Source organism: Pseudomonas sp. NFPP25 (assembly GCF_900116505.1).
Lineage (GTDB): Bacteria > Pseudomonadota > Gammaproteobacteria > Pseudomonadales > Pseudomonadaceae > Aquipseudomonas > Aquipseudomonas protegens.
Window position 1 is genome coordinate 1366396 of sequence record NZ_FPBG01000001.1, and the last position, 110942, is coordinate 1477337.

Genomic DNA, 110942 nt, shown 5'->3' on the forward strand with positions numbered 1-110942 from the left:
GCACCAGCAGTTCGACGCGGTGTTCCTCGGCCTCGGGCTGGCCGCCAGCAAGCAACTGGGGCTGGAGCATGAAGACGCCCCCGGGTTGCTGGCCGCCACCGACTACATTCGCGAATTGCGCCAGGCCGACGACCTCAGCCAGTTGCCCCTGGCCGAGCGCTGCATCGTTCTCGGCGCCGGCAACACCGCCATCGACATGGCGGTGCAGATGGCGCGCCTGGGTGCCAGTGACGTCAATCTGGTGTACCGTCGTGGCATCGAGGACATGGGCGCCACCGAGCACGAGCAGGAGATCGCCAAGGCCAATCAGGTGCGCCTGCTGACCTGGGCCGCACCGCAAGAAGTGCTGCTGGATGACCGGGGCCGGGTACGCGGCATGCGCTTCGCCCGCACCCGCATGGTGGAAGGCCGCCTGCAAACCACCGGCGACACCTTCGAACTGGCCGCCGATGCGATCTTCAAGGCCATCGGCCAGAGCTTCGACGCTACAGCCCTGAGCGACCCGCTGGCCCGGGAGCTGCAACGCAGCGGCGAACGTATCCAGGTGGACGAACACCTGCGCACCAGCATTCCCGGAGTCTACGCCGGCGGCGACTGCGTCAGCCTTGGCCAGGACCTCACCGTGCAGGCGGTACAACACGGCAAGCTGGCCGCAGAAGCCATGCATGCCCGACTGATGCTCAACCAGGAGGCTGCATAAATGACCGATCTGTCGATTGTCTTCGCTGGTATCAAGGCGCCCAACCCGTTCTGGCTGGCCTCCGCGCCGCCCACCGACAAGGCCTACAACGTGGTCCGCGCGTTCGAGGCCGGCTGGGGCGGCGTGGTCTGGAAAACCCTGGGTGAAGACCCGGCGGCGGTCAACGTGTCGTCGCGCTACTCGGCGCACTTCGGGCCCAACCGCGAGGTCATGGGGATCAACAACATCGAGCTGATCACCGACCGTTCCCTGGAGATCAACCTCAAGGAAATCACCCAGGTGAAGAAGGACTGGCCGGACCGCGCCTTGATCGTGTCGCTGATGGTGCCCTGCGTCGAGGAGTCCTGGAAAGCCATCCTGCCCCTGGTGGAAGCCACCGGTTGCGACGGCATCGAACTGAACTTCGGTTGCCCCCACGGCATGCCGGAACGGGGCATGGGCGCGGCGGTGGGCCAGGTGCCGGAGTATGTCGAGCAGGTGACCCGCTGGTGCAAGACCTACTGCTCGCTGCCGGTGATCGTCAAGCTGACGCCGAACATCACCGACATTCGCATGGCCGCCCGCGCCGCCCATCGTGGCGGGGCGGACGCGGTGTCGCTGATCAACACCATCAACTCCATCACCAGCGTCGACCTGGAGCGCATGGTGGCCCACCCGATGGTGGGCAGCCAGAGCACCCACGGCGGTTATTGCGGCTCGGCGGTCAAGCCGATCGCCCTGAACATGGTCGCGGAAATTGCCCGCGATCCGCAGACCCGCGGCCTGCCGATCTGTGGCATCGGCGGCATCGGCAGCTGGCGCGATGCGGCGGAGTTCGTCGCCCTGGGCTGCGGCGCGGTGCAGGTGTGCACGGCGGCGATGCTGCATGGCTTTCGCATTGTCGACGAGATGAAGGACGGCCTGTCGCGGTGGATGGACAGCCAGGGCTACCACAGCCTGCAGGACTTCTCCGGGCGCGCGGTGGGCAACACCACCGACTGGAAGTACCTGGACATCAACTACCAGGTGATCGCCAGGATCGACCAGCAGGCCTGCATTGGCTGCGGCCGCTGCCATATCGCCTGCGAAGACACCTCGCATCAGGCGATTGCCAGCCTCCGGCAAGCCGACGGCAGCCATGTATATGAAGTGATCGACGACGAATGCGTGGGTTGCAACCTGTGCCAGATCACCTGTCCGGTGCAGGACTGCATCGAGATGGTGCCCCAGGACACGGGCAAACCGTTCCTCGACTGGCTGCACGACCCGCGCAACCCCTACCGCGAAGCTGTTTGAGAGAGAGGCCTGCTCTTGCCGGCGAAGGCGGTCTTGCGGGCCCCTTCGCTGGCAAGCCAGCTCCTACGGGAAGCGGCGATGCAGGTTCAGGGTTCCAGCCCGATACCCCGCAGGATGACGCTGGTGACGGTCTGCACCGCCCGTTCGAATTGCAGGTCCGACAGGGGCTGGTGGTCGTTGAGGATCATCACTTGATGATCGAAGTCGGCATAGTGCTGGGTCGAGGCCCAGATCATGTACAGCAGGCTCGACGGCTCCACCGGCAGGATCCGCCCGTCCTCCACCCACTGGCGGATCTTCGCTTCCTTCATCTTCGCCCAGTCGTACAGGCTGGCATCCAGGGTCTCGCCCAGGGTCGGGGCGCCGTGCATGATTTCGTTGGCCCAGACCTTGGAGCCATAGGGCCGGCTGCGTGAATGCTGCATCTTGGCGCGGATGTAGCTGCTGAGCACCACCCGCGGGTCATCGAACATCTCGAAGCACAATGCGTCCTGTTTCCACACATCCAGCAGGTCCAGGAGCACAGCGCTGTACAGCTCGTTCTTGGTGCTGAAGTAGTAATGCAGGTTGGAGCGCGGCAGTTGCACTTCTTCGGCGATGTCGGCCATGGCGGTGCCGGCATAGCCCTTTTCAGCGAAGATTTTCTCGGCACCCAGGAGGATCTTTTCCACGTTGCTGCGACGAATCTCGATCTTGTGATTGCCCATGAGGGCTCCTACGAAAACAGTCTGGGGCAAGACTAGCATCCGCCCGCCCGCTGCGGGGAGCTGTCAAGCCTGCGACATCGCCGGCCTGCGTCGGTCTTTCACCACCCGGCCATATTGGGTAGGATCGGCCTCCCGCTCATTTGCAGCAGCCACTGCGGTGCTCCGTCCAGGCGTTAATTCGCGACACGGGCATACAGGTCTCTGCCCGAATGCCGGCCCTGCACCATCGCCGGCCATCTGTCCTGTTACCGATGGAACATGCTCATGAAGATTCGCCCTCGCGTCGCTGCGGACGACGCCCTGCTGACCGCGCTCTGGGAGCGTTCGGTCCGCGCCACCCATGACTTTATCGCTGAAGACGATATCCAGCGCCTGTACCCGCTGGTACGCGACAGCTACCTGCCGGCCCTTGAGGCCTGGGTCTGGGAGAACCCCGACGCCAGCCCCGGCGGTTTTATCGCCACCAGCGACGACACGGTACAAATGCTGTTCATCGAACCGGCCCAACGGGGCCAGGGCATCGGTCGAAAGCTCCTGGATCACGTACGCCGTCCCGGCCTCAAGGTCGACGTCAACGAACAGAACCCTCAGGCCCATGGTTTCTACCGTCGCTACGGCTTCGTCGACTGCGGTCGTTCGGAAACCGACGGTGAAGGCCGGCCGTTTCCGATCATTCACATGCAGTTGCAAGACCAATGAGCCCCATTCTCTTTAAAGGTAAACCTGCCATGTCCCTGAAAAACCTCTTCACCACCACCGCCCTGCTGACCTCCCTGCTGGCCGCCAGTTCGGTGTTCGCCCACGCCCACCTGAAAAGCTCGACCCCGGCGGCCCAAGGCAGTGTCAGCGCGCCCAGCGAGCTGCGTCTTGTATTCACCGAAGGCGTGGAAGCGGCCTTCACCCAGGTCAAGCTGAGCAAGGACGGCGCCCCGGTGGAGGTCAAAAGCGTCGCCACCGAAGGCGCGGACAAGAAGACCCTGGTGGTCACCCCGGCCGCCACGCCGCTGCGCGCCGGCGAGTACAAGGTGGAATGGCACGCCGTGTCGGTGGATACCCACAAGAGCGAAGGCAGCTACAGCTTCAAGGTGAGCCAGTAATCCATGGCGTCATGGCTGGTGCTGTGCCGCTTCGTGCACTTTGCGGTGGTGCTGACCCTGGTGGGCGCCTGGGTGTTTCGCCCGCTGTTGCTGGGCCGTGATTCCGCGCACAACGGCCATGGCGCCGTGCATCGACAGCTCGAACGGCTCAGCCGCTGGTTGACGCTGATCGGCCTGGCCAGCGGCCTGTGCTGGTTGCTGCTGATCACCGCCAGCATGGCCGGCTCCTGGCCGGCAGCGCTGGACCCGGCGACCGTGCAGTTGGTGCTGGGCAAGACCTTCTTCGGCCAGGTGTGGAGCTGGCACCTGTCGCTCAACCTGCTGTTGCTGGGCCTGCTGCTGACCCCGCTGGGCCGGCGCCTGCCACTGCAACTGGGCCTGGGCGCCCTGCTCCTGGCAACCCTGGCTCCGGTGGGCCACGGCGCCATGCTCGATGGGTTGGCGGGGCAGATGCTGATCCTCAATCAGATCGTGCATTTAAGCTGCGTCGCCATCTGGTTGGGGGGCTTGCTGGTGTTGTTGCTGGTGTTGCGGCAACCCGCTGGGCTGTCTGTCGAGCCCTTGTTAAAGCGCTTCAGCGGCGTGGGTTATGGGCTGGTAACCGGCTTGCTGCTAACCGGCCTGATCAACGTGCGGGTGCTCACCGGGCAATGGTGGCCGACTCCATTGTTCAATGGTTTTGCCCTGATCCTGCTGATCAAGGTGCTGCTGGTGGCGGGGATGCTGGGGCTGGCGCTGTTCAACCGCCTGCGGATTCGCGACTGCGACCAGCGCCTTGCCAGCCTGCACAACAGCGTGCAGCTGGAATGGCTGCTGGGAGTGGCCGCAGTGGCGGCGGTCTCGTTGCTGGGCACCTTGCCGCCGATGCAGGCGGTCTAAACCTCAGCCTGTAGGAGCTGGCTTGCCAGCGAAAGCGTCGGCAGCATCGCTGCAAATCTTACGAACCGCTTCGCCGGCAAGCCGGCTCCTACGCAAAGCATCGAGCCTTGGGAAAACCCAGCCCTTGTAGGAGCTGGCTTGCCAGCGAAGGCTTTGCAGCATCGGTGCAAATCTTGCCGGCCCCTACGCCGGCAAGCCGGCTCCTACGTGAGGTGCTGTTTCGGCTATTGGCTGGTATCAATGCTGACCACCACCGACAACCCCGGGCGCAGGCGTTCAAGCTCCGGCTGGTCCGGGTCGACGGTGATCCGCACCGGCACCCGCTGGGCAATCTTGACGAAGTTGCCGGTGGCATTGTCGGCCTGCAGCAAGGCGAACTCGGAACCGGTGGCCGGGGAGATCCGCTGCACCTTGCCGCTGAATTTGCGGTGGTTCAGGGCGTCCACGGTAAAGCTCACCGGCTGCCCGACCCGGACGTTGTCCATCTGGGTTTCCTTCATGTTGGCAATCACCCACAGCTGGTTCGGCACCAGGGCCATGAGCTGGGCGCCGGAGTTGACGTAGGCCCCCAGGCGCACGCCGATCTGCCCCAGCTGGCCGTCCCGCGGGGCGAGGATGCGGGTGTTGGACAGATCGATCCGCGCCAGTTCCACCGCGGCTTCGGCGCTGGCCACCGCCGCTTCCAGGGAGCCGCGGTTGACGATCACGGTCTGCAGGTCCTGGCGGGCTATTTCCAGTTGCGCCTGGGCCTGGGCCACGGCGGCCACGGTCTGGGCATTGGCCGCGCGGGTCACGTCCAGTTCACGCCGGGACACCGAGCCGTCGGCAATCAGTGCTTCGTTGCGTTGCAGGTCGGCCGCGCTCTTGCGCGCCTGGGCCTGGCTGTCGACCAGGGCCGCCTGGCGCAGCTTGATGGTGGCTTCGGCGCTGTTGCGCTGTTGCAGGGCATTGGCCAGGGCCGCCTTCTGCACCGCCAGTTGCGCCAGGGACTGGTCCAGGCGCTGCTGGTAGATACGGTCGTCAAGGCGCACCAGTAGGTCGCCGGCCTTGACCTGCTGGAAGTCCTGCACCGGCACCTCGAACACGTAGCCACTGAGCTGCGGGCCGATGATGGTCACCTGCCCCCGCACCAGGGCGTTCTCGGTGCTTTCGATGGCGCTGGAGAACGGTGGCAGTTGCCAGGCGTAGAGCACGATCAGCACACCAACGATGGCGATGGCGGCAAAGCCCAGGGACGAGATGATGCGCACCGCCAGCGGCCGTGGCTCGGTGGCCGGCATGGTCGGCGGGCCGCTGGGCTCGGGAGTCGAGGCAATGGCGTTGGTGGTGGGGTTGACGGTTTCGCTCATGAAGAAGAGGCACCACTTTGTTGAACGGGAGCCGGGGCGGCAGGCGCGACCGCTTGGGTCGTGCTCATCAGCCACAGGCTGCGAATGAATATCCAGATCATGGTCAGTACCGCAATCACCGCGATCAGCATGAATACATCGTTATAGGCCAGTACGTTGGCTTCGCGCGTGGCCGCGGTGGCCAGGCTGCGTATGCCTTGCAGGGTGCGCAGGTCCGGGTCGGCGATGACCTTGCCGTAGGCCGCCCCGCCGCTCTGTACCCGGGCCAGGACCTGGGGATCGAGCAGGGTCAACTGCTCGACGATATGGCTGGAATGGTACTTCTCGCGCACGATCTGGAAGGTCCCGAGCAAGGCCGAGCCGATCAGCCCGCCAAGGTTCTGGCAGATGCCGAACAGCACCGAGAAGCTCACCAGGTTGCGCGGGTTGGTCAGCACGTTGCGGGTGCCCAGGACCATGGTCGGGCCAAGAAAGAACGTACCGCCGAAGGCCAGCAGGAACTGGCTGAAGTACATGTTGGCCGGGCGCGTGAGGTTGCTCGAAAAGCTGTCCATTACCGACCCCACGGCCATCAGCGCCAGGGAAATGACCAGTGGCATCAGCAGGTGCGCCGGGTTGATGGTCAGGGCGCTGGTGGCCAGCCCGGCAATGCTGCCCAGCAGCATCACCCCGTAGAGCATGCGCATCTGCTGGCTGCTCATGTTCAGCGCCTGGAGAAAGCCTACGGCGCCGGTGGACTGTTCCGACAGCACCATGCGAATCAGTATCACTGCCAGGGCCAGGCGGATTATCGCCCCGCTGCCCAGCCAGCGGGTCATCAGCATCGGGTTGCTGCGGTTATGTTCGATGCACAGCCCCGCCATGATCAGCAGGATCGAGGCGGCGCTGGCGTAGCCGATCCACGGCGCCTCCAGCCACCAGTCGATGCGCCCCAGGGACAGCACCGCGCACAGCAGGGCCACGCCAGTGGCCAATAAGGCAAAGGTCAGGAAATCGAGTTTCTCGAAGGTACGGAAGCGGTCCCCCGGCGGCAGCTTGAGCATGAACACGCAGCCCAGGGAGGTCAGCGCCAGGCCCAGTTCGAACAGGTACAGGCCGCGCCATTCGGCGATCTGCAGCAGGTCCTCGGAAAACAGCCGGGCCAGGGGCAAGGCCAGTTGCGAGGCGCCCAGCCCCAGCACCAGGGCCTTGAGCCGCCACTTCGCCGGGAAGGCCTGGACCATGTAGTACAGGCCCAGGGAGCTCAGCGCCGCGCCGACCATGCCGTGGGCCGCGCGCACGGCGATGGCCGAGCTCAGGTCGTTGACGAACAGGTGGCCGAAGGTCACCAGGGCGTAGAGCACCAGGAACACTTCGGTGAAGGCGCGCAGGCCGAACTGCTGGCGAAACTTCACCAGCAACAGGTTCATCGACACGTTGGTCATCACGTAGGCGGCCGGCAGCCAGGCCATTTCCGCGGTGGTCGCCCCCAGCGCCCCCTGCAGGTACGGCAGGTTGGCGATCACCAACGAGTTGCCCAGGCCACCGGTGATGGCCACCAGCAAGCCCACCAGCGCGTAGGCCAGGCGCTTGTGGGTGGGGTGCAACGGTGTCGAGGGGGAGCCGGGCAAGCTGGGCTTTTCGTGGGGCTGCCAGTTGCGCGGGGCGTAGTGATCCATGCCATGACCTTGTGCTGTGCCGGCCGCTGTTGCGGCGGTCGGCGATATTCCCGGTGGTCCGGCAGTCTGCCGGAAAATCCCGCCGCCCAGGCAATGCCCGGGCTTGCAGGATGAATTTTATTTTAAGGCGCTGGCGTCGGTGGCTTTTTTTCGGAATCCTGCATGCGCTGGCCCCCGTCCTTCCCTGCCCTCGCCTGTTGGAGCCCGAATGCCGCTGAACTTTGTGAAGATGCACGCCAATGGTGACGACTTCGTGCTGATCGATGCCCGTGGCCGCACCAACCCGATCACCCGCGAGCTGGCCAGGGCCCTGGGAGACCGCCGGCGTGGCATCGGTTTCAATCAGTTGGTGGTGCTCGGCGATTGCAGCGACAGCGCGGCGCAACTGACCTTCTTCAACGCCGATGGTTCCAGCCTGGACACCTGCGGCAGTGCCACCCGGGGCGCCGCCGACCTGCTGATGCAGGAAAGCGGCGTCACCTCGGTGCAGGTGAAAACCGCCCGCGGCCTGCAGCAATGCCTGCGTCTTGAGGATCGGTCGGTGTCGGTGGAAATGGGCCTGCCTTCGTTCGACTGGCAGGCCATCCCCCTGGCCCGAGAGCTGGACAGCCTGCACCTGCCACTGCCGGGAACACCGGCGGCGTGCAGCATGGGCAACCCCCATTGCAGTTTTTTCGTCGACGACCTGGCACCGCTGGACATTGCCACGCTGGGCCCACAGATCGAGAGCGACCCGCTATTTCCGCACAAGACCAATGTGCACTTCATCCAGGTGATCGACCGCCAGACCATCCGCCTGCGCATCTGGGAGCGCAATGGCGCCATCCCCCTGGGTTCCGGCTCCTGCTCCTGCGCAGCGGCAGTCAACGGCATCCGCCGCGGCCTGCTGGACAGCCCGGTGCAGGTGCTGTGCGATGGCGGGCCGGTAATGGTGAGCTGGGACGGCCAGGGCAAGGTGCGCCTGGCCGGCAGCGTGACCCGGGTGTTCAGCGGGTCACTGTGAAGGGATTTACTTTTCCTACATCCAGCCCAGCCATTTCCACCAGGTCATGGCGAACACCAGCATCAGCAGGTAGCCGATCAGCGTCACCAGCAGCCCGACCTTGGCGAACTGCCGGGCATTGAAGGTCTCGGTGCCCAGGCAGACCATGTTCTGCGGCGCGTTGATCGGCAGGATGAAGCCGTAGCTGACCACAAAGCCCAGGAGCATGGTCATGCCCAGGCGGCTGAACTCACCCGGCAGGGTCTGCAGCACGGCGATCAGGATCGGCAGCAAGGCCGAGGTCAGCGCCGTGGCGCTGGCGAACCCCAGGTGGATGAGGATCAGGAACGCCGCGAGAATCGCGAACACCGCCAAAGGCCCCACCTGGTCCAGGCCGGTATGGGCCACCACCTGGCTCCCCAGCCATTGCCCGGCCTGGGTGCTGAGCAGCGCCGACCCCAGGCTGATGCCGACGCCGAAGACGATCACCGTGCCCCAGGGAATGCGCGACTGCACATCCTTCCAGGTCATGATGCCGATCCGCGGCAGCAGCAGTATCACCAGCCCGGCGTAGGTGGTGGTCGTGGTGTCGAAGGGGTGCAGCTTGCCTTCGGTGGACCAGGCCAACAACAGCAGCACCGACACCGTCAGCAGGCGTTTCTGCGGCCCGGTCATGGGCCCGATGTCCGCCAGGGACTGGGCCACCGCCTCCTTGCCGCCGGGAATGCTGTCGGTTTCAGGCGGCAGCAGTTTCAGCACCAGCCACAGCAGCACCAAAGACATGATCACCGCCCAGGGCGCCCCGGCGATCAGCCAGTCGAGCCAGGCCACGCGCTGGCCGAGCATCTTGTCCATGAAACCCACGGTCAGCAGATTCTGCGCCGCGGCGGTCTGGATCCCGACGTTCCAGATGCTGGTGCCCTGGGCCACGACGATCATCAGCCCGGCGGCGATATTGGAACGCTTGTCGACGCCGAAGGCGGCAATCACTCCCATCATGATCGGCACCACGCAGGCACTGCGCGCGGTGGCGCTGGGCACCAGCAGGCTGAGGAGGATGGTCACGGCGATGGCGCCGATAAGGATGCGCCGGGTGCTGGTGCCGACCCGGGTCAGGGTCACCAGGGCGATGCGCCGGTCGAGGCCGGTGTGGGTCATGGCGGCGGCGATGAACAAGGCACCGGCCACCAGGGCCAGGGCCGAATTGGAGAACCCGGTGAGGGCCAGGCCGATGGCCGCCGAGCTGCCATAGAGCTGGCTCGGGTCCTGCAGGGTCGGCGCGGTGCCGATGAGGAAGGCCATCAAGGCGGTGATCATGATCGCGCTGGCCTCGTAGGACACCGCCTCGCTGATCCACACCACCACGGCAAAGGCCAGGATCGCCAGCATCCGGTGCCCCGCCACCGGCAGGTCGGCGGGCAGTGGCAACAGCAGCACGGCAACCATCGCCAGCACGGCGATCAGCAATCCAATCGGTAATACAGCCTTGGCCGTGGGCGCCGTTGTTTCAGGCTTGGACATGGGCCTTTTCCTTTTCAATTGGACAGGCGCCGAGCATGGCGCAAAACCCCGGAAAGCGCCTTGATGAAGGTCAAGCACGGCGTCCTGCAAGGGCTCAAGCTGTCTGCGGGCTGAACAGGAAAACACCCGTAGAAATATTTTTTTACATCTATGCAGATTTTTCACAACTTTGAGATCAGAGTGATATCAAGGCGACAAGGAGTCGAAACGTACTTGGCTGTATCACTCCAACCTGCAAGGTGCCTTTATGGTGACAAGAAACATGAAACTGACTTCCAGGGCGCTACTGAGTTTCGGCGCCATCTGTGTACTGCTGATTGGTCTGGGAGGGCTGGCACTGTGGAAAATGGGACAGATTCACGACGCGGCACTGGATCTGCAAACCAACTGGCTGCCCAGCGTCAGGCAAGCCACGAAAATCGAATCCGGCACCTTGCGCGTGCGCCTGGAAGCACTGCACTACGCCACTGAGAACGATGCCCAGAAAGCCGCTTCGCTGGACAAGCTGGGGACCCTGAAGGCCAGCCTGGCCCAGGCCATCAAGGATTACGAACCGCTGGTTTCCAGCGCCGAGGAAAAAACCACCTTTGATCAGGTCAAGCGCGGCGCCCAGGACTACCTGGACAAGCTGGCGGTGCTGATCGAGAGCAGCAAGACCAACACTGCACAACAGACCAGCGACTACATCAACCAGGTCACCGTGCCCCTGGCCAACACCCTGCAGTCCGCCATCGAGGCACTGATCGCCATCAACGAAAACGGCGCCGAGCACTCCGCCAACCAGGCAGGCCAACAGTTCGACACCGGCCTGACCCTGACCTCGGTGATCATCGTCCTGGCGATTGTCCTGACGATCCTCATCGCCACCCTGTTCACCCGCAGCATCATCCGCCCGGTGCTGTCGCTGCTGGCCACCACCCAGAAGATCGCCGAGGGCGACTTGCGGGCCCAGGTGGACGTCAGCGGCCAGGACGAGCTGACCGACCTGCAGAAATCCACCCAGGCCATGCTCGACAGCCTGAAATCCACCATCCGCCACATCGCCGATTCGTCCACCCAACTGGCTTCCGCGGCCGAGGAAATGAGCGCCATCACCCGCGAGTCCAACGCCGGCATCCAGCAACAGAGCATGGAGACCGACCAGGCCGCCACCGCGGTCAATGAAATGACCGCTGCGGTGGAGGAAGTGGCACGCAACGCGGTGTCCGCCTCGCAATCCACCCAGGCCTCCGAGCGCTCGGCCGGGCTGGGCAAGGAGCGGGTCGAGCAGACCATCCACTCCATCGAGAAACTCACCGGCACCGTGGAACACACCCGGCTGGAAATGGCCGGCCTGGCCCAGCAGGCCCAGGACATCACCAAGGTCCTGGATGTAATCCGCGCCATTGCCGAGCAGACCAACCTGCTGGCCCTGAACGCCGCAATCGAGGCCGCCCGGGCAGGGGAACAGGGCCGCGGCTTCGCCGTGGTGGCCGATGAAGTGCGCGCCCTCGCCCACCGCACCCAGCTCTCGACCCAGGAGATCGAGCAGATGATCCAGGGCATCCAGAGCGGTTCGAGCAAGGCTATGCTGTCTATGCAGCAAAGCAGCGAGGACGCCAGCCAGACCCTGGCCATCGCCCACGAGGCCGGCGCCGCCATCGGTCATATCACCCAGGCCATCAGCGAAATCAACGAACGCAACCTGATGATCGCCACCGCCTCGGAGGAACAGGCCCAGGTGGCACGCTCGGTGGACCAGAACCTGATGAGCATCCGCGACCTGTCGCTGCAAAGCTCGTCCGCCGCCAGCCAGACTTCCATCGCCAGCAGTGAACTGTCGTCACTGGCGGTCAGTCTGAACAAACTGGTGGCACGCTTCTCCCTCTGACCGGGCGCGACCGGTCAAGCGGTTCAGGATAAGTAACGGCAAGGAGCGTTATCGATCAGCCAGCCCGGGCCGCCTCTTGGCGCCCGGGCCGGTCTGAATCAGGTGGGGGGCTCGACCGTGCTCAAACTCATTTCCGTGCAGCAGTTGCAGATGGGCATGTATATCCACCAGTTCTGCGGTTCGTGGCTGGACCATTCGTTCTGGAAAGCTGGCTTCGTGCTCAATAGCCACGCCGACCTGCAGCGTCTGCGCCAGTCCAATGTCAGCAGCCTGTGGATCGACTCGGACAAGGGCCTGGACCTGCCGGCGAACCCGCATCCCAGCGCGCCGGCCGCCCAGCCGCCGCTCAAGAGCGAAGCCCCGCTGCGGGTCGAGCGGGCCGAGGAAATCCAGCGTGCGCTGAAGATCTGCGCCCACTCCAAGAAGGCGGTGATGCAGATGTTCCAGGAGGTGCGCATGGGCCAGGCCATCGAGCTGGTCCAGGTGGACGAGCTGGTGCACAACATCTCCAGCTCGCTGCTGCGCCACCCCGACGTGCTGATCAGCCTGGCCCGGCTCAAGACCGCCGACGACTACACCTACATGCACTCGGTGGCGGTCTGCGCGCTGATGGTGGCGGTGGCCCGGCAACTGGAGCTGCCGGTGGAGCAGGTGCACCAGGCCGGAGTCGCCGGACTACTGCACGACATCGGCAAGCTGACCGTCCCCGACAGCATCCTCAACAAACCGGAAAAACTCTCCGCCGACGAGTTCGAGCGGATCAAGCTGCACCCCGCCGCCGGTGGTGCCATCCTGCGCCAGAACCCGCAGTTGGACGCGCTGGTGCTGGATGTGTGCCTGCACCATCACGAAAAGATCGACGGCAGCGGCTACCCGCACCACCTGGCAGGGGAGCAGATCAGTCTGTTCGCACAGATGGGCGCGGTCTGCGACGTGTATGACGCCGTGACCTCGACCCGCCCCTACAACCGTGGCTGGGACCCGGCCGAAGCCTTGCAGCGCATGTCCGGCTGGACCGGACATTTCGGCCCGCGGGTGTTGCAGGCCCTGGTCAAGTGCGTGGGCATCTACCCGGTGGGTTCCCTGGTGCGCCTGAACAGCGGCAAGCTGGCGGTGGTCCTGGAGCAGAACAGCGAGTCGCTGCTACTGCCCAAGGTCAAGGTGTTCTTTTCCACACGCTCGAAGATGCCCCTGCCGCAACGGGTCCTGGACCTTTCACGGCTGCAGGGCGAGGAACACATCGTCGCCCGGGAAGCGCAAGAGGCCTGGGACTTCAAGCAACTGCAACAGCTTTGGAGCGAGGTCCCGGCCTGAACCTCAGGTGCCCAGGGTCAGGCCGTTGGCCGGCAAGGGCAGCGCGGTCTTGTAGCGCACCTGCTTGAGGGCAAAGCTGGAACGGATATTGGCCACCCCGGGGACCTTGGTCAGGAAATCCATCATGAAGCGTTCCAGGGACTGGATGCTGGGCACCAGCACCCGGATCAGATAGTCCGGATCACCGGCCATCAGGTAGCACTCCATCACCTCCGGGCGGTCGGCGATGGCCTCCTCGAAGTGCTGCAGGGCCTCTTCCACCTGCTTCTCCAGGCTGACGTGGATGAACACATTGACGTGCAACCCCAACAGGTCGGCATCCAGCAGGGTCACCTGCTCGCGGATCAGCCCCAGCTCCTCCATGGCCTTGACCCGGTTGAAGCACGGGGTGGGAGAAAGATTCACCGAGCGGGCGAGGTCAGCGTTGGTGATGCGGGCATTCTCCTGAAGACTGTTGAGAATGCCGATATCGGTACGGTCCAGTTTGCGCATGAGACAAAACAACCTGTTTTTTATGTTTATGCAGATTTTTTATCTGCAAATACCGTCCAGCGCAATGAAACAGAGATAAATATTCTTCTACGCCCGGCCTATGATGTTTGTAGGACAAGATTTCTCTTACCCAGGGAATGACTGTCAGCTAGCGCGCCCAATTACAAGAAATCCACAAGATCGAGCGTAGAAAGCCATGACCCCAGCGTATGCACCGCTACGCCTGCACGTTCCCGAGCCCTCGGGGCGTCCCGGCTGCAAGACCGACTTCACCTACCTGCGTCTGAACGATGCCGGCCTGGCCCGCAAACCTCCTATCGATATCGAACCTGCCGACTGCGCCGACCTGGCCCGTGGCCTGATCCGCGTGCTCGACGATCAGGGCAACGCCCTGGGCGACTGGGCCGCGGACGTGCCTGTGGAGATCCTCCGCCAGGGCATGCGCGCCATGCTCAAGACGCGGATCTTCGACAACCGCATGGTGGTCGCCCAACGGCAGAAGAAGATGTCCTTCTATATGCAGAGCCTGGGCGAGGAAGCCATCGGCAGTGCCCAGGCCCTGGCGTTGAACATCGACGACATGTGCTTCCCCACCTACCGCCAGCAAAGCATCCTGATGGCCCGGGAAGTGCCGCTGGTGGAGATGATCTGCCAACTGCTGTCCAACGAGCGCGATCCGCTCAAGGGGCGCCAGCTGCCGATCATGTACTCGGTGAAGGAATCCGGGTTCTTTACTATCTCCGGCAACCTGGCGACCCAGTTCGTGCAGGGCGTGGGCTGGGGCATGGCCTCGGCGATCAAGGGCGATACCAAGATCGCCTCGGCCTGGATCGGCGACGGCGCCACCGCCGAGTCGGACTTCCACACCGCCCTGACCTTCGCCCACGTGTACCGCGCACCGGTGATCCTCAACGTGGTCAACAACCAGTGGGCAATCTCCACCTTCCAGGCCATCGCCGGCGGTGAAGCCACCACCTTCGCCGGACGCGGCGTGGGCTGCGGCATCGCTTCGCTGCGGGTCGACGGCAACGACTTCATCGCTGTCTACACCGCCTCGCGCTGGGCCGCCGAACGTGCCCGCCGCAACCTTGGCCCGACCCTGATCGAGTGGGTCACCTACCGCGCCGGCCCGCACTCCACCTCCGACGACCCATCGAAGTACCGCCCGGCCGACGACTGGAGCCACTTCCCCCTGGGCGATCCGATTGCCCGCCTCAAGCAGCACCTGATCAAGATCGGCCAGTGGTCCGAAGAGGAACACGCCGCGGTCAGTGCCGAGCTGGAAGCCCAGGTCATCGCCGCCCAGAAGGAAGCCGAGCAGTACGGCACCCTCGCCGGCGGCCAGATCCCCAGCGCCGCGACCATGTTCGAGGATGTCTACAAGGACATGCCCGAGCACTTGAAACGCCAACGCCAGGAACTGGGGATCTGAAATGAACGATCACAACAACAATATCCAGCTGGACACCGCCATGACCACCACCACCATGACCATGATCCAGGCCCTGCGCTCGGCTATGGATGTGATGCTCGAGCGTGACGACAACGTCGTGGTGTTCGGCCAGGACGTGGGCTACTTCGGCGGCGTGTTCCGCTGCACCGAAGGCCTGCAGGCCAAATACGGCACCTCGCGGGTGTTCGACGCGCCGATCTCGGAAAGCGGCATCGTCGGCGCGGCCATCGGCATGGGCGCCTACGGCCTGCGCCCGGTGGCGGAAATCCAGTTCGCCGACTACGTCTACCCGGCCTCGGACCAGATCATTTCCGAGGCCGCGCGCCTGCGCTATCGCTCCGCCGGCCAGTTCACCGCGCCCATGACCCTGCGCATGCCTTGCGGCGGCGGGATCTACGGCGGGCAGACCCATAGCCAGAGCATCGAGGCGATGTTTACCCAGGTCTGCGGCCTGCGCACCGTGATGCCGTCCAACCCCTACGACGCCAAGGGCCTGTTGATCGCCTCCATCGAGAACGATGACCCGGTGATCTTCCTCGAACCCAAGCGCCTGTATAACGGCCCCTTCGACGGCCACCACGATCGCCCGGTAACCCCCTGGTCGAAACACCCGGCGGCCCAGGTGCCGGACGGCTACTACAAGGTGCCGCTGGACGTGGCGGCCATCGCCCGCCCGGGCAAGGACGTGACCATCCTCACCTACGGCACCACCGTCTACGTGTCGCAAGTGGCGGCCGAGGAAACCGGCATCGACGCCGAGGTCATCGACCTGCGCAGCCTGTGGCCCCTGGACCTGGACACCATCGTCAAGTCGGTGAAGAAGACCGGCCGTTGCGTGGTGGTGCATGAAGCTACCCGTACCTGCGGTTTCGGCGCCGAACTGGTGTCGCTGGTGCAGGAACACTGCTTCCACCACCTGGAAGCCCCGATCGAGCGCGTCACCGGTTGGGATACGCCGTATCCCCACGCGCAGGAGTGGGCATATTTCCCAGGGCCGTCCCGAGTGGGCGCGGCGCTGCAACGGGTCATGGAGGTCTGAATGGGCACGCACGTTATCAAGATGCCGGACATCGGCGAAGGCATCGCGGAAGTTGAACTGGCGCAGTGGCACGTCAAGGTCGGCGATCAGGTAGTGGAAGATCAGGTGCTGGCGGACGTGATGACCGACAAGGCGATGGTCGACATCCCCTCCCCGGTGCACGGCAAGGTCATCTCCCTGGGCGGCGAGCCCGGTGAAGTGATGGCGGTGGGCAGCATCCTCATCAGCATCGAGGTCGAAGGCGCGGGCAACCTCAAGGAATCCGCCCAGGCAGCCGCACCGGCGGCAAAAGAGCCGGCAGCTATTAATAAGCCCGTGGCCGCCGCGCCAGTGGCCCAAGCCCCCAAAGCGGAAAAACCCGTCGCCAGTCCAGCAGCAGCCTGCCGCGCAGCGCCCCAGGCACCGGTGGCCCGGGAAGCCGACGAGCGTCCGCTGGCCTCGCCGGCGGTACGCAAGCACGCCCTGGACCTGGGCATCCAGCTGCGCCTGGTGCAAGGCAGCGGCCCGGCCGGGCGCATCCTGCACGAAGACCTGGACGCCTACCTGGCCCAGGACAGCCAGCCGCTCAAGGGTTACTCGGCGCCAGGGGCCGGCTATGCCGAACGCCATGATGAAGAGCAGATCCAGGTCATTGGCATGCGCCGCAAGATCGCCCAGCGCATGCAGGAGTCCAAGCATCGCGCCGCGCACTTCAGCTATGTCGAGGAAGTGGACGTCACCGCCCTGGAAGAGCTGCGCATCCACCTCAATGAAAAGCACGGCGCCACCCGCGGCAAGCTGACCCTGCTGCCGTTCCTGGTGCGGGCCATGGTCGTCGCCCTGCGCGACTTCCCGCAGATCAACGCCCGCTATGACGACGAAGCCCAGGTCATCACCCGCCACGGCGCGGTGCATGTCGGGGTCGCCACCCAGAGCGACGTCGGCCTGATGGTACCGGTGGTGCGCCACGCCGAAGCCCGCAGCCTGTGGGGCAACGCCGAGGAAATCGCGCGCCTGGCCCAGGCCGCTCGCAGCGGCAAGGCCGCCCGGGATGAACTCTCCGGTTCCACCATCACCCTCACCAGCCTCGGCGCGCTGGGCGGGATCGTCAGCACGCCGGTGCTGAACCTGCCGGAAGTGGCGATTGTCGGGGTCAACCGCATCGTCGAGCGGCCCATGGTGATCAAGGGCCAGATCGTGATCCGCAAGATGATGAACCTCTCCAGCTCCTTCGATCATCGGGTGGTCGACGGCATGGACGCTGCGCAATTCATCCAGGCCATTCGCGGCCTGCTCGAACAACCCGCCACGCTGTTTGTGGAGTAAGACATGCAACAGACTCTCAATACCCAACTGTTGATCATCGGCGGCGGCCCTGGCGGTTATGTGGCGGCCATCCGCGCCGGCCAGCTGGGCATCTCCACCATTCTGGTGGAGGGCCAGTCCCTGGGCGGCACCTGCCTGAACATCGGTTGCATCCCGTCCAAGGCGCTGATCCATGTCGCCGAGCAGTTCCACCAGACCCGCCACCACAGCCAGGGCTCGGCCCTGGGCATCGAAGTGGCGGCGCCAACCCTGAACATCGGCAAGAGCGTGGAATGGAAGGACGGCATCGTCGACCGCCTGACCACCGGGGTCGCCGCGCTGCTGAAGAAAAACAAGGTCCAGGTGATCCAGGGCTGGGCCAGGGTCATCGACGGCAAGACCGTGGAGATCGAAGGCGCCGATACCCGCATCCAGTGCGAGCACCTGCTGCTGGCCACCGGTTCGAAAAGCGTCAACCTGCCGATGCTGCCCATCGGCGGGCCGATCATTTCCTCCACCGAGGCCCTGGCACCCAAGACCCTGCCCAAGCGCCTGACCGTGGTCGGCGGCGGCTACATCGGCCTGGAACTGGGCATCGCCTACCGCAAGCTCGGGGTCGAGGTCAGCGTGGTGGAGGCCCAGGAACGCATCCTGCCCGCCTACGACGGCGAACTGACCCAGCCGGTGCTGGACTCGGTGAAGCAGTTGGGGATCAAGCTCTACCTCAAGCACAGCGTGCTGGGCTTCGATGCCGCCAGCAGCAGCCTGCAGGTACGCGAGCCCAATGGCGACACCCTGAACCTGGCCACCGACCAGGTACTGGTGGCGGTGGGCCGCAAGCCCAACACCCAGGGCTGGAACCTGGAAAGCCTGAACCTGGACATGAACGGCGCGGCCATCAAGATCGACCACCGGTGCCAGACCAGCATGCGCAACGTCTGGGCCATCGGCGACCTGAGCGGTGAGCCGATGCTCGCGCACCGGGCCATGGCCCAGGGCGAGATGGTCGCCGAGCTGATCGCCGGCAAGCACCGGGAATTCAACCCGGCAGCGATCCCCGCGGTGTGCTTCACCGACCCGGAACTGGTGGTGGTGGGCAAGACCCCGGACGAGGCCCGCGCTGCCGGCCTGGATTGCATCGTCAGCAGCTTCCCGTTCGCGGCCAATGGCCGGGCCATGACCCTGGAATCGAAAAGCGGTTTCGTGCGGGTGGTGGCCCGAAGTGACAATCACCTGATTGTCGGCTGGCAGGCAGTGGGAGTCGGAGTCTCCGAGTTGTCCACGGCGTTCGGCCAATCCCTGGAAATGGGCGCGCGCCTGGAAGACATCGGCGGCACCATCCACGCCCACCCGACCCTGGGTGAAGCGGTCCAGGAAGCGGCGCTGCGGGCACTGGGCCACGCCCTGCATCTGTAACCATTCAAGGGGCACACAGGACAGTGCCCAGGTAGGAGCGAGCTTGCTCGCGAAAGGGCTGACGGGGATAGCCAAGCGTTCGCGCCGGGGCCTTCGCGAGCAAGCTCGCTCCTACAGGGGTATGGGGCTGTTATGGGGGAAGCTTCATAAGCAGGCTAAGTTTTTTTGCGCCCCCTCCCATCGTCCGGGATGCGGCACGCCCCCGGAATGCAGTATTGTTGTGCCCATCCAAAAAAACGTCAGAAGCCTTGAGCCGTTCCGACGGTTGTTAAGCGATAGAGGGTGTCATGGGTAACGAAAGCATCAATTGGGACAAGCTGGGTTTTGACTACATCAAGACAGACAAGCGCTATCTGTCGCACTGGCGTAACGGCGAGTGGGACGCAGGCACCCTGACTGAAGACAATGTGCTGCACATCAGCGAGGGCTCCACCGCCCTGCACTATGGCCAGCAATGTTTCGAAGGCCTCAAGGCCTACCGCTGCAAGGACGGTTCGATCAACCTGTTCCGTCCGGACCAGAACGCCGCACGCATGCAGCGCAGCTGCGCCCGCCTGCTGATGCCGCAGGTCTCCACCGAACAGTTCATCGAAGCCTGCAAGGCCGTGGTCAAGGCCAACGAACGCTTCATCCCGCCCTACGGCACCGGCGGCGCGCTGTACCTGCGCCCGTTCGTGATCGGCGTCGGCGACAACATCGGCGTGCGCACCGCGCCGGAGTTCATCTTCTCGATCTTCGCCATCCCGGTCGGCGCCTACTTCAAGGGCGGCCTGACCCCGCACAACTTCCTGATCTCCAGCTACGACCGCGCGGCGCCTCAGGGCACCGGCGCGGCCAAGGTCGGTGGCAACTACGCCGCCAGCCTGATGCCCGGCGCCCAGGCCAAGAAGGCCAGCTTCGCCGACTGCATCTACCTCGACCCGCTGACCCACAGCAAGATCGAGGAAGTGGGTTCGGCCAACTTCTTCGGCATCACCCATGACGACAAATTCGTCACCCCCAACTCGCCATCGGTTCTGCCGGGCATCACCCGCCTGTCGCTGATCGAGCTGGCCAAGACCCGCCTGGGCCTGGAAGTGGTCGAAGGCGACGTGTTCATCGACAAGCTGGCGGACTTCAAGGAAGCCGGTGCCTGCGGTACTGCCGCGGTGATCACGCCGATCGGCGGCATCGAGTACCAGAACAAGCTGCACGTGTTCTACAGCGAAAAAGAAGTCGGCCCGATCACCCAGAAGCTCTATAAAGAGCTGACCGGTGTGCAGACCGGCGACGTCGAAGCGCCAGCGGGCTGGATCGTCAAGGTCTGATTCCCCCCCTGCTTCAGCCGAGCCCGCCCCTGGTTGCCAGGGGCGGGCTTTTTCATGCCTGGAGCCTGCAGAATGCCAACCGAAGGAGGGGCTCCCCTCAGAGGCTGATACCGAACAACATCAGCACTTGTTGCGTTCCATCCACCACCAGCAGCGCGGCCTGGGATGCCATCAAGGTGTAGAAAAAGCTCGCGATCAACACGCAGAGCTCGAACCAGACGAACATCGGCCAGTTGCTGGCGCGCAGCGGCCGCTCCTGCATGAGCTGCCTCACGCCGTTGCGTGGCAGGTGATAGACGATCTCGAACACCTTGGTCTCGCGAAAATTCTTGAACACTGCATACATCACGGCAAAGCCGGTGACAGCCGCCATCCACCAGAAACCGACCAGTTCCACCCCGCTCTGCCCCTGGAACTGGAGGCTGGCGCTCTGTTGAAAAAAAGGAATGCCCACCGCTGAAACCAAAGGCATCACGACCCCGAAGTAGACCACCAGCCCCAGGCTGGCCATGGCCACACCGCTGGCAAACACACTGATGCGGATCACCCAGGCGAGGAACCCGGGGGAAAACTTCGAATAGGCCCTCTGGGTTTCGATCACCAGCAAGGGGATCAGCATGGTCAGCACTCCAACCGCGATGTCCACTACCTTGAACCCGGTCTTGGGCAGCAGCAGCGCCGCCAGGAAGGTCACGCCGCGGCTGCCCACCCGCCACATCATCTTCGCGTCGTCAGTCACTCCCTTCGACCAGAATTCCTCGGTAATGCCCTTGCCGTCATCCACGCCGTCATCCATTGGCTGCCTGCCTCATTGTTCAAAGCCGCCCATTGTCAGGGAAGACCCTGGGGCCTGCCCAGCGCTATCGCCGCGCGGCTGGCCGATCCGCTTGCCTGGCCGTGCTGCCACCTGGCTGGCCTGGCCGTCGCGCTGCTTGCCGTGGCGAGCCTGGTTGATCAGTGCCGGAATCAACGGCCCCTCCGGCAGGTGCTTCCAGAAGCGCGCCGGCAAATGCCCCTGCATCACCCGGGGGTTGAGCCGCGCCGGGTTGAAGATATGGCTGTAGTAGGCCAGCCACAGCTCGCCCCCGGGGTCTTCACCGGCCTGGGCCAGTTGCCGCCAGGCGCTGGGGCAGCGCCTGTGGTGGTGCAGTTGCGTACCGTCGAAATACACCCCGTCCCGGGGTGTGGCGATCATCCAGCGGTGGCGCCCCATGCGCCCGATGAAATGCCGGCTGGCCTGGGCCAGGATGTCGTGGGCCGGCTCGTGCCAGGCCACGTATTCAGGCTGCTCGGCCAGCTGTGAGCGGCCCGCGGGCAAGCTGACGAAGCGCACGAAGGCATGCAGGTGATGGGCCTCGCGGTCGACTTGCTTGATTCGCCGCTGCAACTCGCTGCCCAGTTGATCGCCGCTGAGCATGGCCGTGCGGTCGCCATGGCTGACCCGCCACAGCACCTCGTACAACAGGCTCCAGCGCTGCTCGCCGCGATAGCAGGCGGCCCGTTCCAGCAGCTCCAGCAGGGCCAGGGGAATCCGCGCACGAAACGGACCGGGCTGCTCAGGGCAAGCCTCATCGCTGGCGAACAGATCGGCGTCCTGCGTCCCGGACCAACTGACCCGGCTCGGGTCGATGGAATGGCTGAGCAGCCAGCGCGCCTGCTGGCGCCAGGTGTCGAACAGGTCGTCACAGTCCAGGCTGATCATCCCCAAAGCCCCATCTGCTGCGGTTGCGGGCGTTCCCGCAGTTGCTGGTAGAGCAGCGCGCTGCTGGTCTCCGCCTGCTGCGGGTGATAGTCGCTGGTGATAAAGAACGGCCTGGCCTTGCTCAGCACACAGCGCATGCGCGCCAGGTCCTCGTAGCGGATACGCCGCTCGCGGCGCAGTTCCACCAGGCGCTGGGTAGTGCGCAGGCCGATCCCCGGAATGCGCGAGATCAGCGCCGGTTCGGCACGGTTCAGGTCCAGGGGAAACACGCTGCGGTTGTCCAGGGCCCAGGCCAGCTTGGGGTCCATGTCCAGGGCCAGGTGCCCCGGCCCCTGGAACAGTTCGTTGGCGCTGAAGCCATAGCCGCGCAGCAGGAAGTCGGCCTGGTACAGGCGGTGCTCGCGCATCAGCGGTGGCGCGGCCAGGGGTACGCTTTTCGGGCTGTTGGGAATCGGGCTGAAGGCCGAGTAATAGACCCGGCGCAGGCGGAAGTTGCCGTACAGCGCCTCGGCGCTGTGGAGGATGGTGCTGTCGTCGGTGTCATCGGCGCCGACGATCATCTGGGTGCTCTGCCCGGCCGGGGCGAAGCGCGGCGCCCGGGGCTCGTTGAGCACCGTCTGCTCGCCGGTATAGATGGTGCCCATGGCCTGCTTGATCGAACCCAGGTGCTTTTCCGGGGCCAGGGCCTTGAGGCCCTGGTCGGTGGGCAGCTCGACGTTGACGCTGAGGCGGTCGGCGTAGCGCCCGGCCTGCTCGATCAGCAACGGGTCGGCGTCGGGGATGGTCTTGAGGTGGATGTAGCCACGGAACTCGTGCTCTTCGCGCAGCAGCCTGGCCACCTGCACCAGTTGCTCCATGGTGTAGTCCGCCGAGCGGATGATCCCCGAGCTGAGGAACAGCCCGCTGACGCAATTGCGCCGGTAGAAATCCAGGGTCAGGCGCACGACTTCCTCGGGGCTGAAGCGTGCCCGGGGTACGTCGCTGGAACGGCGATTGACGCAGTACTGGCAGTCGTAGAGGCAGAAATTGGTCAGCAGCACCTTGAGCAGCGAGACGCAGCGCCCGTCCGGCGTATAGCTGTGGCAGATGCCCATGCCATTGCTCGAACCCAGCCCGCTCTTGCCTTCGGAACTGCGCTTGGGCGCGCCGCTGCTGGCGCAGGAAGCGTCGTACTTGGCGGCATCGGCGAGGATGCTCAGCTTGTCGATCAGTTGCATGGTCGGGCCCGGATACTGTTTTTATATACAGTACAGAGTAAAACCCCGGGACCACAAGAGAGCTGCCGGGGGGAAATTGAAAAAAAACGTCTCGCCACCCCCTCGGCAGCCTGGAGCTATTGGCGAAAATCCTTAAGATACCCTCCGCGCCCACGCCCCCTGGAAAGGACTCTGCCCCATGCATCGCCTCTACCGTTTCTGCCTGTTCGGCATGGCCTTGCTGTCGAGCATTGCCGCCAGCGCCGCGCCCACCGACCAGGAACTGATCGCTGCCCTGTACGCCAAAGTCCAGGCCCGGCAGGACTGGCAGGCCCAGGCCAGGCAATGCCCCGGCGACAACATGCCGGCCAGGGCCGCGATACGGGTCACGCAGGCCAACCGCTGCGAAACCCCGGAGCAGCTGGGGGCCTGCCTGCAGCGCTGCGAGGCCGGCGACGGCAACGATTGCTACTGGCTGGCAACCACCCTGCAACAGGCCAAAGGGCCTGCCGAAGGCTATGAACCGCTGTACCAGCGCGCTTGCAGCCTGGGCCTGGTCTCCGGCTGCACCAACCGCGCCGCCGGCATGCTCACGGCCGACGCCGACAGCCAGGGCACCCGGCACTGTGCAGTGCAGACCTTCAACAAGGCCTGTGAGCTGGATGACCCCTGGGCCTGCACCATGTACGGCTTCCACCTGAGCCGGGGCATAGGCGTAGCGCCCGACGCCGATCTGGCGCTGAAGGTGCTGGATAAATCCTGCAAGCACGGCCCCGCCGACCCTGCCTGCAGCGGTGCCCGCCAGTTGCAGGAAGACATTCGCAACGCCCTTGAAGCGGCGAAACGCTGAATCGTCCCGGGAACGGTCTCGCTGGCAGGAGCCGACTTGCCAGCGCCCGGGCGTTCAAGAACTGCGCGGCGCCACCGGGCTTTCGCGATTGCGCTTGAAACGCTGGCGCAGCCATTCGTAGCCGCTGACCATGACAATCCCCGCCAGCACCAGCAACGCGCCGAAAATGAAGTTCGGCTCCAGCGGCTCATGCAGCAGCCAGACCCCGAAACCGATGCCGAACAGCGGGGTCATGAACGACAGCACGCCCAACCGCGAGGCCGGGTAGCGGCGCAGCAGGGTGAACCAGATCAGGAAGCTGGCGAACGACACCACCAACACCTGGAAGCCCAGGCTGGCGACCACCAACGGAGTGAAACGGATGCTGGTCTGATCGGTCAGCAGCGCCGCCAGCCCGAGCCAGACAAAGGCCCCCAGCAGTTGATACTGCAGGGTCCGGGTGGTGGGGCTGGAGGCTAGCCGCGAACAGCGCACCACCACGGTGGTCGCGCCCCAGGCGACCCCGCCCAGCACCCCGAGAAAATCCCCCAGCAGCACATGGCTGCCACCGCCGTGCCCGGCCGCGGCGGGGCCGCTAAAGGCCACGACTATGCCGCCAAAGGCCACGCTGATACCCAGCCACTGCGCGGGTTTCAACCGCTCGGCCGGCATCAGCCAGTGCAGCCCCAGGGCGGCGAAGATCGGCGCGGTATAGAGAAAGATCGCCATGTGCGAGGCCGTGGTGTAGCGCAGCCCTTCACCCACCAGCAAAAACTCCAGGGCGAACAGCCCGCCCACCAGCAGGCCCGGGCGCCAATGGCCGTCGCCCAGCCCCAGGCGCTCGCCGCGCCAGCACATCAGCAGGCCCACCAGCAGCGCCGCGCCGCCGGAGCGCAGGGCAATCTGCAGCACCGGGGCGATGTCCGACGCAGTGGCCTTGAGCGCCACCTGCTGCAGGCCCCAGATCGCGCACAGGCCGACCATCAGGCTGCAGGCGGTGGCATCCAGGGGTTGGCGAGTGGCCATGGCAGATCCTTCATCGAGAAAAAGTGATGAAGGATTGTCCGCCTGACAGTTTTCCTAGATATAGTTTTAATCCGCCAGCCCATAGCACTTATCCGCCAACCGGTGCCCGACATGAACAAAGCCGCGCAACAGTTGCACCTGCCGCCTTTCAGCGAAGCCCTGCCGGCGCCGATCTTCTTTCGCGCGGCCAATCTGCCGGCCCACGCCACCTACCCGCGCCACCGCCATCCGTGGGGCGAGTTCGTCTATGCCTACAGCGGGGTGATGGAAATCGAGCTGGGCGACCACCATTACCTGGCGCCGCCGCAGTACGGCATCTGGCTGCCGCCGAATGTCGAGCACATGGGCTTCAACCGCCACGAAGCCTGCCACTGCTCGCTGTACCTGGCGCCCGAGCTGTGCACCGCCCTGCCCGCCCGGCACTGCGCCCTGAGCCTCAGCCCGCTGGTCCTGGCGCTCCTGGACGACTTGCGCCAGGCGCCACCGGGCCTGCCCCAGAGCGACGAGCAACAGCGCATGCTGCAGGTGCTGGTGGACAAGCTGGGGCATGCCTCCTGCGCCGGCAGCTACCTGCCCTCGTCCGACGACCCGCTGCTGGGCCCGGTGCTGCGCACCCTCAAGGCCAACCCCGGCGACCCGCGCTCGCTGCCGCAACTGGCCCATGCCGCCAACACCAGCGAACGCACGCTGATGCGGCGCAGCCAGCGCGAGCTGGGCATGTCACTGGTGGAATGGCGCCAGCGCCTGAAAGTGGTGCAGGCCCTGGCCCTGCTGGAACAGGGACGGACCGTGGAAAGCATCGGCCTGGACCTGGGCTACAGCAGCGCCTCGGCCTTTATCAGCATGTTCCGGCGGATGATGGGCACCACCCCGGATGAATACCGCCGCCAAGCCATGGGCCGCGACTGAGCCCGGCGCACCTATTGATGCTGCACCTGCATCATGGAACTGACCTGCACCTGCGCGTGCATCTGCTCCGCCCCGCCACCGCGACGCATGCCGCGTACCGGGCAGGCGTCCAGATAATCCAGGCCCACCGCCAGTTTCAGGTGGCGCTCGGGGCGGTCCAGGCGGTTGGTCACGTCGAAGCTGTACCAGCCGTCATCCAGCCAGGCTTCGGCCCAGGCATGGCTGGCCAGGTGGCTCTGGTCCTCGGTGCACAGGTAGCCGGACACGTAGCGCGCCGGTATGCCCAGGCTACGGGCGCAGGCCAGGAACGCATGGGTGTGGTCCTGGCAGACGCCGGCGCCGCCGGCAAAGGCTTGCGCGCCGGTGCTGCCGACCCCGGTGGCGCCAGGGCTGTAGGGCATGTGCTCGGCCAGGGCCTGCATCAGCTCGATCAGCGCGGCGCGATCGCGGCGCTCGCCACAATGCTGTCGGGCAAAGTCGCTCAGGGCCGGGTCGGCCTTGCTCAGGTGGCTGCTGCGCAGGAACGGCAGCGGCGACTGGCTGTCGCCCTCCACTTCGCGCAGCGGGTCGATCTGCACTTCGCCGAAGGCGCTGAGGACGATCGCGCCGTGGGGCTCGTCCAGGGTCATGACGTGGAGGATGTTGCCGTAGGGATCGCGCTGGGCACGCACCCGCCGCGGCAGCTCCAGGTGCCATTGGAGGATCTGCTGGCGCAGGCTGTTCTGGGGCGTCAGGCGCAGGAACTGGATGCTGGTGCAGACTTCATCGGTGTAGCTGTAGGTCGTGTCGTGACGAATGGACAGTTTCATACCACCTCCAGATAGGACTCGTGCACGGTTTGCCCCAGGTGGCGGATCTGAGCGATGCAGTCGGTCAGCCACTGGTGCAGCCCGGAGTCGAGAATCTCGTTGATCCCGGTGTAGCGCAGCCGCGCATTCAGCTCGGCGGCCAGGCGCTGGGCCGGGCGGCCGTTGTCCCCCGGCAGCGCGGCGAGGATCTGGTCCAGCTCCTCGACGCAGGCGTGCAGCGAGCGCGGCACATCGGCGCGCAGCAGCAGCATTTCGGACACCTGCTCGGCCCCCGGGGCATTGCGGTAGATCTCGTTGAACGCCTCGAAGGAGGACAAGGCGCGAAGCAAGGCGCTCCACTGGTAGTAGCCGCGGGCCGAATCGTCGCTGACCTCCTCGGACTCCTCGCCGAACATTTCATAGCGCGCATCCAGCAGGCGCAGGGTGTTGTCGGCGCGTTCGATAAAGGTTCCCAGGCGGATAAAGCGATAGGCATCGTTGCGCATGATGGTGCCGGCGGTAGCGCCGCGGAACAGGTGCGAACGCTCCTTGACCCACTCGCAGAACTGGCTGATGCCATAGCGCCCCAGGCCGTTGCGGGCGATGTTGCGCATCTCCAGCCAGGTGGCGTTGATGTTTTCCCACATGTCGGCGGTGATCCGCCCGCGCACCGCGTGGGCATTGCTGCGTGCCGCGCGCAGGCAGCAGTAGATGCTGCCCGGGTTGCTCTCGTCGAGGGCGAAGAAATGCAGCATGCGCTCGCTGTTGAGTTCGCCGTGGCGCTGGTGGTAATCGTCCAGGGTGCCGGCGGCCAGCAGCGACATGGCCAGTTCGGCCTGGCCGTCGCCGCGCCCGGCCTGGGGCATCAGCGACAGCGAGTAACTGACTTCGAGCATGCGTGCCAGGTTCTCGGCACGCTCCAGGTAGCGGGACATCCAGTACAGATCGGCTGCGGTTCTTGAAAGCATGGTTCAGTCCTCCACCACCCAGGTGTCTTTGGTCCCGCCGCCCTGGGACGAGTTGACCACCAGCGAGCCCTCGCGCAACGCGACCCTGGTCAGGCCGCCGGGCACCAGGCGGGTTTCCCGGCCCGAAAGCACGAACGGCCGCAGGTCGATATGCCGCGGCGCGATGCCGCTTTCGACAAAGGTCGGGCAGGTGGACAGCGACAGGGTCGGCTGGGCGATATAGGCCTCGGGCCGGGCCTTGATCCGCACGCGGAATTCCTCGATCTGCGCCGCCGTGGCCGCCGGCCCCACCAGCATGCCGTAGCCGCCGGAACCCTGGGTTTCCTTGACCACCAACTGCGCCAGGTTGGCCAGCACGTGGGACAGTTCGGCGGGCTTGCGGCACTGCCAGGTGGGCACGTTCTTGAGGATCGGTTCCTCGCTGAGGTAAAAGCGGATCATCTCGTCCACATAGGGGTAGATCGACTTGTCGTCGGCCACCCCGGTGCCCACGGCATTGGCCAGCACCACATTGCCGCAGCGGTAGGCGGCGATCAGCCCGGGCACCCCGAGCATGGAATCGGGGTTGAACGACAGCGGGTCCAGGTAGGCGTCATCCAGGCGTCGGTAGATCACGTCCACCGCCTGGGCACCGGCGGTGGTGCGCATGTACACCCGGTCGTCACGCACGAACAGGTCGGCGCCTTCCACCAGTTCCACGCCCATCTCCCGGGCCAGGAACGCATGTTCGAAATAGGCACTGTTGAAGCGCCCCGGGGTCAGCACCACCACGGTCGGGTTGTCCAGGGGGCTGGAGCTTTTCAGGGTGTCCAGCAGCAGGTTCGGGTAATGGTCAATGGGCGCGATGCGCTGGGCGGCGAACAGTTCGGGGAACAGGCGCATCATCATCTTGCGGTCTTCGAGCATGTAGCTGACACCGCTGGGGGTGCGCAGGTTGTCTTCGAGCACGTAGTAGCTGCCGTCGCCGTCGCGCACCAGGTCGACCCCGGCGATATGGGCATAGATGCCGCGGTGCAGGTCCAGGCCCTGCATCGCCACCTGATAGCCCTCGTTGGCCAGCACCTGTTCGGCGGGGATGATGCCTTCCTTGAGAATCCGCTGGCCGTGATAGAGGTCGGCGAGGAACAGGTTCAGCGCCTGCACCCGCTGGATGCAGCCGCGCTCCACGGTGCGCCATTCGCTGGCCTTGATACTGCGGGGAATGATGTCGAAGGGAATCAGGCGCTCGGTGCCCTGCTCGTCGCCGTACAGGGTGAAGGTGATACCGGCGCGGTGGAACAGCAGGTCGGCTTCGCGCCGGCGCTGGTCCAAAAGTTCCAGAGGAGTGTCCGCCAGCCAGCGGGCAAACCCCTGGTAGTGAGGCCGGCAGACGCCATCGGCAGCATACATTTCATCAAAGAAAGCGCGGGACATAGCCAACTCCTTGCCGTGACGTGAACGGCTTTTTATTTGAACCCTGTGTGTGCGTGACCCGGCTTCGAGCGTGAGGGGCCCAGCCCCCCTGAAAGAGTGATAGCAATCGCTATGCCGCAAATGCACGGTGCGCCGCCCCGGAGGTGGCCCGTGGCAAAAATGACCGCTTAGCGACAAATAGATTCAAAAAAGAGACATAAAGAAAGCTGGAGAACACCCAGCAGCAAAGCCCCAACAGCGTAGCCGGCGCCGCTCGCGGCCCTGCGCGAACAGAATCGGTGCACAAAGCCCCCGCGCTGAATGTTTTGCCCCGTTATCGGGAGTTTTCCGGCCAATGCCGCCCCACAGCGCGGCCTTGAGGCGCCATCGCGGGGCCCTGAGCACTGACCATCAGCGCACCATCAAGGTTCAAAGACTTGGCGCCGCTGCCCCCGGCAACCTCAGGCGCCCGGCAGGCACGCCAGAATCACGGCCAGCGCCTGCTGCGGTGAGAGCTGCGCGGTGTCCAGGCGCAGCGGCGAGCTCGCCCAGGGCTGATAGTCATGCTCGAGCACCGATTGCCAGCTGGGCGGGCGCAGGCCCGGCACGTCCAACTGGCGGGTCTCGACCCGGCGCCGATGCTCCGCAAGATCGGAGCACACCACCTCGATCTCCAGCAGCCTCACCCCCTGTCTGCTGGCCAGGGCCTGCCAGGCCTGGCGGCTTTCCTGCACCGGATTGACACAGTCGGCCAGTACCCGGTTGCCCAGGGCCAGGTTGGCCTCGGCCAGTTGCAGGGCAATCTGGTAGCCGGCCTTGCCCACCTGCGCCAGACCAGCGTCACGCAGGCCCTGTTCGATGCTGTCGATGCGCAGGTAGGTGGCCGCCAGGTGTGGCGCCAGGGTACGGGCGATGGTGGTCTTGCCGGTGCCCGGCAAGCCGCTGAAAACGATGAGCATGCAAGGCCCTGCCAACGTTGAAGGACGCACAGCTTTACCACTATTGCCACACGCGTCCAGCCCCGGGCTTGAGGACGGGCCGCCACTAGCCCTGATCCAGGGACGCCCGACCACCGCCCGGCAGCGCACTTGCCCAAGCCCCGGCAACCCAGGAAAATGGGCCGATTTTCTGCGCCCTCCCGTGATCTATATTGACTTCCAGCATTGACGGTAGGCTCTTGTATGGTGGCCGCTCAGCCTGCCACTCCTTCTCGACTCATCCTTGCGCCGTTATTCGTTCAGGAGCCCCAATGCCTCGCTTCATCCTGCCCATGCTGATGTGGCTGACATGCCTCCCGGCGATGGGCGACCCCGCGCGCGCCTTGCAACTGCTCAACTATGAATCTCCCCACCACCAGCCACTGGAGCAGGCCATGCTGGAGCTCGATCGCGACCTGCTCGATGCCCTGCAGCCCGAATGATGCACGGCCCGGGCTCTCGAACTGGAGCTTGCAGGCTTCAGGCGCCGAGGCGTTGCAATTCAATGACGGCCGAGGACGACAGCGGCCGGGCCGGCTGGATCAGGGCCATGCCAAAGCGCTTGCTGATGTAGCGACCGCCGGTGCCGGTCAGGCTCAGGGCGCGGCTGTCCAGGTCCCGGATCAGCCATTTGCGCTCCAGCAAGGCCTGCAACAGCGCCGCCCCCAGGGCGCCCCCCAGGTGCGGACGGCGCATGCTCCAGTCCAGGCACGGGCAGGCAAAGCGTCGACGCAAAGCCTTGAGCCCGGCCACCTCGATCCCCAGGCTGCGGAAAAACTCTTCGCCGCTGTCGCTGACCCGGTAGGCCTCACCCTCCCCGCCCTCCTCGGCCGCCAGCAGCCAGCCGGCCTCGAACATCCGGTCGTGCAACTGCACCCCCAGGGTGCCCGCCAGGTGGTCGTAGCAGGTACGGGCGAACTGCAGGCGGTCCGGGGTGCGCGGGGTGAAGCTGGGTCCGCGGCCCTGGCCGATCACCATCAGCGCCTCCAGGGCCTGGGCCACCAGCGGGTCGCCGAGGCAGTAGTAACGGTGCCGGCCCTGGACCTGCACCCGCAATAGCCCCGCCTCCTTGAGCTTGGCCAGATGGGCGCTGGCGGTAGAGGTGCTGACCTCGGCAATCGCCGCCAGCTCGGTGCTGGTGCGTGCGTGGCCGTCCATCAGCGCACAGAGCATGCGGGTGCGCGCCGGCTCGGCGATGGCCGCCGCCACTTGGGATACCCCTATGTCGTTCTGCACTACATTCATATTTCGCTCCCTGACGAATCGTGTCTTCGAAAGGGTCAGGATAGTAGCAGCCTGGATATCTGCAGAACAAAGAGATAAATCATGGACGCGATCAGCGCTGCTACTCACTCAGACCCGTACTTCTACTACACCCGCCTCCGCGCCCGGGGCGGCCTGACCTACGATTGCGCCCTCAGGCTATGGGTCGCCAGCAGCGCCGCGGCGGTGGCAGCGGTGCTCGACCACCCGGCCTGCCAGGTGCGCCCCAGTACCGAGCCGGTACCCCAGGCAATTGCCGGAAGGCCGGCCGGGCAGTTGTTCGGCCGCCTGATGCGGATGAACGATGGCCCGCGCCAGCGTTGCCCGCGTGCGGCCATCGAGCCGGCCTTGCAGGGTCTCTGTACCGCCGGGCTGGAGACCCATCTGGCCCGGTGGCAACCGGCCCTTGCGGGTCCGGCCTGCGCCGCCGACCTGCAACGCTGGCAGTTCGTACTGCCGGTGGCGCTGCTGGCCAGCCTGCTTGGCGTCCCCGCCGAACAGTGCGAAACACTCGCCCGGCGCACCGGGGAATTCGTCGCCTGCTTCTCGCCCCTGAGCGATCAGCCCCGATTGCAGGCCGCCGACCGGGCAGCACTGGAGCTGGACGCGCAAATGCAGGCCCTGGTGCAGGCCCCGCAACACAGCCCGCTGCTGCGGCAGATTCTCGACCGCAGTGGTGAGCTTGCTCCAGCGGACCTGCGGGCCAATCTGGCGGGCCTGCTGGCGCAGACCCATGACGCCTGCGCCGGCCTGGTCGGCAACAGCCTGGTCGCCCTGCTGGCTGCACCGGCCATGCAGCAGCGCCTGCGCCAGGAACCGGGCCTGCTGGGCGACTGGCTGCTGGAGCGCCAGCGCCTGGACCCGCCGGTGCAGAACACCCGGCGCTTCGTCACCGCGCCCTGCACCGTGCACGGCGTGGAACTGCAAGCCGGCGAATCCATTCTGGTGCTGCTGGCCGCGGCCAACCAGGACCCGGCGCTAGCCGCCATTACCGGCAGCAACCCGGCGCATCAGGGCTTCAGCTTCGGCGCCGGAGCCCACCGCTGCCCTGGCCGGGAGCTGGCCCTGGGCATAGTCCGGTGCCTGTTGCACGCCCTGCTGCAAGGCCCCGGCCTGGATGCACTGGCCCTGGACTGGCAGTACCAGGCCTCGGTCAACGGGCGTATTCCGCTGTTCAGCGACCGCGGGGAGGCCGAACAATGATCGCGGTGATCTTCGAAGTACTGCCAGCTTCGGGCCAGCGCGACGCCTACCTGGAGCTGGCGGCCGGGCTGAAAAACCAGCTGGGGGAGATCGACGGTTTCATCTCCATCGAACGTTTCCAGAGCCTGGCCCAGCCGGAAAAACTGCTGTCCCTGTCGTTCTGGCGTGACGAGCAGGCCGTGGCCCAGTGGCACAACCTGGAATGCCACCGCCAGGCGCAGGCCCGGGGCCGCGGTGAGGTATTTGCCGACTACCGGCTGCGGGTGGCGACGGTGCTGCGCGACTATGGACTGCAAGAGCGTTGCCAGGCCCCTGCGGACAGCCGCCGGTTGCATGGCCGCTGACACCGTCGGCCTTGGCCCGGCGCCCGGCTTGAGGTAAAACGTGCGCCCGCGGTGGCGGCACGCGCCACCACCTAGCCCGGAACAAGGAGCCTGCATGCTGTTTGTGGTGATGCTGGGGGGCAAGCACCCCAGAGCGAAAATTGAAGTCCATGATGTGCAGTTCGTGGTCGCCGACAGCCTCGAAGCGGCCTACCCGCAACTGCGCGAAGGCTGGTTCGGCAGCCCGGCGGGGTTGCACATCGACTCATGGATGCGGGTGGACGGTATCGACGACTACAGGCTCGAACTCAGCGCCCTGGCCCCGGCGGCGGATGCGCCGCGCCTGTACTTCATCAACCTGGGCGGCTATGAAGCAGCGACCTTCGGCGAAGCCCACCGTTACCTGCTGGTGGTGGCCCGGGACAAGGCGCAGGCCAAGGCCAAAGGCAAGCAGCAGATGCTTGCCCACTGGCACAAATCCCACACCGATGCCCTGCTGGACGTCGACGACTGCCTGCCCATCGACCTGGCGGACGGCCGCTACGTGCACCTGGTGAAGGGCCCTCACCAGGGCATCGTGCAGCACAACGACTACATCATCCTGTAGCCGCCGGCTGGCCGGCGAAGGCGGTCTTGCGGGCCCTTTCGCTGGCAAGCCAGCTCCTACAGGGGCGGTGTGATCCTGTGGCAACCGGCTGACTGGCCAGTGAAGCGCGCGCAGGCCGGCTATGCTGGCGTTTTTCTTCAGGGAGCAGAGCCATGCCGCTATGTTTGCGCAACGCACAGCAAGACGACACCCAGCGCCTGAGCCAGATCGCCCGCCAGACCTTTGCCCTCGCCTGCCCGCCGGACACCCCGGCAACGGAGATCGAGGCCTTTATCCAGGAAAACCTGCTGCCCGAACATTTCAGCGCACTGCTGGAAGCCCCCGGCAAACAGTTGCGGGTGCTGCTCGATGACAACCGGGTCATCGGCTACAGCCTGGTCAACCTGCACCCGCAGGACCTCGGGGTGGCCGGTGCCGACGGCATCGCCGAGCTGACCCGTTGCTACCTGGATGCCGCCCACCATGGCAGTGGCGCCGCCCAGTTCCTGCTGGCACAGACCCTGGCACAACAGCCCGGCCCCCTGCGCCTGACCGTCAACGAACACAATGCCCGGGCGATCCGTTTCTACCAGCGCAACGGCTTTGTGAGGGTCGGCGAAACCCTGTTCCCCTGCGGCGCCGACCTGCACCGCGACTGGGTCATGCTGCGCCGTTGAAGCGGCCCCGCCATCAGCCCGCGCCAGGCGTCAGGTCAGCCAGTTCAAGGTCATCGATGGATACCACTTGCTCCAGCAGAAAGGCGCGCAGGCCGTCGATCTGTTCCCGGCGCGGGCTGTCCCGCAGCCACACCAGGTAATAGCCGTCCCCCGAGGCCAGCGCACGGGGAAACGGCAGGCTGACCAGGCCCTGGCGAATGTCCTCGGCCACCAGGTACAGGTCGGCGATGGACAGCCCGTGGCCACGCATGGCCGCGCAGATCGCCTGGTCCAGGGTGTCGAAGACGTTGCCCCGGTCCAGCCGTACCTGCCCCAGCAGGCCCTGGGCCTGCAGCCAGCGCCGCCAGTCGCGGCGGTCCGCCGAAGGGTGGATCAGTGGCGCCTCCCTGAGCCGTTCCAGGGTCCAGGGCGGCGCATCCACAGCCTCCGGAGGGCCGATGGGAATCAGCCACTCATCGAACAGCTTGCAGGCCTCGACCCCGGCGCCGAACTGCCCGTTGCCCAGCAGAATCGCGCAGTCATAGGGCTCGGCATGAAAATCCACATGATCGAAATCCATCCACACGCTGGCCAGTTGCACCGCCAGCGACGGCTGCTGGTGCTTGAGCTGGTCCAGGGCCCGCAGCAGCCAACGCATGGTCAGTGTCGAAGGGGCCTTGAGGCGTAATTGGCCACTGCCGCTGCGCAGCGGCAGACAGGCGTCCTCGATGATCCGGAACCCGGCCTTGAGCTCCCGGGCCAGGCGCTGCCCGACGTCCGTGAGTACCAACCTGGGGCCGTGGCGCTCGAACAGGCGGCAGCCGAACTGGCTTTCCAGGGTGCGGATATGCCGGCTGATGGCGCTTTGGGTCAGGGACAGCTCCTCTGCGGCCCGGGTGAAGGAGCTGGAACGGGCCGCCACTTCAAAGGCGCGCAAGGCATAGAGCGGCGGCAGGGACTCGACCATCGGCAAGCACTCAGCATGATTAAAAATCATAGTAGGTCACAGCTTTTTGCGTTTTTCAACGCAGGCTCAAGCCTTCAGGCTAGGGCCTTTGCCAATGATCGAGGAGTTGCCGGGTGGATGTGAACATGTCGTTATTGCTGGCCTATACCCTGAGCGTGCTGATGCTGGTAGCGACCCCGGGGCCGGTGGTGGCGCTGATCGTCAGCACCAGCATGAACGCCGGCCCGCGCCAGGCGCTGCTGACCGCCCTGGGCACCAACGCGGCGTCGTTGCTGCTGGCCCTGCTGGCGGTGCTGATGCTCTCCGGCGGGCTGGCCCTGGACCCACGGCTGATCCACTGGATCAGCGTGCTGGGCTGCTGCTTCATTGCCTGGCTGGCCGTGCAGGGGTTGCGCGAGGCCGCCGCCCAACCCGCTGCGCAAGCACCGGCCAAGCCCCTGGCCGGGCGCGGCAGGGGCCTGGCCACCGGCTTTGTGGTGGGCATCGGCAACCCCAAGGACATCATCTTCTTTGTCTCGTTCTTCCCCCAGTTCATCCAGGTCGGCCGCACCTTCGAACACAGCGCACTGCTGCTGACCCTGGTCTGGGTACTGATCGACCTGGCGGTGCTGGGGGCCTATATCCTGGTGGCGCGCCAGGGCTTCTCGCTGAAGTACAAGCGCCTGGTGACGGGGGTGTCGAGCCTGGTGCTGCTGGCAGTGGCCGTGGTGGGGCTGGCCTATTCGCTGCTGGAACTGTACCGCCCGGGCGCCACCTGAGGCGCCCGGCTTCAGACGCTGCGCAATTCCAGGGTCAGGTGCGACAGCCCCGGCAGCGCGGCCAGGCGCGCACGCACGGTCTCGGCACTGAGCGAGGCCCGGGCCACCACACTGACAATCGCCGCCCGGGCCCCGGGGCCCACCTGCCACACGTGCAGGTCGACGATACTGGCATCCCCCGGCCCTTCCACCGATGCGCGGATCTGCCCGGCCACCTGCTCATCGCTGGCATCGAGCAGCACCGCGGCGCTGGACTTGATCAAGGCATAGGACCAGCGGGCAATCACCAGCGCGCCGACAATGCCCATCGCCGGGTCGAGCCAGACCCAACCCAGGTAGCGCCCGGCCAGCAGCGCGGCAATGGCCAGCACCGACGTCAGGGCATCGGCCAAAACATGCACATAGGCCGAACGCAGGTTGTTGTCGCCCCCGGCCCGGTGCGACTGGTGATGCTCGTGATGCTCGTGATGCTCGTGATGCTCGTGATGCTCGTGATCATGAGAGTGGCCGTGGGAATGGCCATGATGGTCGTGCCCCCCGCCCAGCAGCCAGGCGCTGAGAATGTTCACCAGCAACCCCGCCACGGCGATCAGCGTGGCTTCGCCAAAGGCCACGCGGGTGGGCTGGAACAGCCGCACCAGGGATTCGCCGGCAATGCCCAGCGCCACCAGGCCGAGAATGATGGCCGAGGCAAAGCCCGCCAGGTCGCCGACCTTGCCGGTGCCGAAACTGAAACGCCGGTTGCCGGCATTGCGCCGGGCAAAACCGTAGGCCGCCGCCGCGATGCCCAGGGCCCCGGCGTGGGTGGCCATGTGCAGCCCATCGGCCAGCAGGGCCATGGAACCGGTGAGGTAACCAGCGACGATCTCCCCCGCCATCATCACCACCGTCAACAGCACCACCCACAGCGTGCGGCGGGCGTTGTCGTCGTGATCAGCACCGAGAAACTGATGATCGTGGGCCAGGTGTGCAGCCTGCTGAGACAGGTTCATGAGCGGCTCCTACTTGGAATAACGGCGGATGGCTTCAAGCAGTTCATCCACGCCCCGGGCCCGCTCGGCATCGCTGAGCTCGGGGTTGGCCACGTGCTCCAGGGCATGGGCTTCGATGATCTCGCCCATCAGGCCGCTGATGGCGCCCCGAGTGGCGGCCACCAGGTGCAGGGTCTTGCCGCAGTCGGCCCCGCTTTCCAGGGCTCGCTCCACAGCCTGGACCTGGCCGAGAATGCGCCGGACCCGCTTGAGCAGCTCATCTTTCTGCGCGTGAGTGTGCGACATACCTATACCCCCTATACCTATATAGAGCGCATCTTGCTCCCCTGCCCTCGACAACGCAAGCCGGCCCGACGATGCCGAACGGTTCAAGCGCAGCCAATATTTTGCGCGGATCGACACCTGGGACTGGGAGGTCGATACCCAGCGCCTGTAATGGTCGGAGGCGATCTACGGCATGTTCGGCTTCCAGGCGATGTACGAGGCCCGGCGCAGCGGCAACAACCACTACCGTCTCGGGCAATAAGCCGCTGCCTAGGCCTCGGCGCCTTCGCCCAGCAGGCGTTGGCGCAGGAATCCCAGGGCGCCCTGGAACAGCGGGTGCCATTGCTCCGACGGCAAGCTGGCCAGGGGCTGCCAGAAAAACTCGAACCGATGGCCGCCGTCATCCGCGGTGAAATGGCTCCAGCTTTCCGGCAACGGCGCTGGCACCCGGCATTCATGGAAGGCCCACACCTGGCCGCAGAAACCCGAATGCCAGAGCCCCAGGAAACCGCTTTCCCCGGCCTGGACACCGGCCTCTTCCGCCAGCTCGCGAACGGCTGCAGTAGCCGTGGACTCCCCCGCCTCCACCGTGCCCTTGACCAGTTGCAGGCCGGCCAGCGGATGGCGGAAAGCCAGGATCTCCAGCTCGGTGGAATGGCGCAGCACCACCGGGCAGGCTTTATTGGCACGCATCGGCCCCTCGCTCCTCAAGCCTTCAATCGTCCCGGGTCAGCACTTCCAGCAACTCGATCTCGAAGATCAGGTTGGAATTGGGCGGGATGGCGCCCATGGAACGCTCGCCATAACCCAGGTGCGCCGGCACCAGCAGCTTGCGCTTGCCGCCCACCTGCATGCCCATCAGGCCCTGGTCCCAGCCCTTGATCACCCGGCCGGTGCCGATCACGCACTGGAACGGCTTGCCACGATCATAGGAGGAGTCGAAGCTGCTGCCGTCCTCCAGAAAGCCCCGGTACTGGGTGGTGATCAAGGCGCCCTTGACCACAGCCTTGCCGTCGCCCGGCTGGATATCGATGACCTGCAATTCGTCGCTCATGGTTCACTCCCGTTCAAGCATTGCCCCGTCACGGGACTGCGGCGCGCTTTTTCGCAGAATTGCCCCGGCTTGGCAATCACTGTGGCGCCACCTCGATCAGGGTATCGGTATCGAGAAAGATCGCCCCCAGCGCCATCGCGACCTCCTCGACGCTGGCGAGCCCCGGCTTCCAGCTGATCTCAAGGCTGGGCAAGCCCCGGCACCAGGCCTGGGAATCGCCAAAATGCAGGGTCAGGCGGCCCGGGGCCAGCAGCACCTGGCGGATGCCGCCATAGCCGGACACTGCCTGGCCGCCCAGTTCGACATGGTAAGTGTCCATGCCCAACTGCCGGTCCTGCTCGTCAAAGCATTCGGCGCGCTGCAACAGCAGGTAGTGCCCGGGCGGCTGCCCGTCGTCGGCAAAGCCCAGGATCTGCACCTCGTCTTCAGTGCAGGCACTGTAGCCAGTGGCATGAAATTTCAAACTCATCGCTCCTTGCTCCTTATTCGCGGTCACTGGCGCAACAGCCCGCTTTCATAATCCAGCCAATCCTGCTCAAAGCACTCCTGCAGGTACTCCAGCACGCTGTCCAGCGACACCGAGGCAGGCACATTGACAGCAAGGAACGCCTTGCTCATGCCCTCCCAGCTGCAGCCCAGGGCGTTGATCCGCGCCAGCACCTCGGGGGTCCGGGCCCTGCCGGCGTCAAAGAACACCAGGCGCAACGTGCTGTTGCCACTGCTGCGCCCGACCCGCCTGAACCACTTCAGGCCATCGGCCTCCACCTGGACTTCGACGTCGTCCTCGTAACAGGCATCCTGGGAGTAGAACGGAAGGTTGGCGATACGGTACAGGCCATCGGGCTGGCGTTCGGCCCAGACCCCTTCGCTGGCCACCGGCGGATAGTCGTCCACCACCGTCAACCTGAGCATGATCTTGTCCATCACCTGTCCCTGGTTCATTGAATAATAGGCAGCGGTGCCTTTCGGCCCCCGCGCAAGCCGAGCGCTTTTTCGCAGAATTGCCGGCCCTTGGCAATCATTGACGGGTCGCCGGCGAAGGTGTGTCACCGAACAGGAAGATTCCGTTACCATTGCCGCCCCCACGCCTCACTCGATAAGGACATCCCATGGCCACCGCCGATATCGTCGCCCTGGTGCTGCTCGCCGCTCTGGCGCTGTACCTGGTCAGCCTCTACAACCGCCTGACCACTCGGCGTACCCGTCTGCGCAATGCCTTCGCCCAGATCGAGGTGCAACTCAAGCGCCGCTACGACCTGATCCCCAACCTGCTGGAAACCGTCAAGGGCTACCTGCAGCACGAGCGCCAGACCCTGACTGCCCTGGCCGAGGCCCGCAACAGTGCCCGGGATAGCCTGCAAGCGGCTGCTGCGCAACCCGGCGACAGCGCACGCATCGCCCGCCTGGGCCAGGACCAGGGTGCCCTGGACCAGGTCCTCGACCGCCTGCACCTGAGCCTGGAGGCCTACCCGGAACTCAAGGCCTCGCAGAACATGGCGCAACTCAGCGAAGAGCTCACCAGCACCGAGAACAAGGTCGCCTACGCGCGCCAGGCCTTCAACGACGCCGTGACCGACTACAACCTGTGCAAACAGCAGGTGCCGGCGCTGTTTTTCGCCGGGCTGTTCGGCCACCGGGCCGATGCCGCCCTGCTGCAATTTGCCGACAGCGCGCGCATTCAAGACGCCAGCAAAGTCTCCTTCCAGTAACTGCACCTGCCCCCGGAAACCTGCATGAAGTTCTTTCAACACCAGGCCCGAGCCCGGCGCCACACCCTCAAGCTGGTGCTGTTGATGACCCTGGCGGTAGCCACCCTGGTCAGCCTCAGCAGCCTGGGGCTGGGCCTTGCATGGCGCGAGCTGAGCCAGGAATACAAGCAGCCCAAGGTCTTGAGCTGGACCGCAGTGGCCGTGGTGGCGCTGCTGATGCTGCTGGTGGTGCTGCTGGGCAGTTGGTACAAGAGCTGGCGCCTGCGGGCCGGCGGCAAGGTGATCGCCGAGCATCTGGGCGGGCGCCTGATCAACGACTCTCCACGAGGCAGCGAGGAACAGCGCCTGCTCAATATCGTCGAGGAAATGGCCCTGGCCTCGGGCGCCACCATGCCTGCGGTGTATGTGCTGCCGGAAGACGGGATCAACGCCTTCGCCGCCGGACTGACCCCGCAGCAGGCCGTGCTCGGCATCACCCGCGGAGCCCTGGTCCACCTCGACCGCGACGAGTTGCAGGGCATGGTGGCCCATGAGTTCAGCCACATTCACAACGGCGACATGCGCCTCAACACCCGCCTGCTGGCCGTGATCCACGGCCTGCTGGTGTTCAGCCTGGCGGGCATCGCGGTGCTGCGCCAGGCTGAAAAGCAGCACCTGGGCAGCGACCGCCACCGCTTCTTCTGGCAGATCATCTTCGCCGTGCTGGGCCTGGCCCTGCTGGTCTTCGGTTCCCTGGGCAGCCTGCTGGGCAACCTGATCAAGGCCGCCATCTGCCGTCAGCGCGAGTTTCTCGCCGATGCCTCGGCGGTGCAGTTCACCCGCAACCCCCAGGGCATTGCCGGCGCCCTGAAAAAGATCGGCGGCAGCAGCGCCGGTTCGCGCCTGCGCGCCTTCGCCGCCGCGCAGTACAGCCACCTGTATTTTCACCAGGGGGTGAAACTGCGCCTGGGCCGCCTGATGGCCACCCACCCACCGTTGGCTGCGCGCATCCAGCGCCTGGACCCGCAGTGGGATGGGCGCTTCAAGCCGCTGTAAGGGCCCTACCACAGGGCAATGTCGTAAGTGATGTAGAGGCGGTTGCTGTCCCGCCCACGGGCGTAGTCGGAGCGATACACATAATTGCGCAGCTTCACCCCCAGCCCCTTGAACGAACCTTGCTGAAGCACATAGGCCAGTTCGCTGTCGCGCTCCCACTCATCGACCCGGGTCCTGGACTTGCCGCCATTGCCACTCAGGTAGCGGGAACTGAAGGTCAGGCCGGGGACACCGAGGCCAGCGAAGTTGTAGCCGTAGCCGAGCATCCAGGTCTTCTCGCCCTCTTCGATGAACTTGCCGATGCCGGCGTTACTGAAGGAGTAGACCGTGGCGCCGCTGATATACGGCAAGCCGGCATCGCCACTGAGACGCTGATAACCACCGCCAAGGGAATGCCCGGCGATCGCGTAGGTCAGTTGCCCGCTGAGCATGCGGTTGTCGATCTTGCCGTCAAAGGCCGCGCCTGAATCGGCGCTGCGAAAGTAGCGCAGGTCGCTGGTCAACGTCCCCTGCCCTAGCGCCAGGTCATGCTGAAGGCCGACGAAGTCCTGCCGATAGAAGTTCTCAAGCTCGCCATGGAAATAGCTCAGGCGCAGGCTCTTGCTCCACTTGTATTCGGCCCCGCCGTAGCGGAAGTCCCCGGACTGGCCGCCGCTGTAGCCGTCGGGGACCAGCCCCACGCTGTCGGTGGAATCGCGCAGTTTGAAGCGCTGCAGATAGCCGCCGGTCAAGCTCAGGCCGTCGATATCCGTGCTGGTGAGCTGGGTGCCCTGATAGGTCTGCGGCAACAGACGGGCATCGTTGTAGACCAGCACCGGGGTCTTGGGCAGCAGGGTGCCGTACTTGAGCGTGGTCTTGGCCAGCCGCACCTTGGCCGTGGCGCCGGCACTGGCAAATTCGCCTGCGGCGCGACCGTCGTCGTGCACCGGCAACAGCCCCGTTCCACTGCGCCCCTTGCCGGAGTCGAGCCTGACACCCAGCAGCCCCAGGGCATCGACCCCGACCCCCAGGGTACCCGGGGTGAATCCGGACTGATAATCGAGCAGGAAACCCTGAGCCCACTCAGTGCGCTCGCTCTTGGCGCTGCGCGCAGCCTTGGCGCTGAGCCCATGTTCGTCGCGGAAGTTTTCGTTGAAATAGACGTTGCGCAGCTGCAGCTTGAGACTGCTGTCGTCGATGAATCCAGCGCCCTGGACCGCCGCCAGGGGCAGCAGGCTCAAGCTGGACAGAATCAGGGTGCGACTTTGCCAATGGCTCATGAGGTAGTTCTCGTTGTTGTTATTCAAGGCGCAGTTGTCCCTGGCGCCCTTGAAACAAGCGCGCCGGGCCACCAAAGAGGGTTTCGAACGAATCAGACGAACAGGGTCAGGGCGCCGGTCAGCAAGGCCAGGGCGGTAATCACCAGAGAGGTCAGCACCGCCCACTTCACCGTGGCCTTCTGGAAGTCGCCAATGTCACGGTCCACCATGCCCACCAGCAGCAGGGTCGAGGCCACCAGCGGGCTCATCAGGTGCACCGGCTGGCCGAGGATCGAGGCCCGGGCGATTTCCAGGGGAGAAATGCCATAGGCCGCCGCCGCGTTGGCCAGGATCGGCACCACGCCGAAGTAGTAGGCATCGTTGGACAGGACGAAGGTCAACGGCATGCTGGTCAGCGCCACCACCAGCGGGAACAGGTGGCCCCAGGACGGCGGAATCCAGTCCACCAGGGTCTGGGCCAGTGCGTCGACCATCTTGGTACCGGAGAAAATCCCGGCGAAGATCCCCGCGGCGAACACCAGCAGCACCACGGTCATGGCGTTGCCTGAATGAGCGAGAATGCGCTCCTTCTGAATGTCCAGCTGCGGGTAATTGATCATCAAGGCCAGGACAAAACCGATCAGGAACAGCACCGCCGAGTGCATCAGGCCCAGCACCAGCGCGGTCATCACCGCCACCACCAGCAGCAGGTTGACGTAGGCCAGCTTGGGCCGCTTATGCGGCGTGTCCTCCAGAATCGCCTTGATGTAGCAGTCACCGCCACCGCTTTGCAGTTGGGTATTGCCGATACGCTTGCGCTCGGCTCGGCCCAGCAGGTAGGCGGTAAACACCACCCAGGCGGCGCCGCCGATCATGGTCGGCAACAGTGGGACAAAGTACTCGCCGGCATCCAGGCCCAGGGCGGCGATGGCTCGGGTTGCCGGCCCGCCCCACGGGGTCATGCCGCTCATGATGCTCAAAGACAGCATGGAGATGGTGGCGAGAATCATCGGGTTCATGCCGATGCGCTTGTACAACGGCAGCATGGCCGCGCAGGTAATCATGTAGGTGGTGGTGCCGTCGCCGTCCAGGGCGACCACCAGCGACAGCAACGCGGTGCCGATGGCGATCTTGGTCGGATCGCCATTGACCCGTTTGAGAATCTTGCGGATCAGCGGATCGAACAGCCCCGAATCGATCATCAAGCCGAAGAACAGAATGGCGAACAGCAACAGCGCCGCCGACGGCGCGACCATTTTCAGGCCGTCGAGCATCATCTTGCCGGTGCTGCCGGCAAACCCGCCGAGCACAGCGAAGACGATGGGCACCAGGGTCAACGCGACGATGGGCGACAGGCGCTTGGTCATGATCAGGAAGGTGAAGACCACCACCATGGCGAGGCCGAGTAAAGCGAGCATAAGTCGATTCTCTTGTTTTTATGATGAGCGTGGCCGGCGCGCGGGCGCGGCCACCCGGGCACCGGGCGCCCCTCAGGGGCGCCCGGCACAGGTGTTGAGTCGGTACTTGGGGTAAAGCGCTGGTGCTTGGCGGGTCTAGCCGAGCTTGCTCGCCAGAGCGGCGGCTGGGCTGTCATCGGCGGCAGCAGCCTGGGCCGCAAGCGGCTGGCCATCGAGCGTGCGCAACAGCACCTGGCGGTCGCAGGCCTGCTCCGAAAGGGCGATCACCACGGTTGCCACTGCGTTGCTGGCCAGGCTGGTCAAGGCCCGGGCCTCGGACATGAAGCGATCGATACCGATCAGCAATGCCAGGCCTGCCACGGGAATGTCATGAATCACCGTCAGGGTCGAGGCCAGGGCCACGAAACCGCTGCCGGTCACCCCGGCGGCGCCCTTGGACGACAGCAGCATGATCGCCAGCATGGTAACCACCTGCCCGGCACTCAGCTCGATATTGCACGCCTGGGCAATGAAGATCGCAGCCAGTGACAGGTAGATCGCCGTGCCGTCGAGGTTGAACGAATAGCCGGTGGGCAGCACCAGCCCTACCACGCTCTTCTTGCAGCCCAGGGCCTGGAGTTTTTCCAGCATGCGCGGCATCACCGGTTCTGTGGACGAGGTGCCGAGCACCACCAGGAACTCTTCACGCAGGTAGCGCAGCAGCTTCCAGAGGCTGAAGCCGTTGGCCCGGCAAATGCCGCCCAGCACGACGCAGACAAAGAAGCCGCAGGCGACATAGAGGGTCATGATCAGTTTGGCCAGGGCGCCCAGGGAGGTGATGCCGTACTGGCCCACCGTAAAGGCCAGGGCCCCGAAGGCGCCGACGGGGGCAAAACGCATCAGGTAGGAGAAGATCTTGAACACCATCTGCGAGGCCGACTCCAGCACCACCAGCACCGGCTTGCCGCGCTCGCCCAGGGACGACAGGGCAAACCCGCACAGCACCGCGATAAACAGCACCGGCAGCACCTCGCCCTTGTTGAAGGCACCGACAAAGGTCTCGGGAATGATGTGCATGAAGAACTCCACCACCCCCAGCTTGGCCGCCGAATCGGTGTACTGGGACAGGCCCTGGGTGCTCAAGCGGGTGGGGTCGATGTTCATCCCCGCGCCGGGCTGGAACAGGTAGACCGCCGCCAGGCCGATGAACAGGCTGATCAGGGTCAGGCCCAGGAACAGCAGCATGGTCTTGCTCAGCAGGCGCCCCAGGGAACGCTTGTCGCTCATGCCGGCGATGCCGGTGACGATGGTGCAGAACACCACGGGGGCGATCATCATCTTGATCAGCTTGATGAAGGCATCTCCCAGAGGCTTCAGGGCAATGGCTTGCGCGGCCCAGAAGTGCCCCACCAGGACCCCGAGGAACACGGCGCAGAGGATCTGGAAATAGAGCGATTTAACAACTTTCATGGCATCACCCATTTTTAGAATTGTGTTGATGCAACGCGGGTCGACAGCAACGACTAACCGGCCAGGCGCTGTGAAGCCGGCACGTAGACATACCCGGAGAACAACCGGCGGGCGGTGCGGACCACCGAGGCGCGGATGGTCTCAGGGCTTTTTCCGCTGTAGGACAATACGACATCTATTGCCCCGCTGGGATGCTCGATACGGACCTTTTGCAGACGCGGTTCGTGGACCCCGCCCAGTATCTCGGCCGCCACACTGCCGGCGGTGACACAGGCGGTAGCCAGGCCGATGGAGCCGGTGATGGCCAGGGCCCGATGGCAGTTGTGGGGCATGAAATAGCGCACCGCCAGGGTGCCCCCCGCCCGGGCCTGGGACACCAGCACCGGCTTGGGAATCACTTTGTCACTGACATCCCCCAGGCCCATGGCCAGGCCGGCCTTGAGCCGCAGGCTCTCCAGGCGCTGGAGAAAGTCCGCATCGGCATCCAGTTCGGCAGGGGTTTCATCGCCGCGCTTGCCCAGGCAGGCCGCCTGTACCAGCACCATGGGCATGGCCATGTCGATGCAGGTCACGACAATGCCGTCGATCAGGTCCCGAGGCCGGCCGGTGGGAAACAACTGGCCGGTCTTGCTGCCGGCGGCATCGAGAAAGGTCAGGGCCACCGGCGCCGCGCTGCCCGGCACGCCGTCAATGGTGGTGTCGCCTTCGTAACTGACCTTGCCATCGGGGGTCTGGACCTGGGCATTCACCAAAGTGCCGGTGTTGAGGTTGCGAATCCGCACCTGCGTCTGTGCCCCCGTGGCCTTGACCAGCCCCTGCTCGATGGCAAAGGGCCCGACGGCACAGAGCATGTTGCCGCAGTTGGGCGCGGTATCGACCCGCCGCTGCGACACCATGACCTGGACGAACAGATAATCGACATCCGCGTCCGGGTGCAGCGACGGACTGACGATCGCCACCTTGCTGGTTTGCGGGCTGCCGCCGCCGATGCCGTCGATTTCCAGCTCATGGCCGGAGCCCATCAGGTTGAGCAACAGCTCATCACGTTCGGACACCGCCACAGGCAGATCCCAGGCCAGAAAAAACGGCCCTTTGGAGGTGCCGCCGCGCATCAACACACAAGGAATTCGTTGCATGAACACTGACTCTTGTTGATCAATCGAGGTAATTGATGTTCTGGACACAAGAGTGTCAGGGATTAAAAAGTGTTTCCAATGCAAAGATCAGAGAGATTATTGCGTTACGAGCATGAATTAAATATCGTGTCCGGCACCGCCACACCCGACGCCCGCCTTGAGAAACCAGCATGGAATATGAGCTCCAGGACATAAGATCTTTCGTGAAAATCGCCGAACTGGGGAGTTTCCACGAAGCCGCCGACGCTTTGCACCTGTCCCAGCCCGCCCTGAGCCGACGTATGAAAAAGCTCGAAGAGGGCCTGGGCACCGCGCTCCTCGACCGCACCACGCGCAAGGTCAGCCTGACCAGCGTCGGTCGCGACTTCCTGCCCAAGGCCCGACGACTGCTGGACGACTTCGACGACTCGATCCTCAACATCCGTGAGCTGGCAGAACGGCAGATCGGTCAGGTGACCCTGGCCTGTATCCCCACGGCGGCCTTCTACTTCCTGCCGTCAGTGATCCGCCTGTATAACCTGCGCTATCCGAAAATCCGCATCCGCCTGCTCGACCTCAGCGCCAACGAGGGCCTTGAAGCGGTGCTGCGCGGCGAAGCGGACTTCGGCATCAACATGATGAGCGGCCAACACCCGGACATCGAGTTCGTGCCCCTGGTCAACGAGCCCTTTGTCCTGGCCTGCCGGCGCGACCATGAACTGGCCGAGCGCAGCTCGGTGACCTGGTCGGAACTCAGCGATTATCGCTTGATCGGCGTCGGTCGCCTGAGCGGCAACCGCATGTTGCTGGACCATGCCCTGTCCGGCTTGAGCTGGCGTCCCCAGTGGTTCTACGAGGTGCAGCACCTGTCCACGTCACTGGGCATGGTGGAGGCCGGGCTCGGGGTTTCGGCGATGCCGAGCCTGGCCATGCCGGCCGCCGATCACCCGACCCTGGTCAGCGTTCCGCTGACCGAGCCCGTGGTCAATCGCACCCTGGGGCTGGTGTCCCGGCGCGGCGCGTCGCTATCGCCGGCCGCGGAAAAATTTGTCTCGATTCTGCTGGAGCAGTGGCCGCACTGACCCGCCCGCCCCCCTGCTCTCCCGTACTCCGACGTGCCTTGCAGGGCGCACCGCCAGTCTCAGAACATCCACGCCGTTTTTATCCGGGCGCAGACTGGCAATACCAATCCGCTCATCGTCACCGACGAGCCTTTATCATCACCTGCGCCCCGTTCTCCCTGGAGTCCCCCCGATGCCCCATGAAGGCAACCTGCTACAAGCCGCCGTCGTGTTCCTCTGCGCCGCCGTGCTCATCGTGCCCCTGGCCAAGCGCCTGCAACTGGGGGCCGTGCTCGGCTACCTGCTGGCCGGGGTGCTGATCGGCCCCTCGGTGCTGGGCCTGGTGGGCAACCCCCAGAGCGTCAGCCATATCTCCGAGCTGGGGGTGGTGCTGCTGTTGTTCATCATCGGCCTGGAGCTGTCGCCCAAGCGCCTGTGGGTGATGCGCAAGGCGGTGTTCGGCGTCGGCCTGGCCCAGGTGCTGCTGACCGGGATGCTGATCGGCGTGGTGGCGCTGTTTCTGTTCGGCCAGTCGCTCAACAGTGCCATTGTCCTGGGCCTGGGCCTGGCCCTGTCGTCCACCGCCCTGGGCCTGCAAAGCCTGGCCGAACGCAAGGAGCTGAACAGCCCTCATGGGCGCATGGCCTTCGCCATCCTGCTGTTCCAGGATATCGCCGCCATTCCACTGATCGCCATGGTCCCGGTGCTGGCCGGTGGCGATCACCACACCAGCAGCGCCGAGGACCTGCGCCACGGCCTGCAAGTGCTGGGCAGCATCGCCGTGGTGGTGGTGGGCGGGCGCTACCTGCTGCGCCCGGTGTTTCGCATCGTGGCCAAGACCCGCTTGCCGGAAGTCTCCACCGCCACTGCCTTGCTGGTGGTGATCGGCACCGCCTGGCTGATGGACCTGGTGGGCGTGTCCATGGCCCTGGGCGCCTTCCTCGCCGGCCTGCTGCTGGCGGACTCGGAATACCGCCACGAGCTGGAAGCACAGATCGAACCCTTCAAGGGCCTGCTGCTGGGGCTGTTCTTCATCAGCGTCGGCATGGGCGCCAATATCAGCCTGCTGCTCAGCGCGCCCATCGCGGTGCTGGGCCTGACCCTGCTGCTGATCGCCCTCAAGCTGCCGCTGCTGTTCGTGGTCGGGCGCCTGGCCGGTGGCCTGGGACGCGAGAGTGCGGTGCGCCTCGGGGTGGTGCTGGCGGCGGGCGGCGAGTTCGCTTTCGTGGTGTTCAAGATCGGCCGCGACCAGGGCCTGTTCGAGCCCCGCCTGTATGACCTGCTGGTGCTGACCATCACCCTGTCCATGGCCCTCACCCCACTGCTGTTGCTGGCCTGCACCCGCTGGCTGAAACCCAAGGCCAAGCCGGTGGAAATGCCCGCCGAGTATCGCCGGATCGATTCCGACGGGCCGCGGGTGGTGATTGCCGGCATGGGCCGCATGGGGCAGATCGTGGCGCGGATCCTGCGGGCACAGAAAGTGCCCTTCGTGGCCCTGGACACTTCGGTGGAAACCATCGAACTGATCCGCAGTTTCGGCGGCATGCCGGTGTTTTACGGCGACCCGTTGCGCCCGGAGATCCTCAGCGCGGCCAAGGTCGGCGAAGCGGAGTACTTCGTCATTGCCACCGACGACCCGGAAACCAATATCAAGACCGCCGAGCAGGTCAGCCGGCTCTACCCGCACCTGAAGATCATCGCCCGGGCGCGCAACCGCCAGCACGTGCACCGGCTGGTGGACCTGGGGGCCCAGGCGGTGCGGGAGACCTACTATTCCAGCCTGGAAATGAGCCGCCGCACCTTGGTGGGGCTGGGCTTGAGCCAGGCCCAGGCCGATTCGCGGATCCAGCGTTTCACCCAGCACGACGAACAACTGCTGGCGGCCCAGCATGCCGTCTACGACGACGCCGCCAAGGTCCTGCAAAGCGCCCAGGAAGCCCGCGCCGAACTGGCCCGGCTGTTCGAAGCCGACGAACAGGACGAACAGATCGAAAGCCCGCTGCCGCCGATGCGCTGAGGCGCCAGGCCCTGCGCCACCTCGCAGGAGTCGGCTTGCTGGCGAAGGCGGTCTCAAGGACGCCGGGGAATGATCTGAGGGCCGTGGTGTACCCTTCGCTGGCAAGCCAGCTCCTACAGGCCGGCACGACACACCGTAGGAGCCGGCTTGCCGGCGAAGGCGGCCTCAGCAACACCGCAAAACGATCTGCATGACGCAACACGCCCTCCGGCGGCTACCGACAGATTCTGTCAGCAGAGGGCGTGTAGAGTGGACGCCGCCCCGGCTTTGAATGGATACGCCCCATGAGTTCTACCCAAGAGCAGGCCCCCGCCCTCAAGGAAATCTTCAACCAGCAGCGCCTGATGCATATCGCCGACGCCATGCACGCGGTGCACCCGGCCTTCGACCGCCAGGGGTTCGTGCAACGGGCCGACCACGGCCTCGCCGAGCTGTCGCTGATGCAGCGCCTGGCCCGGGTCAGCGAGAGCCTGCACCAGGTACTGGGCCTGGACTACCCCAGCAGCCTGGAGCTGCTGCAAGCCCTGGCGCCGCGCCTGAACAGCCGCTTCGTGTGCATCTTCCTGCCCCACTACGTGGCCAGCTACGGCCTGCATGACTTCGAGCTGTCCATGGCGGCGCTGAAGTACTTCACCGGCTTCGGCTCATCGGAGTTCGCCGTGCGCCACTTCTTGCGCCAGGACTGCCAGCGCACGCTGGCCGTGATGCACGAGTGGGCCACGGACAGCGATGAACACGTACGCCGCCTGGCCAGCGAAGGCAGCCGCCCGCGCCTGCCCTGGTCGTTCCGCCTGGAGCAGTTGCAGGCCGACCCGCAACTGGCGGCGCCGATCCTCGAACGCCTGCGCAATGACCCCAGCCTGTACGTGCGCAAGTCGGTGGCCAACCACCTCAACGACATCACCAAAGAGCACCCGCAGTGGGTCCTGGAACGTCTTGAAGGCTGGCCCCTGGAGCAGCCGCACAGTGCCTGGATCGCCCGTCATGCCTTGCGCAGCCTGATCAAGCAGGGCGACCGCCGGGCCCTGGCGCTGATCGGCGCCGGGGCCCGGGCCGAGGTCCAGGTTTGCCGCTTCCAGGTGGCCCCCGGGCAATTGCGCCTGGGGGACAGCCTCAACCTGTCCCTGACCCTGGTCTCCACCTGCTCGCACGAACAGCGCCTGGTGGTGGATTACGCCATCGACTACGTCAAGGCCTCCGGCGCCACCGCGAGCAAGGTGTTCAAGCTCAAGACCTTCACCCTGCAAGGCCTGGCCCAGGTGGAGCTTGGCCGCAGCCAGCAGATCCGCGAACTGACCACCCGCCGCCACTATCCGGGGCGCCACGGCGTGCGATTGCTGGTCAACGGCGAACCCCTGGCCACAGGCCATTTCGACTTGCTCGTCCCCTGATCCCCAAGGAAGCCCCATGGCAATCATCAGCAAATGGGCGAAATCCATCGCCCGGGTCCTGGAAAGCAGTTTCAGCGTCAGCAGCACCATCGCCAGCCATTCCGGCGTCCTCGGCGACGCCCGGGAGAGTTTCATCCGTGACGTCCTCAAGCGCTTTCTGCCGAGCAACATCAGCATCGGTGCCGGGCAGATCATCGACTCCGAAGGGAGCATCTCCAAGCAGATCGACCTGATCATCTACCGCAACGACTTCCCCACGCTGCGTACCTTCGGCTCGGCGGACGTGTACCTGATCGAAGGGGTGATCGCCACCGTGGAGGTCAAGTCCCAACTCAACGAGAAGAGCCTGTTCGAGGCGCTGGAGAACGGCAAGTCGGTGCGCAACCTCAAGCCCTCGGTGCTGCGCCACTCCCTGGACGAGTACAGCGCCCGCATCTATGGACGCGACTATCAGAACCTGACGGTGTCGCAGATGAATTCGGTCATGGGCCTGGTGCTGCCGCCAGCCTATGTGTACGGGTATCGAGGCTACCCCGGCAGCAGCCTGGAGCTTTTGCGCAACAGCCTGAATGCCTGGCACAACATCCCCGACCGTGCCGGCGAACTGGACGTGACACTGATGCCCGAGGTCATTGCCACCCAGGGCTGTGTGACCCTGAAGAACCTCAACAACCACCTGGCCCTGCCCCGGCCCGGCGCCGCCGACCTGGAGGCCTGTCGCCAGAGCTACAACACGGCCATGTCCAGCAGCATGAGCAAGCAGGAGTTCTTCGGTTGCTTTCGCGAAAGCAACGCTGAGAGCTTCGACTACGGCATCGCCATCAAGGCCTACGAAACGCCGCTGCAATACCTGATTTCCAGCTTGCTGGAGGCGGTGACCTCACGCATCGGCTACCAGCAACTGGGGGGGACGGCGATCCAGTACAACCTGTTGAAGTACCACCTGAGTGAAGAGATGGAGGGCGGCTGGTCCGGCGCCGCGATCAACCTGACCCGGGTGCGTGATCCCAAGCTGGATCTGGCGGGCAAGTTCGGCTTGTGGAAGGCCGGGGCCTGAAGCGATCGACAGGGCCCGCAAACCGCGACTGGGCGCTCAGCCCGTCGTGGCCTTCGTGGGCAGCGCGATCAAGTGCTCGCTGCAGCCGAAGCCACCCACTGCGTCGTCGTACCAGAACACTTCCACCACCGCGATGCAGCCGTCATAGGACTGCCCTACCAGCGTGCCGTCGGCCTTGAACACCCGCAGGTAGCCGCCAACGCTGTAGCGCGAGCTGTCGCCATCGCCGGGCATGGTCATGGTGGGAATCCAGGTGCGCCAGCTGAACAAGCGGTACTTCTGGTAGTAGAAGGCCTGGTCGGCGCTGTAGTCGCGGCCCTGATACGGCGTGCCGTAGTAGAACGAGCCATAGGCCTGGTACGCCAGGTACAGCGCCAGCGCGGCGCCGAGAATGAGGTTGATCTTTTTCATTGCAGGGTCGTTCCTTTTACCCGTGGAAACATCAAGAAGGAGGCAGGCCCAGCATGCGCAGGCACGCCTGGACAATGGCCTCGGCCAGGGCCCGGCCATCGTCCTCGCCGGCGGCGATCACATCGTCGGTGGCGCCATGCACCCCGGCGTAGATCAGCGAAGCGATCACCCCTGGCTGGGCCAGGGACCAGCAGCCGGCGCGCTGGCCGCCTTCGAGAAGGCCCAGCAACTGCTCGAGGATCGCGTTCTTTTCCGGGTTGCCGCGGTCGTGATGATGGTGGTTGGGGTAGACGATGTCGTGCAGGCGGTAGGTGTCGAGGTAGGCCTGCACGCTGGTGCGGATCCAGCTGCTGAGCTGCGCCACCCAGTCGTCCTCGGGGCAGGCCGCCACCGCCTGCTCCAGGCGCTGCAGGTAGTGCTGGGTATAGCGTTGCCCCAGGGCCACCAGCATGTCGTTCTTGGATTGGAAGTAGTGATAGAAGGTGCCCTTGGCCACCTCGGCGCGCTCGACGATCTCGCTGATGGTGGTGGCTTCCACGCCCTGGCTGAGGAACAGGTCTTGGGCGGCGGCCATCAGCTCTTCCAGGCGTACTTCGGCCGGTTTGGTGCGCGGCCGCGGCTGGGCAGCGCGCTTGGCAACCGGGGAGGTTTTGACACTCATGAACGAATCCGGGCTGTTCGACAAAGGTCGCCATTCTAGGGGATTTGTGGGGGAAAAGAGAGTTGAGAATCTTTTTCATTCTCCATTGACCGACGGTCAGTCGAAATACTATGCTCGCCCTGCAAGCCCATTCCAGACCTTGCGGGAGATACACCATGCAGCGCTATCGTCGCCCGGCCCTGGTCGCCGCCGCCTACCTCGGGACCTTCCTGGCGTCCCTCGACATCAGCATCGTCAACGTCGCCCTGCCAACCTTGCAGCAGGCCCTGGCCACCGACCTGGGCGGCCTGCAATGGGTGGTCAATGCCTACGCCATCTGCCTCTCGGCGTTCATGCTCTCGGCAGGCCCCCTGGGGGATCGCTTTGGTCACAAGCGCTGCTGGCTGATCGGTGTGCTGCTGTTCTGCCTCGGCTCGGCGCTGTGCGCGCTGGCCCAGGAGCTTTCGCTGCTGCTGGCCGGGCGCGCAGTGCAGGGGCTGGCCGGGGCCCTGCTGATTCCCGGGGCGATGCCGATCCTCAGCCACGCCTTTCCCGAGCCTCGGCAACGGGCCCACGTGATCGGCGGCTGGTCGGCCTTCAGTGCCCTGGCCCTGATCCTCGGCCCGCTGCTGGGTGGTCTGTTGCTGGAGCACCTGGGCTGGCAGAGCATTTTCCTGATCAACCTGCCCATCGGCCTGCTGGCCCTGGCCCTGGGCGGCTGGGGCATCAGCGAGCGCAAGCACCCCCAGCACGCCGCGCTCGACCCCTTGGGCCAGATCCTCAGCGTGCTCTGCCTCGGGGCCCTGACCTACGGCCTGATCGTCGCTGGCGAGGACGGTTTCGGCAGCCGCGAGGCGCTCACCTCATTGCTGCTGGCGACGCTGGCGCTGCTGGCCCTGATCCAGGTCGAGCGTCGAGTACAGCGGCCTCTGGTGCCCATCACCCTGTTTCGCCAGCGACCCTTTGCGGTGGCCAACCTGGCCTCGTTCATCCTCGGATTTTCCTGCTACAGCAGCCTGTTCTTCTTCTCGATCTTCCTACAGCAGATCCAGGGCTGGTCCGCCGCCGACACCGGCCTGCGCATGCTTCCGCAGTTCGTGGTCACAGGTGTTGTATCGATGTTCTTTGGCCGCTTGCACCAGCGCATTCCCCTGCCCTGGCTGATGGTTGGCGGCTATGGCCTGGTAGGCCTGGCCATGAGCGCCATGGCCGGCTTCGATGCCCACACGCCCTACTGGTTGGTGGGTTCGCTGTTCGGTCTGCTGGGGCTGGGCATGGGCCTGGCGGTGCCGGCCACCGGGCTGGTGGTGATGGCCTGCGCACCGGCAGAGCGCGCCGGCATCGCCTCGGCCAGCATGAACGCCCTGCGCCAGACCGGCATGAGCGTCGGCATCGCCCTGCTCGGCAGCCTGATGAGCACCCGGGCAGTGCAAGTGCTCAGCGAATCCGGCGCCGCGGCCGGGTTCGACGGCGCCGCCGAACTGGCCCGGCAAGCGGTGACCGAACACCGCCTGCCGCTGCACGACCCGCTGTTCGCCGACCTCTATGGCGCCGCCATGACCAGCGGATTTGGCCTGGCCATGGCCCTGGCCGGTTGCGCCAGCCTGCTGGCCATGGGGCTGTTGCTGGGAACTCGCCAGCAAGCGGTCCGCGAGCCTGCCGGCAGCCCCGGCACCAGGCCGGCTCGTTGACAAGCGCCGTGGTGGCACCGACCCTCCAGGCCCGGGACCGCTACATCCGGCCTGACGACTAAGGCGCCATCCTCCCTGCCCGATGTCGCAAAGGCGTTGCTCAAGGTCGAATCCAGCCTGCCGCCCCGGCGCGCACTGTCCATACTCAAGGGCCTTGTCCCCTGGTAATGGAATACCCCCGTGAACCTGCCACCGGTCCTGCCTGACACCGCCCCTGCCCTGGTCAACCCGCTACGCCTGGACCAGGACGATCTACGGCATTTCAAGGAGCGTGGCTTCATCAAGCTGCGGGGGTTGTTGACGCCTGCGGCCATCCTGCAACTGCGCGAGCTGGCCAACAGCCAACTGCGCTCGACCTCCTCGGGCACCTCGGCCCATGGCGACGGTTTCAGTCGCCTGACCCACCGGGTGACCCAGGTCGGCATCCTCGAACGCCTCTACCGGCAACCGGCCTTCGCCCAGGTGCTGACCCGCCTCAGCGGCTGCCGCCTGATCATGAGCGAGGCCCAGAGTTTCGAGCTGGGGGTGGGACGCTCGGGCTTTGCCTGGCACTACGACTCGCTGAACTTTCGCTACATCCGCCCCCAGGACCCGGCCTTCAGCCTGTGGATGCCGCTGCAGCCGATCCGCCCCGAAGTGCAAGGTGGCGGCATGGCCTGGGTGCCCCTGTCGCAATTCTCGGCCCAGGAGAATTTTCAGTTCTCGCGCCTGCTGGCAGGCAAACTGGCACGGGGCGAGTCGGTGGCCGAATTTTCCGCGCACCTGCACCAGACCTACTGCACGCCCGGGATGCTCACCGACAGCTTCGAAGCACAGCGCATCGAAGACTCGTTCGAACCCGGCGACGCCCTGCTGTTCAGCAAATACCTGTGGCACCGCTCCAGCCCCTTGCTGGCCGGCGACCTGGAACGCCGCCAGGCCGTGACCCTGCGCCTGCTGGACTGGCGCGCATGCCTTGATCCACTGATGCAGGAAGGCGAAACCCGCAGCGCCGGTGGCCTGGGCATGGGCCTGGACGGTGGCCCGCTGAACCCAGTGTCCTACGGCTCGCGCTTCGTCGATATCACGCCCGGGGCACCGATCCGCAGCTCGGTCCATTGCGGGCCGATCCTCTGAACCAGGCTAGATCTCAGGCCCCAGCAGCACCTGCTGCTGCGCCGCACACTGCTCCACCAAGTAATCCCAGACCACCCGCAGCCGCACCGATTTGTGCAGTTCGCGGCGGGTGCTGATCCAGTAGGCGCGCAGGATGCTTTCCGCCGGCAGCAGCGGCACCAGTTGCGGATCGGCGGCGGCCATGTAGCACGGCAGCACGGCGATCCCCAGGCCGGAACGGGCCGCTTCCTGCTGGGCAATGACACTGGTGCTGTGGAACACCACCTGGGGGTTGCGGCAGAAGCTGTTGAGGAACATCAGCTCCTGGCTGAACAAGAGATCATCGACATAGCCGATCCAGGCATGCCGGCCCAGGTCCTCGCGGCTGCGCAAGGGCGGCGCGCGGTCCAGGTAGGCCTGGCTGGCGTACAGCGCCAGGCGGTAGTCGGTGAGCTTGCGGGTCACCAGCATGTCGGCGCTGGGGCGCTCCAGGTGGATGCTGATCTCCGCCTCGCGGTTGAGAATGCTAACAAAGCGCGGCACCGCCACCAGTTCCACTTCCAGCCCTGGATACCGCTCGAACAGCCCAACCATGCGGCTGGCGAGAAACTTCACCCCCAGGCCCTCGGTGACCCCGACACGGATCTTGCCCAAAGGCGCGCTGGACTGGGTGATCTCTTCCTGCACCAGCAAGGCGACGTTTTCCATGGCCTCGGCGTGCTTGAGCAGCGCTTCGCCGGCCGGGGTCAGTTCGTAGCCCTGGGCGTGCTGGACGAACAGTGCGGTGCCCAGGGCCTTCTCCACCGCCTCGATGTGCCGGGCCACCGTGGCGTGGGTGGTGTTCAGCCGTCGCGCGGCGGTCAGCAGGCGGCCGCTGCGTTGCAGCTCAAGAAAGAAGCGCAGGTCATTCCAGTCGAACATGGGGTTTCCTTGGCGGAGTCGAAGGCCAACGCTGTTAGAAAACGCACAGCTGGTGGGTAAAAACTAACATTCTTTTAACGAAAGCTAACAACTAGGATGGCTCCCAATAAGAACGAAAAACGAGGTTAAGGATGCTCCCTGCCTTTGACGCCTACGACTACATCGTGGTCGGCGCCGGCCCCGCCGGCTGTCTTCTGGCCAATCGCCTGTCGGCCAACCCCCAGCACCGTGTGCTGCTGCTGGAAGCCGGTGGCCGCGACAACTATCCCTGGATCCACATCCCCGTGGGCTACCTGTTCTGCATCGGCAACCCGCGCACCGACTGGTGCTTCAAGACCGAGGCCGAGCCCGGCCTGCAGGGCCGCAGCCTGAGCTACCCGCGGGGCAAGGTGCTAGGAGGCTGCTCGTCGATCAACGGCATGATCTACATGCGTGGCCAGGCTGCCGACTACGACAGCTGGGCCGCTGAAGGCAACCCGGGCTGGGGCTGGGACCAGGTGCTGCCGCTGTTCAAGAAAAGCGAGAACCACTTTGCCGGCGGCAGCGAACTGCACGGCGCCGCCGGTGAATGGCGGGTCGAGCGCCAGCGCCTGTCGTGGCCGATCCTCGATGCCTTTCGCAGCGCTGCCGAGCAGAGCGGCATTCGCAACATCGACGACTTCAACGGCGGCGACAACGAAGGGTGCGGCTACTTCCAGGTCAACCAGAAGGCCGGGGTGCGCTGGAACGCCGCCAAGGCCTTTCTCAAACCCATCGCCCAGCGCCCGAACCTGGTGGTGCTGACCGGCATCGAGGTGCAGCGGCTGATCCTCGAGGACGGCCGCGCCACAGCGGTGCGGGCCAGTTGCCAGGGGCGCCTGGAGAACTTCAAGGCGCGCCGCGAGATCATCCTCTGCGCCGGCTCCGTCGGCTCGCCGAGCATCCTGCAGCGCTCGGGGATCGGCCCGGCGCCGCTCCTGCAACGCTTGGGGATCGGCGTCAGCCATGCCCTGCCCGGGGTGGGCGGCAACCTGCAGGACCACCTGCAACTGCGCCTGATCTACAAGCTGGAGAACGCCCGCACCCTGAACCAGATCGCGGGCAGCCTGTGGGGCAAGATGGGCATGGGCCTGCGCTACCTGTATGACCGCAGCGGTCCGCTGTCCATGGCCCCCAGCCAGCTTGGCGCCTTTGCCCGCTCGGGCCCGGAACAGACCCGGGCCAACCTGGAGTACCACGTGCAGCCGCTGTCCCTGGAGCGTTTCGGCGAACCGCTGCACGCCTTCCCGGCCTTTACCGCCTCGGTCTGCGACCTGCGCCCGCAGAGCCGTGGCCGGGTCGAGATCCGTTCCGTGGAGGCCGGCGATGCGCCGCTGATCCAGCCCAACTACCTGAGCCACCCCGAGGACCTGCGGGTCGCCGCCGACGCCATCCGCCTGACCCGACGCATCGTCGGCGCCCCGGCCCTGCAACCCTTCAAGCCCAGCGAATACCTGCCCGGCCCCGAGCTGCAAAGCACCGAGCAACTGCACGAGGCCGCGGCCCGCATCGGCACCACCATCTTCCATCCGGTGGGCACCTGCCGCATGGGCAGCGATGCCCAGGCGGTGGTGGACGCACAACTGCGGGTGCACGGCATTGCGGGGCTGCGCATCGCCGATGCCTCGATCATGCCGCGCATCACCTCGGGCAATACCTGCTCACCGACCTTGATGATCGCTGAAAAGGCCGCTGAACTGATCCTTGCCAGCGTCCCCAGGAGCACCGTCCAGCACAAGGAGCCCGCCACCCCGGCATGAGCGCAGGAGCCGGCTTGCCGGCGAAGGAACCCCCAAGGCCGGCGCCCGGCTCACGGGCCTCTTCGCTGGCAAGCCAGCTCCTACGGGACAGCAGGAACAGATGCACCTGATGTAGGAGCCGGCTTGCCGGCGAAGGCGCCTCCAAGGCCGGCACCTGGCTCACGGGCCTCTTCGCTGGCAAGCCAGCTCCTACGGATGAGGGAAACGAGGGTTCATCGTGCGGTCGCGGTGAATCTGCAACAGCGGCGCCGGAAACGGCGTCGGCAGTGGAACAACAACAATAATCACTGTAAGGAAGCCCCCTATGTCAGAACACGCACAGCCCCTGAACGCGCCCCTGCAGGACTCCACTGCCAAGGGCAGCCAGAAGGTCATCTTCGCGTCGTCCCTCGGCACGGTGTTCGAGTGGTACGACTTTTTCCTCTACGGCGCCCTGGCGGCGGTGATCAGCAAGCAGTTCTTCGCCGGGGTCAACGACACCACGGCCTTCATCTTCGCCCTGATGGCCTTTGCCGCCGGCTTCGTGGTGCGCCCCTTCGGCGCCCTGGTGTTCGGCCGCCTGGGGGACATGATCGGGCGCAAGTACACCTTCCTTGCCACCATCATCCTCATGGGCGTTGCGACCTTCGCCGTGGGCCTGTTGCCCAACTACGCCAGCATCGGCATCGCCGCGCCGATCATCCTGGTGGCCCTGCGCATGCTCCAGGGCCTGGCCCTGGGCGGCGAGTACGGCGGCGCCGCCACCTACGTGGCCGAGCACGCGCCCCAGGGCAAGCGCGGCTTGCACACCAGCTGGATCCAGTCCACCGCGACCCTGGGCCTGCTGCTGTCGCTGCTGGTGGTGCTGGCCTGCCGTTACTTCACCGGCGACCAGTTCGAGGTCTGGGGCTGGCGCCTGCCGTTCCTGCTGTCCATCGTGCTGCTGGGCATCTCCACCTGGATCCGCATGAGCCTGCACGAGTCGCCGGCCTTCCTGAAAATGAAAGAGGAAGGCCGCGCCAGCAAGGCGCCGATCCGCGAATCCTTCGGCAAGTGGGAAAACCTCAAGGTGGTGCTGATCGCCCTGTTCAGCATCAATGCCGGGCAGGCGGTGACCTTCTATGCCGCGCAGTTCTACGTTTTGTTCTTTCTCACCCAGTTCCTCAAGATGGACCCGGCCCTGGCCAACAGCCTGCTGATCATCAGCGTGGTGATCGGCGCGCCGATGTTCATCTTCTTTGGCTGGCTCTCGGACAAGATCGGCCGCAAGCCGGTGCTGATGCTCGGCCTGCTGCTGGCCACGCTGCTGTACTTCCCGATCTTCAAGGCCCTGGCCCACTACGCCAACCCGGCCATCGACCAGGCCAGCCGCCAGGCGCCCATCAGCGTCACCGCCGACCCGGCCACCTGCACCTTCCAGTTCGACCCGGTGGGCAAGGCGCGCTTCGACAGCCCCTGCGACAAGGTCAAGACCTTCCTGGTGAAGCAGGGCCTGCCCTACAGCAGCATCGCCGCCCCCGCCGGCAGCCCGGTGCAGGTCAGCGTCGGTGATGTGAAGATCAACGGCTTCGACGAGGCCGCCCTGCGCGGCGCAGTGACCCTGGCCGGTTATCCGCAGCAGGCCGACAGCCAGAACGTCAACAAGACCATGGTGGTGGTGCTGATCGTCGCGCTGATCCTGATTGCCGCCATGTGCTACGGCCCGCTGGCGGCGCTGATGGTGGAGCTGTTCCCGACCCGTATCCGCTACACCTCCATGTCCCTGCCCTACCACATCGGCAACGGCTGGTTCGGCGGTTTCCTGCCGACCGTGTCCTTTGCCCTGGTGGTCTACACCGGCGATATCTTCTATGGCCTGTGGTACCCGGTGCTGATTACCGGGGTCAGCCTGGTGGTGGGGTTGTTGTGCCTGCGGGAAACCCGGGACGTCGACATCAACCACAACTGAGCAGCGTGCTCGGGCTTGCCGACGGGGGCGGTCTTGCGGGCCTCTTCGCTGGCAAGCCAGCTCCTACGGTGGCCGGTGATAGTGCGGGGGCCGTAGGAGCCGGCTTGCCGGCGAACGCGGTCTGGCGGGCCTCAGGTGTTGTTGCAGCCCTTGGCGATGGAGTCTTCGTTGGAGGTGTAGGGCCGGGAAGGCTCCAGGTTCCACTCCGGCTTGTTGCGGGCGATGTTGAAGTGGCAGACCAGTTGCCGGCGCATGCTGCCCACGCTGCTGTCGCGGTTGTCCGGGTTGTTCTTCCACTGGGCGTCCAGGTAGTGGTCGCTGGCCAGTTCGTTGAAGAAGTTGTTGGTCTGGTTGTCCTTGACGTTGCGCCCGCAATCGGTGGGCGTGACTTCCAGGGTCATGACTTTCTTGCCGAAGCCCGGGTCATCACGTTCGATCCATACCGCACTCTGCACATAGCGATCGCAGCTGTTCTTCTCGGTGATCGGGTAGATCACCTGCTTCTTGTTGTCGTAGACGAAACTCGCGTCCTGCGCCGGCGTCTGCGGCAGCTTCATGTTTATCACCGGCAGGTACTGCTGCACGGCCTTGTACCACTGGATCTGGTTCAGCCGCGCACCTTCCAGGCCGCCATCCTCGGTGTAGAACAGGGCCAGGATCGAGGGCGATTGCGGCGGTTTTTCCTCCCACTTGGCCAGGCGCAGCTCATTCTGAGTGCCGAAGGATTCTGCGGCGATCTGCGCCATGGAGCGGATGCTCTGGTAGAACGCCGGGCCGGCGGCGCTGTTGCGTTCGTCACGTACATCGAAGGAACACTGGCGCGAGTGGTCGCCACGGTTCTGTCGGTAGTTGGCGCCCCATTGCTCGGCGGTGGTCACACCGATCTCGTGGCAGTACTTCTCGATATTGCCCGGGGTGCGCCGCGAGTCGGTGCAGCCCTGCTGCCCGCGGTCGTCGGTGGCGGCGTCGATGGGGAAGGAACAGAGCACCGCATAGTCCTGGTGATCCTTGGGGTTGCCGAAGATGGTGTCGAAGATGAAGCCGCTCTGCAGTCCGTAGGCCAGCTTGCGGAACTTCGAATCCTTGCGCAGGTAGGACGCCGATACGCCGCCGCTGGCCTGGCTTTTCGGGCTGATGCTGTAGAACTGGTAGTCGGTGGACGGCCAGGTGGCGCGAAACAGCACCCCGGAACACAGGAATGCCGGTTTCGACGGGCCGCCGCAATCCTGGCGGGTGTCGTTGTACAACTGGTTGAGACGGGCCACCGTGTCGCTGCCCTGGTCGGCCTGCACCGTGGGCAACAGGCACAGGCCGGCGAGGCCGATGGCAACGGCAATGGGGGTTCTGCGTGCTTTCATGGGGTGACTTCCGTGTGGTGTGTAAACCCTGGCCAGCCAAGTCGTGGTCCGGCAATAAGCAGAAGATAGAAGCGCTGGTTGGCCCTGATGGACTTTTCCCGGCCTGTGTCCCCGATCCCCACCACCGGCGGCAGGCGCACGGCGATGGCTTGAATAAAACGCCGCATTGCGCCACTGTCTCGGCACTTTTTCCGGCGGAGACCGAACATGCTGTTGATCTTGCCCGCAGTGGTGGCCCTGGCCCTGATCCTGGTGTTCTGGCGCCGTCAGAAAGCCCTCACGGCCTTGCGTCGGGAAGCCCACATCCGCAATTTCACCCTGCCGCCGCGCTTGTTCGAGCCCCTGCGCACCCAGCACCCACACCTGAACCTCAAGGACTGCCAGCTGGTGGCCCAGGGCTTGCGCCAGTTCTTTCTCGCCTACCTCAAGAGCGGCCAGCGCTACGTGTCGATGCCGTCCCAGGTGGTGGACGACCTGTGGCACGAATTCATCTTGCATACCCGGGACTACCAGCAGTTCTGCAACCAGGCCTTCGGCCAGTTCCTCCACCACACCCCGGCGGCGGTGCTCGGCCAGAACGCCGCGCAACAAAGCGACAACGGCCTGCGCCGGGTCTGGCGCCAGGCCTGCCTGGAAGAAAACATCAACCCGGCCCAGCCCAGCCGCCTGCCACTGCTGTTCGCCCTGGACGCCAAGCTGAAGATTGCCGGGGGCTTTCACTACGTCGCCGACTGCCAGTCCCTGCGCCGCCTGACCGACAACGGCGGCAGCGCCACCCTGGTGCACTGCGGCAGCGAGCTGCACAGCAGCTCCCTGGACAGCGACTCTTCCGGCAGCAGCAGCGACAGCGACAGCTCGCGTTTCGGCGGTGATGGCGACAGTGGCGGCAGCGATGGTGGCGGGGGCGACAGCAGTGGCTGCGGGGGCGGAGGTTGTGGCGGCGGGGGCGGTGACTGAAATTCGCCAGAGAGCGGCACCTTGAGGCGCCGCTCCCGTTACCCAGGGTCGATCAGGCGATGATGTCGGTGACCGCCGCCTGGCCCACGGTACCCACGGCGAAGTCCACCGCGCCATGACCGGTCAGGTCGATCATCAGGCTGGTCTGGTTGGTTTCGGCGTAGTAGGTGAGGATCGCGTCGCCGGCATGCCCGGTGAAGCCGCTGACGAAGTTCAGGGTGGCGCCACCGGAGGCGAATTGCGGGATCCCGGTGAGGTCGATCTTGTCCTCGCCGCTGACGAAATCCATGATCCAGTCCGGGGCGTCGAAGGTCGAATCCGCGGCCGCGCCGTAGACGAAGGTATCAGCCCCCGCCCCACCCCACAGGGTGTCGCCACCGCCACCGCCATAGATGATGTCGTTGCCGGCACCGCCTTCGAGGATGTTCGCCGCAGCGTTGCCAATCAGCAGGTCATTGCCCGAGCCGCCGATGGCGTTTTCCACGGTCACGCCATGGGCGATGGACACGTTGCCCACCAGGCCGCCGACATCGGAGAAGCCCCCTTCATTGAGATTGATCTTCTGGTTCTGGGTGAAACCCGAGAAATCCAGGGTATCGTTGCCGCCGCCGTCCCAGACCGCGAACACCAGCTTGTCCGAAGCGCTGTGGGCGCTGTAGAAGTCCCGACCGGTGTTGGAGTTGAAGCCGTAGACAGTGTCGTCGGCACGGGTTTCCAGATTGGCGCCATAGAGCTTCTGCACCGCGACGATATCGTCCAGCAACGGCGCCGAGGCGTAGGCACCGCCGCCGTCCTTGCTGAAGTCCTGCCCGGTGTTGCTCTCACTCCAGTAGCTCATCAGGCTGTAGCCGCGGGTGTCCTGGGCGTAGGTCACGTCGTTGTAGGTCGGGCTGCCGCTGCCGGCGTTGTACACGCCCGGGTGGGACAGGCCCAGGCTGTGGCCGATTTCGTGGGTCAGGGTCTGGCGGCCGTAGTTGCCGTTGCCCGGGGTTTCGTTGACCCGGTACTGGTCGTTGATCAGGTACCAGGACTGGCCGTCGTAGCTGCTGCCGGACGGCAGGTAGGCAAAGGCCGCGCCGCCGGTGCTGACGTTGTAGTTGCCGAAGCTCATGTGGCCGTCGCCACCCTTGGCCGCTTCAGTGAAGGTCACGTTGGCCACGTCCGCCCACGATTGCAGGGACAGCAGCGCCTGGGCTTTTTGCAGTGCGCTGAACTCGCTGAAGCTGCCCAGGGCCGGGTTGTAGTTGGCCGGTTTTTCGGTGAGGAAGCTGTAGCTCAGGTCGATCTTGCCGTCGCCGTTCTGGTCGTGCCAGGACAGGCCTTTGCGCAGGATCGAATCCGCCGCCTGGTCGGCGGTGAAGGATGGCTTGCCGTTCACCAGCTCGCTGCCGCCACGGTCATACAGGTGGCTGAAGGCCAGAACTTGCTGGTAGGCATGGCTGGCCTGAGCGGCCGAATCGATACCGTTGCCGACTGCTTCCGAGAGTGCTTTTGACATTGCTACGTCCTTGTTCCAGACAAAAAATCCGATAGGACAGCTGCGACCCCGCCTGCGAGATCGTCCTATCACTCGCCCATTGAGGCGCTGGAAACCTGACATATCCGTCAGCCGTGAGTCCACGGTTTTTTTTGTCCTACAAAGCTCCCGGAACGCTCTGGCACGGGGTAAATTTTCCACTCGCACGAGGGGGCGCCAAGGGATAGGCTAGACACCGCACCGGGGCCCCGCGGCCCTCTTTGGATAGGAGTCTGTGATGCGCAAAATCCTGTTTCTGGGCACCTTGATGATCCTTGCCGGCTCGGCCCACGCCGAAGGCATTCCACTGTTCAACGTCTCCTGCCCGGGCAATCTGGCAGTCAGCGCCGACCAGGGCGGCCCGGTTTACATCAACGGCAAAGCAGTCAAGAACAGTGCCGTGGATGACCGGCATTTCCAGGTCAAGACGGCAGAAATCAGCCTGTCCATCAGCGTCGAGGACGACGAATCGGTGACCGTCAAGTACACCGACAAGCATGGCGCCAGTGGTCTCTGCGAAGCCGTGGACGACTGAGCCCTCTCCCCTTTTGCCTCACAACCTCAAGAGCCGTGCATGCACATCAGCGCAATTCCCTTCGCCACCACCGACTGGTCGAGCATCGAACCCACCGAGCATCGCGGCGAAACCGGCAGCGCCTTCTGGCGCACCCGGCAGTTCGGTGAAATTCGCGTGCGCATGGTGGAGTACAGCCCCGGCTACCTGGCCGACCACTGGTGCTCCAAGGGCCACATCCTGTTGTGCCTGGAAGGCGAGCTGCACACCGAGCTGGAGGACGGCCGGCGGTTCGTCCTGACCCCGGGCATGAGCTACCAGGTGGCGGACAACGCCGAGCCGCACCGCTCCTTCACCGCCGTGGGGGCCAAGCTGTTCGTGGTGGATTGAAGCGCTTCAGAACAGGCCCATCTGCCCACCCACCAGGGTGCTGAAATCGTCCTGCACGAACGGCAGGATGGCGTCCGCCACCGGTTGCAACTGGCGGGTCAGGTAGTGCTCGTAGTCGATGGCCGCGCGGCGGTTTTCCAGGGGCTCGGGGCCGGCCAGGGTGATGACGTAGCTGATCCAGCCGCCGTTCTGGTACTGCAGCGGGCGGCCCTGCTCGCGGTTGTATTCGTCCGCCAGGCGCGCCGCGCGGACATGGGGCGGCACGTTGCGCTCGTAGTCGTCCAGGGGCCGGCGCAGGCGCTTGCGGTAGATCAACAGGTCATCCAGTTGCCCGGCCAGGGTGCGTTGCACGTAGTCGCGCACATAGTCCTGGTAGGGCTGGCGGTGGAAGATGCGCTGGTACAGCTCCTGCTGGAATTCCCGGGCCAGGGGCGACCAGTCGGTGCGCACCGTCTCCAGGCCCTTGTAGACCATCTCCTGGCTGCCATCGGCGCGCTGCACCAGGCCGGCGTAGCGCTTCTTGCTGCCCTCCTCGGCGCCACGGATGGTGGGCATCAGAAAGCGTTTGTAGTGGGTTTCGAACTGCAACTCCAGGGCGCTTTCCAGGCCGTATTGCTGCTGCAGGTGATCACGCCACCACTGGTTGACGTGGGCCACCAGGGCACGGCCGATCAGGCCTGCCTGTTCCTCGTCATGCAGGCCGCCGAGCCAGACGAAGGTGGAATCGGTGTCGCCGTAGATCACCTGATGCCCCTGGGCCTCGATCAGTTGCCGGGTGCGGGCCATGATCTCGTGGCCACGCAGGGTGATGGAGGACGCCAGGCGCGGGTCGAAGAAGCGACAACCGCTGGAACCCAGCACGCCGTAGAAGGCGTTCATGATGATCTTCAACGCCTGGGACAGCGGCGCATTGTGCTCGCGTTTGGCCACTTCCCGGCCCTCGGCGACCCGGGTCACGATCGACGGCAGGCAATGCCGGGTGCGGGAGAAACGCGCGCCGCGAAAGCCCGCTACCGAATGCTGCTCGTCCGGTTGGCGCAGGCCTTCCACCAGCCCCACCGGGTCGATCAGGAAGCTGCGGATGATCGACGGGTACAGGCTCTTGTAGTCCAGCACCAGCACCGACTCGTAGAGGCCGGGACGCGAATCCATGACGAAACCGCCGGGGCTGGCCTGGGGCGGCAGCTCGCCCAGGTTGGGGGCGACAAAGCCCTGGCGATGCATCAGCGGCATGTACAGGTGGGTAAAGGCCGCCACCGAACCGCCGCTGCGGTCGGCGGGCAGGCCGGTGACCGTGGCCCGTTCCAGAAGAAAGGTCAGCAACTCGGTCTTGGCGAAGATCCGCGTCACCAGCTCGCAGTCCTTGAGGTTGTAGCGGGCCAGGGCCGGCTTGTCCTCGGCGAACATGCGGTTGATCTCGTCCATGCGCTGGTAGGGGTTGTCGATCGACTTGCCCTCCCCCAGCAGGGTCTGGGCGACGTTTTCCAGGCTGAAGGAAGGGAAGCTCCAGGTCGCCGAACGCAATGCCTCGATGCCATCGATGATCAAGCGGCCGGCGGCCGAGGCGAAATAGTGGGTACGGCTGCCGTGCTCGCGCCACTGCATTTCCTCGCCACCACGCCCCAGGCGCAGCGGCACCGCCAGGCGCCGGGCATGTTCGTGGAGTACGCGCAGGTCGAACTGCACCAGGTTCCAGCCGATGATCGCGTCGGGGTCATGCTCGGCCAGCCACTGGTTGAGCCTCTCCAGCAACTGCTCGCGGCTGGCGCAGAACTCCAGGTCGAAATCCACCGCACTGTCGTCGTCCCGGGCCTTGCCGAGCATGTACACCTGGCGCTGGCCGCAACCTTCCAGGGCAATGGAATACAACTCGCCGCGCTCGCTGGTCTCGATGTCCAGGGACACCAGCTTGAGGCTCGGCCGGTAGTTTGGCGCCGGCTTCATCTGCGCCTCCAGCAGCAAGCCATCGGGGCCGGGCTGGCCGCCGAAGGACACCGGCGCGGTGATGAAGCGCTCCATCAGGTAGCGCTCGGGCGGCCGCACATCGGCTTCGAACACCTCGACCCCGGCGCGCCGCAAGGTCTTCTCCAGGCGCATCAGCTGATTGTGCTGCGGGCAGTACAGGCCCAACACCGGACGCTGGTGGAAGTCACGCAGCTGCAAGGGGCGCAGTTGCACATCCGGGTCGTCGGTCAGCAAGCGCTCGGCCTGGGCCCGCTGCGCCGCCGGGACGAAGGCCACGGAAGTCTGCAACGGCAGGCGGATCTGGCGCGGCCCCTGGTCGGTGGCCAGCCAGAAATCGACTTGCGTGCCCGCCGGCGTATCGCGCCAGTGCCGGGTCAGGACGAAGCCTTGTTGTACATCCACCGCTGCAACCTCAGAACATTTCAAGGCGCCGATTCTACCTGCCCAGCCCTGCGTTGGGGGGGCCGGATGATGGCTTTTCGGCTTTTGTCAGACAATATGTAGTGCCAGAAAATTTTCACTACAAAACCGTTGACGAGAGGATTTCGGCCTTGCATGATGCAGACGTCTCCCCGATCGGGGGACGAGGCAAAGGTGTTATGAGCAAGCTCGTCTGACCGCCGAGCTGTGACCCGGATGTGTACTGCCCACAAGGCAGATTGATGAAACTGACCTGGCATTGACCGTCCAGTACCAAGACGGGAAGCCGGCGAAAACTCTTCAAGATGCTTGTGGCCGATGGTGGGAATGTCGGCAGCTTCATCCAGGTTTACGCTGCTTCTCTTCGTTGTGACGCTATTGCGTAGCAGTTAATCAAGGCAACTACACGCATCAGGCTCTGGGCCTTATCTGTATCCGACAGACACCCTCTGTCGCCCTGTTTCCGGTATCAGGGTTCAACTTACCGACGTAGCAAGATGAATTAGCGAATCAACTTAGATAGATCGATAAATGGTCAAGGGGGCTACAAATGAATCTTAATAATCAACCCACTATTGATGAATTGGCACGTATGTTCGCCGCACAGAAAGACAGCCACGACAGCCACATCCTGTGGATCGCCAAGTCGGGCCAAGTGCATATCGACTGCCTGTCGCCCCATAGCCATGAAGCAGAGTTCGACCAGAACAACCGGGACCTCGCGGCCCGCCTGAAGATGTACCGCCGCGGCCAGGGCTACGTCGGCAAGAAAGCCGCCGCCGACAAGGACTTCATCGGCCGGGTCCTTGAGACCCTGAAAGCCGAATGGCAATCGCTGCGGGATAAATCGGAAGTTCGGGTTATTGATCGGTTCTGCTAAGTAACGCGATCAATTCGTTAATCACCAACTAGTTGTTTAAACAATTGAATGGGCGCTCTTCATGAGCGCCCATTTTTATTGAAGCCAATTTCAAACCCGTAGGAGCCGGCTTGCCGGCGAAAGCGGTGTTAGCCTTGAAACCGCCTTCGCTGGCAAGCCAGCTCCTACAACTCAGAACGCAAAACACGAACACCCAAACGCCCCCCAGAACCCCTGGAAGTCACTCACCGGTACATTGGACATGCGCGCTTTCTGGTGCCCGTGGGCATGCACTGCGCACGGGCCGCTGCACTGGTGCACCTGGTTCTGCAACGGTGCGCCGGGCTTCCAATGCCCAGGCACCTTGGCCACCGGCGACCAGTCCGGGGTCACCGGCAGGCTCGGTGGGGCCAGTTTTTCGAAGTCACCGGCGGCATGCACCACCTTGCCATCCACTACGGTGAGCAGGGACTCGATCCACTTGATCGCCTCTTCCTCGACGCTGAAGTAGTCCGCCGACAGGGCCACCAGGTCCGCCAGTTGCCCGACCTTGATCTGGCCCTTCTTGCCCTGTTCCGAGGAGAACCAGGCGCTGCCGTGGGTGTAGAGCTCCAGCGCGGTATCGCGGCTCAGGCCCTGGGGGTACAGCTCCAGCCCGCCGACAGTCCGGCCGCTGACCATCCAGTACAGCGAGGTCCAGGGGTTGTAGCTGGAGACTCGGGTGGCGTCGGTGCCGGCGCCCACCGGAATGCCTTCGGCGAGCATTCGCTGGATCGGCGGGGTCATTTCGGCGGCCTTGGCGCCGTAGCGCTCGACGAAGTACTCGCCCTGGAAGGCCATGCGGTCCTGGATCGCGATGCCGCCGCCCAGGGCCCTCACCCGTTCGATGTTCTTCGGGCTGATGGTTTCCGCATGATCGAAGAACCACGGCAGGCCGTTGAAGGGAATGTCGCGGTCGACCTTCTCGAACACATCGAGCATCCGCGAGATGGATTCATCGTAGGTGGCGTGCAGGCGGAACGGCCAGCGTTGCTCCACCAGGTGGCGCACCACCGGTTCCAGCTCCTGCTCCATGCTCTGCGGCAGGTCGGGACGCGGTTCGAGGAAGTCCTCGAAATCCGCAGCGGAAAACACCAGCATCTCCCCTGCCCCGTTGTGCCGCAGGAAGTCGTCGCCCTGGCCGTAGGTGACGCTGGAGGTCCAGTGCTTGAAGTCCGCCAGTTCCTCCTTGGGCTTCTGGGTGAACAGGTTGTAGGCGATGCGCACGGTCAGTTGCTGCTGGGCCGCCAACTGGTTGATCACCTGATAGTCGTCGGGGTAGTTCTGGAAGCCGCCGCCGGCATCGATGGCGCTGGTGACCCCCAGGCGGTTGAGCTCGCGCATGAACTGGCGGGTGGAGTTGACCTGGTACTCCAACGGCAGCTTGGGCCCCTTGGCCAGGGTCGCGTACAGAATCATCGCATTAGGGCGGGCGATCAGCATGCCGGTGGGGTTGCCGTTGCCATCGCGGACGATCTCGCCCCCCGGCGGGTTCGGCGTGTTGCGGTCGTAGCCCACCACTCGCAGCGCGGCGCGGTTGAGCAAGGCGCGGTCATACAGGTGCAGGACGAACACCGGGGTATCCGGCGCCGCCTGGTTCAGTTCTTCCAGGGTCGGCATGCGTTTCTCGGCAAACTGGAATTCGTTCCAGCCGCCCACCACCCGTACCCACTGCGGCGCCGGGGTGCGCAGGGCCTGTTCCTTGAGCAGGCGCAGGGCATCGGCCAGGGACGGTACGCCCTCCCAGCGCAGTTCCAGGTTGTAGTTCAGGCCGCCGCGGATCAGGTGCAGGTGCGAATCGTTGAGCCCGGGGATCACCGTGCGCCCCATGAGGTCGATGACCTGGGTGCCGGCGCCGCGCAGGGCCATGGCCTGGGCATCATTGCCCACGGCGATGAAGCGCCCGTCCTTGATTGCCACCGCGCTGGCCCGGGGTTTGGCCCGGTCCACGGTGTGCAGGCGGCCGTTGAACAGAATCAGATCGGCAATTGCATCGGGTTTCATGGCATTGCTCCAAACGAAGGTCGGGAAGGAATCAGGCCGCACTGCGTGGCTGCAGCCAGCGGCTGAACAGGCGCGTGACCCGGGGCATGAAGACGTAGACCACCAGCAGCACGATGCTCAGGGTGATCAGCACCGTGGCCGGCACATAGCCGCCAAGCCAGGGCAGTTGGGCGAACAGCGGCTTCCACAATTGCGGCACCAGGAAGCTCAGCGGCAGGATCACCAGGAAGGTCACACACGCCTGTTTCCAGCGCGGTGGCGGGGTCGGTGCGCCGCCGTCCTGAGGGGTAAACCAGAATTCGCGATCGGCGTTGATTTCGGTCTGGTCACCGTCGGCCAGCAGGTGCTGGGCCTGTTGCACCAGCTCGCGGCGGTCGGCGGAATCCAGCCAGTGCTGCAACTGTTCGGTGCTGGCAAAGCGCAGCACGCTGGTGAACAACCCGAGGCCGCCGCTGTGGCCACGCACCACGTCGATGCCCAGGTGCCCCGGATAGCTGCGAGCCTTGGCGATGATCTGCCGCAGCCAGGTTTCATAGGCCTGATCCTGGCCCTGCTTGATCCGGTGACGGACCAGCAGGGTCACGACACCGTCGGTGAGTTCGATGTTCATCAGAAGGCTCCAGGGTCTGCGAGGAGATGCATTTGCGCATCACAGTTAAGGCCCGTAAGCGCTGGCTTGCCAGCGAAGCGGTCGGTGCGATCGCATTCGCCGGCCAGGCGGCGCCTACAGCTGACGTTGCGGGGCCTTGTGCACCATGCTGTAGGCGTAGTCCACGCCCATGCCGTAGGCACCACTGTGTTCCAGTACCAGGCCCATGACCGCGTCGTAGCTGTCCTTGTGCGCCCAGTCGCGCTGGTACTCCAGCAGCACCTGCTGCCAGGTCACCGGTACCGCGCCGGCCTGGATCATCCGCTGCACGGCCATGTCGTGGGCCTCCTGGCTGGTGCCGCCGGAGGCGTCGGTTACTATGTACACCTCGTAACCTTCGGCCATGGCCTCCAGCGCCGGGAAGGTCAGACAGACCTCGGTCCACAGCGCCGCCATCACCAGTTTCTTGCGCCCGGTGGCCTTCACCGCGTCCACCAGCTTGCGGTCTTCCCAGGAGTTCATCGACGTGCGCTCGATGGGCTGCTGGCCGGGAAACACCGCCAGCAGTTCCGGCCAGATGTAGCCGCTGAAGCTTTCGGTCTCCACCGAGGTGAGGATGCTCGGCACGTTGAAGATCCTGGCCGCCTTGGCCAGGGCCACGGTGTTGTTCTTCAGGGTCTGGCGATCGATCGATTGCACGCCGAAGGCCATCTGCGGCTGGTGGTCGATGAGGATCAGGGCGGAGTTGGTCGGGTTGAGCAATTCACGAATGGACATGGCGCGTTCCTTTTGCAGTCAGAGAGTGAGGGTCGAACATGACCGGCTGATGGCGCTGCTTGCGCCCCGTGGCGTCCGGCTTGGTGGCTAATCTAGGGCCTGGCCGAAAAAGGAACAATTACCTAAAATTGAGAATCATTGATTCTAAAAAAGGGACAATCATGGACCGTATCGAATGCATGCGCGCCTTCGTCGTCACCGTCGACGAAAACGGCTTTGCCGCAGCCGCCCGCGCCATGGACGTGCCCCGCTCCAAGGTCAGCAAACAGATCCAGGCACTGGAAGAAGCCATCGGCGTGCAACTGCTGCAACGCACCACCCGCAGCCTGCGCCTGACCGAAGCCGGTGCCGAGTACTACGAAAGCGTTCGGGAAGTGCTGGCCACGGTGGACGAAGCCGAACAGCGCGCGCGCGATGGCATCGCCGAGTTGCGCGGAGTGCTGCGAGTCAATGCACCGATGTCCTTCGGTCTGCGTCGGCTCGGGCCGCTGGTGCCGCTGTTCCACGAACAGCATCCGCTGATCGAATTGCAACTGGTGCTCAGCGACCAGCAGGTGGACCCGCTGCGCGGCGGCTTCGATGTCACCCTGCGCATTGCCAGCCTGCCGGACTCGTCCATGGTGGCCCGCCAGCTGGCACCGGCACCGCGGATCATGGTGGCGTCTCCCGCCTACCTGGCCCGGGCCGGCATCCCGCGCCAGCCCAAGGACTTGAGCAGCCACCAGTGCCTGAACTATGGCTACCTGCAAAGCGGCGTCAGCCTGCAATTGAGCAACGGCAGTGACGTGCAGCGGGTGCATGTCACCGGGCCGCTGCATGCCAACAACGGCGACCTGCTGGCCCAGGCCGCCGAGGCCGGCATGGGCATCGCCCTGCTGCCGGATTTCATCGTCGAGGACGCCCTGGCGGCCGGGCGCCTGGTGCCGGTGCTCTGTGAATGGCAGGCGCCGCCCATCAGCATCAACGTGGTCTACCCCTCGGCGCGGCGGGTGCCGCAGAAAACCCGGGCCTTCATCGACTTTCTGGCGGGGCACCTGACCCAGAAAACCGCGGGCTGAACCTTGCAGCGGACGAACGTACGCCTTCACCCGCAGGCGGGCTCCTACACTCAACACAGGTTCCCGCTACTGGCGCAGCGCATCATGAAAATCTCCCTCAGGCTGGCCGTTTCCAGCATCCTCGGTGCCCTCGCCTACCTGGGCCTGGCGATCTGGGGCATGGGCGGTTTCTCCGCCTTCTTCGGCCATCCACAGTTGACCCTGATCGCCATCGCCACCCTGCTGATGGTGGTCGCCGCGCTGTACAGCGAAGTCAACCTGAGCAGCGGCGAGCAGGAAGACCAGGGCAACCGCTGGGTGCTGCCGGTGTTCGGGGTGATCGGCCTGTTGAGCGGCTTCGTCCCGGCCTACAGCGACCGCATCGATTTCTGCACCTTCGGCGGCGAAGGCCTGCGCTGGCTCGGGGCCTTGCTGTTCATCCTCGGCGGCGGGCTGCGGCTGTGGCCGGTGTTCATCCTCGGCCGGCGCTTCAGCGGGCTGGTGGCGATCCAGCCCAACCACCACCTGGTGGTGGACGGCCTCTACCGCCACCTGCGCAACCCCAGCTACCTGGGCCTGCTGGTGAATGCCCTGGGTTGGGCCCTGGCGTTTCGCTCGGGGCTGGGGTTGTTGCTGGCAGCACTGACCCTGGTCCCGCTGATCGCGCGGATTCATGCCGAGGAGGCCTTGTTGCTCAAGCATTTCGGCGAGGAATACGAGGCCTATCGCGCCCGCAGCTGGCGCCTGCTGCCGGGCCTGTACTAAGGCTCTGTAAAAAAAATCAGACACGCCTGGCAGCCAGGACGTGCCGCTCTAGCACGTGGCTTTCATCATGAACGCAAGCCTCTCGCCAAGGGGCTTGCGCCCTTTACCCCCCTTACATTGGCCTGCGCTTTCTTGCAGTATTGATCCGCCCTGGAGGCTCGCCACAGCAGTTCGCATCCTCCAGCGCCCGGTGTAAACCAAGAATAATCACCCCGAACTCGACAGCGAGATCACCCGGCAGATGCATCCCCAGAGCCCGTTCCACGGATTGGCCTGCACCCGCTCCACGGCCCCGCGCCTTGGCGGTGGTACGCTTGTCGACGCTCGTATCGCACTGCCCTGCCACTCCCCGCTGCACCCTGCCCAACGCCCTTGTGAGGTGCATGAGGTGCGCGCTGGCGTCATCGGTTTTCTCTTCCTGGACAGGCCCTGCCCATGAAGCTTCTGGTCAACCTGCCCATGGCCCTGTGCCGTTCCCGCCTGCGCCATTCCTCACGCCCTCCGGATCACTCGCCGCTGGCCTGATCGCGCTTCTGCGTGGTCCCTTCCAGACCTGATTTCTGCCCTTGCAACCGGCCCGTGCGCGGCGTCGTTGCAGGACCTGAAAACCTGCGCGCCCCACGGGCGCCAAGCGAGTCCAAACATGAATTTTGCAGCCCTAGACGAAGCCCGGAGTTTCCTCGCCGCCAACCCCGATATCGACATGATCGAGCTGTTCATTCTCGACGCCAACGGCGTGCCCCGGGGCAAGCTGTTGCACCGCGAAGAACTGCTGGCGGTGTACGAAAGCGGCCGGCCCCTGCCCAGCACCATCCTTGGCCTGACCCTCAACGGCGACGACGTGGAGAACTCCGGCCTGGTCTGGGATGTGGGCGATATCGACTGCCGTGCCTACCCCCTGGCCGGCAGCCTGGTACGCCTGCCCTGGCGGCAGATCCCTACCGCCGCGGTGCAGGTCAGCATGCACCCGCAGGAGGGCCTGCCCGCCAGCATCGCCGACCCGCGCCACCTGCTGATCAAGGTGATCGACGGCCTCAAGGCCGAGGGTTACCACCCGGTGATGGCCTGCGAGCTGGAGTTCTACCTGCTGGACGCCAAGCGCGACGGCAACGGCCGGCCGCAACCGGCGCTGGATGCCGACGGCGGTCGCCCGCGCAGCACCCAGGTCTACGGCCTGCGCGAGCTGGAGCAGATCGAACCGTTCCTCGCCGACCTCTACGCCGCCTGCAAGCTGCAAGGCATTCCGGCGCGCACGGCGATCTCCGAATACGCCCCCGGGCAAGTGGAGATCACCCTGGAACACGGCGACGCCCTGGAAGCCATGGACCAGGCCGTGCGCTACAAGCGCCTGGTCAAAGCCGTGGCCCACAAGCACGGGATGCAGGCCACCTTCATGGCCAAGCCTTTCGATCACCTGGCCGGCACCGGCATGCACATGCACGTGAGCATCGCCGACGCCGCGGGCCGCAACCTGTTCGCCAGCCAAGACCCGGCCGGCACCCCGCTGTTGCGCCAGGCGGTGGGCGGCATGCTCGCGTCCCTGCTGGAGTCGCTGCTGCTGTTCTGCCCCAACGCCAACTCCTACCGGCGTTTCCAGAGCAACAGCTACGCGCCCCTGGCCCCCACCTGGGGCGTCGACAACCGCACCGTGAGCCTGCGGGTGCCCGGCGGCCCGGCCAATAGCCGGCACATCGAGCACCGCATCTGCGGTGCCGACGCCAACCCCTACCTGGCAGCGGCGGCGATTCTCGCCGGCATCCATCGCGGCCTGCGGGAAAACCTCGACCCCGGCGAGCCGGTACAGGGCAATGGCTACGCCCAGGCCACCGAACTGCTGCCCACCGACTGGCTGACCTCGCTGGTGGCCCTGGAGCAATCGGCCTGGGCACGGGATGCCCTGGGCTCCGAGTTCCTCGGTGTGTACCTGGCGGTCAAGCGTGCCGAGTACCGCCAGTTCATGGCCGAAGTCGGCGAGCAGGACTGGCGCTGGTACCTGACCCAGGCCTGAGGTCCGTTGCCGATCTGCCGCGCAGGGCTCAGGCGCATCCATTGCGTGCCGGACCCGCCGGCCCATCGACCGATTTCAAAGCCCTGGCCGCTGCCTGCCCGCAGCGGCCCGGCTCACTTTTTTACGAGGTTCTATCCATGACAGCCGCCTTCGATCCGCGGACCCCGGCAGCCGAGCGCTGCCCCAGCTACTACAGCGCCACCCTGAACCAGGAAACCCACTACCCGACCCTGCAAGGCACTCATCAAGTGGATGTGGTGATCATCGGCGGCGGCTTCACCGGCGTCGCCAGCGCGGTGGAACTGGCCGAGCGCGGCCTGAAAGTCGCCATCGTCGAAAGCCACAAGATCGGCTGGGGCGCCACCGGGCGCAATGGCGGCCAGGTCACCGGTAGCCTCTCCGGCGATGAAGCCATGCGCAAGCAGATGCGCCGCCACCTGGGCGAGGAAGTGGACGATTTCATCTGGCACCTGCGCTGGCGCGGGCACCAGATCATCCAGCAGCGAGTAGAAAAATACGCCATTGCCTGCGACCTCAAGCACGGCCACCTGCACGCGGCCTACAAGCCCAGCCACCTGCCGGGCCTGCGCGCCGACTACGAAGAAGCGGTGCGCCGCGGCATGGGCGACGAGGTCAGCCTGCTGGACCGGGCCCAGGTCCGCGGGTTGCTGGAAAGCGAGCTCTACCACGGCGCCATCAAGAACACCCGCAACCTGCACCTGCATCCGTTGAACCTGTGCATTGGCGAAGCCAGGGCTGCCGAAAGCCTGGGGGCGCTGATTTTCGAACACAGCGAAGTGCTGGAGATCATCCACGGCGAGCGCCCGGCGGTGGTCACTGCCCAGGGCCGCATCGACGCCCGGCAAGTGCTGCTGGCGGGCGATGTGTACCACAAGCTGGAACCGAAGAAACTCAAGGGCAAGATCTTCCCCGCCATGGGCGGCATCGTCACCACCGAGCCCCTGGGCGACCTGGCCAAGCGCCTCAACCCCGAGGACCTGGCGGTCTACGACTGCCGCTTCGTGCTCGACTACTACCGCATGACCGCCGACGGCCGCCTGCTGTTCGGCGGCGGCGCCAACTACAGCGGCAAGGACTCGCGGGACATCGCCGGCGAACTACGCCCGTGCATCGAACGCACCTTCCCCGCGCTCAAGGGCGTAGGCATCGATTTCCAGTGGAGCTGCGCCATGGGCATCGTGATCAACCGCATCCCGCAACTGGGCAAGCTCTCGGACAACGTCTGGTACTGCCAGGGCTACTCCGGGCACGGCGTGGCCACCACCCATATCATGGGCGAGATCATGGCCCAGGCCCTGACCGGCCACCTCGGCCACTACGACACCTTCGCCGCCTGCCAGCACATCCGCGTGCCCTTCGGCGACCAGTTGGGCAACCCGATGCTGGCGGCGGGCATGTGGTACTACCAGATGCTGGAGAAACTGCGCTGAGGGCACGACGCGAGTCGGGCGGCAGCCGAGGAGCCAGCAAAGCTTGATGAGCCGGCCCTTTGTTCAGTAGTCTGCCCGCCCCTCGAAGGCATGGACCGCCCCGAACCCGCGGGCGGTCCCTGTGCTTCGTCTTGTAAAGACCCGCCCAAGCCTGAGGCTTGGGCCCAGCGAGACCACCGTTATCCGAGTCCTCGACCAGGAAAGAATCGACCGCATCAATCAAGACCTGACCCGCGCCTGGAAGGCCGATGTTGAAACCACCTGCGTCCTCTCGGGCATCCTGCTGCTCCCCTGCCTCATCCTCATCTGCCTGCTGGATGGCCCGCTGTTTGCCAAGGTCATCCTGTGCACCTTCCTCTGCCTGATGGTCGGTGGCTGGTGCACCGCCAAGTGGCTCAACGCCCAGGCGCAACCCAGGACTGACATCACGGGCGTGAAGGTGGAGCAACTGGAAGGCTACTTCGACCGCCGCTGGGTTCGGAACGGCGGCAAGCCCTATATCGAATACAGCTTTGGCAAGCATTGGTTGCGAATCCAGACCTCGGCCTGCAGCTTCTTCAGTGGCGACACCCAGTTGAAGCTCAACCGCCGCTATCGCACCCCCCCGGGGCGAACTGGAAGCCGTGGCCATCGGCTTCAATTTTGCCGCCTGCTTTCTCACCGTACTCTGGTCGTACTGCGTCAGCCTGTACTGGGTGACCGGCCTCACCCTGGCTGCCCTGGGCCTGATCCTGCTGATCCCTGATACAGGCGCCGGCCACCACGGGTTCGCCCTGGGCTGGCTGCTCAGCGCCGGGGTATTCGGCGCGTGCGGCAACCTGTGGCGAGAAAGGCAGGTGCTGTCCAAGGGTTTTGTCCAGGTCGATGCCCTGCTGTCCTGCAACCCCGACCAGGCCAAGGTGCAGTACAAAAGAAAGGTCGAAGAGGCAGCGCCGGGGTTCGGTCAATAACCCCCGTTGCCCCGTGAAAGCGATCCGAGCCGCGGCTTGGGGCAAAAAAACTCCGAAGAAAGTCTGTGGATCACACACGACTCCGCGGCCACAGCGTTCGATCAGCCATTAGTCGTGCCTTGAAAGCACGTTGGCCGTGGTAGATTCGCCCACCGGCCATCAGCGCCGCATGTCCAGAGACCCAGCCATGAACCAAGCGTTGTACCAGGGCGGCTGCCTGTGCGGGCAGATTCGCTTCGAGGCCCAGGGGCCTGCCGCCAATCCCCATACCTGCTCGTGCAAACTGTGCCAGCGCCACAGTGGCGCGCTGACGCTGGCGTGGGTCGAATTCCCCCGAGAACGGGTGACCTGGACCGGCCCTGGCGGCGCACCGGCGACCTTCAGGTCGTCGGACTATTCGAGCCGGGCCTTTTGCCGGGCTTGCGGCAGCTCCCTGGGGGCCATCGATGATCAGCCGACCATTGCCTTGCTCCTGGGCTGCTTCGATGACAACCGCGACCCGGCGCTGATGCCGCACAGCCATTCGTTCAGCGACCGCTGGCCCGAGGGCTGGCAGCCCGCACCGACAACGCAGGATAAAGGCGGACAGCATGAGTGAAGCACCGTCGCGCTGCACCTCCCCCCTCGCCTCGAACGTCTGGACCTGGTACGGCCAGGACGAATACCGAAGGATCATCCTGTTGGGAGAACTGGGCGTGGCCCTGGAATTTCTCGCCCTGGACGCCAAGCGACAACGGGTGGAGGTCGGTTGCTGTGCCGAGTGCAATCTGTGGTCTGGCTATCTGGACTATCTCGCTGGTTTTGTGAAGCAGTTTCCGCTGCATCTGGCGCCGCACTTGCTGCCGCGCTTGCAAGCACTGTTAAGCGGCTGTGAAGCACTGTGCCGGGAAGCTTACGGCCTGACCCTGGAAGACAACGGCTTCGAACACCCGCAATGGCGACCGCTGCGAGAAGGCGCCCGCGAGGCGCTGGAGATATTGGGTTGGTCGCAGGTACGGGAGCATATGCCGGAGCTGACCGAAGAATGCCGTGAGGCGTTGCGCAGATGGCCGGATTGAACGCTCAAAGGGTGGCGGTGCTGCTCCGGGCCCCTTCGCCAGCAAGCTGGCTCCTACGGTATTGAGTGCAGCGCTGCCTGTAGGAGCCGGCTTGCCGGCGAAGGCGATTCGGCGGACAACACAAGTCCGTTGCTACAGGCCAGCTATCGCCGGGGTCCGTGGCAAGGCGCGTTTGTGGGCAGTGCGCAGGTAGGCACGCTCGATCAACTGGCGCACCGCGTCGGTAACGGGCTCGCCCATCAGGTAAGCGTCAATTTCTGCGTAGCTGCAACCATAAGCCGTTTCGTCCAGCTTGCCCGGCGCCAGTTCCTCCAGGTCCGCGGTGGGCGCCTTGTACACCAGATGCCCTGGCGCGCCGAGGGCCTCGGCCAGCAGCCGCACCTGGGTCTTGGTCAGCCCCGACAGCGGGGCCAGGTCGCAGGCGCCGTCGCCGTACTTGGTGAAGAAACCCATCAGGGCCTCGGCGCCGTGGTCGGTGCCCACCACCAGGCCGTTGCTGAAGTTGGCCACCGCGTACTGGGCCAGCATCCGCGCCCGGGCCTTGACGTTGCCCTTGACGAAGTCCGTGAGGGCCGGCGAAGGCTGCAGGCCGTCGATCCGCACCTGGTTCATCAGGCCCTCGACGCTGTCGGCAATGTTGCAAGTGCTCACCGCGTCGGGGCCTATGAAGTCCAGGCAAGCCTGGGCATCACTTTCATCCGCCTGTTGCCGATAAGGCAGGCGCATGGCGATGAAACGGGCCTCCTGCCCCGCGGCGCGCATCTGCTCCACCGCCAACTGGCACAGGCGGCCGGCGGTCAGGGAATCCACCCCGCCACTGATACCCAGTACCAGGGTGCTGCAGCCGGACTCGCGCAGTACCTGCTGGATAAAGGCCACACGCCGGGCGATCTCGGCGGCCTCGCCACCGCGAACCAGTTGCCGGTCAATGCCCAGTTCCCGGGCGATGCGTGCTTGGGTTGAATTGCTCATGTCAGGCCTCCAGGGGCGAGTGGGCAAGATCGACGTTGAACACCTGGGCCGCGTACCGGAGGAACGACGGGTCTTCGCAGACGTTCTTGATCGGGTCGTCGGAGAACTTCACCACCGGTTCGCCATGCACCCGCACCAGCTTCATCACGATGCTCAGCGGCTCCACGCCCTCCACATCGCAGGCCAGGCTGGTGCCCATGCCGAAACCGAAGCGGGCCTGGCCACGCACGTGGCGCAGGATCGGCAGGCATTTCTCGAAGTTCAGGCCATCGGAAAACATCAGGTCCTTGGTCCGCGGGTCGATGCCCAGTTCCCGGTAGCGGGCCAGGACCTTGTCGGCCCAGAGGATCGGGTCCCCGGAATCCTGGCGCAGGCCGTCGTAGAGCTTGGCGAAGTACAGGTCGAAGTCCTTGAGGAAGAAATCGGTGCTGATGCAGTCGGTCAGGGCAATGCCCAGGCGCCCGCGGTACTCGTGCACCCAGTTCTCCAGGGCCGCGTTCTGGCTCTCGCGCAGCCGCCCCAGTTGCTGGTGCACCATCAGCCATTGGTGGGCCATGGTGCCGATCAGTGGCAGGTCGAACTCGTAAGCCAGGTGCGCATTGCTGGTGCCGACGAAGACCCCGGGGAAATCGCTGCGCATGATCTTCACCACTTCGCGCTGGGCCTTGAACGACAGGCGCCGGCGGGTAGAGAAATCCGAGACGCGGAACTCGGCAAGCTCGTCGCGGCTGGCGTTTTTCTCCAGCCATTCGAACTTCTGGTAGAGCCGGCGAGTGACATCCTCAAGCTCCACCTCGGGGTACTTATCGCGGTTGCGCAACTCGCTGACCATGGCCAGCACCGGCTGCTCGAACATGATGCAGTGCAGCATCGGGCCGCGGACGCGGATGCTCAGTTGGCCGTCGACCGCCGCCACGTGGATGTAGCGCAGGTTGAAGCGGAACAGGCCGAGGAACTGTTCGAAGTCAGGGGTCAGGTATTCACGAAAGCGCTTGTTGAACAAAAAGCGCTGTTCGCCTTCGCGCATCTGCAGGCCGGCAAGCTTTTCCAGCTCCTGGCGGATCTCGGGGATCAGGTGCACCAGTGACTCTCTGGAACGAACGATGAACTGGTATTCCACGTCCACATTGGGGTGCTGGTGCAACACCGCCTGCATCATGGTGAAGGTGTAGTAGTCGGTGTCCAGCAGGCTCTGGATCACGCCGTTGTTGCGGTCAAATGCACTTTCCATGGTGACTCCTCAAGCCTTGGCCAATCTGGCGGTTTCTTCGCGGGTCGCGGCAACCGTGATGCCCGCTTGTTGCATGTCGGCGATGGCCTGGGTAGCGCCCTCGGCGCTGATGGCCCGGCACGCCGGCAGGTGGATGAGCACCTTGAAACCGGCAGCGGCCAGTTGCAGGGCAGTGGTCTTGACGCAGAAATCCAACGCCAGGCCGCCGACTATGACTTGCTGTACGCCCTGGCCCTTGAGGTACTCGATGACCCCGGTGGACAGCTTGCCGTGCAAGTCGTGGTAGCAGGCGCCGTAGGGGTGCAGGTCCGGCTCCACGCCCTTCCACACGAAGTAGTCGTAGTCATAGGGCGCAGGCAGTTCGTCCAAAAGGGTGAAGCCTTCAGTGCCCGGAACGCAGTGGCTGACCCAGGTCAGATCGGCATGTTCAAGGCCCGTGGGCTGGAGCATCTGGGCGTGCCCGGTCACCACCCAGGGCGCCTGGGGACTGTGGGCGTCCTTGCTGCCGATACGCAGGCTGGCCAGGGTCGCCATGAAATTCAGCTCGCCGCCGATGCGGTCGCCTTCAGCCACGGGCAACTCGTCCGGGCACAGCGGGGTGAAGCTCTTTTGCGCATCGACATCGAAGGAAGCGGTCTTCATCGTTTGGCTGTTCATGCTGGGTCTCTCCTCTGCATGGAGCACAAAGTACATGTCATGTACTTTCATGACAAGCCCTCCTTGGATTTTATTTTTCTCAATCGGACTTCAATCAAACCGAACAAATAAGCTGAAAAAGAAGATTCTCCGCCGACAAAAGCGATGCTAAGGTACACGTCATGTACCCAACAAGGAAAAGCAGATGTTTGAACTGGCCCTCTATGGCGGCGCCTTCAACCCGCCCCACGCCGGGCACGCCCAGGTGATGCTCGAAGCCGCCCGCCATGCCCGCCGGGTACTGGTAGTGCCCAGCTTCCGCCACCCGGACGGCAAGCGCATGGCCGACTTCGAGCAGCGCGCCAGCTGGTTGCAGACAATCACCGCGCACCTGCAGCCAGAGTGCGACGCCGAGCTGGCGGTCAGCCGCCTGGAACGGCAACTGGCCCTGGCCGACCCGGGCCCGGTCTACAGCTTCACCCTGTTGCAACGCCTGGCCGACGACCTGGCCCTGGACGGCAAACGCATCGCCCTGGTGGTGGGCGAAGACGTGGCGCGCCAGTTGCCCAGGTTCCATCGCGGCGAGGAACTGCTGCGGCGCTTTTCCGTCCTCTGCATCGAAGAGCAGCCCGGGGTGCGCAGCAGCGTGTTGCGCCAATGCCTGGCCCGTGGCGAAACGCCGCCCAGGCAATGGCTGGCTCCGGGAATGAATCCGCTAAACTACGGCCTCTACGCCGTCCACGGAAGTTGATATGCACGACCGCACCACCCTCCCCAGCGCCTACCTGCACACCATCGACCTGTGCCTGCTGCGCTATCACCGCGAACGCGGCGAGCTGCAGATCCTCCTCCATCAACGGGATGCCGAGCCCTTCGCCGGGCACTGGGCGCTGCCGGGCATCGTGGTCAACGGCGACGTCGAAGACCGCAGCCTGAATGACGCGGTGGAACGCCTGCGCCGTTCGAGCAAGGTGGACATGCCCCTGGCCTGGCTGGAACAGGTGGGCACGGTGGGCGACGCCTTTCGCGACCCGCGCTGCTGGTCGTCCTCGACCTTCTACCTGGGGATCCTCAGCGAGCCGGTGGAGCCCGCCGCGCAACAGGGCTTCTTCGCCCTCGGCGAGGTGGCCAGCGGTGCCTTCAAGCTGCCCTTCGACCACAACGCCCTGGTAGCCCAGGTGCACGAGCGGCTGTTTTCCAAATCCCTGTACAGCAGCCTGCCGCTGATGTTTCTCGGCAACGAGTTCAGCGCCCCCGAGGCGGTGAGCATCTTCTCCCTGGTGCTGCAGCGTCCGGTGCTCAAGACCAGCATCCGCCAGCGCCTGCTGAAGATGAGCGAGGCCGGCTACCTGCGCGACACCGGGCGCAAGAAGAGCGGCGACGGCGGCCGGCCTCAGGCCACCGTGGAGCAGCTCAAGCCCGCCGAGCTGTATTTGTTCGATCGTTGTTTCCTGGAGTGATAGCCCCCATGAGTTCCACCCCCGACACCCAGTGCCTGCTGGAAACCCCGTACTTCAAGGTGGTCCGTGAGAACGGCTACTTCATCATCAAGGAAGCCCAGGCGGTGAACGGCGTCGTGGCCGTGCCGACCCTGGCCGATGGCCGACTGATGCTGGTCAACCTGCGGCGCCGGGCCATCGGCGGCCAGTCCATCGAGTTTCCCCGGGGCGCCATCGATGTCGGGGAAAGCGCCTGCGACGCGGCGGCCCGGGAACTGCTGGAGGAAACCGGCTGGCAAGCCTCAGAGGTACGCCAGCTGGGGCTGCTGCACAGCAACACTTCGCTGATCGCCAGCGCCGTGGCGGTGTGCCAGGTGCAGATCGCCGAGCAGCAGGCCGCCGCCACCGATGGCGAAGTGGACCATGTGCTGTGGGCCAGCCGCCAGGAGTTGCTGGCAATGATCGCCGCCGGCCAGATCACCGATGGTCACACGCTGTCGGCAGCGATGATGCTGCTGGCCAGCGAGTCGGCCTGACGCCCCCATTTCTCCAGGGCAAAGTCGACAAAGCTGCGCAGCTTGGGCAGGCGATAGCGGTCCTGGGCATAGAGCAGGTGCATCGTCCGAAAGGGCAACTGATAGTCCTGCAGCACCGGCACCAGCCGGCCCTGCTGCAGGTCTTCCTCCACCAGCGCATCGGGCATCATCACCAGCCCCAGGCCACCCCGCGCCGCACGATGCAAGCCGGACGAGGTGTTGGCCAGCAATGACCCCGACACCGGAATCTGCACATCGCCTTCAGGCCCGCGTAACGGCCACAGGGTGGCGGTGGCGCTCCACTCATCACCGGCCGGGTAGGCGAATGCCAGACAGTTGTGCCGCTGCAGGTCCTCGGGGACCTGGGGCGTGCCGCAGCGTTCCAGATACTCCGGCGCAGCGCAGATCGTCAGGGTGTAGTCCTGCAGGCGCCGGGCAATCAGCGAGGCGTTGTCCAGGTTGCCCAGGCGCACCGCCACATCGAAGGTGCCATCGGTCAGGTCGAAGCGCTGGTTGGCCAGGGTCAGCTCGACCTTGACCTGGGGGCAGCGCTGGCGGAACTCGTCCAGCGCTGGTGCCAGGCGTTCGGTGCCGAAGGTCAGGGGTGCGGTGATGCGCAACGTACCGGTGGGTTCGCCCTGGGCCTGCTCCGCCAGGCGCTCGGAATCCGCCACCAGCCCCAGCACCGCCAGGCAGCGCTGGTAGTAGTCACGGCCAAAATCGGTAAGCCGCTGGCGCCGTGTCGTGCGGTTGAGCAGACGCACCCCGAGGCGCTGCTCCAGGGCCCGCAGGTGATTGCCCACCATGGTGGTGGACATGCCGCACTCCCGGGCCGCGGCGGTCATGTTCCCCGCCTCCACCACCTTGACGTACACCGACATTGCCTGGAACAGATCCATTATCAATCCTGACTTCAAGATGATTAAAGAAATAGCGAGTTTATCTAGCCTGGGTGGCTAACGATACTGATAGCACACCCCCAAGATGGAGCTACCCGCCATGACCGCCGCCTGCCTGATGAGCACCTACCAACCCCTCGCGCTGAGCTTCTGCAAAGGCCTGGGCAGCCGTCTCTGGGACCAGGCCGGGCGAGAGTACCTGGACGCCATCGCCGGGGTCGCGGTGACCGGTATCGGCCACAGCCACCCACGGCTGGTCGGCGCCATCAGCGAACAGGCCGGCCTGCTGCTGCACAGCTCCAACCTCTACGACATCCACTGGCAGCAGCAACTGGCCGCCAAGCTGACCCGGTTGAGCGGCATGGACCGGGCGTTCTTCAACAATTCCGGGGCCGAGGCCAACGAGACCGCCCTCAAGCTGGCACGCCTGCACGCCTGGCACAAAGGCATCGAGCAGCCCCTGGTGGTGGTCATGGAAAACGCCTTTCATGGCCGGACCCTGGCCACCCTGGCCGCCAGCGACGGCCCGGCAGTGCGCCTGGGCTACGGCCAGTTGCCAGGCGGTTTTCTCAAGATGCGCTTCGGCGATCTGGCCGCCCTGGAATCGGCCGTCGCCGAGCATGCTCCACGCATCTGTGCCGTATTGATGGAGCCGATCCAGGGGGAAAGCGGCATCCAGCTGGCCCCACCCGGCTACCTCAAGGCCGTGCGCGAGCTGTGCACCCGGCGCAACTGGCTGTTGATGCTCGACGAGATCCAGAGCGGCATCGGCCGCACCGGGCGCTGGTTTGCCTGCCAGCACGAAGACGTGGTGCCGGATGTGATGACCCTGGCCAAGGGCCTGGGCAACGGCATTCCCATCGGCGCCTGCCTGGCCCGGGGCAAGGCTGCCCAGCTGTTTACTCCGGGCAGCCACGGCAGCACTTTCGGCGGCAACCCCCTGGCCTGCCGCGCGGCCTGCACCGTACTGGACGTCATCGAGGACCAGCAGTTGCTGGCCAACGCCGAACAGCGCGGTGCCCAACTGCTGCGGCGGCTGCGCGAGGAACTGGCGGCGCATCCGGCGGTGCGGGAGATTCGTGGGCTGGGGCTGATGGTGGGTATCGAACTGCGGCAGCCGGCCCGAGAGCTGGTGCAGGTCGCCGCCCGTGACCACGGGCTGCTGATCAATGTCACCCGGGGCACCACCATCCGCCTGCTGCCACCCTTGGTGATCGATGGGCAGGAAGTGGAGATGATCGTCGATGGGCTGCGTCAGACCCTGGAGGCGCTCTAGCCTGGGCGAGGCGGGGCAATGCAGTCGGCAGGCACCGGGGCGGTCAGCGCCTGCCCCGGCCTCCGCCCATGGGCTTCAGTCGTCCAGCGCCTTGGGCGCTGCGGCGGGCTTGGCCGCCTTGCCGGCCTTGGCATTGGCCGGCTTGGCCTCCGGCTCGGGGGCCGGAGCCGGCGCTGCGGCCTGTTTCTCCGCCGCCGGCAACTGGTCGACGGCACTGAAGACTTCCTTGAGCTCGATGGCCCCGGAGTGCTCCAGCTTCTTCTCGCCGTCCTTGCCCACCAGGATCACCTTGGTCTGCGCCCCGGCGCCCAGCTTGAGGCTGCGGATCAGGGCCATGGTGGATTGCGGGTCGATGTCCTTGCCATCGCGCTGGCCGATGGTGTTGATCACCGTGTACAGGACCATGTTGCGTTCGTTGAAGGCTTGACGGGTGGCCGGCTCTTCCAGGGACTTCTTCAGGCTCACCAGGGTCGGGTCCACGGTGCTGGGGGCAATCACGATCAGTGGCCGTGACTTGCCCAGGTCCTGGGTCAATGGGCCGTCGTTGTCGGCCGCCAGGACAGGGCCGGCAACAGCGAGCAGAGTAGCGAAGGTCAATGACCGAATGAACATGCGTCTCTCCTTATGTTTTCCACGCAGTAATGATTGCGCATTGCGGGAAAAGGTCCAGGCCGGGACTCAAAATCTGACATTTTTTTGCCCACGGCGCCGCGCTGGTCTTCGGCTTGCCACAGGCCGCGCACGACCGGGGCTCGCGCCCTTCCAGCGGTCGGCACAACCAGGTTCGCGGTAAGGTTTTGTTGCATATGCAGCCCGACAATTACGCCCCTGCAGCACTCGCGCCAACAGCCTTGCGCCCGCTCTTTAATATTCGAATCAATACAACAGCGGCCCTGGGTTGTTTATAAGAACCGCTGCACGACACATTCAACCCACACAACTCCAGCGCTCTTAACAACCATTGAAACGAACCACTCGCAGAACCTCCGGCAACAATCAACAAGAAGATTCCGAAAGTTTTAAACTTATGCCTAAAGTGTCATTTTTCAAACGTCAGAAAACAGGCGCGAATCTCCTACCCCGATAGAAAAATCTGTCTATATCAAGGCTTACAGAGGCCTCTCAGTTTATTGCCACAGCCCACGCCACGGGCCGCCGCGGCCTTTTAACTGCTGCCCTGCAACAACTCTAAGTTACATGCCCAGGCCTGCTTGAATTGCAGCAGACAATGATCTGGAGCAAATAACCGAAGCCATCACTACTTGTTCTTTTATTGCCGAGGGAACTATAGTGCGGCGCGGCACGGACAGCCCGATACGGCACAACTATAAAGCGGCAACTCGCCCTATTACCGAACACTATCCCTTACGGGTTTTTTCGAATGAGCGTCCGATACCGATGATCCCCCTCCTCATCTGCGATGACTCGAGCATGGCCCGCAAGCAGGTGCTGCGGACCTTGCCCAGCGAGTGGCGGGTGTCCGTGACCCAGGCCTGCAACGGGCGCGAAGGCCTGGAAGCCCTGCGCCGCGGGCTGGGCAAGGTGGCGCTGCTGGACCTGACCATGCCCGTGATGGACGGCTACCAGGTCTTGAGTGCGGTGCAGGAAGAAGGCATCGAGGCGCAGATCATTGTCATCTCTGGCGACATTCAAGAAGAAGCCGTGCGCCGCACCCGCGAGCTGGGCGCCCGGGCCTTCCTCAAGAAGCCCTTCGACCCGCAGCAACTGCGCGCCCTGCTCAACGAACTGCAACTGCTGGACAGCACGGACACCAAGCCACTGGCAGCCCCTTCGCCAGCACCGGTGGTGACCTTTCGCGACGCCTTCCGGGAAACCGTCAACGTTTCCATGGGCTACGCCGCGGCACTGATCGCCAAGGTCCTGGATGTCTTCGTGCACCTGCCGATTCCCCACGTCAATGTGCTGGAAGCCGGCGAGTTGCAGATGCTGCTGGCCGATGCCAACCGCGCCCGGCAACTGACCGCCATCTGCCAGAGCTACATCGGCAGCGGCATCGCCGGCGAAGCCTTGCTGATGTTCTACGACTCCGAAGTGGCCGACATCGCCCAGTTGATAGAGCAAGGCACCGACCCCTACCAGGAAATGGAAGTGCTGATCGACCTCTCCAGCGTGCTGATCGGCGCCTGCCTGAGCAGCATCGCCGACCAGCTGGACGTGTTCTTTTCCGTGGGCCATCCCCAGGTACTGGGGGAACACACCACCATCGACGAGCTGATCGTGCTCAACCAGCAGCGCTGGAAAAAGACCCAGGCGGTGGAGATCAGCTACAGCCTGGAAGAACAGAACATCCACTTCGACCTGTTGCTGTTGTTCACCGAAGGCTCCATGGCCTTGCTGGAACAGAAGCTCGCCTACCTGATGAGTTGAGCCATGCCCAAGAGAATGGATTTCAGTGAATTGCACTGGTTGCTGGCGGTGGTCCAGAGCATCGACGTGGGTATCGTCGTGCTCGACCTGGAGTGCCGGGTCCAGGTGTGGAACAGCTTCATGGAGAACCGCTCCGGAGTGCCCTCCAAGCAGGCCATCGACCAGTCGTTCTTCGAGCTGTTCCCCGAGGTCGAGCGCCCCTGGTTCACCCGCAAGGTGGGGCGCGTGGTGGCCCTCGGCACGCCGGCCTTCACCATCTGGAAGCAGCGGCCGTACCTGGTGCATTTCAACAACTACCAGCCGATCACCGGCCAGGGCGAGTTCATGTACCAGAACACCACCCTGCTGCCGCTGCGTTCTTCCAACAGCGAGATCCACCACGTCTGCCTGGTGATCTACGACCTGACCGACGTGGCAATCAACAGCCTGGCCTTGCAGAAGGCCAACCAGCAGTTGCAGCACCTGTCGCGCACCGACCACCTGACCCAGCTCTACAACCGCGGCCACTGGGAACAGCGCCTGCAGTTCGAATACAGCCGCCACGGCAGCAGCATCGCCCTGCTGATGCTGGACATCGATCACTTCAAGTCGATCAACGACCGCCATGGGCACCAGGCCGGCGATGCAGTGATCAAGCGCGTCTCCGAGCTGATCCACCAGCATGTGCGCGACAGCGACGTGGCCGGGCGCTATGGCGGCGAGGAGTTCGCCATTCTCCTGCCCCACACCGACCTTGCCGGGGCCCGCACCCTGGCCGAGCGCTTGCGCCAGTCGGTGGAAGAGCAGGAGGTGATCCACAACGGCCAGGCCATCGCCTTCACCATCAGCCTGGGCATCGCCTGCCTCGACCGTCCGGCCCGGGATCATCGCTGCCTGATCGAGTGGGCCGACCAGGCGCTGTACGCCTCCAAGCGCGCCGGGCGCAACCGGGTCAGTACCTACGCGCCTTGAACGGCAGCACTGGAAAAACCTGAAAAAAACTCGCTCCCGAGGGATAAACTGCGCGCTTTTCCGGTCCATCCCCCGGTCTGCTACGCCTTTCCCAGCGCCACAAGGAGTCCTGCGCGCATGTCCCAGTCGAATTCGAACCACTCCCCGCAAGAGCAATGGCAGCAAGCCGTGCTGACCTATGCCCGCGACATCAATCGCTATGTCGAGACCGGCAACCGCGACGGCTGGAAGGGCTTGAAGGAACCGCACTTGCCCGATACCGAGCACCTGCTGCCAGACTGGCAGGCGGCCCTGGAAGCGAGCAACCAGGAGCCCTACGACGCAGCCCGGCGCCAGGCATTCCGCCAGGAGTGGCCGCCGGCGCACTTCCCATTGTCGCCACGCCTGGAAAGCCAGGGACGGATGATTCCGACCCTGGCCCTGTTGCCGGACGGCAGCCTGCTGGCGCGCATCGGCGCACCTTACGAGGCTGGCGAGGTGGTGCATATCGACGACGCAAGGATCCAGACCCTGGAGCAGGTGGAAGGCTTCGGCATGTGCCCCCAGCGGCGCTATTTCGCTTGGGCCCGGGCTGACGGCATCCAGCTCACCGACGGCTGGAACGGGCCAGAGGTGGCAAGTTTTGCCTGGCCCGATCCCCACGCGAACCTGCCGGCGGGGGTGGCGCTTGAAGACACCGGGCGCTGCTGCCCCAGCAGCCTGATTCCCTTCCCCGACGGGCGCCGGGTACTGCTGGTGAGCTCCGACGGCATCTTCGTCCTGCAGGCCGAGGGCGCCACGCGCCTGCTGCCGAGCCTGGAAGACCTGCAGCAAGAGCTGGCCGATGGCGTCGCCCCCGAGGACCTGGGCATCGGCCTGAGCATGGAGCATGGCGCGGTGTCGCCCGATGGCCAGTGGATCGCCGTGGGCGAGCAAAGCAGCTCGCACCTGGTGTTCGATGCAAGGTTGCAACGGGTAGCGCAGATCGGCCCCGCCAGCGAGTACCCGCATTTCGCCCATTTCAACCAGCGCGGCGATCGCCTGCTGCTCAATGCCTGCCACTTCTATGGCGGTGCCAGCGTGGGAGTGGCGGTGGCCGACCTGCCAGGGCTGTCCACCGATTTCTACAGTGACGATGCGCGCACCCCGGTGCTGCAGGAAGGTGCCCGGGTGTATGCCGCGGCGTCACGGGGCGACGAATTCATCATCGGCGACGCCTACGGCTACCTGCGGGCCTTCAGCGAAAACGGCGAGGAACGCTGGCAGCACTATATCGGCTCGACCCTCACCGCCATGGACATCAGCCCCGATGGCAAGACCCTGGTGGCCGCCACCTATGCCGGGATCATCGTCAAGCTTGACCTGGACGCCGGGCGCCCGGACTGGCAGATCGGCACCGGCGAGCACCTCGAAGTGCAGCGCTGGCTGTTCTGGAAGGACTTCGCCAAGCCGCTGCTGTGGTGACCGGGGGTTAAACCGGCGGGCGCGAGAAACTCACTTGCAGTTGCAGGTGATCCGGATCGTCGATCGCCCGCAGGTACTCCTCCACGCTGACCTCGCCGGCACTGGACCGGGCCCCCGGGGCCGGCACATGGCCGGCGAGCAGCTTGTGCACCACCGCCACCGCCGCGCAGCTGGGAATCTCCGGCCCGTGGTCATGGGTTGCGGTGAGCTGCACGCTCATCGACAGTGGCTGGCCGTCCTGGCCCAGGCCGTGCACGTCGATGTACAGGGCACTGAGCCCATCTCCGAAACCTTCGAACCAGGTGCCGCAGCGATGCAGGCGCGCCGCCCAGGGCGCCGGGTCGCGCACCAGGCCGAGCTTCACCGCCTGGGCCAGCAGCGCATTGGCCAACCCGGCGATCTTCAGCCCGGCGCCGGCCTGGAAGCTCAGGGTGTGGGCACCGTAGCGCTCGGCGAACAGATCCAGGTCCGGCACATCGACATTGGCCACCAGCCGCGTGCCCAGCCTGGGCAGCTTGCGCAGGGTCAGGCCCTGCCAGCCGATCACCGGATGCGGCCGGCCGTCCTTGAGTTGCAGGATGGGTTTGCCGGCATAGGCCAGCACGCCCTGGATGGTGGACAGGCCGGGCATCTTCGCCGAGGAGGAAATGCCGTGCTCGATGCGCTCGATGCGGGAAAAACGCTCACGGTGCTCATCGATCATCGCCGCCGACAGGGTCGGCACCGAGCTGCAGCCGCTGAGCAGCGTCACCCCGGCGGCCCGGGCGGCCTCATCCAGAGTGCCAATGCCGCGCACGAACTGGCGACAGTCGGCCAGGTCGCAGTAGTTGACCCCGGCCTCGATGCAGCCCCGGGCCACCGCGTAGGACTGGCCCTGGAACGGCCCGCCGGTATGGATCACCCAGTGCACCTTAAGGGCCTTGAGCGCCGGCACCCATTGCGGCCCCATGGCATCGCCGCACCAGCCTTCGCAGGGCTGCCCGCCTTCAGCCTGCAAGGCCTGAACCTTGGCCGCGAGCTTGTGCGGGTCGCGCCCCGAAATCAGCAGATGCACCCCAGGGGTATGGATCAGATAGCGGCAGACGATGCTGCCGAAATTGCCATAACCACCCACCACCAACACCCTGAGCGCCATTGCCTGCATCCTTGAACTAAGCCGTTGCGCAGCGTGAACGCTGCCATTCGAGGCGCGGCAGCTTGGTGGATTTGCCAGCGCTCGACAAGCCCCCGCCCACCTTCGACATGCCCCCGAAACGCCCCTGGCAAGTGCTTGTAATATTCAGTTAGAAAAAAAATGCCAATGCCGGTCCGGCATAATGCTATGCAAAATCCTCATCATCTACGGCCCTGGAGCGTGATAGCCTCGTCCTGCTATGTCGGCCTCGCATAATAAACCCGTCGGTTCGCGCAACCGAACGGGATAAAGACGCCTTGCTACCCACCTTGTTTCATCTTCATCTGCCCAACTAACGTTTCGCTGTGAGCCGCTCTTTCCCCGGCTCGCCAAGGGAACTGATTGCAAAATTTGACTCGACCTCAAGGTCGATCTCTCGATCCTATCTCGGAGCTGTTATGTCCAGGCTTTCCCATCAAGATTTGCGCCGCGGTTTCCGTGAACTGATCGCTTCCAACTCCTGCTACCACACCGCTTCCGTATTCGACCCGATGTCTGCCCGTATCGCCGCCGACCTGGGTTTCGAAGTGGGCATCCTCGGCGGCTCCGTGGCTTCGCTGCAAGTGCTGGCGGCCCCCGACTTCGCCCTGATCACCCTCAGTGAATTCGCCGAACAGGCCACCCGCATCGGCCGCGTGGCGCAGTTGCCGGTCATCGCCGACGCCGACCACGGCTATGGCAACGCGCTGAACGTGATGCGCACCGTGGTCGAACTGGAACGCGCCGGCATTGCCGCGCTGACCATCGAAGACACCCTGCTGCCGGCCCAGTTCGGGCGCAAATCCACCGATCTCATCTCGGTGGCCGAAGGCGTCGGCAAGATCCGCGCCGCCCTGGAAGCCCGGGTTGATCCGGAACTGGCGATCATCGCCCGGACCAACGCCGGCATCCTTCCGGTGCAGGAAATCATCAGCCGTACCCAGCAGTACGAGCGTGCCGGCGCCGACGCCATCTGCATGGTGGGCATCCGTGATTTCGAACAGCTGGAACAGATCTCCGAGCACCTGAGCGTGCCGCTGATGCTGGTGACCTACGGCAACCCGGCGCTACGGGACGATGCGCGCCTGGCCGAGCTGGGCGTGAAGATCGCCGTGGACGGTCATGCCGCCTACTTCGCCGCGATCAAGGCCACCTACGACTGCCTGCGCGAGCAGCGGCAGATCTTCACCCAGGCGTCGGACCTGAGCGCCACCGAGCTGGCCCACACCTACACCCAGCCCGAGGAGTACATCGTCTGGGCCAAGGAGTTCATGAGCGTCAAGGAGTAACACCGGCGATTGGCCGGGGTGAGGCGCCACGCCTCAACCCTGGGCCGATTTCAGCGCGCCTTCCACGCAGTCGAGGATCTGCCCGATGGTCCAGGGCTTGCGGATGAAGGACACCGGATAACGCACCCCGGAACTCTCGGGGGTCTCGAAACCCGACATGACCACGATCGGCAACTGCGGCCAGCGCTCGCCGCACAAATTGCTCAGGCTCGCGCCATTGAGGGTGCCGGGCATGGTGATATCGGTCAGCAGCAGGGCCACGTCCGCGGCCTGTTCCTGCAGGAATTCCCAGGCCCGATCCGCGCTGTCCATCGCATGGGTGGCAAACCCTTCGTCCTGCAGGATCTCGCAGAGAAACTCCAGCACCGTCGGCTCATCCTCCACCACCAGGATCAAACGGGATTGAGCGCCGGGATTGACTGGCGTGGCTGGGTTCATGAGGGTGACACTCCCTGACGGATTGAGGCGGCTACACACAGGACCGCTGACAAGAGTTATGAGCGGCGCCTTGACGATAAATTCATTTACGCTGCAAGGCCGGCGCGTTTTTAGTACCGGTCCGATCCGCACGCGGAAGCGGGCGCCCCGTTCTTTCACCCACGGCAGGAACATCTTCAACCATGCAGTTCGATCCCAAGCGCCTGGCCCTGGCCCGGCATGTGGTGGTATTCAGCGGTGCCGGGGTCTCGGCGGAAAGCGGCATCCCGACCTTTCGTGACGCCCTGACCGGCCTGTGGGAACACTTCGATCCGGCGCGCCTGGCCACCGTGCAAGCCTTTCGCGAAGACCCGGCGCTGGTCTGGGGCTGGTATGAATGGCGACGCCAGAAAGTGCTCCAGGCCCAGCCCAATCCAGCCCATCTGGCCCTGGCCGAACTGGCCCGGCGGGTGCCGCGCCTGACCCTGATCACCCAGAACGTCGACGACCTGCACGAACGCGCCGGCAGCCCCTCGGTGCTGCACTTGCACGGCAGCCTGCACACCCCCAAGTGCTTTGCCTGCAACCGCCCGTTCAAGGGCCAACTGCCCTTGCCGGACTTGCCGGAACAGGGCGCCAGCCTGGAGCCGCCGCGCTGCACCGGTTGCAACGGCAAGATCCGCCCCGGGGTGGTGTGGTTCGGCGAACCCCTGCCCCAGGCAACCCTCAAGGCCGCCTTCAACGCCGCCGAAGAATGCGACCTGCTGCTGTCGGTGGGCACCTCCGGGCTGGTCCAGCCGGCGGCGCGAATTCCCCAACTGGCGCTGCAGCACGGCGCCTGCGTGGTGCATATCAATCCCCAGCCCCAGGCTTGCACCGGCGCCGAGGAATACAGCCTGGAGGGCAAGGCCGGGCAGTTGCTGCCGGAACTATTGCGCCAGGCCTTTGCCTGATTCCCTGGCGGCTCAAGCCGGGCCGCCGCTTCTGTTCAAGGACGCTTTCACATGCCGCAATCCCCCGACCCTTCATGGCTCGAAGCCGCCTGGGCGCAACGTGAAGAACAGATCTACCCGACGCTGTTCGGCGCACTGGGCCCGGGCATCTATCCCCTGGACATGGCGCTGTTCAGCCAGGTCTTTGGCCAGCACGACGTCGATCCGCGCTGGCTCACCCACGGGGTCTTCGAATCACCGCCCAATGCCAGGCGCAGCAGTTGGCTATACGTCACTTCGGGCCTGTCCAATGCCTGGGAAGATGCCCGGCCCGATGCCGATGGCGAATCCGGCATGGGCCACGAACTGCTGCTGGAAACCCGCGAACAGTCACCCTGGGCCCTGCGCCTGTTACGCAATTTCTGCGCCTACCAATTGCTGCTGGCCGCCGGCCGTTTTGGCGAGCAGCCGCCGTTGGGCGAATGGGACCGCATGCGTACCGGCGAGCCGATCAATGGCGGCGACAGCCTGTTGCAGGCACTGCTGTTCATCCCCGCGCCGGGTTTTGCCGGCCCCCGGCAATTGCTGAGCGGGCGCTTCGGATTTCTGCAGATCATCGGCCTGACCCTGGCCGAACACGCCTGGGGCCAGGCCGAGGGCTACCCGGCCCTGATGGAGCGCCTGGCCCTGGCCGGGGCAGCGCCGGTGCTGGACCCGACCCGAGCCAGCCTGTGCTGAAGGCCGGTGAAAAATCCGCCACGACCAGGGCGGATCGTCATTTTTCCCGCCACGGCGGGCCCGCATGAGGTAGATTCAAGCAGCGAACAATCTCGCGACGACGTTTGCTTTCTTGCCCTGCCGCTGGAAACCAAGCCCCGTACCGGTGGCTCTGTTCACTGCCCCGCTATTTTTTCGCCACTGGCCGCGCATGGTGCGGTGGCGACGCTTTCAGGAAATGGATGAATGCCGCAAAGACAAGTGATCAATGCTTCGGTGAGCCCGAAAGGCAGCCTGGAGACCCTCTCGCAACGTGAAGTGCAACAGCTCAGCGCCGCCGGTTCCGGCAGCATCTATACCCTGTTCCGCCAGTGCGCCCTGGCCATCCTCAATACTGGCGCCCACGTCGACAACGCCAAGACCATCCTCGACGCCTACCACGATTTCGAAGTGCGCATTCACCAACAGGATCGCGGCGTACGCCTGGAACTGCTGAACGCGCCGGCCGATGCCTTCGTTGATGGCGAGATGATCGCCAGCACCCGGGAAATGCTCTTCAGCGCCCTGCGCGACATCGTCTACACCGAGAACGAACTGGACAGCCAGCGCATTGACCTGGACAGCTCCCAGGGCATCACCGACTACGTCTTCCACCTGCTGCGCAACGCCCGCACCCTGCGCCCCGGCGTGGAGCCCAAGATGGTGGTGTGCTGGGGTGGCCACTCGATCAATACCGAGGAATACAAATACACCAAGAAGGTCGGCCACGAGCTGGGCCTGCGCAAGCTGGACATCTGCACCGGCTGCGGCCCGGGCGTGATGAAGGGCCCGATGAAGGGCGCCACCATCGCCCACGCCAAACAGCGCATGAGCGGCGGCCGCTACCTGGGCCTGACCGAGCCGGGGATCATCGCCGCCGAGGCGCCGAACCCCATCGTCAACGAGCTGGTGATCCTGCCGGACATCGAGAAGCGCCTGGAAGCCTTCGTGCGCGTCGGCCACGGCATCATCATCTTCCCCGGCGGCGCCGGCACCGCGGAGGAGTTCCTCTACCTGCTGGGCATCCTGATGCACCCGGACAACCGCGACCTGCCCTTCCCGGTGATCCTCACCGGCCCCAAGAGCGCGGCGCCCTACCTGGAGCAGCTCAACGCCTTCGTCCTGGCAACCCTGGGCGAAGCGGCGCGCCAGCACTACCAGATCATCATCGACAACCCGCCGGAAGTGGCGCGGCAGATGACCGAGGGGCTCAAGACCGTCAAGCAGTTCCGCCGCGAACGCAACGACGCCTTCCACTTCAACTGGCTGCTGAAGATCGACGAGAGCCTGCAACGTCCCTTCGATCCGACCCACGAGAACATGGCCAACCTGCAACTGAGCCATGCCCTGGCGCCCCACGAACTGGCGGCCAACCTGCGTCGTGCGTTCTCCGGCATCGTCGCCGGCAACGTCAAGGACCAGGGCATTCGCCTGATCGAGCAGAAAGGCCCGTACAGCATCCACGGCGACCCGGCGATCATGCAGCCCCTGGACCAGCTGCTCAAAGCCTTCGTCGAGCAGCACCGCATGAAGCTGCCCGGCGGCGCCGCCTACGTACCGTGCTACCGCGTGGTCAACTGAGCCCTGCCCTGCCGCCTTGAACAACGCCGCGTTCCCTGCCTGGGAACGCGGCGTTTTTTTTGCCCGGCATCCACCCGCAGCGCAAGCGCCTCTGTGCAGCGGCCTTGCGTCCTTGAGCAGCACAAAGAGGCCTGCTGGCCACTCTGACTTTCCCACCTGAGCGACATCGCCTTCCTGCCCTTCCGCCAGCCCCTCCAGAAGGTGCCCCCGTAGCTAAAAGCGCCTTCTGCTCCCCTGCGCCAATGAGCCTGCCTGGTCCTCCTCGCGGTTTGACAGCTTCCCAGGCAGTGTGGAATAGTTTTTCAACTTAATGGAACTCAATTCCATTTTTTATCATAGTTCAAAAAAGGCCCTGTCATTGTGAGCGACGTTCCCGCTGCAACCCTCCCGCCCCTGGATTGTGATTTGTTGGTGATCGGCTCCGGCGCCGCCGGCCTGGCCTGTGCGGTGACCGCCGCGTGGCATGGCTTGAAGGTGATAGTTGTGGAAAAGGATTCCACTTTTGGCGGTGCCAGCGCCTGGTCCGGCGGCTGGATGTGGGTGCCGGGCAATCCCCTGGCACGCCGCGCCGGCATCCATGAAAACCCGCAGCAACCGCGCACCTACCTCAAGCATGAGCTGGGGGAGCGCTACGATGCCGCACGCATCGACGCCTTTCTGGATAACGGGCCGCAGATGGTGGCCTTCTTCGAACAACACACGGCCCTGCAATTCGTCGACGGCAATGGCATCCCGGATATCCACGGCCAGGTGCCCGGGGCCGGGATCGAGGGCCATCAGGTGATCGCCGCGCCGTATGACGCCCGGGCCATCGGCCCACTGCTCAAACGGCTGCGCAAGACCCTGCGGGAAACCTCGTTCCTGGGCATGCCGATCATGGCCGGGGCCGACCTGGGGGCCTTTCTCAGCATGACCCGTTCCTTCAGGTCGCTGCTGCATGTGGCCGGGCGCTTTGCCCGCCACCTGCGGGACCTGGCGCTACACGGCCGGGCCATGCACCTGGTCAACGGCGTGGCGCTGATCGGCCGGCTGGGCAAGTCCGCCGAGGACCTGGGGGTCAACCTGCTGGAGTCCACCCCGGCCCGCTCGCTGCTGCGCAATAGCCAGGGCGTGCAGGGCGCCCTGGTGGACACGCCTGAGGGGCCGCGGGAAATCCGCACCCGGCGTGGAGTGCTGCTGGCCGCCGGCGGCTTCGCCAATGACCTGCCCCGCCGCCAGGCGTTGTTTCCCCGCGCCCCGGGGCCGGACGAGCACCTGGCCCTGCCGCCGCGCAGTTGCTGCGGCGACGGCATCCGCCTCGGCGAACAGGCCGGTGCCGTGCTGGCCACGGACCTTGCCAGCCCGGTAGCCTGGGCCCCCGTCTCTCGGGTGCGGCATGCCGACGGCAGCATCGGCCACTTTCCCCACATCATCGACCGGGCCAAACCCGGGCTGATCGGCGTGCTGGCCAACGGCAAGCGTTTCGTCAACGAGGCGGACGGCTACTACGACTACACCGCGGCCATGCTGGAGGCGGTTCCCGCGGGCGAGGAAGTGGCGTCCTGGCTGATCTGCGACCACCGCTTCCAGCGCCGTTACGGCCTGGGTTATGCCCGGCCCTTCCCCCTGCCGGTGGGGCCGCTGGTGCGCAGCGGCTACCTGGTACGGGCCGACTCCATCCAGGCCCTGGCCAGCCAGTGCGGCATCGACCCCCAGGGCCTTGCGGCCACGGTGCAGGCATTCAACCAGCATGCCCGCAACGGCCAGGACCCCGAGTTCGGCCGCGGCTCGACGCCCTACAATCGCAAGCAGGGCGACGCCCTGTATCCCGGGCCCAACCCCTGCGTGGCGCCCATCGAACAGGGGCCTTTCTACGCGGTGAAAGTGCTGCCCGGCAGCTTCGGCACCTTTGCCGGGCTCAAGACCAACGCCCAGGCCCAGGTGCTGGATTCGCACGGCACGGCGATCCCCGGGCTGTATGCCGCAGGCACCGACATGGCCAGCGTGATGGGCGGCTTTTATCCCTCCGGCGGTATCAACCTGGGGCCGGCCATGACCTTCGGCTACATCGCCGGGCGCCATGCGGCCGGGGTCAGTGACTACGAAGTGCCGCTGGATCCTGGTGCCGAGGCCACCCGGGGCTGAGCCGCCAGGACGGGCTCAGGGGCCCCGGCCATCGCCGGCGTCCTCATTGACCAGCGGCGCCTGCAGCTGGCGTTCGAGCTGCTGGCCGAGGTAATACACCCCGGCCATGACCCCATGCTCGGGGTCATGCAACTGCCTGGCCCAGGCCTGATCGAAGGCTGCGCCCAGGTCCCGTCGGGTCTGGGCCTGCAGGTCTTCCCGGTCATGGTCCTGGACCAGCGCCCGGACCCCGGCCACTCCCACCGAAATCAGCGCGCCGGCCACCCGCCCCACCGCCGCCGCCACCGCACCGGCCACACTGCGGCTGGCGAACTGGGCCTGGAGCTTGTCACTGGTCACCTGCGCCACCTGGGACACCCCCGGGGCCGGCGCTCCCTGTTCGCCGGTCGGGGTGCCATGGATCTGCTGCAGCAAGGGCCCATAGGCGGGCAAGCGGGCAATGGGCTCGGCCCGTATCAACTGGTTCAAGGAGGCGCGCTGCTCGGGGGCCGGCCCCAGGTCGATGGCCAGCACCTGGTCCAGATGGAGTTCCAGTTGCGGTGCCGGCAGTGGGTAACGGCTGCGGATCTGCGCCAGTTGCTGGCGCAGCAACTGCACATAGAACTCCATGGCCTCGCCGGTGATCGCATCGGCATCGACTTCCAGCGCCACCGGTGCCAGCACCCGTTCCTGGTACTGTTCCTGCAAGTAGGCCGCCAGGCGCCGGGAAGCTTGCCCGGCGTCGCCTTTATCGTTCAGGGAATACCAGCCGACCTTGAGCGACAGCCATTCCTGGGTCCAGTAGCCGCTGAACCAGGGAATGAAGTTTTCCTCGGTCTGCTGGTAGACCCGGGCCCGCCAGTGCTCCATGGAGCCCTGGGCATAGACCTCGGCCTGTTCAGTGGCGCTGCGGGAGGCTTCCAGCAGTTCATGGTTGACCTGGCGCCAGGTGGCCGGGCTGACCGGCATCGCGGCCACCGGCTCGGGAACCCGATGGGCGCAGCCGGCGAGCACCAGCATCAGCACCAGGACCCCGTGGCGGCAGCAGAGCATCGTTGGCCGCAAGGCATGTACCTCCCGCAAAGGCCGCGCCAGGCTCGACAGGTCGCCCTGGCGCTCCAGCAGTATAGGTAGCGCAAAGGCGGGCCCGATCGATTGCGAGCCGGGCTTTTTTCCTGCACCACGAAGAAACACTGCCACCGCCCACCGGCCCTCGGTATATTGCGCCCCGGCGCCTGCGCCACGGATTTGCCCCCTACAAGGAACCCCCATGCTCTACCGTATTGCCGCCGACAGCCTGGTGCTGTTTCACCTGTCCTTTATCGTCTTCGTGCTGCTGGGCGGCCTGCTGGTGCTGCGCCACCCGCGGCTGATGCTGCTGCACCTGCCCGCCGCGGCCTGGGGCGTGGCAGTGGAAGTGCTGCACCTGGAGTGCCCGCTGACCCGCTGGGAAAACCTGCTGCGCCACGCCGCCGGCCAGGACGGCTACGGCGCCGGCTTCATCGAGCATTACCTGATCCCGCTGATCTACCCCGCCGGGCTGACCCCGGGCATTCAGCTGTGGCTGGGCAGCCTGGTGCTGCTGATCAACCTCTGGGTCTACGGCTACCTGGCCCGACGCTGGCTGCGCAAGCGCCGCGCCTGAGCCTGCCGCCAGCCGGAACGGCGCACCGTTCCGGCCTTGCCTCCTCTGTTCGCCCCTCTATGAAACAGCCGAGACAGCAGCGCCGACGCCTGAGGCAGGTGTTTCGCTATATACTTTTGTATATTGCGATTTCACACCCCCCGAGATTTGCCCATGCACTGCCCCTCATCCACCCCGTTTTGCCTGCCCTCGCAGGCGCTTGAGGCCGACTCGGCAGCGCCCCGGGTGCCAGCGCCAGCCCGCCAGGAACGCCGCTCGCGCCTGCGGCATCGGCAACTGATCCTCGATGCCGCCCGCAACGAGTTCGCCGCCAAGGGCTTCAGTGCCTGCCAGACCCTGGATATCGCGCTGCGCGCCGGGGTGCCCAAGGCCAACCTGTACTACTACTTCCACACCAAGGAAAACCTCTACGCCGAAGTCCTGCAGCCCCTGCTGGAACCCTTGCACCAGGCGTCGCGGCTGCTGCACCCGGAGGCCGATCCGGCGCAGGCGTTGCAGGCCTACATCGAGGCGCGGATGCAGATCGTCGAGGATTTCCCCCTGCGTTCGAAGATTCTCTGCAGCGAGTTGCTGCACGGCGCGCAGCAGTTGCCAGAGGCCTGGCGTGAAAGCCTGGAGGCGCAGAACCGCAGTGAAATCGCTTGCCTGCGCAATTGGGCCGAACGTGGCCTGATCCGCGCCATTGCCCCGGAGCACCTGCTGCTGTTCATAGGAGCGGCGACCCAGACCTACCCCACCCTGGGCTGGCAGATCGCCCTGATGAGCGGCGTAGCCCAGCCCTCCAGCAGGGACTTCCAGAGCGTCGCGGCCACCCTGACCCGCATGGTGCTGGCCGGGGCACTGCCGGCGCTGGCGAGCGCCCAGGGGCTGCCGGCCCGGGCCCTGGCGATCTAACCCGGTTCGAGTTCGCCCACGCGTTCGCAAGCCAGGGTCAGGGCCTGCCAGGTCGGCTCGTCAGCGGGAATCAGGTGTTCGATGCGCAGCGACGCCACGGTAATGTCCTGGGGCATGCCGAAGGTGGTGAAGGTGGACAGAAAACGCAGCTCGCCCCCGGGCCCGCGCACCCGGGTCAGCAGCAACGGCTCGGCCGGGCTCGGGGTCGCCGGCGACTCTCCGGGGAACGGCAGGCCGGCCAGTAGCGCCGCCAAGCCGGGGTCGCCCATGGCCTCTCGGGAGGCCCGCTGCCAGGCCACCTGGCGCACCTCCTCGGCATTGATCAGGCAGTCACCGAAACCACCGGGCTCCAGCAGGGCCGTCAACAGGTTGAAGCCCTGTTCCATGGCGTGTTGCGACAACCCCAGCAGTTGGAACAGCGCCGCGGTAGCCTGATTGGCCGCCAGCACTTGCCAGCCACTGTCGATGACGATCGCTGGCGCCGGGTTGTTGGCCTTGAGCAGGTGCATCAGCGCTGCGCGCACCGGCGCCAGGCCGGGGTCGGCCAGGGGCAAGGCGGCGTAGCGCGGCGCATAGCCCGCGGCGAGGAACACCCGATTGCGCTGGGGCAAGGGGGTGTCCAGGGTGGTCAGCAGCGCATCCAGCAAGGCCGGGCTGGGCTGGGCGCGGCCGGTCTCGACGCAGCTCAGGTGGCGCTGGGAAATCCCCGCCTGCAACGCCAGGTCCAACTGGCTCAAGCGCGCCTGGCGCCGTAGCTGGCGCAACTGTGCGCCCACCGGCAAGGGCCCGGCGCGGGGAGCTTCAAGGGTGCAGGGCATGGCGGCGCGACCGCTGTCGGGCACAGGCATCCCGGCTCAGCCCACACGCTTGCAGAAGATCAGCTCGGGGTCCTGCTCGTCGAGGTTCTCGATCACCCCACTGGGCTGGAAACCGGCCTTGGCAATCAGGCCCCGGGCCGCCAGGTTCGACTGGTTGGTGGAGATGAACAGCCGGGGCGTGCGACAGGCCCGCTCGGCGGCGCCGAGCAAGCGCCGGGCCACGCCCTGGCGTTGCTGCCCCGGAGCCACCACCACCAGAGACACGAAGCCATGGTCGAAGAAGTCATGGTTCAGCAGCAGGTAGCCGGCGACCCGGCCGGCCGCCACCTCCACCCAACCCTGGCCACGGCCCACCGCCACGCGTACGGCATCGCCCCGGCTGGCGTGGGCCCGGGCATAGGTGTCGCACTCGAGCATGGCCGGCACATCATCGGGCCCGGCCACGCGGATCACCCGGCCTGCGCCGGGAGCCTGCTGGTTGGAAGTCATCGCTGTTCAATCCTTGAAAGTGAAAGTCGCACCGCCCCAGCTGACAGCCTGAAGCGCCCCGCTGTCTATGACCTGGGGGGTCATTGAGTGACAACAGGCTTGCCACTTAGCCTGTTCATTCCCGCTTGTTCAAGGATTTTCACCGTGAAAAACACACTCTGGCGACTCTGCATCGGGCTGTTCGCCGGCCATGAGCTGGATGCCGTGGCGCAGCGTGAATGGCGCCTGCTGTATGGCCTGCGCGACCTCGACCCCATGCTCGGGCAGCACCTGTTCATTGCCCTGCACGTCCCCCTGTGTGCCGGGCTGGTCCAGCTGTGCGGCCATCGGCGCCGTCGCGTGCGCGAGCTTGCCCGCCTGTGGCTGGCGGCGCTCGCCCTGGTGCATGCCGGGTTGCATCAACGCCTGCGCGACGACCCGCTGTACCTGTTCGACTCCCTGCTGTCGCAAAGCCTGATCTTTGGCTGTGGCGCAGCCGGCCTGCTGTATCTGCTGCTGGGCCTGGCCACCCGCAACCGCCGCGCCGTACACCCAGCCCATCCCTGATCGAGGACTGCGCCATGCGCCACCCTTACCCCGCCCTGCTGGCTCTACTGGGCTTCAGTGCCTACACCCTGTACTGCCTGTTCCAGGCCGAACAGTCGCTGCTGCAATTCGGCCTGCAACTGCTGTCGCGCCCGGACACCGCACAAGTGGTGATCGACCTGTACCTGATGGCGCTGCTGGCGGCTGCGTGGATGCTGGGAGACGCCCGCGCCCGTGGGCGCTCCTGGCGTTCGGTGCTGCCCTATCTGCTGCTGACGGCGGTCTTCGTCTCCATCGGGCCCTTGCTGTACCTGGTGGTTCGCGACCTGCGCCCGCCCCGGCAGCCACTGGCCGGCGGCGCTTGAGCGCGGGCCTCAGATCAGGCGCTGGATCTCCTTGTGGCGCCACACCAGCTTGAAGTAGCAGACCTGCAGCACCAGCATGGTCAGGTAGGCCACCGGGAACGCCATCCACACCCCTTGCAGGCCGAAATGCGCGTCCAGCACATAGGCCGCCGGCACCTGCACCCCGAGGATGCAGAAGATCGAGATCGCCACCGGCACCAGCACCGTGCCGCTGGCGCGCATGATGCCGCCGACCACCGCCTGGAAACCGAACACCAGGATGCTCCAGAGCATGATGTGCAGCAGGTGCTGGGCCTGCACCAGGGCTGCCGGGTCGATGATGAACAGGCCCAGCAGCCAGTGGGAAACCAGGTAGCCGAGCAGCACCAGGGCGCCGGTGAGGCACAGGTTGATCGCAAGCCCGGTACGCAGGATCGGGGTGATGCGCTCCAGGCGCCCGGCGCCGATGGCCTGGGCGCCGAGGATCGAGGCGGTGATAGCGATCGACAGCGCCGGGAACTGCACGTAGTTGACGATCTGGGTCACCGCGCCATAGGCCGCCGTGGCCTGGGAACCGTGGCGGTTGACCAGGGCCAGGATCACCAGTTCGGAAAGCGAGATGACCACCATCTGCACCCCGGTGGGCAGGCCGATGCGCAGCACCTTGCCGAGTATCGCCCGGTTCAGCCGCAGCGCCGCGAACAGCGCCCGGTCCGGGGCCAGGGGGTGGTCGCGGCCACTCAGGCGCCAGACCAGAAACCCCATGGCCAGGATATTTCCCGCCAGCCCGGCGAAGGCCGCACTCTGGATACCCATGGGCGGCAGGCCCAGCCAGCCACGGATCAACGCCGGGGTCAGCAGCAGCCCCGCCAGGGTCGAGACCATCAAGGCCAGCAGGGGCGACAGGGTATCGCTGACACCCCGCAGCAACTGGGTGTAGAGCACGAACACCAGCAGCAGCGGCATGATCAGCATCATCACCCGGGCATAGCCCACTGCGTCGTCCAGTACATCCGCCGGTGTGCCCAGGCCCTGCAGGGCCGGGCGGGCGAACAGCATGCCCAGCACCGCCCCCAGCAGGCCGATCAAGGCCCCCAGCATCAGGGTACTGCCGGCCACCGACTTCACCGCATCCAGCTCCCGTGCACCCCAGGCCTGGCCGATCAGCACCGAGGCGCCGGCCCCCAGGCCGATCACCAGGGCAATGAAGAAGAACACGATGGGGAACATCCCCGACACCGCCGCCAACGCCTGGGTGCCCAGCAACTGGCCAATGTAGATACCGTTGAGGGTGCCGGAAAACGACTGCAGGAAATTCGACAGCACCATGGGCAGCAGGAAGACCAGGTACACCTGCCAGAGGGGGCGCTGAGGGGAAATGGACATGAAACAGGCAACCTCGGATCAAGAGGACGAAGGGCCGCGAAGAAGCCCCGTGGCACGGGGCTCGCGTCGGACCTGAAACATGTAGCAACCCAGGCCGCGCACGGCGTTCCGACAGCGCGGCCCGGGGTTTATATCAGTGGTTGACGTCGACCACCACCCGCCCGCGAACCTTGCCTTCAAGCAACTCGTGGGCGACGGTCAGGGCCTCTTCCAGGCCCACTTCGCGGGTGATCCGCTGCAGGTGCTGCTGGTCCACCTCGGCGGCCAGGCGTTCCCAGGCATGCACCCGCTCGTGATAGGGACGGGTCACGCTATTGATCCCCAAGAGGCTCACCCCACGCAGGATGAAGGGCGCCACCGAGGCCGGGAAATCCATGCCCTGGGCCAACCCGCAGGCGGCCACCAGGCCATCGGCGGCGGTGCCGGCACAGACGTTGGCCAGCGTGTGGCTGCCCACCGAGTCGATGGCCGCCGCCCAGCGTTCCTTGGCCAGCGGACGCCCCGGCTGGGACAGCTCGGCGCGCTCGATGATGCGGCTGGCGCCCAGCGCCTTGAGGTAGTCGGCCTCCTCCGGACGCCCGGTGGCGGCGATCACCGAGTAGCCCAGGCGCGACAGCAGGCTGATCGCAAAACTGCCGACCCCGCCGCTGGCACCGGTGACCAGCACCTCGCCGTGTTCGGGGGTCAGGCCGCTGCGCTCCAGGGCGATCAGGCAGAGCATGGCGGTGTAGCCGGCGGTGCCGATGGCCATGGCCTGGCGCGCGCTGAAGGCTTCAGGCAGGTGGATCAGCCAGTCGCCCTGCAACCGGGCCTTCTGCGCCAGCCCGCCCCAGTGGCTCTCGCCCACGCCCCAGCCATTGAGCAGCACCTGTTCACCCGGGCGAAAGCGCGGATGGCTGCTGGCTTCGACGGTGCCTGCCAAGTCGATACCGGGGACCATGGGAAACTGCCGCACCACCGGGCTCTTGCCGGTGATTGCCAGGCCGTCCTTGTAGTTCAGGGTGCTGTAGGCCACCCGGACCGTGACATCGCCCTCAGGCAGTTGCGCCTCCTCCAGCTCGCGCAGATGGGCGCGATAACCTGCAGTGTCTTTGTCGATCACAATGGCCTTGAACATCATGGACTCCTGTTGGCAAGGGAGGCTGCAGCGCTGGCTGCAACGGCGTAGAGCGCGAACGCGCCATCCTACGCAAGCCTCCGCAAGGCGTCCATGAGCCTCCCCTCCCCACCCGCGACGCTCGAAACAGCCCACTGCCCACGCCGGCGTCGCGTATCGCAGTACAGCCCAGCGCGCCCGGCCTGCCGGAACCGGTGCGTGGAGTAGCCCGGGCGTGGCAGAACCTGGCCCCAGAGCGCTACCATGCGGCGGCATCTGCCCCCTGACCGAACGGATTTCCGACCTTGTCCCATCTCCTGGAAAAAGCCGCCGCGCGCGGCGACCTTGCTGCTCTCGAGCGCCTGCTGGATGCGGGTGCGGACCTTGAATGGCAGCACAAGGGCACCGGCCGCACGGCCTTGCTGGCCGCCACTATCGCCGGGCACCGGCCGGCCGTGGCGCTGCTGCTGGCGCGCGGCGCGAATGTCCAGCAGCCGTGCAAGGCCCTGGGCTACAGCCCCCTGGCCTGGGCCGCCAGCCACGGCGACACTGCCCTGGCCGAGTTGCTGATCGCCCATGGCGCAGCGCTCGAACAGGCCAGCCCCGAACTGCAACGCACCGCCCTGATGAACGCTGCCCAGGCTGGCCACGAGGCAATGGTGGCCTTGCTGCTCGAGGCCGGCGCCAACCCCTCGCCCGTGGATTTCCAGCAACGCAACGCCTGGTCCCTGGCCGAAGAAAATGGCCATGCCCAGGTCATGCAACAGCTGGAGCAGGCCGGTACCGGGGCACCGCCAGCACCTGCACCGGCCCCTTCCCTGCCCTGGCCGCCGCTGGTGCCTGGTACTGACAGCAGCGCAGATCCGGTCACCCAGGTGCGGGCCTATACCCTGGCTTTGTACTCTTGGGAACAGCGCGGCAACGCCCTGGGCCACGACGCGCTCGACGCCGCCTTCTGGGCCGAACCGCAACAGTTGCTCGAACGTTTTTGTACCCTGCGACCGCGGGCCTATCCGCGAGCCTCCTATGGTTACCCCACGACCCACGCCGAGGCCGACGAGCTACTGGGCTGCCAGTTGCTCAAGCCCGCCCAGGCCGAAGTACTGGTGCGCGACCCGGCGTCCCGGGCCCTTTGCTACGAGCATCGCTTCGTGGTCAAGCGGGTTGCCGGCCAATGGCGCATCGACAGCGTCAAGCGCCGCCTGGCCGGCACCCAGAAATGGGCAAACGCCATTCTCTAGCGGGGGCAAGGGGCAAGAGCGAACGGGCGCAGCCTGCTCGACGTGCGGCACGGTTCGAGCTCGTCGCCCTTGGCGTGCAGTCGCCCGCCATCACCACCGCTGTCCAGATCCGCGTTGAAACACGTGCCGACAAGCCCCTGGCCCGACAGCAGGCGGCCGCCAGCCAGCAGCAATTGCTGGTTGGCGGGCGGGCTGCTGCCCGTGGTTAAATGCCGCCCCGAAAAAATGACCGGCCCCGCTGATGACCCCTCTCGCCCTCGCCACCCTCAACCAGCACCTGTTGACCGCCCTGGCCGCCGCGCCCGGCGAAACCCGGCGCCTGTTCCATGGCCGCGGCCGCTGCTGGCCGGGGCTGGAACAGCTGACCGTGGACTGGCTGCAGGGGGTAGTGCTGGTGTCCTTGTTCAAGGAACCCGAAGCCGGGCAACTCGAAGCCCTGCAGCAGTTGCTGGCGGACCTGGGCTCGACCCCGCAATGGGTGGCCAGCGGCGCCCGCAGCCTGATGCTGCAACACCGCTACCTGCCCGACAGCCGTGGCGAGTGGCTGCTGGGCGAGGCCATCGACAGTTGCACCATCACCGAGGAAGGCCTGCGCTACCAGGTGGACCTGGGCAGCAAGCAGAACAACGGGCTGTTCCTCGACATGCGCTACGGGCGCAACTGGGTGCGGGCCAATGCCCGGGGCAAGAATGTCCTGAACCTGTTTGCCTATACCTGCGGCTTCTCGGTGGCGGCGATTGCCGGCGGTGCCGAGCGGGTGGTCAACCTCGACATGTCCCGGGCGGCCTTGAGCCGCGGCCGCGAAAACCACCGGCTCAACGGCCACGACACCAGCCGGGTGAGCTTCCTCGGCCATGACCTGTTCAAGTCTTGGAGCAAGGTCAAGCAGGGCGGGCCCTATGACCTGGTGATCATCGACCCGCCGTCGTTCCAGAAAGGCAGCTTTGTCCTCGGCAAGGACTATGCGCGGGTGCTGCGGCGCCTGCCGGAGTTGCTCACGGCCGATGGTTGCGTACTGGCGTGCATGAATGATCCGGCGTTTAGCGTGGATTTTCTTCTGGAGGGGATGGCCGAAGCGGCGCCGGGGTTGCGCTTTGAACAGCGGCTGGAGAACCCGCCGGAGTTTCCGGATGCGGATCCGCAGTGCGGGCTCAAGGCACTGGTATTTCGGCATGGGGCATAGGCCTTGATCCTGGCTGGGTGGCCGTTGCTGCAGCAACGGGCATCCAGCCAGGCCCTTACAACTCCATCCGATACTCGATCACCCCCGGCTTGTGCGCCACCCAGTCATACAACCGTTGCGCCCGCTTGTTGCTCTCCTGGGTATGCCAGTACAAACGAGCGCACTGGTGTTGCCGGGCAAAGGCCTGCACCCACTCGATCAACAGTTTCCCCGCCCCGCTGCCGCGAATCGACGGGGCCACGTACAGGTCTTCCAGGTAGCAGAAGTCGCCGACGGCCCAGGTCGAACGGTGCAACACCAGGTTGACGAAGCCGATGTCTTCATCGCCCTGCACCGCCACCGCCGAATACATCGGTTCCCGCGAATCGAGGAAACGCTCGAACGTGCGGCGACTGACCTCTTCGCTCAGCGTCACCTGATAGAAATCCTGATAGGCCAGCCACAGCGGCAGCCATTGCTGGTAATCCCCAGGCTGAATCGCCCGTACCGTCACCGCAGGTTGTTGATCGCTCATTACGCGCTCCTCTTGATCATCCACACCGGGATCAGCCCCGGTTATTGAAGAGTGCGCAGGTTAGTGCGTGAGTGGCGGATTTTATCAGGCCAATTCTGCCATCTGTAACAGACCACTTTTCCCAACCCCTCACAGCCCGGGCTGCTGATGGGTCACGCAGTGAATGCCGCCGCCCCCTGCGGCGATAGCGTCGATATCCAGCTGGATCACCTGCCGCCCGGGATAAAGGCTGGCCAGCAGGCGGTGGGCCTTGCCCTGGTCAGCCAATTGCTGAGCCCTTTGTGCGAACAGAGCGTGCGCGGCCCGACCTGGGCCTGGCTGATTCACCGCGACAGTGAAAGCAGCCCGCTGACCCGCAGTTTCTCGCAGTGGCTACAGGCTGCGCTGCAGGGTTCGGCCGAAGCTTGAGGCGCCCGCCCGGCAAGGACTGGAGCGATGCAAAACCGCTTTCCATTCCTGCCCCTAACCCCACGCGTGGCGGCGCCTTAAGCTGGCGCCAGTGCAATCCGCACTGCCTTCCAGGAACCGCCCGTGCCCCCGATCCACGACATCAACTGGCCGCTGTGGCTGTCCACCATGCTGCCCATGGCCCTGAGCGCCGGCCCCGGCAACCTGATGGTGGCCAGCTCCGGCGCCCGCAGCGGCGTGCGGCGTTCCCTGCGCTTCATCTGCGGGCTGGACCTGACCTACCTGCTCCTGGCGCTACTGGTGGGGCTGGGGCTGTATCACAGCCTGGCGGCGTACCCAGGGTTGCTCTGGGGGCTACGGATAGCGGGCAGCCTGTACATTTTCTGGCTGGGCCTGCGCCTGCTGCTGCGGCCGTTGCGCAAGCCTGGCGAGCAGAGTGAAGCCCTGCAGTTTCGTGATGGCGTGATGCTGCAACTGGGCAACGTGCAGGGTCTGGTGATGCTGCTGGTCATGTTCTCCACCTTCAGCCCGGGCGCCGATGCGGGCACTGCCGTGGTGCTGGCGCTCAGCGCCGCGCTGATCGCGGTGAACCTGTTCGGCCACCTGCTGTGGGCCAGCCTGGGCTCAAGCCTGCAGCGGCTGATGCACGACCGCCCTCGCCTGCTGCTGGCGCAGAATGCGCTGTTCGGCTTGCTGCTGATGGCGGTGGCCGGGTGGCTATTGCTGCGTGGCGCCTAGCGCGTCAGCCGGCCTTGCCCTCACTCTGCAAGCCCTGGCGCGCCAGCAGATCGCAGAGAAATTCCGCCACCCGCTCGACCCGCTCCTGGCCCTGGGTCGCCAGGTTGCGCAGCAGCCAGATATCCGCGCGGTGGGCCGGAGCCTGGGGCAAGACCCGGTGCAGGCCCAGGGGTTCTGCGATATAGGCCGGCAAGGCGGCAATCCCCAGGCCCGCCTGCACCGCCTTGAGCTGCGCCTCCAGGTTGCCGGTGCGCATCCACAACGGCTGATTACCGCTGAGCTGGTCCAGCCAGCGGGCCAGGGGCATGTGGGCCAGGGTCTGGTTCCAGCCGATCAGCGAATGCTGGCGCAGCTCCGAAGGCTTCTCGGGGCAGCCATGGGCTGCGGCATAACCTGGGGAACAGAACAGCGCCTGGGTCAACTCGCCGACCCGGCGCAGGGTGAAGTTGCCGGCTTCCGGCCGTTGCAGGCGCAGCAGCAGGTCGCTGTGGCTCTGGGTGAGCTTGACCGAGCGCGCCGCATTGACGAAATCGAAGCTGATCTGCGGATGCTGCAAGCGAAACTGCGCCAGTGCGGGAATGATCAGGTGGCTGCCCATCAACTCCGGGCATTCGATGCGCACCACCCCGGCCATGCGCGCGCCTGGCCGGGACAACTGGCGTTCCATCAGGCGCAAGCGCTCCTCGATCTCCAGGGCCATGGGCAGCAGGGCCTGGCCGGCTTCGGTGAGGAAATAGCCCTGGGTGGTCTTGAGGAACAGCACGCTGCTCAAGGCCTGCTCCAGCACCAGGATCTTGCGCGAGACCGTCGAGGCCGACACCTTCAGCGCCTGCCCGGCGTCGGTGATGTTGCT

At 65.3% G+C, this 110942-nt stretch carries 111 protein-coding genes and 1 pseudogene (2 of these 112 only partly in view); 63 read left to right on the forward strand and 49 right to left on the reverse strand.

The window, feature by feature from the left end:
* Together BM382_RS05790 and preA are read left to right on the forward strand one after the other, a co-directional pair.
* Positions 1 to 700, forward strand: partial view of an NAD(P)-dependent oxidoreductase gene (locus BM382_RS05790; protein ID WP_170866303.1) — the 3' portion only. Its footprint begins 668 nt before the window's first position; only the last 700 of its 1368 coding nucleotides appear in the window; the start codon falls outside the window, past its left edge; it ends in the stop codon at positions 698 to 700.
* A complete protein-coding gene (gene preA, locus BM382_RS05795; protein WP_072442240.1) occupies positions 701 to 1975 on the forward strand; it encodes an NAD-dependent dihydropyrimidine dehydrogenase subunit PreA in 1275 nt (424 codons plus the stop codon).
* Between the two features lie 86 nt (positions 1976 to 2061).
* Here the strand turns inward: preA and BM382_RS05800 are convergent, their stop codons facing one another.
* Positions 2062 to 2682 carry a TetR/AcrR family transcriptional regulator gene (locus BM382_RS05800; RefSeq protein WP_011060841.1) on the reverse strand — a complete coding sequence of 207 codons (621 nt, stop codon included), beginning with the start codon at positions 2680 to 2682 and terminating at the stop codon, positions 2062 to 2064.
* Positions 2683 to 2946: 264 nt separating this feature from the next.
* On the opposite strand from BM382_RS05800, the gene BM382_RS05805 reads away from it, so the two are divergent.
* Genes BM382_RS05805 through copD form a run of 3 tightly spaced genes read left to right on the forward strand, consistent with a single transcriptional unit; the run spans position 2947 to position 4658 of the window.
* Positions 2947 to 3381 (forward strand): GNAT family N-acetyltransferase, encoded by a 435-nt coding sequence (locus BM382_RS05805; RefSeq protein ID WP_011060840.1) that lies wholly within the window; start codon positions 2947 to 2949, stop codon positions 3379 to 3381.
* Positions 3382 to 3410: 29 nt separating this feature from the next.
* On the forward strand, positions 3411 to 3779 hold the full coding sequence (gene copC, locus BM382_RS05810) for a copper homeostasis periplasmic binding protein CopC (protein ID WP_011060839.1): 369 nt from the start codon (positions 3411 to 3413) through the stop codon (positions 3777 to 3779).
* A 3-nt stretch (positions 3780 to 3782) separates the two neighbouring features.
* A complete protein-coding gene (copD, locus tag BM382_RS05815) occupies positions 3783 to 4658 on the forward strand; it encodes a copper homeostasis membrane protein CopD (RefSeq protein WP_072442241.1) in 876 nt (291 codons plus the stop codon).
* 224 nt (positions 4659 to 4882) lie between these two features.
* On the opposite strand, the gene BM382_RS05820 is transcribed toward copD, so the two are convergent.
* Positions 4883 to 6007 carry an HlyD family secretion protein gene (locus BM382_RS05820; protein WP_072442243.1) on the reverse strand — a complete coding sequence of 375 codons (1125 nt, stop codon included), beginning with the start codon at positions 6005 to 6007 and terminating at the stop codon, positions 4883 to 4885.
* Positions 6004 to 7665, reverse strand: a complete 1662-nt coding sequence (locus tag BM382_RS05825) for an MFS transporter (RefSeq protein WP_011060836.1) — start codon at positions 7663 to 7665, stop codon at positions 6004 to 6006. The genes BM382_RS05820 and BM382_RS05825 overlap by 4 nt, the downstream gene beginning before the upstream one ends.
* 208 nt (positions 7666 to 7873) lie before the next feature.
* Here BM382_RS05825 and dapF point away from each other — a divergent pair, with 208 nt between their 5' ends.
* The gene (gene dapF / locus BM382_RS05830) at positions 7874 to 8668 is read left to right on the forward strand and encodes a diaminopimelate epimerase (protein ID WP_072442245.1); all 795 of its coding nucleotides are present in this window, start codon (positions 7874 to 7876) and stop codon (positions 8666 to 8668) included.
* A gap of 15 nt (positions 8669 to 8683) precedes the next feature.
* Here dapF and BM382_RS05835 read toward each other — a convergent pair whose 3' ends face one another.
* Entirely contained in the window at positions 8684 to 10168 is a 1485-nt protein-coding gene (locus BM382_RS05835; protein ID WP_072442247.1) for a DASS family sodium-coupled anion symporter, read from the reverse strand.
* A 247-nt stretch (positions 10169 to 10415) separates the two neighbouring features.
* Between BM382_RS05835 and BM382_RS05840 the strand changes: the two genes are divergently transcribed.
* Complete coding sequence (locus BM382_RS05840) at positions 10416 to 12038, forward strand: methyl-accepting chemotaxis protein (RefSeq protein ID WP_015635271.1); 1623 nt, start codon at positions 10416 to 10418, stop codon at positions 12036 to 12038.
* Between the two features lie 117 nt (positions 12039 to 12155).
* On the forward strand, positions 12156 to 13352 hold the full coding sequence (locus BM382_RS05845; protein ID WP_072442449.1) for a cyclic di-GMP phosphodiesterase: 1197 nt from the start codon (positions 12156 to 12158) through the stop codon (positions 13350 to 13352).
* 3 nt (positions 13353 to 13355) lie between these two features.
* On the opposite strand, the gene bkdR is transcribed toward BM382_RS05845, so the two are convergent.
* Positions 13356 to 13844, reverse strand: coding sequence for a Bkd operon transcriptional regulator BkdR (gene bkdR, locus BM382_RS05850; RefSeq protein WP_011060831.1), 489 nt, complete (start codon positions 13842 to 13844; stop codon positions 13356 to 13358).
* A gap of 196 nt (positions 13845 to 14040) precedes the next feature.
* Here bkdR and BM382_RS05855 point away from each other — a divergent pair, with 196 nt between their 5' ends.
* The 5 genes from BM382_RS05855 (at position 14041) to BM382_RS05875 (ending at position 20343) form a co-directional block, all read left to right on the forward strand.
* On the forward strand, positions 14041 to 15276 hold the full coding sequence (locus tag BM382_RS05855) for a 3-methyl-2-oxobutanoate dehydrogenase (2-methylpropanoyl-transferring) subunit alpha (protein ID WP_065363800.1): 1236 nt from the start codon (positions 14041 to 14043) through the stop codon (positions 15274 to 15276).
* A gap of 1 nt (position 15277) precedes the next feature.
* Complete coding sequence (locus BM382_RS05860; protein WP_011060829.1) at positions 15278 to 16336, forward strand: alpha-ketoacid dehydrogenase subunit beta; 1059 nt, start codon at positions 15278 to 15280, stop codon at positions 16334 to 16336.
* The gene (locus BM382_RS05865) at positions 16337 to 17641 is read left to right on the forward strand and encodes a dihydrolipoamide acetyltransferase family protein (protein ID WP_019094316.1); all 1305 of its coding nucleotides are present in this window, start codon (positions 16337 to 16339) and stop codon (positions 17639 to 17641) included.
* A 3-nt stretch (positions 17642 to 17644) separates the two neighbouring features.
* Complete coding sequence (gene lpdA, locus BM382_RS05870) at positions 17645 to 19036, forward strand: dihydrolipoyl dehydrogenase (protein ID WP_041117646.1); 1392 nt, start codon at positions 17645 to 17647, stop codon at positions 19034 to 19036.
* Positions 19037 to 19323: 287 nt separating this feature from the next.
* Positions 19324 to 20343: a branched-chain amino acid aminotransferase gene (locus BM382_RS05875; RefSeq protein WP_011060826.1), complete on the forward strand. Its 1020-nt coding sequence runs from the start codon at positions 19324 to 19326 to the stop codon at positions 20341 to 20343.
* Positions 20344 to 20440: 97 nt separating this feature from the next.
* Here the strand turns inward: BM382_RS05875 and BM382_RS05880 are convergent, their stop codons facing one another.
* Genes BM382_RS05880 through BM382_RS05890 form a run of 3 tightly spaced genes read right to left on the reverse strand, consistent with a single transcriptional unit; the run spans position 20441 to position 23262 of the window.
* A complete protein-coding gene (locus BM382_RS05880) occupies positions 20441 to 21139 on the reverse strand; it encodes a hypothetical protein (RefSeq protein WP_019094318.1) in 699 nt (232 codons plus the stop codon).
* Positions 21140 to 21151: 12 nt separating this feature from the next.
* Positions 21152 to 22045: a TIGR03915 family putative DNA repair protein gene (locus BM382_RS05885; RefSeq protein WP_072442249.1), complete on the reverse strand. Its 894-nt coding sequence runs from the start codon at positions 22043 to 22045 to the stop codon at positions 21152 to 21154.
* Complete coding sequence (locus BM382_RS05890; RefSeq protein WP_015635263.1) at positions 22042 to 23262, reverse strand: putative DNA modification/repair radical SAM protein; 1221 nt, start codon at positions 23260 to 23262, stop codon at positions 22042 to 22044. Before BM382_RS05890 ends, BM382_RS05885 begins: the two co-directional genes overlap by 4 nt.
* 178 nt (positions 23263 to 23440) lie before the next feature.
* Between BM382_RS05890 and BM382_RS05895 the strand changes: the two genes are divergently transcribed.
* Complete coding sequence (locus BM382_RS05895; protein WP_072442251.1) at positions 23441 to 24091, forward strand: SEL1-like repeat protein; 651 nt, start codon at positions 23441 to 23443, stop codon at positions 24089 to 24091.
* 54 nt (positions 24092 to 24145) lie between these two features.
* Here BM382_RS05895 and BM382_RS05900 read toward each other — a convergent pair whose 3' ends face one another.
* Positions 24146 to 25096, reverse strand: a complete 951-nt coding sequence (locus BM382_RS05900; protein ID WP_072442253.1) for a DMT family transporter — start codon at positions 25094 to 25096, stop codon at positions 24146 to 24148.
* Positions 25097 to 25207: 111 nt separating this feature from the next.
* On the opposite strand from BM382_RS05900, the gene BM382_RS05905 reads away from it, so the two are divergent.
* The gene (locus BM382_RS05905; RefSeq protein WP_011060818.1) at positions 25208 to 26005 is read left to right on the forward strand and encodes an AraC family transcriptional regulator; all 798 of its coding nucleotides are present in this window, start codon (positions 25208 to 25210) and stop codon (positions 26003 to 26005) included.
* 11 nt (positions 26006 to 26016) lie between these two features.
* Here BM382_RS05905 and BM382_RS05910 read toward each other — a convergent pair whose 3' ends face one another.
* The 4 genes from BM382_RS05910 to BM382_RS05925 all read right to left on the reverse strand — a co-directional run bounded on the left by BM382_RS05910 (position 26017) and on the right by BM382_RS05925 (position 30112).
* Complete coding sequence (locus tag BM382_RS05910; RefSeq protein ID WP_011060817.1) at positions 26017 to 26814, reverse strand: transglutaminase family protein; 798 nt, start codon at positions 26812 to 26814, stop codon at positions 26017 to 26019.
* Positions 26811 to 27761 carry an alpha-E domain-containing protein gene (locus tag BM382_RS05915; protein ID WP_011060816.1) on the reverse strand — a complete coding sequence of 317 codons (951 nt, stop codon included), beginning with the start codon at positions 27759 to 27761 and terminating at the stop codon, positions 26811 to 26813. The genes BM382_RS05910 and BM382_RS05915 overlap by 4 nt, the downstream gene beginning before the upstream one ends.
* 3 nt (positions 27762 to 27764) lie before the next feature.
* Complete coding sequence (locus BM382_RS05920) at positions 27765 to 29174, reverse strand: circularly permuted type 2 ATP-grasp protein (RefSeq protein WP_011060815.1); 1410 nt, start codon at positions 29172 to 29174, stop codon at positions 27765 to 27767.
* A 440-nt stretch (positions 29175 to 29614) separates the two neighbouring features.
* A complete protein-coding gene (locus tag BM382_RS05925) occupies positions 29615 to 30112 on the reverse strand; it encodes a P-loop nucleotide/nucleoside kinase family protein (protein ID WP_011060814.1) in 498 nt (165 codons plus the stop codon).
* A gap of 290 nt (positions 30113 to 30402) precedes the next feature.
* On the opposite strand from BM382_RS05925, the gene BM382_RS31840 reads away from it, so the two are divergent.
* The gene (locus BM382_RS31840) at positions 30403 to 30573 is read left to right on the forward strand and encodes a hypothetical protein (protein WP_170866304.1); all 171 of its coding nucleotides are present in this window, start codon (positions 30403 to 30405) and stop codon (positions 30571 to 30573) included.
* Positions 30574 to 30610: 37 nt separating this feature from the next.
* Here BM382_RS31840 and BM382_RS05930 read toward each other — a convergent pair whose 3' ends face one another.
* Positions 30611 to 31375: an ArsR/SmtB family transcription factor gene (locus BM382_RS05930; RefSeq protein WP_072442255.1), complete on the reverse strand. Its 765-nt coding sequence runs from the start codon at positions 31373 to 31375 to the stop codon at positions 30611 to 30613.
* Between the two features lie 81 nt (positions 31376 to 31456).
* On the opposite strand from BM382_RS05930, the gene BM382_RS05935 reads away from it, so the two are divergent.
* From BM382_RS05935 to BM382_RS05950, 4 genes are all read left to right on the forward strand, one after another.
* Complete coding sequence (locus BM382_RS05935; RefSeq protein ID WP_072442257.1) at positions 31457 to 32596, forward strand: cytochrome P450 family protein; 1140 nt, start codon at positions 31457 to 31459, stop codon at positions 32594 to 32596.
* Positions 32593 to 32940, forward strand: coding sequence for an antibiotic biosynthesis monooxygenase family protein (locus BM382_RS05940; protein ID WP_072442259.1), 348 nt, complete (start codon positions 32593 to 32595; stop codon positions 32938 to 32940). The genes BM382_RS05935 and BM382_RS05940 overlap by 4 nt, the downstream gene beginning before the upstream one ends.
* Before the next feature lie 94 nt (positions 32941 to 33034).
* Complete coding sequence (locus tag BM382_RS05945) at positions 33035 to 33526, forward strand: DUF1543 domain-containing protein (protein WP_019094385.1); 492 nt, start codon at positions 33035 to 33037, stop codon at positions 33524 to 33526.
* A gap of 152 nt (positions 33527 to 33678) precedes the next feature.
* The gene (locus BM382_RS05950) at positions 33679 to 34182 is read left to right on the forward strand and encodes a GNAT family N-acetyltransferase (RefSeq protein ID WP_011060808.1); all 504 of its coding nucleotides are present in this window, start codon (positions 33679 to 33681) and stop codon (positions 34180 to 34182) included.
* A gap of 13 nt (positions 34183 to 34195) precedes the next feature.
* Here BM382_RS05950 and BM382_RS05955 read toward each other — a convergent pair whose 3' ends face one another.
* Positions 34196 to 35128, reverse strand: a complete 933-nt coding sequence (locus BM382_RS05955; RefSeq protein WP_053150902.1) for a LysR substrate-binding domain-containing protein — start codon at positions 35126 to 35128, stop codon at positions 34196 to 34198.
* Between the two features lie 119 nt (positions 35129 to 35247).
* Between BM382_RS05955 and BM382_RS05960 the strand changes: the two genes are divergently transcribed.
* On the forward strand, positions 35248 to 35886 hold the full coding sequence (locus BM382_RS05960) for a LysE family translocator (RefSeq protein ID WP_041752745.1): 639 nt from the start codon (positions 35248 to 35250) through the stop codon (positions 35884 to 35886).
* Positions 35887 to 35897: 11 nt separating this feature from the next.
* On the opposite strand, the gene dmeF is transcribed toward BM382_RS05960, so the two are convergent.
* From dmeF to BM382_RS05990, 6 genes are all read right to left on the reverse strand, one after another.
* The gene (dmeF, locus tag BM382_RS05965) at positions 35898 to 36878 is read right to left on the reverse strand and encodes a CDF family Co(II)/Ni(II) efflux transporter DmeF (protein WP_072442261.1); all 981 of its coding nucleotides are present in this window, start codon (positions 36876 to 36878) and stop codon (positions 35898 to 35900) included.
* 9 nt (positions 36879 to 36887) lie between these two features.
* Positions 36888 to 37163, reverse strand: a complete 276-nt coding sequence (locus tag BM382_RS05970; protein WP_011060804.1) for a metal/formaldehyde-sensitive transcriptional repressor — start codon at positions 37161 to 37163, stop codon at positions 36888 to 36890.
* 249 nt (positions 37164 to 37412) lie between these two features.
* Entirely contained in the window at positions 37413 to 37835 is a 423-nt protein-coding gene (locus BM382_RS05975) for an NUDIX hydrolase (protein WP_019094389.1), read from the reverse strand.
* 22 nt (positions 37836 to 37857) lie between these two features.
* Positions 37858 to 38196, reverse strand: coding sequence for an FKBP-type peptidyl-prolyl cis-trans isomerase (locus BM382_RS05980; RefSeq protein WP_011060802.1), 339 nt, complete (start codon positions 38194 to 38196; stop codon positions 37858 to 37860).
* A gap of 76 nt (positions 38197 to 38272) precedes the next feature.
* Complete coding sequence (locus BM382_RS05985; RefSeq protein ID WP_019094390.1) at positions 38273 to 38665, reverse strand: Imm10 family immunity protein; 393 nt, start codon at positions 38663 to 38665, stop codon at positions 38273 to 38275.
* Positions 38666 to 38688: 23 nt separating this feature from the next.
* Positions 38689 to 39120: a DUF4265 domain-containing protein gene (locus BM382_RS05990; protein ID WP_019094391.1), complete on the reverse strand. Its 432-nt coding sequence runs from the start codon at positions 39118 to 39120 to the stop codon at positions 38689 to 38691.
* Positions 39121 to 39305: 185 nt separating this feature from the next.
* Here BM382_RS05990 and BM382_RS05995 point away from each other — a divergent pair, with 185 nt between their 5' ends.
* Entirely contained in the window at positions 39306 to 39905 is a 600-nt protein-coding gene (locus BM382_RS05995; RefSeq protein WP_019094392.1) for a LemA family protein, read from the forward strand.
* Between the two features lie 24 nt (positions 39906 to 39929).
* Positions 39930 to 40940, forward strand: coding sequence for a M48 family metallopeptidase (locus BM382_RS06000; protein ID WP_015635240.1), 1011 nt, complete (start codon positions 39930 to 39932; stop codon positions 40938 to 40940).
* A 5-nt stretch (positions 40941 to 40945) separates the two neighbouring features.
* On the opposite strand, the gene BM382_RS06005 is transcribed toward BM382_RS06000, so the two are convergent.
* The 4 genes from BM382_RS06005 to BM382_RS06020 all read right to left on the reverse strand — a co-directional run bounded on the left by BM382_RS06005 (position 40946) and on the right by BM382_RS06020 (position 46181).
* Entirely contained in the window at positions 40946 to 42199 is a 1254-nt protein-coding gene (locus tag BM382_RS06005) for an OprD family porin (protein ID WP_026020125.1), read from the reverse strand.
* 92 nt (positions 42200 to 42291) lie between these two features.
* Positions 42292 to 43596: a CitMHS family transporter gene (locus tag BM382_RS06010; protein ID WP_011060796.1), complete on the reverse strand. Its 1305-nt coding sequence runs from the start codon at positions 43594 to 43596 to the stop codon at positions 42292 to 42294.
* Between the two features lie 135 nt (positions 43597 to 43731).
* On the reverse strand, positions 43732 to 45057 hold the full coding sequence (gene dctA, locus BM382_RS06015) for a C4-dicarboxylate transporter DctA (RefSeq protein WP_072442263.1): 1326 nt from the start codon (positions 45055 to 45057) through the stop codon (positions 43732 to 43734).
* 41 nt (positions 45058 to 45098) lie between these two features.
* Positions 45099 to 46181 carry a 4-oxalomesaconate tautomerase gene (locus tag BM382_RS06020; RefSeq protein ID WP_011060794.1) on the reverse strand — a complete coding sequence of 361 codons (1083 nt, stop codon included), beginning with the start codon at positions 46179 to 46181 and terminating at the stop codon, positions 45099 to 45101.
* A 170-nt stretch (positions 46182 to 46351) separates the two neighbouring features.
* Here BM382_RS06020 and BM382_RS06025 point away from each other — a divergent pair, with 170 nt between their 5' ends.
* From BM382_RS06025 to BM382_RS06040, 4 genes are all read left to right on the forward strand, one after another.
* On the forward strand, positions 46352 to 47242 hold the full coding sequence (locus BM382_RS06025) for a LysR family transcriptional regulator (RefSeq protein WP_011060793.1): 891 nt from the start codon (positions 46352 to 46354) through the stop codon (positions 47240 to 47242).
* A 172-nt stretch (positions 47243 to 47414) separates the two neighbouring features.
* Positions 47415 to 49238, forward strand: a complete 1824-nt coding sequence (locus tag BM382_RS06030) for a monovalent cation:proton antiporter-2 (CPA2) family protein (protein WP_011060792.1) — start codon at positions 47415 to 47417, stop codon at positions 49236 to 49238.
* Positions 49239 to 49522: 284 nt separating this feature from the next.
* A complete protein-coding gene (locus tag BM382_RS06035; RefSeq protein WP_072442265.1) occupies positions 49523 to 50629 on the forward strand; it encodes a DNA alkylation repair protein in 1107 nt (368 codons plus the stop codon).
* A gap of 16 nt (positions 50630 to 50645) precedes the next feature.
* Positions 50646 to 51686 carry a DUF6602 domain-containing protein gene (locus tag BM382_RS06040; RefSeq protein WP_019094397.1) on the forward strand — a complete coding sequence of 347 codons (1041 nt, stop codon included), beginning with the start codon at positions 50646 to 50648 and terminating at the stop codon, positions 51684 to 51686.
* 36 nt (positions 51687 to 51722) lie between these two features.
* On the opposite strand, the gene BM382_RS06045 is transcribed toward BM382_RS06040, so the two are convergent.
* Both BM382_RS06045 and BM382_RS06050 read right to left on the reverse strand, forming a co-directional pair.
* Positions 51723 to 52097 carry a hypothetical protein gene (locus BM382_RS06045; protein ID WP_019094398.1) on the reverse strand — a complete coding sequence of 125 codons (375 nt, stop codon included), beginning with the start codon at positions 52095 to 52097 and terminating at the stop codon, positions 51723 to 51725.
* A gap of 31 nt (positions 52098 to 52128) precedes the next feature.
* The gene (locus BM382_RS06050; RefSeq protein ID WP_015635232.1) at positions 52129 to 52758 is read right to left on the reverse strand and encodes a TetR/AcrR family transcriptional regulator; all 630 of its coding nucleotides are present in this window, start codon (positions 52756 to 52758) and stop codon (positions 52129 to 52131) included.
* 155 nt (positions 52759 to 52913) lie between these two features.
* On the opposite strand from BM382_RS06050, the gene BM382_RS06055 reads away from it, so the two are divergent.
* Both BM382_RS06055 and BM382_RS06060 read left to right on the forward strand, forming a co-directional pair.
* Positions 52914 to 54428: an MFS transporter gene (locus BM382_RS06055; protein ID WP_170866305.1), complete on the forward strand. Its 1515-nt coding sequence runs from the start codon at positions 52914 to 52916 to the stop codon at positions 54426 to 54428.
* A 180-nt stretch (positions 54429 to 54608) separates the two neighbouring features.
* Entirely contained in the window at positions 54609 to 55544 is a 936-nt protein-coding gene (locus BM382_RS06060; protein WP_072442305.1) for a phytanoyl-CoA dioxygenase family protein, read from the forward strand.
* 6 nt (positions 55545 to 55550) lie between these two features.
* Here the strand turns inward: BM382_RS06060 and BM382_RS06065 are convergent, their stop codons facing one another.
* Positions 55551 to 56444 carry a LysR family transcriptional regulator gene (locus BM382_RS06065; protein WP_072442307.1) on the reverse strand — a complete coding sequence of 298 codons (894 nt, stop codon included), beginning with the start codon at positions 56442 to 56444 and terminating at the stop codon, positions 55551 to 55553.
* A gap of 131 nt (positions 56445 to 56575) precedes the next feature.
* Between BM382_RS06065 and BM382_RS06070 the strand changes: the two genes are divergently transcribed.
* On the forward strand, positions 56576 to 58222 hold the full coding sequence (locus tag BM382_RS06070) for a GMC family oxidoreductase (protein ID WP_015635229.1): 1647 nt from the start codon (positions 56576 to 56578) through the stop codon (positions 58220 to 58222).
* A gap of 304 nt (positions 58223 to 58526) precedes the next feature.
* Positions 58527 to 60149: an MFS transporter gene (locus tag BM382_RS06075; RefSeq protein WP_011060783.1), complete on the forward strand. Its 1623-nt coding sequence runs from the start codon at positions 58527 to 58529 to the stop codon at positions 60147 to 60149.
* A 131-nt stretch (positions 60150 to 60280) separates the two neighbouring features.
* On the opposite strand, the gene BM382_RS06080 is transcribed toward BM382_RS06075, so the two are convergent.
* Positions 60281 to 61507 carry a DUF2599 domain-containing protein gene (locus BM382_RS06080; protein ID WP_072442309.1) on the reverse strand — a complete coding sequence of 409 codons (1227 nt, stop codon included), beginning with the start codon at positions 61505 to 61507 and terminating at the stop codon, positions 60281 to 60283.
* 207 nt (positions 61508 to 61714) lie between these two features.
* Between BM382_RS06080 and BM382_RS06090 the strand changes: the two genes are divergently transcribed.
* A complete protein-coding gene (locus tag BM382_RS06090; RefSeq protein ID WP_019094405.1) occupies positions 61715 to 62464 on the forward strand; it encodes a glycine-rich domain-containing protein in 750 nt (249 codons plus the stop codon).
* Positions 62465 to 62516: 52 nt separating this feature from the next.
* Here the strand turns inward: BM382_RS06090 and BM382_RS06095 are convergent, their stop codons facing one another.
* Positions 62517 to 63962 (reverse strand): serralysin family metalloprotease, encoded by a 1446-nt coding sequence (locus BM382_RS06095; protein ID WP_011060780.1) that lies wholly within the window; start codon positions 63960 to 63962, stop codon positions 62517 to 62519.
* Positions 63963 to 64218: 256 nt separating this feature from the next.
* Between BM382_RS06095 and BM382_RS06100 the strand changes: the two genes are divergently transcribed.
* Together BM382_RS06100 and BM382_RS06105 are read left to right on the forward strand one after the other, a co-directional pair.
* Positions 64219 to 64515 carry a hypothetical protein gene (locus BM382_RS06100; protein WP_011060779.1) on the forward strand — a complete coding sequence of 99 codons (297 nt, stop codon included), beginning with the start codon at positions 64219 to 64221 and terminating at the stop codon, positions 64513 to 64515.
* Positions 64516 to 64554: 39 nt separating this feature from the next.
* Complete coding sequence (locus BM382_RS06105; RefSeq protein WP_053150870.1) at positions 64555 to 64884, forward strand: DHCW motif cupin fold protein; 330 nt, start codon at positions 64555 to 64557, stop codon at positions 64882 to 64884.
* 6 nt (positions 64885 to 64890) lie between these two features.
* Here BM382_RS06105 and BM382_RS06110 read toward each other — a convergent pair whose 3' ends face one another.
* Positions 64891 to 67251 (reverse strand): DNA polymerase II, encoded by a 2361-nt coding sequence (locus BM382_RS06110; RefSeq protein WP_072442313.1) that lies wholly within the window; start codon positions 67249 to 67251, stop codon positions 64891 to 64893.
* A gap of 568 nt (positions 67252 to 67819) precedes the next feature.
* On the opposite strand from BM382_RS06110, the gene BM382_RS06115 reads away from it, so the two are divergent.
* Positions 67820 to 68149, forward strand: a complete 330-nt coding sequence (locus BM382_RS06115; protein ID WP_011060776.1) for a hypothetical protein — start codon at positions 67820 to 67822, stop codon at positions 68147 to 68149.
* A gap of 171 nt (positions 68150 to 68320) precedes the next feature.
* Here the strand turns inward: BM382_RS06115 and BM382_RS06120 are convergent, their stop codons facing one another.
* The 3 genes from BM382_RS06120 to BM382_RS06130 all read right to left on the reverse strand — a co-directional run bounded on the left by BM382_RS06120 (position 68321) and on the right by BM382_RS06130 (position 71537).
* The gene (locus BM382_RS06120; RefSeq protein ID WP_019094406.1) at positions 68321 to 70171 is read right to left on the reverse strand and encodes an amidohydrolase; all 1851 of its coding nucleotides are present in this window, start codon (positions 70169 to 70171) and stop codon (positions 68321 to 68323) included.
* A 31-nt stretch (positions 70172 to 70202) separates the two neighbouring features.
* The gene (locus tag BM382_RS06125) at positions 70203 to 70781 is read right to left on the reverse strand and encodes an antibiotic biosynthesis monooxygenase (RefSeq protein ID WP_011060774.1); all 579 of its coding nucleotides are present in this window, start codon (positions 70779 to 70781) and stop codon (positions 70203 to 70205) included.
* Positions 70782 to 70895: 114 nt separating this feature from the next.
* The gene (locus BM382_RS06130) at positions 70896 to 71537 is read right to left on the reverse strand and encodes a hydrolase (RefSeq protein ID WP_015635223.1); all 642 of its coding nucleotides are present in this window, start codon (positions 71535 to 71537) and stop codon (positions 70896 to 70898) included.
* A 161-nt stretch (positions 71538 to 71698) separates the two neighbouring features.
* On the opposite strand from BM382_RS06130, the gene BM382_RS06135 reads away from it, so the two are divergent.
* The 8 genes from BM382_RS06135 (at position 71699) to BM382_RS06170 (ending at position 78806) form a co-directional block, all read left to right on the forward strand.
* Positions 71699 to 72595, forward strand: a complete 897-nt coding sequence (locus tag BM382_RS06135) for a LysR family transcriptional regulator (protein ID WP_072442315.1) — start codon at positions 71699 to 71701, stop codon at positions 72593 to 72595.
* A gap of 84 nt (positions 72596 to 72679) precedes the next feature.
* On the forward strand, positions 72680 to 73339 hold the full coding sequence (locus BM382_RS06140) for a methyltransferase family protein (protein ID WP_072442317.1): 660 nt from the start codon (positions 72680 to 72682) through the stop codon (positions 73337 to 73339).
* 643 nt (positions 73340 to 73982) lie between these two features.
* Complete coding sequence (locus BM382_RS06150; RefSeq protein ID WP_053150859.1) at positions 73983 to 75347, forward strand: glutamine synthetase family protein; 1365 nt, start codon at positions 73983 to 73985, stop codon at positions 75345 to 75347.
* A 137-nt stretch (positions 75348 to 75484) separates the two neighbouring features.
* Complete coding sequence (locus BM382_RS06155) at positions 75485 to 76798, forward strand: NAD(P)/FAD-dependent oxidoreductase (RefSeq protein WP_011060769.1); 1314 nt, start codon at positions 75485 to 75487, stop codon at positions 76796 to 76798.
* 121 nt (positions 76799 to 76919) lie between these two features.
* Entirely contained in the window at positions 76920 to 77543 is a 624-nt protein-coding gene (locus tag BM382_RS06160) for a hypothetical protein (protein WP_239690396.1), read from the forward strand.
* Positions 77494 to 77748: a hypothetical protein gene (locus BM382_RS32045; protein ID WP_239690397.1), complete on the forward strand. Its 255-nt coding sequence runs from the start codon at positions 77494 to 77496 to the stop codon at positions 77746 to 77748. The genes BM382_RS06160 and BM382_RS32045 overlap by 50 nt, the downstream gene beginning before the upstream one ends.
* A gap of 187 nt (positions 77749 to 77935) precedes the next feature.
* Positions 77936 to 78346, forward strand: coding sequence for a GFA family protein (locus BM382_RS06165; protein ID WP_072442319.1), 411 nt, complete (start codon positions 77936 to 77938; stop codon positions 78344 to 78346).
* Positions 78339 to 78806, forward strand: coding sequence for a hypothetical protein (locus BM382_RS06170; RefSeq protein ID WP_072442321.1), 468 nt, complete (start codon positions 78339 to 78341; stop codon positions 78804 to 78806). Before BM382_RS06165 ends, BM382_RS06170 begins: the two co-directional genes overlap by 8 nt.
* Before the next feature lie 132 nt (positions 78807 to 78938).
* Here the strand turns inward: BM382_RS06170 and nadE are convergent, their stop codons facing one another.
* Genes nadE through BM382_RS06185 form a run of 3 tightly spaced genes read right to left on the reverse strand, consistent with a single transcriptional unit; the run spans position 78939 to position 81666 of the window.
* A complete protein-coding gene (nadE, locus tag BM382_RS06175; protein ID WP_011060765.1) occupies positions 78939 to 79778 on the reverse strand; it encodes an ammonia-dependent NAD(+) synthetase in 840 nt (279 codons plus the stop codon).
* A 1-nt stretch (position 79779) separates the two neighbouring features.
* The gene (gene pncB, locus BM382_RS06180; protein ID WP_011060764.1) at positions 79780 to 81009 is read right to left on the reverse strand and encodes a nicotinate phosphoribosyltransferase; all 1230 of its coding nucleotides are present in this window, start codon (positions 81007 to 81009) and stop codon (positions 79780 to 79782) included.
* 9 nt (positions 81010 to 81018) lie between these two features.
* Entirely contained in the window at positions 81019 to 81666 is a 648-nt protein-coding gene (locus tag BM382_RS06185) for a nicotinamidase (RefSeq protein WP_019094416.1), read from the reverse strand.
* Between the two features lie 184 nt (positions 81667 to 81850).
* Here BM382_RS06185 and BM382_RS06190 point away from each other — a divergent pair, with 184 nt between their 5' ends.
* Genes BM382_RS06190 through BM382_RS06200 form a run of 3 tightly spaced genes read left to right on the forward strand, consistent with a single transcriptional unit; the run spans position 81851 to position 83620 of the window.
* Positions 81851 to 82396 carry an adenylyltransferase/cytidyltransferase family protein gene (locus tag BM382_RS06190; protein WP_019094417.1) on the forward strand — a complete coding sequence of 182 codons (546 nt, stop codon included), beginning with the start codon at positions 81851 to 81853 and terminating at the stop codon, positions 82394 to 82396.
* Between the two features lies 1 nt (position 82397).
* Complete coding sequence (locus BM382_RS06195) at positions 82398 to 83105, forward strand: NUDIX hydrolase (protein WP_011060761.1); 708 nt, start codon at positions 82398 to 82400, stop codon at positions 83103 to 83105.
* Between the two features lie 8 nt (positions 83106 to 83113).
* Positions 83114 to 83620 (forward strand): NUDIX hydrolase, encoded by a 507-nt coding sequence (locus tag BM382_RS06200; protein WP_019094419.1) that lies wholly within the window; start codon positions 83114 to 83116, stop codon positions 83618 to 83620.
* Here the strand turns inward: BM382_RS06200 and BM382_RS06205 are convergent.
* Positions 83572 to 84519, reverse strand: a complete 948-nt coding sequence (locus tag BM382_RS06205; RefSeq protein ID WP_019094420.1) for a LysR family transcriptional regulator — start codon at positions 84517 to 84519, stop codon at positions 83572 to 83574. The genes BM382_RS06200 and BM382_RS06205 overlap by 49 nt on opposite strands.
* A 100-nt stretch (positions 84520 to 84619) precedes the next feature.
* Here BM382_RS06205 and BM382_RS06210 point away from each other — a divergent pair, with 100 nt between their 5' ends.
* Positions 84620 to 85795, forward strand: a complete 1176-nt coding sequence (locus BM382_RS06210; protein WP_072442323.1) for an aspartate aminotransferase family protein — start codon at positions 84620 to 84622, stop codon at positions 85793 to 85795.
* A gap of 75 nt (positions 85796 to 85870) precedes the next feature.
* Here the strand turns inward: BM382_RS06210 and BM382_RS06215 are convergent, their stop codons facing one another.
* The gene (locus BM382_RS06215) at positions 85871 to 86407 is read right to left on the reverse strand and encodes a DUF4174 domain-containing protein (protein WP_011060757.1); all 537 of its coding nucleotides are present in this window, start codon (positions 86405 to 86407) and stop codon (positions 85871 to 85873) included.
* Between the two features lie 786 nt (positions 86408 to 87193).
* Here BM382_RS06215 and BM382_RS06220 point away from each other — a divergent pair.
* From BM382_RS06220 to BM382_RS06230, 3 genes are all read left to right on the forward strand, one after another.
* Positions 87194 to 88183, forward strand: a complete 990-nt coding sequence (locus BM382_RS06220; protein WP_072442325.1) for a response regulator — start codon at positions 87194 to 87196, stop codon at positions 88181 to 88183.
* A 3-nt stretch (positions 88184 to 88186) separates the two neighbouring features.
* The gene (locus BM382_RS06225) at positions 88187 to 89134 is read left to right on the forward strand and encodes a sensor domain-containing diguanylate cyclase (protein WP_011060755.1); all 948 of its coding nucleotides are present in this window, start codon (positions 88187 to 88189) and stop codon (positions 89132 to 89134) included.
* Between the two features lie 117 nt (positions 89135 to 89251).
* On the forward strand, positions 89252 to 90577 hold the full coding sequence (locus BM382_RS06230) for a YncE family protein (protein WP_072442327.1): 1326 nt from the start codon (positions 89252 to 89254) through the stop codon (positions 90575 to 90577).
* 7 nt (positions 90578 to 90584) lie between these two features.
* On the opposite strand, the gene BM382_RS06235 is transcribed toward BM382_RS06230, so the two are convergent.
* Positions 90585 to 91712, reverse strand: coding sequence for a saccharopine dehydrogenase family protein (locus BM382_RS06235; protein WP_011060753.1), 1128 nt, complete (start codon positions 91710 to 91712; stop codon positions 90585 to 90587).
* 437 nt (positions 91713 to 92149) lie between these two features.
* Here BM382_RS06235 and BM382_RS06240 point away from each other — a divergent pair, with 437 nt between their 5' ends.
* Complete coding sequence (locus BM382_RS06240) at positions 92150 to 93019, forward strand: isocitrate lyase/PEP mutase family protein (RefSeq protein ID WP_011060752.1); 870 nt, start codon at positions 92150 to 92152, stop codon at positions 93017 to 93019.
* A gap of 33 nt (positions 93020 to 93052) precedes the next feature.
* Here BM382_RS06240 and BM382_RS06245 read toward each other — a convergent pair whose 3' ends face one another.
* Complete coding sequence (locus BM382_RS06245) at positions 93053 to 93457, reverse strand: response regulator (RefSeq protein WP_072442330.1); 405 nt, start codon at positions 93455 to 93457, stop codon at positions 93053 to 93055.
* A gap of 182 nt (positions 93458 to 93639) precedes the next feature.
* On the opposite strand from BM382_RS06245, the gene BM382_RS06250 reads away from it, so the two are divergent.
* The 4 genes from BM382_RS06250 (at position 93640) to BM382_RS06265 (ending at position 98829) form a co-directional block, all read left to right on the forward strand.
* Positions 93640 to 94389, forward strand: coding sequence for an SIR2 family NAD-dependent protein deacylase (locus tag BM382_RS06250; RefSeq protein WP_053157806.1), 750 nt, complete (start codon positions 93640 to 93642; stop codon positions 94387 to 94389).
* 51 nt (positions 94390 to 94440) lie between these two features.
* Positions 94441 to 95106, forward strand: coding sequence for a suppressor of fused domain protein (locus BM382_RS06255; protein WP_072442332.1), 666 nt, complete (start codon positions 94441 to 94443; stop codon positions 95104 to 95106).
* 225 nt (positions 95107 to 95331) lie between these two features.
* Positions 95332 to 96705: a nucleotide 5'-monophosphate nucleosidase PpnN gene (gene ppnN, locus BM382_RS06260; RefSeq protein ID WP_011060748.1), complete on the forward strand. Its 1374-nt coding sequence runs from the start codon at positions 95332 to 95334 to the stop codon at positions 96703 to 96705.
* A 360-nt stretch (positions 96706 to 97065) separates the two neighbouring features.
* Complete coding sequence (locus BM382_RS06265) at positions 97066 to 98829, forward strand: FAD-dependent oxidoreductase (RefSeq protein WP_072442333.1); 1764 nt, start codon at positions 97066 to 97068, stop codon at positions 98827 to 98829.
* 15 nt (positions 98830 to 98844) lie between these two features.
* On the opposite strand, the gene BM382_RS06270 is transcribed toward BM382_RS06265, so the two are convergent.
* Complete coding sequence (locus BM382_RS06270; protein ID WP_239690398.1) at positions 98845 to 99873, reverse strand: hypothetical protein; 1029 nt, start codon at positions 99871 to 99873, stop codon at positions 98845 to 98847.
* Positions 99874 to 100078: 205 nt separating this feature from the next.
* On the opposite strand from BM382_RS06270, the gene BM382_RS06275 reads away from it, so the two are divergent.
* The gene (locus tag BM382_RS06275; protein ID WP_011060745.1) at positions 100079 to 100453 is read left to right on the forward strand and encodes a DUF2784 domain-containing protein; all 375 of its coding nucleotides are present in this window, start codon (positions 100079 to 100081) and stop codon (positions 100451 to 100453) included.
* Between the two features lie 153 nt (positions 100454 to 100606).
* Complete coding sequence (locus BM382_RS06280) at positions 100607 to 101347, forward strand: TetR/AcrR family transcriptional regulator (RefSeq protein WP_170866306.1); 741 nt, start codon at positions 100607 to 100609, stop codon at positions 101345 to 101347.
* On the opposite strand, the gene BM382_RS06285 is transcribed toward BM382_RS06280, so the two are convergent.
* Together BM382_RS06285 and BM382_RS06290 are read right to left on the reverse strand one after the other, a co-directional pair.
* Positions 101344 to 102195, reverse strand: a complete 852-nt coding sequence (locus BM382_RS06285; protein WP_072442337.1) for a helix-turn-helix domain-containing protein — start codon at positions 102193 to 102195, stop codon at positions 101344 to 101346. The two genes, BM382_RS06280 and BM382_RS06285, sit on opposite strands and share 4 nt — an antisense overlap.
* A 6-nt stretch (positions 102196 to 102201) precedes the next feature.
* On the reverse strand, positions 102202 to 102654 hold the full coding sequence (locus BM382_RS06290) for a GNAT family N-acetyltransferase (protein WP_072442339.1): 453 nt from the start codon (positions 102652 to 102654) through the stop codon (positions 102202 to 102204).
* A gap of 144 nt (positions 102655 to 102798) precedes the next feature.
* Here BM382_RS06290 and BM382_RS06295 point away from each other — a divergent pair, with 144 nt between their 5' ends.
* Both BM382_RS06295 and BM382_RS06300 read left to right on the forward strand, forming a co-directional pair.
* Positions 102799 to 103200 carry a DUF6713 family protein gene (locus BM382_RS06295; RefSeq protein ID WP_072442341.1) on the forward strand — a complete coding sequence of 134 codons (402 nt, stop codon included), beginning with the start codon at positions 102799 to 102801 and terminating at the stop codon, positions 103198 to 103200.
* Between the two features lie 14 nt (positions 103201 to 103214).
* Positions 103215 to 103544 (forward strand): DUF2834 domain-containing protein, encoded by a 330-nt coding sequence (locus tag BM382_RS06300; RefSeq protein WP_011060740.1) that lies wholly within the window; start codon positions 103215 to 103217, stop codon positions 103542 to 103544.
* A gap of 9 nt (positions 103545 to 103553) precedes the next feature.
* On the opposite strand, the gene BM382_RS06305 is transcribed toward BM382_RS06300, so the two are convergent.
* Positions 103554 to 104909, reverse strand: a complete 1356-nt coding sequence (locus BM382_RS06305; protein ID WP_072442344.1) for an MATE family efflux transporter — start codon at positions 104907 to 104909, stop codon at positions 103554 to 103556.
* Between the two features lie 133 nt (positions 104910 to 105042).
* A complete protein-coding gene (locus BM382_RS06310) occupies positions 105043 to 106026 on the reverse strand; it encodes an acrylyl-CoA reductase (NADPH) (RefSeq protein WP_011060738.1) in 984 nt (327 codons plus the stop codon).
* Positions 106027 to 106310: 284 nt separating this feature from the next.
* On the opposite strand from BM382_RS06310, the gene BM382_RS06315 reads away from it, so the two are divergent.
* Entirely contained in the window at positions 106311 to 107246 is a 936-nt protein-coding gene (locus BM382_RS06315; protein ID WP_065363744.1) for an ankyrin repeat domain-containing protein, read from the forward strand.
* A gap of 241 nt (positions 107247 to 107487) precedes the next feature.
* Positions 107488 to 108429 carry a class I SAM-dependent methyltransferase gene (locus BM382_RS06320; protein WP_072442346.1) on the forward strand — a complete coding sequence of 314 codons (942 nt, stop codon included), beginning with the start codon at positions 107488 to 107490 and terminating at the stop codon, positions 108427 to 108429.
* Positions 108430 to 108484: 55 nt separating this feature from the next.
* Here the strand turns inward: BM382_RS06320 and BM382_RS06325 are convergent, their stop codons facing one another.
* Both BM382_RS06325 and BM382_RS06330 read right to left on the reverse strand, forming a co-directional pair.
* Positions 108485 to 108943: a GNAT family N-acetyltransferase gene (locus BM382_RS06325; protein ID WP_072442348.1), complete on the reverse strand. Its 459-nt coding sequence runs from the start codon at positions 108941 to 108943 to the stop codon at positions 108485 to 108487.
* A gap of 129 nt (positions 108944 to 109072) precedes the next feature.
* Positions 109073 to 109195 (reverse strand): annotated as a pseudogene (locus BM382_RS06330) (agmatine deiminase family protein); the annotation flags it as partial.
* Between BM382_RS06330 and BM382_RS32225 the strand changes: the two are divergent.
* Entirely contained in the window at positions 109154 to 109351 is a 198-nt protein-coding gene (locus BM382_RS32225) for a hypothetical protein (RefSeq protein WP_345769776.1), read from the forward strand. The pseudogene BM382_RS06330 and the gene BM382_RS32225 sit on opposite strands and share 42 nt — an antisense overlap.
* Positions 109352 to 109474: 123 nt before the next feature.
* Positions 109475 to 110089, forward strand: a complete 615-nt coding sequence (locus BM382_RS06335; protein WP_015635189.1) for a LysE family translocator — start codon at positions 109475 to 109477, stop codon at positions 110087 to 110089.
* Positions 110090 to 110093: 4 nt separating this feature from the next.
* Here BM382_RS06335 and BM382_RS06340 read toward each other — a convergent pair whose 3' ends face one another.
* Positions 110094 to 110942, reverse strand: the 3' portion of a protein-coding gene (locus BM382_RS06340) for a LysR family transcriptional regulator (protein ID WP_072442350.1). It continues 45 nt past the right edge of the window; the window shows 849 of its 894 coding nt (coding positions 46-894); its start codon lies off the right edge, out of view — the gene reads right to left on this strand; the stop codon is at positions 110094 to 110096.

Bases quoted from the DNA above. Each gene is read 5' to 3' on its own strand.
- preA (WP_072442240.1), top strand. From the start codon at position 701: ATGACCGATCTGTCGATTGTCTTCGCTGGTATCAAGGCGCCCAACCCG.
- BM382_RS05800 (WP_011060841.1), bottom strand. From the start codon at position 2,682: ATGGGCAATCACAAGATCGAGATTCGTCGCAGCAACGTGGAAAAGATC.
- BM382_RS05805 (WP_011060840.1), top strand. From the start codon at position 2,947: ATGAAGATTCGCCCTCGCGTCGCTGCGGACGACGCCCTGCTGACCGCG.
- copC (WP_011060839.1), top strand. From the start codon at position 3,411: ATGTCCCTGAAAAACCTCTTCACCACCACCGCCCTGCTGACCTCCCTG.
- copD (WP_072442241.1), top strand. From the start codon at position 3,783: ATGGCGTCATGGCTGGTGCTGTGCCGCTTCGTGCACTTTGCGGTGGTG.
- BM382_RS05820 (WP_072442243.1), bottom strand. From the start codon at position 6,007: ATGAGCGAAACCGTCAACCCCACCACCAACGCCATTGCCTCGACTCCC.
- BM382_RS05825 (WP_011060836.1), bottom strand. From the start codon at position 7,665: ATGGATCACTACGCCCCGCGCAACTGGCAGCCCCACGAAAAGCCCAGC.
- dapF (WP_072442245.1), top strand. From the start codon at position 7,874: ATGCCGCTGAACTTTGTGAAGATGCACGCCAATGGTGACGACTTCGTG.
- BM382_RS05835 (WP_072442247.1), bottom strand. From the start codon at position 10,168: ATGTCCAAGCCTGAAACAACGGCGCCCACGGCCAAGGCTGTATTACCG.
- BM382_RS05840 (WP_015635271.1), top strand. From the start codon at position 10,416: ATGGTGACAAGAAACATGAAACTGACTTCCAGGGCGCTACTGAGTTTC.
- bkdR (WP_011060831.1), bottom strand. From the start codon at position 13,844: ATGCGCAAACTGGACCGTACCGATATCGGCATTCTCAACAGTCTTCAG.
- BM382_RS05855 (WP_065363800.1), top strand. From the start codon at position 14,041: ATGACCCCAGCGTATGCACCGCTACGCCTGCACGTTCCCGAGCCCTCG.
- BM382_RS05860 (WP_011060829.1), top strand. From the start codon at position 15,278: ATGAACGATCACAACAACAATATCCAGCTGGACACCGCCATGACCACC.
- BM382_RS05865 (WP_019094316.1), top strand. From the start codon at position 16,337: ATGGGCACGCACGTTATCAAGATGCCGGACATCGGCGAAGGCATCGCG.
- lpdA (WP_041117646.1), top strand. From the start codon at position 17,645: ATGCAACAGACTCTCAATACCCAACTGTTGATCATCGGCGGCGGCCCT.
- BM382_RS05875 (WP_011060826.1), top strand. From the start codon at position 19,324: ATGGGTAACGAAAGCATCAATTGGGACAAGCTGGGTTTTGACTACATC.
- BM382_RS05880 (WP_019094318.1), bottom strand. From the start codon at position 21,139: ATGGATGACGGCGTGGATGACGGCAAGGGCATTACCGAGGAATTCTGG.
- BM382_RS05885 (WP_072442249.1), bottom strand. From the start codon at position 22,045: ATGATCAGCCTGGACTGTGACGACCTGTTCGACACCTGGCGCCAGCAG.
- BM382_RS05890 (WP_015635263.1), bottom strand. From the start codon at position 23,262: ATGCAACTGATCGACAAGCTGAGCATCCTCGCCGATGCCGCCAAGTAC.
- BM382_RS05895 (WP_072442251.1), top strand. From the start codon at position 23,441: ATGCATCGCCTCTACCGTTTCTGCCTGTTCGGCATGGCCTTGCTGTCG.
- BM382_RS05900 (WP_072442253.1), bottom strand. From the start codon at position 25,096: ATGGCCACTCGCCAACCCCTGGATGCCACCGCCTGCAGCCTGATGGTC.
- BM382_RS05905 (WP_011060818.1), top strand. From the start codon at position 25,208: ATGAACAAAGCCGCGCAACAGTTGCACCTGCCGCCTTTCAGCGAAGCC.
- BM382_RS05910 (WP_011060817.1), bottom strand. From the start codon at position 26,814: ATGAAACTGTCCATTCGTCACGACACGACCTACAGCTACACCGATGAA.
- BM382_RS05915 (WP_011060816.1), bottom strand. From the start codon at position 27,761: ATGCTTTCAAGAACCGCAGCCGATCTGTACTGGATGTCCCGCTACCTG.
- BM382_RS05920 (WP_011060815.1), bottom strand. From the start codon at position 29,174: ATGTCCCGCGCTTTCTTTGATGAAATGTATGCTGCCGATGGCGTCTGC.
- BM382_RS05925 (WP_011060814.1), bottom strand. From the start codon at position 30,112: ATGCTCATCGTTTTCAGCGGCTTGCCGGGCACCGGCAAGACCACCATC.
- BM382_RS31840 (WP_170866304.1), top strand. From the start codon at position 30,403: ATGCCTCGCTTCATCCTGCCCATGCTGATGTGGCTGACATGCCTCCCG.
- BM382_RS05930 (WP_072442255.1), bottom strand. From the start codon at position 31,375: ATGAATGTAGTGCAGAACGACATAGGGGTATCCCAAGTGGCGGCGGCC.
- BM382_RS05935 (WP_072442257.1), top strand. From the start codon at position 31,457: ATGGACGCGATCAGCGCTGCTACTCACTCAGACCCGTACTTCTACTAC.
- BM382_RS05940 (WP_072442259.1), top strand. From the start codon at position 32,593: ATGATCGCGGTGATCTTCGAAGTACTGCCAGCTTCGGGCCAGCGCGAC.
- BM382_RS05945 (WP_019094385.1), top strand. From the start codon at position 33,035: ATGCTGTTTGTGGTGATGCTGGGGGGCAAGCACCCCAGAGCGAAAATT.
- BM382_RS05950 (WP_011060808.1), top strand. From the start codon at position 33,679: ATGCCGCTATGTTTGCGCAACGCACAGCAAGACGACACCCAGCGCCTG.
- BM382_RS05955 (WP_053150902.1), bottom strand. From the start codon at position 35,128: ATGGTCGAGTCCCTGCCGCCGCTCTATGCCTTGCGCGCCTTTGAAGTG.
- dmeF (WP_072442261.1), bottom strand. From the start codon at position 36,878: ATGAACCTGTCTCAGCAGGCTGCACACCTGGCCCACGATCATCAGTTT.
- BM382_RS05970 (WP_011060804.1), bottom strand. From the start codon at position 37,163: ATGTCGCACACTCACGCGCAGAAAGATGAGCTGCTCAAGCGGGTCCGG.
- BM382_RS05975 (WP_019094389.1), bottom strand. From the start codon at position 37,835: ATGCGTGCCAATAAAGCCTGCCCGGTGGTGCTGCGCCATTCCACCGAG.
- BM382_RS05980 (WP_011060802.1), bottom strand. From the start codon at position 38,196: ATGAGCGACGAATTGCAGGTCATCGATATCCAGCCGGGCGACGGCAAG.
- BM382_RS05985 (WP_019094390.1), bottom strand. From the start codon at position 38,665: ATGAGTTTGAAATTTCATGCCACTGGCTACAGTGCCTGCACTGAAGAC.
- BM382_RS05990 (WP_019094391.1), bottom strand. From the start codon at position 39,120: ATGGACAAGATCATGCTCAGGTTGACGGTGGTGGACGACTATCCGCCG.
- BM382_RS05995 (WP_019094392.1), top strand. From the start codon at position 39,306: ATGGCCACCGCCGATATCGTCGCCCTGGTGCTGCTCGCCGCTCTGGCG.
- BM382_RS06000 (WP_015635240.1), top strand. From the start codon at position 39,930: ATGAAGTTCTTTCAACACCAGGCCCGAGCCCGGCGCCACACCCTCAAG.
- BM382_RS06005 (WP_026020125.1), bottom strand. From the start codon at position 42,199: ATGAGCCATTGGCAAAGTCGCACCCTGATTCTGTCCAGCTTGAGCCTG.
- BM382_RS06010 (WP_011060796.1), bottom strand. From the start codon at position 43,596: ATGCTCGCTTTACTCGGCCTCGCCATGGTGGTGGTCTTCACCTTCCTG.
- dctA (WP_072442263.1), bottom strand. From the start codon at position 45,057: ATGGGTGATGCCATGAAAGTTGTTAAATCGCTCTATTTCCAGATCCTC.
- BM382_RS06020 (WP_011060794.1), bottom strand. From the start codon at position 46,181: ATGCAACGAATTCCTTGTGTGTTGATGCGCGGCGGCACCTCCAAAGGG.
- BM382_RS06025 (WP_011060793.1), top strand. From the start codon at position 46,352: ATGGAATATGAGCTCCAGGACATAAGATCTTTCGTGAAAATCGCCGAA.
- BM382_RS06030 (WP_011060792.1), top strand. From the start codon at position 47,415: ATGCCCCATGAAGGCAACCTGCTACAAGCCGCCGTCGTGTTCCTCTGC.
- BM382_RS06035 (WP_072442265.1), top strand. From the start codon at position 49,523: ATGAGTTCTACCCAAGAGCAGGCCCCCGCCCTCAAGGAAATCTTCAAC.
- BM382_RS06040 (WP_019094397.1), top strand. From the start codon at position 50,646: ATGGCAATCATCAGCAAATGGGCGAAATCCATCGCCCGGGTCCTGGAA.
- BM382_RS06045 (WP_019094398.1), bottom strand. From the start codon at position 52,097: ATGAAAAAGATCAACCTCATTCTCGGCGCCGCGCTGGCGCTGTACCTG.
- BM382_RS06050 (WP_015635232.1), bottom strand. From the start codon at position 52,758: ATGAGTGTCAAAACCTCCCCGGTTGCCAAGCGCGCTGCCCAGCCGCGG.
- BM382_RS06055 (WP_170866305.1), top strand. From the start codon at position 52,914: ATGCAGCGCTATCGTCGCCCGGCCCTGGTCGCCGCCGCCTACCTCGGG.
- BM382_RS06065 (WP_072442307.1), bottom strand. From the start codon at position 56,444: ATGTTCGACTGGAATGACCTGCGCTTCTTTCTTGAGCTGCAACGCAGC.
- BM382_RS06070 (WP_015635229.1), top strand. From the start codon at position 56,576: ATGCTCCCTGCCTTTGACGCCTACGACTACATCGTGGTCGGCGCCGGC.
- BM382_RS06075 (WP_011060783.1), top strand. From the start codon at position 58,527: ATGTCAGAACACGCACAGCCCCTGAACGCGCCCCTGCAGGACTCCACT.
- BM382_RS06080 (WP_072442309.1), bottom strand. From the start codon at position 61,507: ATGAAAGCACGCAGAACCCCCATTGCCGTTGCCATCGGCCTCGCCGGC.
- BM382_RS06090 (WP_019094405.1), top strand. From the start codon at position 61,715: ATGCTGTTGATCTTGCCCGCAGTGGTGGCCCTGGCCCTGATCCTGGTG.
- BM382_RS06095 (WP_011060780.1), bottom strand. From the start codon at position 63,962: ATGTCAAAAGCACTCTCGGAAGCAGTCGGCAACGGTATCGATTCGGCC.
- BM382_RS06100 (WP_011060779.1), top strand. From the start codon at position 64,219: ATGCGCAAAATCCTGTTTCTGGGCACCTTGATGATCCTTGCCGGCTCG.
- BM382_RS06105 (WP_053150870.1), top strand. From the start codon at position 64,555: ATGCACATCAGCGCAATTCCCTTCGCCACCACCGACTGGTCGAGCATC.
- BM382_RS06115 (WP_011060776.1), top strand. From the start codon at position 67,820: ATGAATCTTAATAATCAACCCACTATTGATGAATTGGCACGTATGTTC.
- BM382_RS06120 (WP_019094406.1), bottom strand. From the start codon at position 70,171: ATGAAACCCGATGCAATTGCCGATCTGATTCTGTTCAACGGCCGCCTG.
- BM382_RS06125 (WP_011060774.1), bottom strand. From the start codon at position 70,781: ATGAACATCGAACTCACCGACGGTGTCGTGACCCTGCTGGTCCGTCAC.
- BM382_RS06130 (WP_015635223.1), bottom strand. From the start codon at position 71,537: ATGTCCATTCGTGAATTGCTCAACCCGACCAACTCCGCCCTGATCCTC.
- BM382_RS06135 (WP_072442315.1), top strand. From the start codon at position 71,699: ATGGACCGTATCGAATGCATGCGCGCCTTCGTCGTCACCGTCGACGAA.
- BM382_RS06140 (WP_072442317.1), top strand. From the start codon at position 72,680: ATGAAAATCTCCCTCAGGCTGGCCGTTTCCAGCATCCTCGGTGCCCTC.
- BM382_RS06150 (WP_053150859.1), top strand. From the start codon at position 73,983: ATGAATTTTGCAGCCCTAGACGAAGCCCGGAGTTTCCTCGCCGCCAAC.
- BM382_RS06155 (WP_011060769.1), top strand. From the start codon at position 75,485: ATGACAGCCGCCTTCGATCCGCGGACCCCGGCAGCCGAGCGCTGCCCC.
- BM382_RS06165 (WP_072442319.1), top strand. From the start codon at position 77,936: ATGAACCAAGCGTTGTACCAGGGCGGCTGCCTGTGCGGGCAGATTCGC.
- BM382_RS06170 (WP_072442321.1), top strand. From the start codon at position 78,339: ATGAGTGAAGCACCGTCGCGCTGCACCTCCCCCCTCGCCTCGAACGTC.
- nadE (WP_011060765.1), bottom strand. From the start codon at position 79,778: ATGAGCAATTCAACCCAAGCACGCATCGCCCGGGAACTGGGCATTGAC.
- pncB (WP_011060764.1), bottom strand. From the start codon at position 81,009: ATGGAAAGTGCATTTGACCGCAACAACGGCGTGATCCAGAGCCTGCTG.
- BM382_RS06185 (WP_019094416.1), bottom strand. From the start codon at position 81,666: ATGAACAGCCAAACGATGAAGACCGCTTCCTTCGATGTCGATGCGCAA.
- BM382_RS06190 (WP_019094417.1), top strand. From the start codon at position 81,851: ATGTTTGAACTGGCCCTCTATGGCGGCGCCTTCAACCCGCCCCACGCC.
- BM382_RS06195 (WP_011060761.1), top strand. From the start codon at position 82,398: ATGCACGACCGCACCACCCTCCCCAGCGCCTACCTGCACACCATCGAC.
- BM382_RS06200 (WP_019094419.1), top strand. From the start codon at position 83,114: ATGAGTTCCACCCCCGACACCCAGTGCCTGCTGGAAACCCCGTACTTC.
- BM382_RS06205 (WP_019094420.1), bottom strand. From the start codon at position 84,519: ATGGATCTGTTCCAGGCAATGTCGGTGTACGTCAAGGTGGTGGAGGCG.
- BM382_RS06210 (WP_072442323.1), top strand. From the start codon at position 84,620: ATGACCGCCGCCTGCCTGATGAGCACCTACCAACCCCTCGCGCTGAGC.
- BM382_RS06215 (WP_011060757.1), bottom strand. From the start codon at position 86,407: ATGTTCATTCGGTCATTGACCTTCGCTACTCTGCTCGCTGTTGCCGGC.
- BM382_RS06220 (WP_072442325.1), top strand. From the start codon at position 87,194: ATGATCCCCCTCCTCATCTGCGATGACTCGAGCATGGCCCGCAAGCAG.
- BM382_RS06225 (WP_011060755.1), top strand. From the start codon at position 88,187: ATGCCCAAGAGAATGGATTTCAGTGAATTGCACTGGTTGCTGGCGGTG.
- BM382_RS06230 (WP_072442327.1), top strand. From the start codon at position 89,252: ATGTCCCAGTCGAATTCGAACCACTCCCCGCAAGAGCAATGGCAGCAA.
- BM382_RS06235 (WP_011060753.1), bottom strand. From the start codon at position 91,712: ATGGCGCTCAGGGTGTTGGTGGTGGGTGGTTATGGCAATTTCGGCAGC.
- BM382_RS06240 (WP_011060752.1), top strand. From the start codon at position 92,150: ATGTCCAGGCTTTCCCATCAAGATTTGCGCCGCGGTTTCCGTGAACTG.
- BM382_RS06245 (WP_072442330.1), bottom strand. From the start codon at position 93,457: ATGAACCCAGCCACGCCAGTCAATCCCGGCGCTCAATCCCGTTTGATC.
- BM382_RS06250 (WP_053157806.1), top strand. From the start codon at position 93,640: ATGCAGTTCGATCCCAAGCGCCTGGCCCTGGCCCGGCATGTGGTGGTA.
- BM382_RS06255 (WP_072442332.1), top strand. From the start codon at position 94,441: ATGCCGCAATCCCCCGACCCTTCATGGCTCGAAGCCGCCTGGGCGCAA.
- ppnN (WP_011060748.1), top strand. From the start codon at position 95,332: ATGCCGCAAAGACAAGTGATCAATGCTTCGGTGAGCCCGAAAGGCAGC.
- BM382_RS06275 (WP_011060745.1), top strand. From the start codon at position 100,079: ATGCTCTACCGTATTGCCGCCGACAGCCTGGTGCTGTTTCACCTGTCC.
- BM382_RS06280 (WP_170866306.1), top strand. From the start codon at position 100,607: ATGCACTGCCCCTCATCCACCCCGTTTTGCCTGCCCTCGCAGGCGCTT.
- BM382_RS06285 (WP_072442337.1), bottom strand. From the start codon at position 102,195: ATGCCTGTGCCCGACAGCGGTCGCGCCGCCATGCCCTGCACCCTTGAA.
- BM382_RS06290 (WP_072442339.1), bottom strand. From the start codon at position 102,654: ATGACTTCCAACCAGCAGGCTCCCGGCGCAGGCCGGGTGATCCGCGTG.
- BM382_RS06300 (WP_011060740.1), top strand. From the start codon at position 103,215: ATGCGCCACCCTTACCCCGCCCTGCTGGCTCTACTGGGCTTCAGTGCC.
- BM382_RS06305 (WP_072442344.1), bottom strand. From the start codon at position 104,909: ATGTCCATTTCCCCTCAGCGCCCCCTCTGGCAGGTGTACCTGGTCTTC.
- BM382_RS06310 (WP_011060738.1), bottom strand. From the start codon at position 106,026: ATGTTCAAGGCCATTGTGATCGACAAAGACACTGCAGGTTATCGCGCC.
- BM382_RS06320 (WP_072442346.1), top strand. From the start codon at position 107,488: ATGACCCCTCTCGCCCTCGCCACCCTCAACCAGCACCTGTTGACCGCC.
- BM382_RS06325 (WP_072442348.1), bottom strand. From the start codon at position 108,943: ATGAGCGATCAACAACCTGCGGTGACGGTACGGGCGATTCAGCCTGGG.